Source organism: Bradyrhizobium sp. SZCCHNR3119 (assembly GCF_032487775.1).
Lineage (GTDB): Bacteria > Pseudomonadota > Alphaproteobacteria > Rhizobiales > Xanthobacteraceae > Bradyrhizobium.
On sequence record NZ_JAUEUV010000001.1, the window covers coordinates 860,211 to 968,131 of the forward strand.

General features: G+C 62.2%; 130 protein-coding genes and 1 pseudogene (2 of these 131 cut by a window edge). 38 read left to right on the forward strand and 93 right to left on the reverse strand.

Translation table 11 applies throughout. The annotated features are described in order from the left end of the window. Positions 1–179, reverse strand: the start of a protein-coding gene (locus QX034_RS03995; RefSeq protein ID WP_315704956.1) for a M23 family metallopeptidase. It extends 718 nt beyond the left edge of the window; only the first 179 of its 897 coding nucleotides appear in the window; its start codon is at positions 177–179; its stop codon lies off the left edge, out of view. Between the two features lie 179 nt (positions 180–358). Between QX034_RS03995 and QX034_RS04000 the strand changes: the two genes are divergently transcribed. Further along, on the forward strand, positions 359–913 hold the full coding sequence (locus QX034_RS04000) for a hypothetical protein (RefSeq protein WP_315704564.1): 555 nt from the start codon (positions 359–361) through the stop codon (positions 911–913). On the opposite strand, the gene QX034_RS04005 is transcribed toward QX034_RS04000, so the two are convergent. The 5 genes from QX034_RS04005 to QX034_RS04025 all read right to left on the reverse strand — a co-directional run bounded on the left by QX034_RS04005 (position 850) and on the right by QX034_RS04025 (position 5,349). Continuing rightward, positions 850–1,590, reverse strand: a complete 741-nt coding sequence (locus tag QX034_RS04005) for a hypothetical protein (RefSeq protein WP_315704565.1) — start codon at positions 1,588–1,590, stop codon at positions 850–852. The genes QX034_RS04000 and QX034_RS04005 overlap by 64 nt on opposite strands. Positions 1,591–1,656: 66 nt before the next feature. Then, positions 1,657–2,943 (reverse strand): PBSX family phage terminase large subunit, encoded by a 1,287-nt coding sequence (locus tag QX034_RS04010; RefSeq protein ID WP_315704566.1) that lies wholly within the window; start codon positions 2,941–2,943, stop codon positions 1,657–1,659. A 107-nt stretch (positions 2,944–3,050) separates the two neighbouring features. Continuing rightward, the gene (locus QX034_RS04015; protein ID WP_315704567.1) at positions 3,051–4,109 is read right to left on the reverse strand and encodes a hypothetical protein; all 1,059 of its coding nucleotides are present in this window, start codon (positions 4,107–4,109) and stop codon (positions 3,051–3,053) included. Positions 4,110–4,246: 137 nt separating this feature from the next. After that, positions 4,247–4,594, reverse strand: coding sequence for a hypothetical protein (locus QX034_RS04020; RefSeq protein ID WP_315704568.1), 348 nt, complete (start codon positions 4,592–4,594; stop codon positions 4,247–4,249). Positions 4,595–5,076: 482 nt separating this feature from the next. After that, a complete protein-coding gene (locus QX034_RS04025) occupies positions 5,077–5,349 on the reverse strand; it encodes a hypothetical protein (protein ID WP_315704569.1) in 273 nt (90 codons plus the stop codon). Between the two features lie 737 nt (positions 5,350–6,086). Between QX034_RS04025 and QX034_RS04030 the strand changes: the two genes are divergently transcribed. Continuing rightward, complete coding sequence (locus QX034_RS04030) at positions 6,087–6,272, forward strand: hypothetical protein (protein WP_315704570.1); 186 nt, start codon at positions 6,087–6,089, stop codon at positions 6,270–6,272. 99 nt (positions 6,273–6,371) lie between these two features. Here the strand turns inward: QX034_RS04030 and QX034_RS04035 are convergent. Then, positions 6,372–10,262: pseudogene (locus tag QX034_RS04035) on the reverse strand (ATP-binding protein). Positions 10,263–10,402: 140 nt separating this feature from the next. Here QX034_RS04035 and QX034_RS04040 point away from each other — a divergent pair. Together QX034_RS04040 and QX034_RS04045 are read left to right on the forward strand one after the other, a co-directional pair. After that, a complete protein-coding gene (locus QX034_RS04040; RefSeq protein WP_315727695.1) occupies positions 10,403–11,707 on the forward strand; it encodes a divalent metal cation transporter in 1,305 nt (434 codons plus the stop codon). 199 nt (positions 11,708–11,906) lie between these two features. Further along, positions 11,907–13,556 (forward strand): NAD-dependent malic enzyme, encoded by a 1,650-nt coding sequence (locus tag QX034_RS04045; protein WP_409977719.1) that lies wholly within the window; start codon positions 11,907–11,909, stop codon positions 13,554–13,556. Between the two features lie 59 nt (positions 13,557–13,615). Here the strand turns inward: QX034_RS04045 and QX034_RS04050 are convergent, their stop codons facing one another. The 3 genes from QX034_RS04050 to QX034_RS04060 form a co-directional block, all read right to left on the reverse strand. Beyond that, entirely contained in the window at positions 13,616–15,445 is a 1,830-nt protein-coding gene (locus QX034_RS04050; RefSeq protein WP_316195019.1) for a potassium transporter Kup, read from the reverse strand. Between the two features lie 173 nt (positions 15,446–15,618). Then, positions 15,619–16,812 carry a DUF1501 domain-containing protein gene (locus QX034_RS04055; protein ID WP_315704574.1) on the reverse strand — a complete coding sequence of 398 codons (1,194 nt, stop codon included), beginning with the start codon at positions 16,810–16,812 and terminating at the stop codon, positions 15,619–15,621. A 22-nt stretch (positions 16,813–16,834) separates the two neighbouring features. Continuing rightward, complete coding sequence (locus QX034_RS04060) at positions 16,835–18,349, reverse strand: DUF1800 domain-containing protein (RefSeq protein ID WP_315741923.1); 1,515 nt, start codon at positions 18,347–18,349, stop codon at positions 16,835–16,837. Positions 18,350–18,617: 268 nt separating this feature from the next. Here QX034_RS04060 and QX034_RS04065 point away from each other — a divergent pair, with 268 nt between their 5' ends. Beyond that, complete coding sequence (locus tag QX034_RS04065) at positions 18,618–19,436, forward strand: transporter (protein WP_315704576.1); 819 nt, start codon at positions 18,618–18,620, stop codon at positions 19,434–19,436. Between the two features lie 18 nt (positions 19,437–19,454). Here QX034_RS04065 and rocF read toward each other — a convergent pair whose 3' ends face one another. Continuing rightward, entirely contained in the window at positions 19,455–20,432 is a 978-nt protein-coding gene (rocF, locus tag QX034_RS04070; RefSeq protein WP_315704577.1) for an arginase, read from the reverse strand. A gap of 232 nt (positions 20,433–20,664) precedes the next feature. On the opposite strand from rocF, the gene QX034_RS04075 reads away from it, so the two are divergent. Then, the gene (locus QX034_RS04075; RefSeq protein WP_315704578.1) at positions 20,665–20,925 is read left to right on the forward strand and encodes a hypothetical protein; all 261 of its coding nucleotides are present in this window, start codon (positions 20,665–20,667) and stop codon (positions 20,923–20,925) included. 15 nt (positions 20,926–20,940) lie between these two features. Here the strand turns inward: QX034_RS04075 and QX034_RS04080 are convergent, their stop codons facing one another. Further along, positions 20,941–22,092 (reverse strand): OpgC domain-containing protein, encoded by a 1,152-nt coding sequence (locus QX034_RS04080; protein ID WP_315704579.1) that lies wholly within the window; start codon positions 22,090–22,092, stop codon positions 20,941–20,943. A gap of 228 nt (positions 22,093–22,320) precedes the next feature. Between QX034_RS04080 and QX034_RS04085 the strand changes: the two genes are divergently transcribed. Both QX034_RS04085 and QX034_RS04090 read left to right on the forward strand, forming a co-directional pair. Beyond that, positions 22,321–22,569 (forward strand): hypothetical protein, encoded by a 249-nt coding sequence (locus QX034_RS04085; protein WP_315704580.1) that lies wholly within the window; start codon positions 22,321–22,323, stop codon positions 22,567–22,569. Positions 22,570–23,073: 504 nt separating this feature from the next. Further along, positions 23,074–23,394, forward strand: coding sequence for a cytochrome c (locus QX034_RS04090; RefSeq protein ID WP_315704958.1), 321 nt, complete (start codon positions 23,074–23,076; stop codon positions 23,392–23,394). Positions 23,395–23,476: 82 nt separating this feature from the next. On the opposite strand, the gene QX034_RS04095 is transcribed toward QX034_RS04090, so the two are convergent. Beyond that, positions 23,477–23,830, reverse strand: a complete 354-nt coding sequence (locus QX034_RS04095) for a phasin (RefSeq protein WP_315729631.1) — start codon at positions 23,828–23,830, stop codon at positions 23,477–23,479. A 101-nt stretch (positions 23,831–23,931) separates the two neighbouring features. Continuing rightward, positions 23,932–24,945: a GlxA family transcriptional regulator gene (locus QX034_RS04100; protein WP_315704582.1), complete on the reverse strand. Its 1,014-nt coding sequence runs from the start codon at positions 24,943–24,945 to the stop codon at positions 23,932–23,934. A gap of 65 nt (positions 24,946–25,010) precedes the next feature. Here QX034_RS04100 and QX034_RS04105 point away from each other — a divergent pair, with 65 nt between their 5' ends. The 4 genes from QX034_RS04105 (at position 25,011) to QX034_RS04120 (ending at position 28,104) form a co-directional block, all read left to right on the forward strand. Beyond that, positions 25,011–25,721, forward strand: a complete 711-nt coding sequence (locus QX034_RS04105; RefSeq protein ID WP_315704583.1) for a hypothetical protein — start codon at positions 25,011–25,013, stop codon at positions 25,719–25,721. Next, positions 25,721–27,013, forward strand: coding sequence for an MFS transporter (locus QX034_RS04110; RefSeq protein WP_315704584.1), 1,293 nt, complete (start codon positions 25,721–25,723; stop codon positions 27,011–27,013). The genes QX034_RS04105 and QX034_RS04110 overlap by 1 nt, the downstream gene beginning before the upstream one ends. A 111-nt stretch (positions 27,014–27,124) precedes the next feature. Then, positions 27,125–27,787, forward strand: a complete 663-nt coding sequence (locus QX034_RS04115; protein ID WP_315704585.1) for a YqcI/YcgG family protein — start codon at positions 27,125–27,127, stop codon at positions 27,785–27,787. Further along, positions 27,784–28,104 carry a cupin domain-containing protein gene (locus QX034_RS04120; RefSeq protein ID WP_315704586.1) on the forward strand — a complete coding sequence of 107 codons (321 nt, stop codon included), beginning with the start codon at positions 27,784–27,786 and terminating at the stop codon, positions 28,102–28,104. The genes QX034_RS04115 and QX034_RS04120 overlap by 4 nt, the downstream gene beginning before the upstream one ends. An 11-nt stretch (positions 28,105–28,115) precedes the next feature. Here QX034_RS04120 and QX034_RS04125 read toward each other — a convergent pair whose 3' ends face one another. After that, positions 28,116–28,298 carry a hypothetical protein gene (locus QX034_RS04125; protein ID WP_315704587.1) on the reverse strand — a complete coding sequence of 61 codons (183 nt, stop codon included), beginning with the start codon at positions 28,296–28,298 and terminating at the stop codon, positions 28,116–28,118. Positions 28,299–28,323: 25 nt separating this feature from the next. Here QX034_RS04125 and QX034_RS04130 point away from each other — a divergent pair, with 25 nt between their 5' ends. Next, positions 28,324–28,509 carry a hypothetical protein gene (locus tag QX034_RS04130; protein WP_315704588.1) on the forward strand — a complete coding sequence of 62 codons (186 nt, stop codon included), beginning with the start codon at positions 28,324–28,326 and terminating at the stop codon, positions 28,507–28,509. A gap of 223 nt (positions 28,510–28,732) precedes the next feature. After that, entirely contained in the window at positions 28,733–28,966 is a 234-nt protein-coding gene (locus QX034_RS33970) for a DUF6894 family protein (RefSeq protein WP_409997627.1), read from the forward strand. Positions 28,967–29,029: 63 nt separating this feature from the next. On the opposite strand, the gene QX034_RS04140 is transcribed toward QX034_RS33970, so the two are convergent. Continuing rightward, positions 29,030–29,392, reverse strand: coding sequence for an isoprenylcysteine carboxylmethyltransferase family protein (locus QX034_RS04140; RefSeq protein ID WP_315704590.1), 363 nt, complete (start codon positions 29,390–29,392; stop codon positions 29,030–29,032). A gap of 99 nt (positions 29,393–29,491) precedes the next feature. Here QX034_RS04140 and QX034_RS04145 point away from each other — a divergent pair. Beyond that, positions 29,492–30,255 (forward strand): IS5 family transposase gene (locus tag QX034_RS04145; RefSeq protein ID WP_315704591.1). Its coding sequence is split into 2 segments (ribosomal slippage): positions 29,492–29,816 and positions 29,816–30,255, totalling 765 coding nucleotides; the frame shifts between segments, so codons are not numbered across the junction. On the opposite strand, the gene QX034_RS04150 is transcribed toward QX034_RS04145, so the two are convergent. Both QX034_RS04150 and QX034_RS04155 read right to left on the reverse strand, forming a co-directional pair. Beyond that, on the reverse strand, positions 30,214–30,543 hold the full coding sequence (locus QX034_RS04150) for a hypothetical protein (protein WP_315704592.1): 330 nt from the start codon (positions 30,541–30,543) through the stop codon (positions 30,214–30,216). The genes QX034_RS04145 and QX034_RS04150 overlap by 42 nt on opposite strands. Positions 30,544–30,600: 57 nt before the next feature. Continuing rightward, a complete protein-coding gene (locus tag QX034_RS04155) occupies positions 30,601–31,653 on the reverse strand; it encodes a hypothetical protein (RefSeq protein WP_315704593.1) in 1,053 nt (350 codons plus the stop codon). A 235-nt stretch (positions 31,654–31,888) separates the two neighbouring features. Between QX034_RS04155 and bamA the strand changes: the two genes are divergently transcribed. Next, a complete protein-coding gene (gene bamA / locus QX034_RS04160) occupies positions 31,889–34,216 on the forward strand; it encodes an outer membrane protein assembly factor BamA (protein WP_409977800.1) in 2,328 nt (775 codons plus the stop codon). A 67-nt stretch (positions 34,217–34,283) separates the two neighbouring features. Here the strand turns inward: bamA and QX034_RS04165 are convergent, their stop codons facing one another. The 3 genes from QX034_RS04165 to QX034_RS04175 form a co-directional block, all read right to left on the reverse strand. Continuing rightward, the gene (locus QX034_RS04165) at positions 34,284–34,679 is read right to left on the reverse strand and encodes a hypothetical protein (RefSeq protein ID WP_315704595.1); all 396 of its coding nucleotides are present in this window, start codon (positions 34,677–34,679) and stop codon (positions 34,284–34,286) included. A 351-nt stretch (positions 34,680–35,030) separates the two neighbouring features. Further along, complete coding sequence (locus QX034_RS04170) at positions 35,031–35,630, reverse strand: DUF6456 domain-containing protein (protein WP_315704596.1); 600 nt, start codon at positions 35,628–35,630, stop codon at positions 35,031–35,033. Between the two features lie 56 nt (positions 35,631–35,686). Beyond that, positions 35,687–36,208, reverse strand: coding sequence for a GcrA family cell cycle regulator (locus QX034_RS04175; protein WP_315704597.1), 522 nt, complete (start codon positions 36,206–36,208; stop codon positions 35,687–35,689). A 151-nt stretch (positions 36,209–36,359) separates the two neighbouring features. Here QX034_RS04175 and QX034_RS04180 point away from each other — a divergent pair, with 151 nt between their 5' ends. Further along, positions 36,360–36,992, forward strand: coding sequence for an XRE family transcriptional regulator (locus QX034_RS04180; RefSeq protein WP_315704598.1), 633 nt, complete (start codon positions 36,360–36,362; stop codon positions 36,990–36,992). Between the two features lie 161 nt (positions 36,993–37,153). After that, the gene (locus QX034_RS04185) at positions 37,154–37,429 is read left to right on the forward strand and encodes a hypothetical protein (RefSeq protein WP_315704599.1); all 276 of its coding nucleotides are present in this window, start codon (positions 37,154–37,156) and stop codon (positions 37,427–37,429) included. A 72-nt stretch (positions 37,430–37,501) separates the two neighbouring features. On the opposite strand, the gene QX034_RS04190 is transcribed toward QX034_RS04185, so the two are convergent. After that, the gene (locus QX034_RS04190) at positions 37,502–38,476 is read right to left on the reverse strand and encodes a quinone oxidoreductase (RefSeq protein ID WP_315806718.1); all 975 of its coding nucleotides are present in this window, start codon (positions 38,474–38,476) and stop codon (positions 37,502–37,504) included. Between the two features lie 221 nt (positions 38,477–38,697). Between QX034_RS04190 and QX034_RS04195 the strand changes: the two genes are divergently transcribed. After that, entirely contained in the window at positions 38,698–38,916 is a 219-nt protein-coding gene (locus tag QX034_RS04195) for a hypothetical protein (protein ID WP_315768352.1), read from the forward strand. Positions 38,917–39,003: 87 nt separating this feature from the next. Here the strand turns inward: QX034_RS04195 and QX034_RS04200 are convergent, their stop codons facing one another. The 4 genes from QX034_RS04200 to QX034_RS04215 form a co-directional block, all read right to left on the reverse strand. Next, entirely contained in the window at positions 39,004–39,303 is a 300-nt protein-coding gene (locus tag QX034_RS04200) for an NAD(P)H-dependent oxidoreductase (RefSeq protein ID WP_315768354.1), read from the reverse strand. A 612-nt stretch (positions 39,304–39,915) separates the two neighbouring features. Continuing rightward, positions 39,916–40,104, reverse strand: coding sequence for a hypothetical protein (locus tag QX034_RS04205; RefSeq protein ID WP_315768356.1), 189 nt, complete (start codon positions 40,102–40,104; stop codon positions 39,916–39,918). Positions 40,105–40,245: 141 nt separating this feature from the next. Further along, the gene (locus QX034_RS04210; protein ID WP_315729639.1) at positions 40,246–41,454 is read right to left on the reverse strand and encodes a BtaA family protein; all 1,209 of its coding nucleotides are present in this window, start codon (positions 41,452–41,454) and stop codon (positions 40,246–40,248) included. A 114-nt stretch (positions 41,455–41,568) separates the two neighbouring features. Continuing rightward, positions 41,569–42,477 carry a YbhN family protein gene (locus QX034_RS04215; RefSeq protein WP_315704959.1) on the reverse strand — a complete coding sequence of 303 codons (909 nt, stop codon included), beginning with the start codon at positions 42,475–42,477 and terminating at the stop codon, positions 41,569–41,571. 411 nt (positions 42,478–42,888) lie between these two features. On the opposite strand from QX034_RS04215, the gene QX034_RS04220 reads away from it, so the two are divergent. Further along, positions 42,889–43,110 carry a hypothetical protein gene (locus tag QX034_RS04220; protein ID WP_315704605.1) on the forward strand — a complete coding sequence of 74 codons (222 nt, stop codon included), beginning with the start codon at positions 42,889–42,891 and terminating at the stop codon, positions 43,108–43,110. A gap of 25 nt (positions 43,111–43,135) precedes the next feature. On the opposite strand, the gene QX034_RS04225 is transcribed toward QX034_RS04220, so the two are convergent. Genes QX034_RS04225 through phnG form a run of 9 tightly spaced genes read right to left on the reverse strand, consistent with a single transcriptional unit; the run spans position 43,136 to position 50,086 of the window. Continuing rightward, a complete protein-coding gene (locus tag QX034_RS04225) occupies positions 43,136–43,747 on the reverse strand; it encodes a pyridoxamine 5'-phosphate oxidase family protein (protein ID WP_315704606.1) in 612 nt (203 codons plus the stop codon). A gap of 11 nt (positions 43,748–43,758) precedes the next feature. Beyond that, entirely contained in the window at positions 43,759–44,367 is a 609-nt protein-coding gene (phnN, locus tag QX034_RS04230; protein ID WP_315704607.1) for a phosphonate metabolism protein/1,5-bisphosphokinase (PRPP-forming) PhnN, read from the reverse strand. Further along, complete coding sequence (locus QX034_RS04235; protein ID WP_315704608.1) at positions 44,364–45,521, reverse strand: alpha-D-ribose 1-methylphosphonate 5-triphosphate diphosphatase; 1,158 nt, start codon at positions 45,519–45,521, stop codon at positions 44,364–44,366. Before QX034_RS04235 ends, phnN begins: the two co-directional genes overlap by 4 nt. A gap of 16 nt (positions 45,522–45,537) precedes the next feature. Beyond that, on the reverse strand, positions 45,538–46,236 hold the full coding sequence (phnL, locus tag QX034_RS04240) for a phosphonate C-P lyase system protein PhnL (protein WP_316195020.1): 699 nt from the start codon (positions 46,234–46,236) through the stop codon (positions 45,538–45,540). Between the two features lie 10 nt (positions 46,237–46,246). After that, on the reverse strand, positions 46,247–47,041 hold the full coding sequence (gene phnK / locus QX034_RS04245) for a phosphonate C-P lyase system protein PhnK (RefSeq protein ID WP_315704610.1): 795 nt from the start codon (positions 47,039–47,041) through the stop codon (positions 46,247–46,249). Next, entirely contained in the window at positions 47,034–47,918 is an 885-nt protein-coding gene (locus QX034_RS04250) for an alpha-D-ribose 1-methylphosphonate 5-phosphate C-P-lyase PhnJ (RefSeq protein ID WP_315704611.1), read from the reverse strand. The genes phnK and QX034_RS04250 overlap by 8 nt, the downstream gene beginning before the upstream one ends. Continuing rightward, a complete protein-coding gene (locus QX034_RS04255; RefSeq protein WP_315704612.1) occupies positions 47,915–49,018 on the reverse strand; it encodes a carbon-phosphorus lyase complex subunit PhnI in 1,104 nt (367 codons plus the stop codon). The genes QX034_RS04250 and QX034_RS04255 overlap by 4 nt, the downstream gene beginning before the upstream one ends. 3 nt (positions 49,019–49,021) lie before the next feature. Continuing rightward, entirely contained in the window at positions 49,022–49,630 is a 609-nt protein-coding gene (gene phnH / locus QX034_RS04260) for a phosphonate C-P lyase system protein PhnH (RefSeq protein WP_316196047.1), read from the reverse strand. 3 nt (positions 49,631–49,633) lie between these two features. Then, positions 49,634–50,086, reverse strand: coding sequence for a phosphonate C-P lyase system protein PhnG (phnG, locus tag QX034_RS04265; RefSeq protein ID WP_315704613.1), 453 nt, complete (start codon positions 50,084–50,086; stop codon positions 49,634–49,636). Between the two features lie 133 nt (positions 50,087–50,219). On the opposite strand from phnG, the gene phnF reads away from it, so the two are divergent. Then, a complete protein-coding gene (phnF, locus tag QX034_RS04270) occupies positions 50,220–50,945 on the forward strand; it encodes a phosphonate metabolism transcriptional regulator PhnF (RefSeq protein WP_315704614.1) in 726 nt (241 codons plus the stop codon). Positions 50,946–50,949: 4 nt separating this feature from the next. Here phnF and phnE (QX034_RS04275) read toward each other — a convergent pair whose 3' ends face one another. The 4 genes from phnE (QX034_RS04275) to phnC all read right to left on the reverse strand — a co-directional run bounded on the left by phnE (QX034_RS04275) (position 50,950) and on the right by phnC (position 54,582). After that, positions 50,950–51,798, reverse strand: coding sequence for a phosphonate ABC transporter, permease protein PhnE (phnE, locus tag QX034_RS04275; protein ID WP_315704615.1), 849 nt, complete (start codon positions 51,796–51,798; stop codon positions 50,950–50,952). Next, complete coding sequence (gene phnE, locus QX034_RS04280; protein WP_315704616.1) at positions 51,795–52,679, reverse strand: phosphonate ABC transporter, permease protein PhnE; 885 nt, start codon at positions 52,677–52,679, stop codon at positions 51,795–51,797. Before phnE (QX034_RS04280) ends, phnE (QX034_RS04275) begins: the two co-directional genes overlap by 4 nt. 77 nt (positions 52,680–52,756) lie before the next feature. Beyond that, on the reverse strand, positions 52,757–53,689 hold the full coding sequence (gene phnD / locus QX034_RS04285; protein WP_315704617.1) for a phosphonate ABC transporter substrate-binding protein: 933 nt from the start codon (positions 53,687–53,689) through the stop codon (positions 52,757–52,759). Between the two features lie 83 nt (positions 53,690–53,772). Next, the gene (phnC, locus tag QX034_RS04290; protein WP_315727683.1) at positions 53,773–54,582 is read right to left on the reverse strand and encodes a phosphonate ABC transporter ATP-binding protein; all 810 of its coding nucleotides are present in this window, start codon (positions 54,580–54,582) and stop codon (positions 53,773–53,775) included. A 183-nt stretch (positions 54,583–54,765) separates the two neighbouring features. Here phnC and QX034_RS04295 point away from each other — a divergent pair, with 183 nt between their 5' ends. From QX034_RS04295 to QX034_RS04305, 3 genes are read left to right on the forward strand one after another with little or no spacing between them, the layout of a single operon-like run. Continuing rightward, positions 54,766–55,431 (forward strand): chloramphenicol acetyltransferase, encoded by a 666-nt coding sequence (locus QX034_RS04295; protein ID WP_315704618.1) that lies wholly within the window; start codon positions 54,766–54,768, stop codon positions 55,429–55,431. Beyond that, positions 55,424–56,608, forward strand: coding sequence for an alpha-D-ribose 1-methylphosphonate 5-triphosphate diphosphatase (locus QX034_RS04300; protein ID WP_315704619.1), 1,185 nt, complete (start codon positions 55,424–55,426; stop codon positions 56,606–56,608). Before QX034_RS04295 ends, QX034_RS04300 begins: the two co-directional genes overlap by 8 nt. A gap of 10 nt (positions 56,609–56,618) precedes the next feature. After that, entirely contained in the window at positions 56,619–57,332 is a 714-nt protein-coding gene (locus tag QX034_RS04305; protein ID WP_315704620.1) for a DUF1045 domain-containing protein, read from the forward strand. Positions 57,333–57,337: 5 nt separating this feature from the next. On the opposite strand, the gene QX034_RS04310 is transcribed toward QX034_RS04305, so the two are convergent. Further along, complete coding sequence (locus QX034_RS04310; RefSeq protein WP_316195022.1) at positions 57,338–58,450, reverse strand: mechanosensitive ion channel family protein; 1,113 nt, start codon at positions 58,448–58,450, stop codon at positions 57,338–57,340. Between the two features lie 280 nt (positions 58,451–58,730). On the opposite strand from QX034_RS04310, the gene QX034_RS04315 reads away from it, so the two are divergent. Continuing rightward, positions 58,731–59,285: a peroxiredoxin gene (locus QX034_RS04315; protein ID WP_315704622.1), complete on the forward strand. Its 555-nt coding sequence runs from the start codon at positions 58,731–58,733 to the stop codon at positions 59,283–59,285. A 2-nt stretch (positions 59,286–59,287) separates the two neighbouring features. Then, positions 59,288–59,833, forward strand: coding sequence for a carboxymuconolactone decarboxylase family protein (locus QX034_RS04320; protein WP_315704623.1), 546 nt, complete (start codon positions 59,288–59,290; stop codon positions 59,831–59,833). A gap of 107 nt (positions 59,834–59,940) precedes the next feature. Here QX034_RS04320 and modD read toward each other — a convergent pair whose 3' ends face one another. After that, positions 59,941–60,834, reverse strand: coding sequence for a ModD protein (gene modD / locus QX034_RS04325; protein WP_315704624.1), 894 nt, complete (start codon positions 60,832–60,834; stop codon positions 59,941–59,943). 244 nt (positions 60,835–61,078) lie between these two features. Between modD and QX034_RS04330 the strand changes: the two genes are divergently transcribed. Next, positions 61,079–61,621 carry a DUF2478 domain-containing protein gene (locus QX034_RS04330; protein ID WP_315704625.1) on the forward strand — a complete coding sequence of 181 codons (543 nt, stop codon included), beginning with the start codon at positions 61,079–61,081 and terminating at the stop codon, positions 61,619–61,621. On the opposite strand, the gene QX034_RS04335 is transcribed toward QX034_RS04330, so the two are convergent. The 11 genes from QX034_RS04335 to nifH (QX034_RS04385) all read right to left on the reverse strand — a co-directional run bounded on the left by QX034_RS04335 (position 61,612) and on the right by nifH (QX034_RS04385) (position 70,697). Beyond that, entirely contained in the window at positions 61,612–61,851 is a 240-nt protein-coding gene (locus QX034_RS04335; protein ID WP_315704626.1) for a transporter, read from the reverse strand. The genes QX034_RS04330 and QX034_RS04335 overlap by 10 nt on opposite strands. Before the next feature lie 147 nt (positions 61,852–61,998). After that, a complete protein-coding gene (locus tag QX034_RS04340; RefSeq protein WP_315704627.1) occupies positions 61,999–62,295 on the reverse strand; it encodes a ferredoxin family protein in 297 nt (98 codons plus the stop codon). 37 nt (positions 62,296–62,332) lie between these two features. After that, positions 62,333–63,640, reverse strand: a complete 1,308-nt coding sequence (locus tag QX034_RS04345; RefSeq protein WP_315704628.1) for an FAD-dependent oxidoreductase — start codon at positions 63,638–63,640, stop codon at positions 62,333–62,335. A gap of 13 nt (positions 63,641–63,653) precedes the next feature. Further along, positions 63,654–64,757, reverse strand: coding sequence for an electron transfer flavoprotein subunit alpha/FixB family protein (locus tag QX034_RS04350; RefSeq protein ID WP_315704629.1), 1,104 nt, complete (start codon positions 64,755–64,757; stop codon positions 63,654–63,656). A 21-nt stretch (positions 64,758–64,778) separates the two neighbouring features. After that, a complete protein-coding gene (locus tag QX034_RS04355; RefSeq protein WP_315704630.1) occupies positions 64,779–65,624 on the reverse strand; it encodes an electron transfer flavoprotein subunit beta/FixA family protein in 846 nt (281 codons plus the stop codon). A gap of 250 nt (positions 65,625–65,874) precedes the next feature. Then, the gene (gene nifW / locus QX034_RS04360) at positions 65,875–66,210 is read right to left on the reverse strand and encodes a nitrogenase stabilizing/protective protein NifW (protein ID WP_315704631.1); all 336 of its coding nucleotides are present in this window, start codon (positions 66,208–66,210) and stop codon (positions 65,875–65,877) included. After that, positions 66,207–66,998, reverse strand: coding sequence for a serine O-acetyltransferase (cysE, locus tag QX034_RS04365; RefSeq protein ID WP_315704632.1), 792 nt, complete (start codon positions 66,996–66,998; stop codon positions 66,207–66,209). The genes nifW and cysE overlap by 4 nt, the downstream gene beginning before the upstream one ends. Before the next feature lie 2 nt (positions 66,999–67,000). Further along, the gene (gene nifV, locus QX034_RS04370) at positions 67,001–68,209 is read right to left on the reverse strand and encodes a homocitrate synthase (RefSeq protein WP_315704633.1); all 1,209 of its coding nucleotides are present in this window, start codon (positions 68,207–68,209) and stop codon (positions 67,001–67,003) included. A 250-nt stretch (positions 68,210–68,459) separates the two neighbouring features. Then, the gene (gene irrA, locus QX034_RS04375; RefSeq protein WP_315704634.1) at positions 68,460–68,954 is read right to left on the reverse strand and encodes an iron response transcriptional regulator IrrA; all 495 of its coding nucleotides are present in this window, start codon (positions 68,952–68,954) and stop codon (positions 68,460–68,462) included. A gap of 11 nt (positions 68,955–68,965) precedes the next feature. Next, on the reverse strand, positions 68,966–69,706 hold the full coding sequence (locus QX034_RS04380; protein ID WP_409977574.1) for a nitrogen fixation protein NifQ: 741 nt from the start codon (positions 69,704–69,706) through the stop codon (positions 68,966–68,968). 94 nt (positions 69,707–69,800) lie between these two features. Continuing rightward, positions 69,801–70,697, reverse strand: coding sequence for a nitrogenase iron protein (nifH, locus tag QX034_RS04385; RefSeq protein WP_315704635.1), 897 nt, complete (start codon positions 70,695–70,697; stop codon positions 69,801–69,803). Positions 70,698–71,104: 407 nt separating this feature from the next. On the opposite strand from nifH (QX034_RS04385), the gene QX034_RS04390 reads away from it, so the two are divergent. Together QX034_RS04390 and QX034_RS04395 are read left to right on the forward strand one after the other, a co-directional pair. Further along, a complete protein-coding gene (locus QX034_RS04390; RefSeq protein WP_315704636.1) occupies positions 71,105–71,536 on the forward strand; it encodes a response regulator in 432 nt (143 codons plus the stop codon). 1 nt (position 71,537) lies between these two features. Beyond that, positions 71,538–71,957, forward strand: a complete 420-nt coding sequence (locus QX034_RS04395) for an ArsC/Spx/MgsR family protein (RefSeq protein ID WP_315741932.1) — start codon at positions 71,538–71,540, stop codon at positions 71,955–71,957. Between the two features lie 17 nt (positions 71,958–71,974). Here QX034_RS04395 and QX034_RS04400 read toward each other — a convergent pair whose 3' ends face one another. Genes QX034_RS04400 through QX034_RS04410 form a run of 3 tightly spaced genes read right to left on the reverse strand, consistent with a single transcriptional unit; the run spans position 71,975 to position 72,943 of the window. Beyond that, entirely contained in the window at positions 71,975–72,334 is a 360-nt protein-coding gene (locus tag QX034_RS04400; RefSeq protein ID WP_316195023.1) for a (2Fe-2S) ferredoxin domain-containing protein, read from the reverse strand. Beyond that, on the reverse strand, positions 72,331–72,660 hold the full coding sequence (gene grxD, locus QX034_RS04405; RefSeq protein WP_315704639.1) for a Grx4 family monothiol glutaredoxin: 330 nt from the start codon (positions 72,658–72,660) through the stop codon (positions 72,331–72,333). Before grxD ends, QX034_RS04400 begins: the two co-directional genes overlap by 4 nt. A 49-nt stretch (positions 72,661–72,709) precedes the next feature. Beyond that, positions 72,710–72,943, reverse strand: a complete 234-nt coding sequence (locus tag QX034_RS04410; RefSeq protein WP_315704640.1) for a BolA family transcriptional regulator — start codon at positions 72,941–72,943, stop codon at positions 72,710–72,712. Positions 72,944–73,212: 269 nt separating this feature from the next. On the opposite strand from QX034_RS04410, the gene QX034_RS04415 reads away from it, so the two are divergent. The 4 genes from QX034_RS04415 (at position 73,213) to QX034_RS04430 (ending at position 75,253) form a co-directional block, all read left to right on the forward strand. After that, positions 73,213–73,692, forward strand: a complete 480-nt coding sequence (locus tag QX034_RS04415) for a hypothetical protein (protein ID WP_315704641.1) — start codon at positions 73,213–73,215, stop codon at positions 73,690–73,692. 117 nt (positions 73,693–73,809) lie between these two features. Next, the gene (locus QX034_RS04420) at positions 73,810–74,175 is read left to right on the forward strand and encodes an iron-sulfur cluster assembly protein (RefSeq protein ID WP_315704642.1); all 366 of its coding nucleotides are present in this window, start codon (positions 73,810–73,812) and stop codon (positions 74,173–74,175) included. 46 nt (positions 74,176–74,221) lie between these two features. Further along, positions 74,222–74,980, forward strand: a complete 759-nt coding sequence (locus tag QX034_RS04425; protein WP_315704643.1) for a dienelactone hydrolase family protein — start codon at positions 74,222–74,224, stop codon at positions 74,978–74,980. Between the two features lie 12 nt (positions 74,981–74,992). Continuing rightward, on the forward strand, positions 74,993–75,253 hold the full coding sequence (locus QX034_RS04430) for a hypothetical protein (protein ID WP_315741933.1): 261 nt from the start codon (positions 74,993–74,995) through the stop codon (positions 75,251–75,253). Between the two features lie 154 nt (positions 75,254–75,407). On the opposite strand, the gene QX034_RS04435 is transcribed toward QX034_RS04430, so the two are convergent. The 20 genes from QX034_RS04435 to QX034_RS04530 all read right to left on the reverse strand — a co-directional run bounded on the left by QX034_RS04435 (position 75,408) and on the right by QX034_RS04530 (position 86,124). Continuing rightward, on the reverse strand, positions 75,408–75,836 hold the full coding sequence (locus QX034_RS04435; protein ID WP_315704645.1) for a group II truncated hemoglobin: 429 nt from the start codon (positions 75,834–75,836) through the stop codon (positions 75,408–75,410). Between the two features lie 20 nt (positions 75,837–75,856). Next, positions 75,857–76,024: a hypothetical protein gene (locus QX034_RS04440; protein ID WP_315704646.1), complete on the reverse strand. Its 168-nt coding sequence runs from the start codon at positions 76,022–76,024 to the stop codon at positions 75,857–75,859. Positions 76,025–76,044: 20 nt separating this feature from the next. Further along, positions 76,045–76,362: a DUF6156 family protein gene (locus tag QX034_RS04445; RefSeq protein ID WP_315806426.1), complete on the reverse strand. Its 318-nt coding sequence runs from the start codon at positions 76,360–76,362 to the stop codon at positions 76,045–76,047. A 39-nt stretch (positions 76,363–76,401) separates the two neighbouring features. After that, positions 76,402–76,620, reverse strand: a complete 219-nt coding sequence (locus QX034_RS04450; protein WP_315704648.1) for a hypothetical protein — start codon at positions 76,618–76,620, stop codon at positions 76,402–76,404. A 17-nt stretch (positions 76,621–76,637) separates the two neighbouring features. Continuing rightward, positions 76,638–76,946, reverse strand: a complete 309-nt coding sequence (locus tag QX034_RS04455) for a 2Fe-2S iron-sulfur cluster-binding protein (RefSeq protein ID WP_315704649.1) — start codon at positions 76,944–76,946, stop codon at positions 76,638–76,640. Positions 76,947–76,975: 29 nt separating this feature from the next. After that, positions 76,976–78,190 carry a DegT/DnrJ/EryC1/StrS family aminotransferase gene (locus tag QX034_RS04460; protein WP_315704650.1) on the reverse strand — a complete coding sequence of 405 codons (1,215 nt, stop codon included), beginning with the start codon at positions 78,188–78,190 and terminating at the stop codon, positions 76,976–76,978. Further along, the gene (locus QX034_RS04465) at positions 78,187–78,456 is read right to left on the reverse strand and encodes a hypothetical protein (protein WP_315704651.1); all 270 of its coding nucleotides are present in this window, start codon (positions 78,454–78,456) and stop codon (positions 78,187–78,189) included. Before QX034_RS04465 ends, QX034_RS04460 begins: the two co-directional genes overlap by 4 nt. Before the next feature lie 16 nt (positions 78,457–78,472). Next, complete coding sequence (locus tag QX034_RS04470; RefSeq protein ID WP_315704652.1) at positions 78,473–78,829, reverse strand: DUF3024 domain-containing protein; 357 nt, start codon at positions 78,827–78,829, stop codon at positions 78,473–78,475. Between the two features lie 15 nt (positions 78,830–78,844). Continuing rightward, on the reverse strand, positions 78,845–79,084 hold the full coding sequence (locus QX034_RS04475) for a nitrogen fixation protein NifZ (protein WP_315704653.1): 240 nt from the start codon (positions 79,082–79,084) through the stop codon (positions 78,845–78,847). Next, positions 79,081–79,404, reverse strand: coding sequence for a nitrogen fixation protein NifZ (locus QX034_RS04480; protein ID WP_315704654.1), 324 nt, complete (start codon positions 79,402–79,404; stop codon positions 79,081–79,083). The genes QX034_RS04475 and QX034_RS04480 overlap by 4 nt, the downstream gene beginning before the upstream one ends. Continuing rightward, on the reverse strand, positions 79,401–80,174 hold the full coding sequence (locus tag QX034_RS04485) for a 4Fe4S-binding leucine-rich repeat protein (protein ID WP_315806425.1): 774 nt from the start codon (positions 80,172–80,174) through the stop codon (positions 79,401–79,403). The genes QX034_RS04480 and QX034_RS04485 overlap by 4 nt, the downstream gene beginning before the upstream one ends. After that, positions 80,167–80,700 carry a hypothetical protein gene (locus QX034_RS04490; RefSeq protein WP_315704656.1) on the reverse strand — a complete coding sequence of 178 codons (534 nt, stop codon included), beginning with the start codon at positions 80,698–80,700 and terminating at the stop codon, positions 80,167–80,169. Before QX034_RS04490 ends, QX034_RS04485 begins: the two co-directional genes overlap by 8 nt. 15 nt (positions 80,701–80,715) lie before the next feature. Beyond that, entirely contained in the window at positions 80,716–81,042 is a 327-nt protein-coding gene (locus QX034_RS04495; protein WP_315704657.1) for an iron-sulfur cluster assembly accessory protein, read from the reverse strand. Positions 81,043–81,056: 14 nt separating this feature from the next. Continuing rightward, entirely contained in the window at positions 81,057–81,281 is a 225-nt protein-coding gene (locus tag QX034_RS04500; RefSeq protein ID WP_315741937.1) for a 4Fe-4S binding protein, read from the reverse strand. Between the two features lie 55 nt (positions 81,282–81,336). Beyond that, complete coding sequence (gene nifB, locus QX034_RS04505) at positions 81,337–82,899, reverse strand: nitrogenase cofactor biosynthesis protein NifB (protein WP_315704659.1); 1,563 nt, start codon at positions 82,897–82,899, stop codon at positions 81,337–81,339. Positions 82,900–83,160: 261 nt separating this feature from the next. Further along, positions 83,161–84,027, reverse strand: coding sequence for an SIR2 family protein (locus QX034_RS04510; RefSeq protein WP_315741938.1), 867 nt, complete (start codon positions 84,025–84,027; stop codon positions 83,161–83,163). Further along, entirely contained in the window at positions 84,027–84,248 is a 222-nt protein-coding gene (gene nifT, locus QX034_RS04515; RefSeq protein ID WP_315704661.1) for a putative nitrogen fixation protein NifT, read from the reverse strand. Before nifT ends, QX034_RS04510 begins: the two co-directional genes overlap by 1 nt. Continuing rightward, positions 84,245–85,459, reverse strand: coding sequence for a cysteine desulfurase NifS (nifS, locus tag QX034_RS04520; RefSeq protein WP_316168531.1), 1,215 nt, complete (start codon positions 85,457–85,459; stop codon positions 84,245–84,247). The genes nifT and nifS overlap by 4 nt, the downstream gene beginning before the upstream one ends. 9 nt (positions 85,460–85,468) lie before the next feature. Beyond that, entirely contained in the window at positions 85,469–85,759 is a 291-nt protein-coding gene (locus QX034_RS04525) for a NifU family protein (RefSeq protein WP_315704663.1), read from the reverse strand. Between the two features lie 44 nt (positions 85,760–85,803). Continuing rightward, positions 85,804–86,124, reverse strand: coding sequence for an iron-sulfur cluster assembly accessory protein (locus QX034_RS04530; protein WP_315704962.1), 321 nt, complete (start codon positions 86,122–86,124; stop codon positions 85,804–85,806). A gap of 328 nt (positions 86,125–86,452) precedes the next feature. Here QX034_RS04530 and QX034_RS04535 point away from each other — a divergent pair, with 328 nt between their 5' ends. Beyond that, positions 86,453–87,061 (forward strand): hypothetical protein, encoded by a 609-nt coding sequence (locus QX034_RS04535; RefSeq protein WP_315704664.1) that lies wholly within the window; start codon positions 86,453–86,455, stop codon positions 87,059–87,061. 15 nt (positions 87,062–87,076) lie between these two features. Here QX034_RS04535 and QX034_RS04540 read toward each other — a convergent pair whose 3' ends face one another. Further along, complete coding sequence (locus QX034_RS04540) at positions 87,077–87,490, reverse strand: Rieske (2Fe-2S) protein (RefSeq protein WP_315704665.1); 414 nt, start codon at positions 87,488–87,490, stop codon at positions 87,077–87,079. Between the two features lie 199 nt (positions 87,491–87,689). Between QX034_RS04540 and QX034_RS04545 the strand changes: the two genes are divergently transcribed. The 3 genes from QX034_RS04545 to QX034_RS04555 all read left to right on the forward strand — a co-directional run bounded on the left by QX034_RS04545 (position 87,690) and on the right by QX034_RS04555 (position 89,410). Further along, a complete protein-coding gene (locus QX034_RS04545; protein WP_315704666.1) occupies positions 87,690–88,148 on the forward strand; it encodes a hypothetical protein in 459 nt (152 codons plus the stop codon). Positions 88,149–88,211: 63 nt separating this feature from the next. Next, complete coding sequence (locus tag QX034_RS04550) at positions 88,212–89,066, forward strand: sulfurtransferase (RefSeq protein ID WP_315704667.1); 855 nt, start codon at positions 88,212–88,214, stop codon at positions 89,064–89,066. Positions 89,067–89,092: 26 nt separating this feature from the next. Continuing rightward, entirely contained in the window at positions 89,093–89,410 is a 318-nt protein-coding gene (locus QX034_RS04555) for a hypothetical protein (RefSeq protein WP_315704668.1), read from the forward strand. Positions 89,411–89,569: 159 nt separating this feature from the next. On the opposite strand, the gene hspQ is transcribed toward QX034_RS04555, so the two are convergent. The 10 genes from hspQ to nifH (QX034_RS04605) form a co-directional block, all read right to left on the reverse strand. Continuing rightward, a complete protein-coding gene (gene hspQ, locus QX034_RS04560) occupies positions 89,570–89,896 on the reverse strand; it encodes a heat shock protein HspQ (RefSeq protein WP_315704669.1) in 327 nt (108 codons plus the stop codon). A 16-nt stretch (positions 89,897–89,912) separates the two neighbouring features. After that, the gene (gene fdxB / locus QX034_RS04565) at positions 89,913–90,200 is read right to left on the reverse strand and encodes a ferredoxin III, nif-specific (RefSeq protein ID WP_315704670.1); all 288 of its coding nucleotides are present in this window, start codon (positions 90,198–90,200) and stop codon (positions 89,913–89,915) included. A 34-nt stretch (positions 90,201–90,234) separates the two neighbouring features. Continuing rightward, positions 90,235–90,435, reverse strand: a complete 201-nt coding sequence (locus tag QX034_RS04570) for a CCE_0567 family metalloprotein (RefSeq protein ID WP_315704671.1) — start codon at positions 90,433–90,435, stop codon at positions 90,235–90,237. Between the two features lie 18 nt (positions 90,436–90,453). Next, on the reverse strand, positions 90,454–90,924 hold the full coding sequence (locus QX034_RS04575; RefSeq protein WP_315704672.1) for a NifX-associated nitrogen fixation protein: 471 nt from the start codon (positions 90,922–90,924) through the stop codon (positions 90,454–90,456). Positions 90,925–90,933: 9 nt separating this feature from the next. Beyond that, a complete protein-coding gene (nifX, locus tag QX034_RS04580; protein ID WP_315704673.1) occupies positions 90,934–91,329 on the reverse strand; it encodes a nitrogen fixation protein NifX in 396 nt (131 codons plus the stop codon). Between the two features lie 29 nt (positions 91,330–91,358). Continuing rightward, positions 91,359–92,756: a nitrogenase iron-molybdenum cofactor biosynthesis protein NifN gene (gene nifN, locus QX034_RS04585; RefSeq protein WP_315704674.1), complete on the reverse strand. Its 1,398-nt coding sequence runs from the start codon at positions 92,754–92,756 to the stop codon at positions 91,359–91,361. 10 nt (positions 92,757–92,766) lie between these two features. Continuing rightward, a complete protein-coding gene (nifE, locus tag QX034_RS04590; protein WP_315704675.1) occupies positions 92,767–94,440 on the reverse strand; it encodes a nitrogenase iron-molybdenum cofactor biosynthesis protein NifE in 1,674 nt (557 codons plus the stop codon). A gap of 126 nt (positions 94,441–94,566) precedes the next feature. Continuing rightward, the gene (gene nifK, locus QX034_RS04595; protein ID WP_315704676.1) at positions 94,567–96,126 is read right to left on the reverse strand and encodes a nitrogenase molybdenum-iron protein subunit beta; all 1,560 of its coding nucleotides are present in this window, start codon (positions 96,124–96,126) and stop codon (positions 94,567–94,569) included. An 83-nt stretch (positions 96,127–96,209) separates the two neighbouring features. Continuing rightward, positions 96,210–97,712, reverse strand: coding sequence for a nitrogenase molybdenum-iron protein alpha chain (gene nifD / locus QX034_RS04600; RefSeq protein ID WP_315704963.1), 1,503 nt, complete (start codon positions 97,710–97,712; stop codon positions 96,210–96,212). A gap of 75 nt (positions 97,713–97,787) precedes the next feature. Then, positions 97,788–98,684 (reverse strand): nitrogenase iron protein, encoded by an 897-nt coding sequence (nifH, locus tag QX034_RS04605; RefSeq protein WP_315704635.1) that lies wholly within the window; start codon positions 98,682–98,684, stop codon positions 97,788–97,790. Between the two features lie 437 nt (positions 98,685–99,121). Here nifH (QX034_RS04605) and QX034_RS04610 point away from each other — a divergent pair, with 437 nt between their 5' ends. Further along, positions 99,122–99,580, forward strand: coding sequence for a SufE family protein (locus QX034_RS04610; RefSeq protein WP_315727680.1), 459 nt, complete (start codon positions 99,122–99,124; stop codon positions 99,578–99,580). Positions 99,581–99,749: 169 nt separating this feature from the next. Here QX034_RS04610 and QX034_RS04615 read toward each other — a convergent pair whose 3' ends face one another. The 7 genes from QX034_RS04615 to QX034_RS04645 all read right to left on the reverse strand — a co-directional run. After that, the gene (locus QX034_RS04615; RefSeq protein WP_315727679.1) at positions 99,750–100,991 is read right to left on the reverse strand and encodes a cysteine desulfurase; all 1,242 of its coding nucleotides are present in this window, start codon (positions 100,989–100,991) and stop codon (positions 99,750–99,752) included. A 3-nt stretch (positions 100,992–100,994) separates the two neighbouring features. Further along, positions 100,995–102,320 carry a Fe-S cluster assembly protein SufD gene (gene sufD / locus QX034_RS04620; RefSeq protein ID WP_315727677.1) on the reverse strand — a complete coding sequence of 442 codons (1,326 nt, stop codon included), beginning with the start codon at positions 102,318–102,320 and terminating at the stop codon, positions 100,995–100,997. Positions 102,321–102,325: 5 nt separating this feature from the next. Beyond that, the gene (gene sufC, locus QX034_RS04625) at positions 102,326–103,087 is read right to left on the reverse strand and encodes a Fe-S cluster assembly ATPase SufC (protein ID WP_315704680.1); all 762 of its coding nucleotides are present in this window, start codon (positions 103,085–103,087) and stop codon (positions 102,326–102,328) included. A gap of 36 nt (positions 103,088–103,123) precedes the next feature. Beyond that, entirely contained in the window at positions 103,124–104,635 is a 1,512-nt protein-coding gene (gene sufB / locus QX034_RS04630; RefSeq protein ID WP_315704681.1) for a Fe-S cluster assembly protein SufB, read from the reverse strand. A gap of 39 nt (positions 104,636–104,674) precedes the next feature. Further along, positions 104,675–104,869 carry a 4Fe-4S dicluster domain-containing protein gene (locus tag QX034_RS04635; protein WP_008961670.1) on the reverse strand — a complete coding sequence of 65 codons (195 nt, stop codon included), beginning with the start codon at positions 104,867–104,869 and terminating at the stop codon, positions 104,675–104,677. Between the two features lie 314 nt (positions 104,870–105,183). Further along, positions 105,184–106,923: a nif-specific transcriptional activator NifA gene (gene nifA / locus QX034_RS04640; RefSeq protein WP_315704682.1), complete on the reverse strand. Its 1,740-nt coding sequence runs from the start codon at positions 106,921–106,923 to the stop codon at positions 105,184–105,186. Between the two features lie 298 nt (positions 106,924–107,221). After that, positions 107,222–107,921 carry the 3' portion of an SDR family NAD(P)-dependent oxidoreductase gene (locus tag QX034_RS04645; protein ID WP_409997780.1) on the reverse strand. The gene runs 146 nt beyond the window's last position, so only the last 700 of its 846 coding nucleotides appear in the window; the start codon falls outside the window, past its right edge; its stop codon occupies positions 107,222–107,224.

The following is a 107,921-nucleotide window of genomic DNA, read 5'->3' on the forward strand; positions in this document are numbered from 1 at the left end:
AGGATTTCGTGGACGTAGCCATCTGCGTCTTGAATTGCGATCGTTCCATAGCCTCCTTCCCCCGCATTGATCACCTTACCCGTAACTGGTGACCGAAGCGCCGGATGGCTCGTGTTGAATCTCGATTGCTGCCCCCCCCAACATAGTTGAAATCCACGCCACGATGAGGATTCGTCGATCCTGGTGGACGATTGGTCGCTCCGAAGGGGCTCGTCGTATGCGGCGAATACGTTCTTTGCGTCTTTTCATCTTTCATCAATGGCAGCACGCGCCGCATGATATCGTCCCATGACATCTCGGTTTCCTGTGTTTGAGCTGCACCGCTTGAACGAGATCACCTGCGCTCGCCTGATAACGATTGCGCAATTTTGTATTAGAAGTTACCTTCCTACTACTTGATGCACGACAACTGGTGCTGGAGGCGTACTTGCGGATGCATTACATATTCCTAGCTCTCGCTTTGATGACCAGCACGGGCGCTGCAGCTTATGCGCAGGACGGTTCAAAGCCTCCACCGCAGAAATGGCGCCCGAAGGATGGCATATACGCGGTCCCGGGTCCTGACCACGCAGCCCGGTGCGGGGATCAGGCCGAAGCTTACGTCGAGCTTGGCGAGAACTTTATTGGCGGTAGCGAATATGGCTGCGCCATACGGAAGATCACCGACCTGGCGCCTGGGCGCATGAAGCTCGAAGCGTTGTGTGATGACGCCCAGACCGGAAAATCGAAGAATGAGTTGATCCTACTGAAACGAATCGACGATAATATTTTTTCCTGGAGCCAAATCACCCGTGGGGCCAGCGCCGCTGGCGTGAAGTTCGCCTACTGCCCCGAAGACGCACAGCGCACCTATCGAGAAAACTCCGCGCGAGCCAAAGAAGAGCAAACCAAGGAGCCGGCGCAGAGGCGCTGATCGCAACTCCGACGTGGAGCGCCGGAGGCGAGAGCCGCTCCACGGTGGGCTTCATTTTTGAAATTTGCTCTCGTTGAGACGTGCGTAATATCTGTGAACCAGATTGATGTTGCCCCTGTATTTGATCTCAGGCAGAGTGCAAACTCGCTGAGCGTTGAGGGACTCAATCTCCTCGCTTTTTTTCTTTCGCAGACATGCTCCGGTCTAGCTTCGTGCGAGCCACGCGAAGTCTTATCAACGGGCTCTCTGCCGACGTATTTTTTCGTCACCCGATCATAGCCGGAAAAGACCAACAGAACGTCGGCGCGAATTGTCTTGTATTCGTCATATCCCGCGAGCCCATGCCTCTTAGCAACGGTGTCCAGCTTTGCCGTTGTCTCCGGGCCGGTCTTGTAAAATCCGTCCTGACTGTTTTCTCTGATCTCGTCTACCTCGTCTGCGGAATCGAGCAGGCCCAAGATCTGCTTTTCAGTTAGCGGCATCTGCACAAATTCGATACACGACTTTTTCACCTCATTTTGCGTCGCGACCACCTTGCCTTGCGCAGGCGAGGTCTGAGCGTGGACCGCGAAACCAAAATTGAGCGTCAGAACACACACGGACAGTGCGAGGGGCGCTCGCCGGATGAACGATATCATGCGAAAATCGGCATTTGCATCGGTGCTTCTCCAATCCATCTTACGTGATGTCCATTGACCAGCGCAATTCACCCGTGAAGTCGCGTCCGCGAGCTGGTCGGACCGTCACCGCCAGCCTGCGTCCTGATAGCGGATCGGCCGGTTGAAGCTGAGAACCCGGCCCGGCGCCTCATAACAGATTGCCATCAGCCCGAGCGCGTCGGCGGCGTGCGAGGACCAGTCGTGCTCGGGACCTAATCCAATGTTACGCGCCTCGTCCTTGCGCTCGTGGTAGAATCCGAGCGCCTCGCGGCCTGCCTCGGTGGTCGCTTCGTTGAACCAGAGCTGCGGGCCGAGGCGACGCAGAGCCTCGATCCGCATCATCGCAGCGCCCCTGCCCTGGTTCTTCACCGGCGGCTCGACGGCAAATCCTGCCTCGCGCAGATGATCCTCATAGCGCTTGCCGGTGACGCTGTTTGTCGTCACGCCGTCATGCGGCAGATAGAGGATCGCGTCCTGATAGCCCCTTGAGCGCAGCCAATTGACGTGGAAGGCGAGCACCTGACCGACCGCCTCGTAATAGTCCAGCACGCGGATCTCGTTACCAACCCACTGGGTAATCCAGATCGTGAAGGCGTCGGCGGTCGCGCCGGCGCCGCCGATATCGATGAAGCCGCGCAACGGCAGCAGCGGATCGGCCGACACCTTGCCGATCCGCGACTCGCGCTTGGCTTGCGCCAGCAAATCCGCGAAATAGGCTCCTTCGAAGGCCCGCACGTAGTCGCCCTCCCAGATGTGATCGTAGCGGTCGGGATAGAGCGCGAGATCCAGCCGCCGCTCCTCCTCCAACACGGCTGGAAACCACGGATTGTCGCGCCAATTTGCCTTGACCAGGATTGCACCGTCAGGCTTGCGCCCGCGCAGGAAATCATCAATAGCGTCGGACTTGCGACGTGGATTCCACGAAGCCCAGAGCTCTGAGCCGGCGGCACGGATGGTCGGCCGCAGCAGCGACAGCGAGCGTGCGCTCAATGTCTGCGCTTCGTCGATCCAGGCGATGCGGAAGCCTTCCAACGATTTGATCGAATCCGCCGTGTGATCCTGCATCCCGCGGAAGATGATGAGACCATCGCCGGGCGTTGCGATCTTATCGCTGTAGAGCTTGAAGCCGTGGCCGAGACGAAGGCCCGCGATCTTGTTCTCGATCAGCCGTTTCGACGATTGCGCTAGGGTGCGCTGTGCCTCTCGGATGCAAACAGCAAGCGTGCCGCGCTCGGCCTGGCATGTCTCCACCAGCAGCTCACCGAAAAAATGCGATTTGCCCGAGCCGCGGCCCCCGAAGGCGGCCTTGTAGCGCGCCGGCTGCAGCAGCGGCTCGAATACTTTCGCCGTCGGAATACGTAACGTGGACAAGGGCGCCTCGTTCCAAGTGTTCAGCGGAGCGTCTCGAAGGACCCCGACAACGATAGCTCGTCCCCCTATCGGCCTTCACGAACCTGGGGCCATTCCCATCCACGCAATCACCGCTGCATCAGCGGCTTGATCCAACGCGAGAACCAGTCGCTCATGTCGTCTCCGGACGACGTCGATGGATCGTAGCCCCCGAACATCGGAGGAGCGGGGTAGACCGGCAGCGGCCGGCCGCCAGAGGCCGCCTCCGAGCCGACAGATGAGTTGAGCCCTCGCTGCATCTGCGCCGGAACAACGGGCGCCGCTTGAGGAGGCGCAGCCCAGCCCCCAAAGCGTTGGTCGAACGATGCCGAAGGCGGCGGTGACTGCGCCGAGTCTGGCGCAAACGGAACGGCGGAGGTGCCTGTATCGAAAACGGACGCGCCTGACGGACTGACCTGCCGGCCGCGCAAATAGCGATCCGGAGGCCGACGCTCACCTGATCCAGCTGACTGCCGAAGACTGGATGACTCAGAGGCTTCCGGCAAATTCGACCATTTCCCATACCGGTCATCGAACGTGGGGGACGCCCCCTGATCGTAAATCGGTCCACTCGGAAGATGACCATTCCGCTCCGACGGCGTATCGTATCCACCGCCGACGAATGCGTAGTCCTGCTGCACGCCGCGAAGCGATTGAGGAATAGCGGCTGGCCTCCCGGCGCCGTCGATCATAAACTTCGATCTTGGATTATCGATCAAGGTCTTTTCAACATCCGAGAGATACTGACTGCTGCGCAATGGAGACAGGTACAAGAGGTCGCTACCTAGACCGGCAGCTTCCATGATCCGGTTGACCATCGCCGTGCAAACATTCGCATCTGCTACGTTATAGTTTCCGCTGGAAGAGCTAATGCGCTGAATTTCGTTCAGAGCTTGTGTCGCCTGCTCCTCGGTTATCGGTACCGTGAACGTCTTATGCGCAGCGCCGGCGACACTGGAAAAATCGGCTGGAGGTGTCTGACCAGGGGCAAGTGAGTGAACGTCGAATTTTCCATAACTCCAAGGCGAGTAGTGGCGCTGGGGACCAAACCCCGCGTAGGTTTGTTTAGAAGGCTCGTTGACGACGACCGCTGCGTGACCTGGAATATTCGGATTGATCTGAATCGTCAAAGAATATCGAGGCGCCATGTTTTTCATCCTCAATTATTGCGCCTGTATTGGGTCCGTGAGGCTCCCGAAGATCGCTCCGCGTAAACGTTCTTCGCCGCCCCTTTATGCTCCAATCCAAGTCAAACCGGCAGCGGCAAGCAGCCGAATTACCCTAGCTAACGCTTATGCCAGTCTGGGATGTCCTCGGATTCCCGCTCCTCGCTGGCTCCGCGCAACCGCGATCCAGCGCTGCACGTCCAGCCAACGAAGTACGAGATGACGCAGCTTTCCAAGTAATAAGCCGGAATGCTATTCAGCCAAGAGTCGATCGAAAATGGGAAATCACCCGATCCCAGTAACATTCCTAGCCCGGCCCAAAACAAGGCCGCCGGGAAGACCGCGATGGTGGCCAAGAAGACGCTGGCCTTCAGACCGGAGAAGAAGGCCCAGCCGAAGAATACGGCAAAATGCAGCGTATAGATTGCGCAGGCGATGAGACCACCCTTATTAGATCGTACGGTCATCGTCGGCCCTCGGCTGCAATGAGTCCGTTTCGAGATATGTGATCAAGCTCTCGTCTAGGCGCGCCAATGGGCGCGCCGACCAGTCGTATCAGAATCTGCCAAGACACGTTGAGCCCCCAACCAAAGAGATACAGGATAATATAGCAAGGCACCATTCATCCAGGAATCGGCCGGGAACGGCGGATCATGAAGACCAAGGCCAGACCAAACAAATCCAAGGAAAACGCCGCCGTGCAGGACTGCAAGCCCAGCCAGCACAATGCTCGACTTGAGGCCCGCGAAACGCCCAAGAGTGCTAAACAGCAGATAATGCACCGTATAGAGGCCAGAGGCGACAAGACCTCTCTTATTCAGCCGCACGCTAAGCTCCCGCACCGGACCTGTTAAAGACAACCTGGAACAAAACAGGAGCATGAACAACTACAATCTTCGATTGACGGGAGCGACGATGACCGCCGCGTGTCGGCGCGGGGCCACTGCGTTCAGTCTACGTCGTCTGGCTCGCTGTCGCTCTCCCCCTGTTCAGGACAAACGATCACCCGTTCGATGCGATGGATCAGTTCGAGCGCCCCATCCTCACCGTTCTGCAGTGCCTGCGGCGGCTTGCCCCAGCCGCGATCGAGGAGTGCGGTTGCTGCCGAGACGCGTGCCGCATGGCTTGCGTCCTTCGATCTCATAACGCCGGCTAGGGCAAGGATTGCGGATCGGGTGTGGCTGCGCGCGAGAGAGCGAATGTCGGTAAGCGTCTTGGCCATATCTTTTCGATGTCAGATGGAGAAGGCGAGCGAGAGATGATCGTCGACGGGCTCACGGCAGCGCGTCGCAGACGGCCAGAAGGACGAGCCCAACCAGCGCGAGAGAGATCAAGTAAGCGGTCATTGAGCCTCACTCTTGCGGAAACAAAGATGCGGCAGACCGCGTCGAACGCGATCGTTTCGGGCGCGAACCCTATCCCCCTGGATCGAGGGACCGCGGCGGCGCCAGCCAGCATCGGCGCGCCGCAGGCCAGCCCGTTCGCGCGGACCGGCCAGTATTGCACGTCACGTCAAGACAGAGACTTGTACGTGGCGGGCTTGAGATTCGGACGACGATGCGCGCGAGCAGCAAAGATCTGTTCAGGCGTCCTGCTATGCGGGCCGCCGTCCGATTGGAAATGTTGGTCAACAAAAAGCCCGCAGCCGGTTTGCCGGTGCGGGCTCTGATCACCTGATCGATGATCGCGTCGATAATGCCATCATGCTGGTGATTTGCCCGACATGTCAAACTTTAACGAAATGCCGCCAATCGATGCAGCGCGCCAAAAACCAGTGCAACAATTTCTCGGCGCGACAAGCAAAAAGCCCGCGGCCGTTTCGCGGCGCGGGCTCTATAATGTTTTCGATGATGTCAAAATGCTCCTGATTTGCCCGACGAGTCAAGCGCCGTTTTCGACATCGCATTGTCCTTAGCCCGACGGGCACCATTAGCGACGAAGCCGGAAGGAGGCCTCGAGATGTATGCCGTTGCGGCCATTCTGGCCACTCTGTCCGCGTTGCTCTATGCAGCCGGCCAGCACCAGCTCGGCTCAGCCAGCTCCGATGTTTGCCAGTATGGCGGCCTGTTCTGTGACAAGCCGCACTACGTGTTCGCCGGCGCAGTGCTTGCTGCGGTGTGGGGCAAGTTCGTCAGCATGCGCTAGCGTCCATCGGGACCGCTCGCGCTCCTCCATTACAGTTCATGCATCCTGCTTCGAATGGCGCTGCAGGACCGCTTGGTTCCTTCAACGCCCGCGGCGCCATCAGGGAGAGGACGGCCTCGCGCGACGGCCCGCGAGCGCGTGGCGCAAGGCACGGGACAGATCATCGATCGAATATGGTTTTTGAATCAGCTCGAAACCATGCTCATTGTTTTGCGCGAGGACATGACTGTAGCCGCTATTGAGCACGACCGGAATGGTCGGAAGCCGCCGGCGAATCTCATTGCCTAGCGTAACACCGTCCATGCCGGGCATGACGATATCAGTCAGAACAACGTCAAAGCCGGTCGGATTCTCATCCAAGAGCCGGAGCGCCTCGGCCGCGTTCCTCGCGAGCACGGTGCGATAGCCGAGTTCCAGGAGCAGCTGCGTCGAGAATTCGCCCACGTCCAGATTGTCCTCGATCACCAGCACATTCCAACTCGTATCGACATCCTCAGCGTCCCGCGCGTTATCCTGGCGCGGCTCGATCGCCTTGATGCTCAACGGCAGATGGAGCGTGAGCGCCGTTCCGTGACCTACTTCGCTCTCGACATGAATCCAGCCACCGGACTGATGAACGAAGCCATAGACCTGCGATAGGCCGAGGCCGGTTCCACGACCCACATCCTTGGTCGTGAAGAAGGGCTCGAATATGCGGTCGATCTGGTCGGCCGGAATGCCGCATCCGGTGTCGCTGATCGTGATCCTGGCGAAGGCCCCCGTTGCCTGCTGGTCCGGTCCACGTTCTTGGTCGGCCCGGATCGTCAGTATGCCCTGCCCGCTCATCGCGTCGCGCGCATTGGCGACCAGATTGACGAGAGTGGTCTCGAACTGATTCATGTCGACATCGATCGGCAATGGCCGGTCTGCGACATTGAGCTCGAGTATCGCGGGCGACCCGAGCACGGTCCTCAGCATGTCGCCAATACCCTCCAGATGCGCGGCCGCATCGAACACCTGCCGCTCTACCGGCTTGCGGCGGGCGAAGGTCAGCAACTAGCCGGTGAGTTTAGCCGCACGATCCGCGGTGTCGGAGATAGCATCGATATAGCGCCTCATCCGCTCCGGCGGCAGGTCGCGTCGACGCAGGAGATCCGCCGACGACCTGATCACGGTGAGAAGGTTGTTGAAGTCATGGGCAACCCCGCCGGTAAGCTGCCCGATCGCTTCCATCTTCTGCGCCTGGCGGAACGCTTCCTCTGCCTTTCGCCGCTCGGTCAGCTCGACTGCTTCCGGGACGAGGACCAAGACATTGCCGCGCTCGTCGCGAACGGGGCGCATCTGAAAATCGAACCAGCGCCAACCACCGACCGGCAGGTTGACATGAAGATCGTGACGAATGGATTGACCTCCGGCAACCGTAGCTACTGCAGTGCGGATGATGTTCGACGCGTGCGGAGTGCCGGCAAACCACGGCGTCTCCCAGAACGGCATGCCCGCAATCTCGTCCAAGCATTTGCCGATCGCCGAGAGCGCGGTGGCATTGGCATCGCGCACGGTACCGTCGGTGGACAGGAGAATCTGGAACGTATAGCTGGTCTCGAAGATCGTCCGTAGCCGCGCCTCCTTCGCCTGCAGCTCCGCCGTGCGCTCGGCGACCTGGATTTCGAGCTGCTCATTCAGACCGCGCAGCGCTTTCTCCGCCTTGCCCCTCACGCGCGCGAGATCGATATTGGCGCGGACGCGGGCCAGCAACTCGCGGGCGCTGAACGGCTTGCTGAGATAATCACTGGCGCCGGCGTCAAGCCCTTCGACTTTGGCCTCCTCGCCCGCGCGCGCCGACAACATGATCACGGGAACGTCGTGCAGCAGGCGGTCGCTTCGTAACGCCTTCAGCAAGCCGAAGCCATCGAGGCCTGGCATCATGACATCGGTCAACACCAGATCCGGACGCCGGCGCCTCGCCGCCTCCAGTGCCGCCCAGCCGTCAGCAACCGCTTCGACCTCGTAGGCTCCGCCAAGCAGCCGCCGAACGTAGCCGCGCATATCCGGATTGTCGTCGGCGAGCAGAATTCGATTCTGCTTCCGCTCAATCGGAAAGCCCAGCCCAAGATCATCCGAAGAGGACTGGTGAGGCGCTTCGAGGCGAGGATCACCTTCCAGCCATCCAAGAGCCTCGTCGATATAAGCCTGTGCGCGCATGTTGGCCGAATTTGGCGCGCTTGATTCCACCAGGCGGTCTGACGGCAAATGCGACGATCCGAATGGAATCGTTACCGTGAATATGGAGCCATGCTCGAGCTCACTTTCGGCCCGGATCGTGCCGCCGTGAAGCTTGACCAGTTCCTGGACCAAGGCGGGGCCGATGCCGCTCCCTTCGTATGACCGCCCGCGCGCTCCCTCAACCCGACGGAAGCGCTCGAACAGATGCGGCAGCTCGGCGCAAGGAATGCCCGTGCCGGTATCGCGAACCTTGATCTCGGCATGGCGCCGGTCCTCTGCGAGCCCGATCGCAACAACGATCTCGCCCTCGAAGGTAAACTTGAACGCGTTCGAGACCAGATTGAGGACGATCTTCTCCCACATGTTGCGGTCAACAAAGACCGGCTCCGGCAGAGGCGCGGCATCGATCCTTAGACGCAAGCCTGCCCGGTCCGTTGCGGAGCGGAAATTTGAGGCGAGCTCCGCCGTGAATCCCGCCAGATCGACAGGCTCATAATTCGCCAACACCCGCCCCGCCTCGATCCGCGAGAAATCGAGCAGGGTATTGACCAGCTTCAACAGGCGAATGCCGTTGCGGTGAACCACTTCCAGAACCGCCCTTTCGTCCGCACCGAGCTCGGGCCGCTCGCGGGCCAGGATGTCCTCCAGCGGGCTCAGCATGAGCGTCAGCGGGGTTCGGAATTCGTGGCTGACATTGGAGAAGAACGCGGTCTTGGCGCGATCCAATTCGGCAAGAGCCTCCGAGCGGCGACGCTCCGCTTCATAGGCGCCGCCATTGCTGACAGCAGCAGCAATCTGACTGGCGACCAAACCGAGAAAACCGGCATAGGCTTCGTCATACGGCCGGAAAGGATTGAGACCGGCGATTACAAAGCCGCAAGGCGCAGCTTCGCCACTCGACAGGATCGGAAGCAGCACGGCTTGATCCGGCGGCTGACGCCAACCTCCGCTCGGAAAGTCCGAACCGAACCGCCGCGACAAGTCATGGACCGCCACGGGCGAAAGCTGCTGGAGCGCTTCCGCCACCGGCCACATCCCGCAGCCGGCTGTAGGCAACGTCGGTTCGACCGCAGGATGATCCCGATCGATGCCGCTGAGCGCTGCGAGACGAGCGACATCCCCGCTCGGCTCGATTATATAGATCATCGCAAATGGCAGATCACGGAGATCGTAGGTCAACGCCCGCGCGCTGCGCAGGCAGGCCTCATCGACACTGCGGGCTTCTGCCGCTGCACTCGCCAGTTCCCGCAGCAGCGACAACTGGCGCTCGCTGATCACGCGCTGGGTGTCATCGGTATTCGCACAAAAGATCCCTCCCGGAGATCCGTCGTCGTCAGGAATCGGACTGTAGGAAAACGTGTAGTAGGTCTCTTCCGGAAAGCCGTTGCGCTCCATGATCAGGAGCTGGGCCTCACTGTAGGTCCCCTCGTCGCCTCCGCTCGCCTTTGCCAGCAGCGGGCCAATGTCATCCCAGATCTCGCGCCAGACCATCGACGTCTGACGACCGAGTGCCCAAGGGTGCTTGCCGCCGATGATGGCCTTGTAGGGATCGTTGTAAAGATAGACCAGATCCTTGCCCCAGCCGATCCAGATCGGCTGTCGAGACGTGAGCATGATTCGCACTGCGGTCTTAAGACTCTGTGGCCACGTCTCCGGCGGTCCGATTGAGGTGTTCCCCCAATCGAACTCCAGCATCAGGCTCGCCAGTTCGCTTCCGCCCGAAAAAAGCCGCTCGCGTTCGGCAACGCGACCCGTCTCGTTTTCCGTTTCCAGCTCTTGTCCTGGCAGTCGCGTAACCGGCAAGCAGGACCCCTGTGCTACATACTCCTCGTGAAGCGCAACGCCAAAGCGGCAACCACGGTTCCACGCATGGGAACAAATCGAGAGCGGCCGACTTGGCTCGATGACAGCAGCGGGGGTAACGAGCGGTGACCATCTTTCCGGCAGCGGAAGCGAGCAAACCGAAAACGTCGAGATGGAGTCTGCTGCGCCTGCTGGGGCCCGGCTTAGTGACCGGCGCTGCAGACGACGATCCGTCAGGCATCGCGACCTATTCACAAGCTGGCGCGCAGTTTGGCTACGGCTTGCTGTGGACCGTCTTCCTCACCACCCCCTTCATGATTGCGATCCAACTGGTCAGCGCCCGCATTGGCAGGGTCACCGGTAAAGGCCTTGCGGCAAATGTCATGGAGATCGCGCCGCGCTGGGCCGTCCTGGGACTTGTGTTTCTGCTGGTCGGCGCCAACACCTTCAACATCGCAGCCGACATCGCCGCAATGGCCGAGTCATTGTCGCTGGTGATCGGAGGATTGAATCACGAGCACGCGCTGATCTTCGCGGCGACGTCGACCCTGCTCCAAGTCTTCGTGCCGTATCGGCGCTACGCACCAATCCTGAAGTTTCTGACACTCACCCTCTTCGCATATGTCGCGACCGCGCTTATGGTCGACGTGCCCTGGAGCCAGGCACTGCTTGCCGCGATCTGGCCCCGGCCGTCGATCAATGCGGACTATTTCCTGATGGTCGTTGCCGTCCTCGGTACCACGATCAGCCCATACCTCTTCTTCTGGCAGGCCTCGCAAGAGGTCGAGGAGATGAACCAAGGCAAGATCGATCCGCCGCTTCGCCACCAACACCGGAAGGACCATCCCGAACTGCGACGAATCAGGGTGGACACCACGGTGGGTATGATTTTCTCCAATGCGATTGCCTTTTTCATCATCCTGACGACGGCAACCGTCCTGCACGCGCATGGGGTGACGAACATCAATTCCGCGACCGAGGCCGCCGAAGCCTTGCGTCCACTGGCCGGCGATTTCACCTTCCTGCTGTTCGCGCTCGGCATCGTCGGCACCGGCATGCTCGCGATTCCGGTTCTGGCGGGATCGGCCGCCTACGGCGTGGCAGAGGCCTTCGGCTGGCGCGCGAGTCTGGAAGCCAGGGCGCCGGAAGCGGTGGGCTTCTACGCCATCATTGCAGCTGCGACGGCGATCGGCTTCGGGCTTGGCTTCACCGGCATTGACGCGATTCACATGCTGGTCTGGAGCGCCGTCCTCAACGGAATCGTTGCCGTGCCGATCATGACAATGATGATGATGATCGTTTCCAATCGCGAGCTGATGGGACGTTTCCGAGCCCGCCGATGGCTGATCGGCCTCGGATGGGTCGGTACCGCGATCATGGCCCTCGCTGTGCTGGCCCTGCTCTGGTCCTTTACGTCGGGACAGTCTTAGCTCGCCCTCCCCCTCAATCGCGCCGCTCTCGGTCGCACTGCGCGCCGACGCAGCCGCACAATCACATTGATGCACTGCGGCAACGCTTTTGTGGTAACACGCAGGCTTCGTCGCCCTTCCTGCACCGCAATTGATTTCAGTCAACGCGGAGGCGCTCCGGGAGAACGACGGTCAAAAGAGAACGCTTGCGGAGAGAACCTTGACACAACCACAACGCATCAGCGCACATAGCATCTCAACCTATGTGCCGCGCGGACTTGCGCTGCTGCGCGATCCCCTGCTCAACAAGGGCACCGGCTTCACCGACCAGGAGCGCGATGCGCTAGGCTTGCGCGGCTTTCTTCCCGCTGGCGTGCTGTCGATGCAGGCCCAGGCCGAGCGAATCCTGGTCAATCTGCGCAGCCTGTCGAGCGATCTCGAGAAATACGTCGCGCTGAACGCGCTCCATGATCGTAACGAGGCGCTGTTCTTCCGTGTCGTCTGCGACCACATCGACGAGATTCAGCCGCTGATCTACACACCGACTGTGGGCCTGGCGTGCCAGAAATACGGGTTGATCTTCCAGCGCCCACGCGGCCTGTTCATCTCCGCAAAAGATCGCGGTCACATTGCCGAGATCCTCGGGAATTGGCCTTATCGCGCCAAGCTGATCGTCGTCACCGACGGAGAACGCATCCTCGGCCTCGGTGATCTCGGCGCCAACGGCATGGGCATTCCTGTCGGCAAATTGTCGCTCTATTCGGCCTGCGCCGGCATCCATCCGGAGCTCTGCCTTCCCGTGATGCTCGACGTCGGCACCAACAACGAAGAGCTGCTGAACGACCCCTACTACATCGGCCTGCGCCAGAAGCGCGTGACCGGTCCGGCCTACGACGAGTTGGTCGAGGAATTCATGACCGCGGCGCGCGCAGCTTTCCCGGGCGTGCTGATCCAGTTCGAGGACTTTGCCAACCACTCTGCGTTCAAACTACTGCACAAATATCGCGACGACGCCTGCGTCTTCAACGACGACATTCAAGGCACTGCGGCGGTTGCGCTGGCCGGCCTGTTCTCTGCGTTGCGTATCACCGGTGGCAAGCTAAGCGACCAGCGCGTCCTGTTTCTGGGTGCCGGTGAAGCCGCGACCGGCATCGCCGATCTCGTGGTTTCCGCCATGAGAGCCGAAGGCCTGTCCGAAGCGGATGCGTTGCGACGCAACTGGCTGGTGGATTCCCGAGGTCTCGTGGTGAAGGGCCGTGAGAATCTCGGTGGGCATAAGTTGCGCTATGCACATGATCATGCGCCGATCACGGATTTCCTGGCTGCAATCAGGGAGCTCAAGCCGACCGCGATCGTCGGGGTCGCGGCGGTCGGCGGCGCCTTCACGCCTGAGGTGTTGCAGACCATGGCCGAGTTGAACGAGCGCCCCATCATATTTGCGCTTTCCAACCCGACCTCGAAAGCCGAATGCTCCGCCGAAACGGCCTATCGGCACACCGGTGGTCGTGCCCTGTTCGCTTGCGGCAGTCCGTATGAGCCAGTCAAGCTCGACGGCCAGACCTTCGTGCCGCGGCAGGGCAATAACTCCTACATCTTCCCCGGCGTCGGCCTTGGCGTGATCGCGAGTGGCGCAAGGCTTGTTACCGACGAGATGTTCATGGCCGCCGCTCACACCCTGGCCAACTGCGTCACGGGCGCCGACCTTGCGCAGGGCAGTCTGTACCCAGCCTTGCCGCGAATTCGCGAGGTCTCCGCGCATATTGCCGCCGCGGTCGTGAACGTGGCCTATCAGAGCAGCCTTGCGCAGGGCCAAGCGCCGAATGATTTGCTCGGATTTGTCGAGTCGCAGATGTACGATCCGCGCTACTGAGCGGGGGATCGGCCCACGGTCAGAATAGTCCGGGCGCAACAGCGCTCGGACTATTCCATTCAGATTGAGACCTGACGGCCGATCTCCACGACGCAGTCGTGAGGCAGGCTGAAGAAGTCGCTGACATGGACCGCATTGCGCTCCATCACCGCGAAGAGCCGCTCCTGCCAGGCGGGCAGGCCCATGCCGTCCTCCCGCCCGATCACCGTTTCATGTCCCACATAATAGGTCACATCGCCTAGATCGACGGTGCACCCGAGCATCTTGCTGGCGACGACCAGTTCGGGAATATGGGGGCGCTCCATGAAGCCGAAACGGGCTTCGGCTCGCCAGAAATTCGGCGCGATTTCAGTGACCGTCAATCGCCGGCTCGATGCGACCCAGGGCACGGACAGGATTTCCACCCGCAGCACGAACAAATGCTCATGCAGCGCGCGGTTGTGTCTGACGTGCCAGAGCATGACGGGCGGCGTGTCTCTCTCGGTCCGCGTCAGAAACACAGCTGTACCTGGAACACGCGGAATTCGCTTTTGCTCGATGTCGGCCATGAATTGCGCGACCGGAATCAGCGCCTCGTGCATGCGCGCCGATACCGCGGCGGCGCCGCGATGCCATATCCACATGATGCCGTAGACGGCAGTCGCAAGCAGCAAGGGTATATATCCGCCTTCCGCGATCTTGGTGAGATTGGCGAGGAAGAATGCGCTGTCGATGGCAAGAAACGCGCCGGCAACCGAACCCGCGGCGAGCAAGCTCCAATGCCAGATCTCCCGCATCGCGATGAACAGCAATGCCGAGGTCATCAGCATGGTCAGCGACACGGCGATGCCGTAGGCTGAAGCCAGGTTGTCGGACTTGCGGAACGTGAGCGTCAGCCCGATCGTCACGATCATGAGGAGCCAATTGACGACCCCGACATAGATCTGGCCGTAACCTTCGGACGAGGTCTGCTTGATCCAGAGCCGCGGCATCCAGCCAAGCTGGATCGCCTGCCGCGTCATCGAGAATGCGCCGGTGATGATCGATTGGCTGGCAATGATGGTCGCCACCGTAGCCAGTGCGACGAGCGGCAGCAACAGGGCACCTGGACAGAGCCGATAGAAGATATTGCCATCCATCGGCGTTCCGTCGAGCACCAGCGCAGCCTGCCCCGCATAGTTCAGGATGAGGCTTGGAAAAACGATTGCAAACCAAGCCAGCTTGATCGGGCCCGCACCGAAATGCCCCATATCGGCATAGAGGGCCTCGGCTCCGGTGACGCACAGGAACACGGCGCCTAGCACGAGGAAGCCTGTGGCTCCGCTCGAGAACAGGTAGGAAAGGCCGTAAAGCGGATTGACCGCGGCGAGAACGCCGGGATGCTTCACGATGCCGGCTGCTCCCATGAGCGCAATGGTCGCAAACCAGACCAGCATGACCGGCCCGAAGAACCGACCGATGCTCGCCGTCCCGCGCGACTGGATCGCGAACAGACCAAGCAAGATGACGACCGCTGCCGGCACGATATAGGGCTGCAGCGCGGGCGTCGCCATCTCCACGCCTTCCAGTGCTGAGAGCACCGAGATCGCCGGAGTGATGGCGCCATCACCGTAGATGAGTGCTGCGCCGAACAGGCCGACCGCCACGATGGTGGGGCGACGTTGCCGCTTCACCCCCAGCAAAGCCATCAGGGCCAGGATGCCGCCCTCGCCGTCGTTGTCGACGCGCATCGCGAACATCACATATTTCACCGTCGTGATGACAAACAGCGTCCAGAACACCAGGGACAAGGCGCCCAGCACCGCACCCCGGTCGACAGCATGGCCGGCCGTGCCAAGAATGGTCTTGAACGTATAGAGCGGACTGGTCCCGATGTCGCCGAATACGACACCCAGCGCGGACAGCGCCATCAGACTGAGCCGCCCCTGTGGGGCCTGACGACCCGTGCGATCTGGAGTTTCTGACTGGTTTTCGCTCACTGCCGATCCGAAGCTGATGTGCCGCACTGTGTGGTCGCGTGGGCTTCATATCGCGGGATTGTATCGGGCGCGATACGTCGGCGCAGGAAGTTTGAGCATAACACTCAAACGACGCCCAGTTCTGCCGGACGTACGCCGGGGAAAATTCGCGCCACGGCAGCGGTGTCGAGGCCATAGATGCGCTGGAACAGGTTCGCGAACATAGCGCGATAATCGGTCAAGACCGGCAAATCGCGATTCTGGAACAGGGCTGCCTGCTCCACCTTGACCTGCTCGCCAACAATGCGACCACCATTGATGCCGCCGCCCAGGACCCAATAGACAGAGCCGTGACCATGGTCGGTGCCTCGGTCCCCATTCTCACGGAAGGTGCGCCCGAACTCGGAAATGACGATGACAACCGTATCACGCCATCCGCCCGAGCCGATTTCTTCAGAAAATCCGGCAAGCCCACGGCCGAGTTCGCCGATCCGATCAGCGAGGTAGCCGGTTGCCGCGCCTTGATTGACATGGGTGTCCCAACCGCCCACGTCGACAAAACCGAGATTGTACTGCTCGCGCATCAAACGGCCGATCCTGCGCGCCGACAGCTCGAAACCACGCGGCGATACTGCGCCGCGATTGGCGGCCGCCATTTCCTCGGAGATGGAGCGGTAGACGTCGTCGCGCACCTTGAAGCCCTCGGCGACGGAGGCCGCAAGATCGGTGTGGAGATACATCTCCCTGATCAATTGCGCCTGGCGATCGTCGACGCCGGGCTTGCCGACGCTGTTCAGCGCGATGTTGGGCACTTGGCCCTGACCGCGGAAAATCAGCGGCAACTGCTCGGTGAAGGATATCGGCCGGGCGCGTGTCAGCTCAGTCGCCAGCCGGCTCATGAAGCCAGAGCGATAATCGCGTGACCCGCCTGCCGATTGACCAAGCTCGATGGTGTCCTGGGTCTCGAAATGGCTTCTGGTCAGATCGTCGCTCGATCCCGCGAACGGAACGAAAGCGATCTCCCGCTTGGCCCACATCGGATGGATGCTCTCTCGCAAGGAGGGATGCAGCCCCCACTCGGAGGACAGCGAGAGTGCCGCATTCGGATTTCCTACGTCCGGCTTTGCGATGTTCAGCGTCGGACGCGAACCGTAATAGAAATCGCTCGAGATCGGAACGACGACATTGGCGGCGTCATAGGCGCCGCGAAGGAAGACGACCAGCAGCCGTGTTTGGCTGGCCGGCGCCGCCCAAACGCGTCCGGCCACCGTGAGGGGTGCCATTGCGGCAAAGCTCTTGATCAGCTCACGACGGTTCATCACGGTCTCCCGCACGATCAATTCAGCGCATGAACTCAGGCGACGACAGAAACAGCGTGTTCCAGTCTTGCGGCGAAATCGCCTGATTCAAAGCCGCTTGAGTCGTCGGTGTAAGCGTCTGCTTCAGGCCCTCGAAATAGAGCGCGTTCTGCAATTGTGGAAAAGCAGGCCGCTCGACAGCATTCGGACCGTCCGGCTTGAACAGCCCAGCCGATCCCGAGCCGATCTGCCGCGCGATCTCGAACCGAACCATCATCTGTCCAGGCCCGTTCCATGACGTCGAGGTGAGCGCATAACCGTCGGGTGTTTCGTGATTGAACAGGCCTTCGCCCAGGCGATTCAGCCAAGCTTGGATTGGCGCGGTGTTGAGCACGACCTTGTCGTCATAAGCGAGCCTCACCGCCGACAAGACATATTCTACGGAGTCCTTGAAGTGCGCGCCGGATTTCAGTGACGCTGCAAATTCCGGCGAATGGACCATGGTGCCGAGAACGGCGGCGATATCCCCGTCGCTCGTCCTGAACGCCTGCGCCATCTTCTGCACCAGCGCTTCGGGCGGGCTGTCCGCGACGAAATAGGTCGCGAGCTGGCGCGACAGATGTGTGGCCGTGGCGGGATGATGCACCAGGATATCCAGCGCCTCGTCGACCTCCGCAAGACCCCGCCCTTTGATCTGATGACCAAGAAAGATCTTGTCGCTGTAATCATGCCGCCCGGGATTGAATTCGAAAGCGCCCTCCCGCACCAGCTGCGGCTGCAACTCAGGCTTCAGCTTCGGATCTTCGGGCTTCAGATCAATGCCGACGCCGGTCAAGATCTTTGCCAGCGCCTCGACATCCGCCTGCGTGTAGCCGGAGCCGACGCCCATCGTATGCAGCTCCATCAGCTCACGCGCGTAGTTCTCGTTGAGATGCCCTGCGGCATTCTCGGCGTTATCGAGATATCGCAGCATTGCGGGGTGATGGAGCGTCGCGGCGAGCAGGTCCCGAAACTTGCCGAGGGCATAGGGACGAATGGCATGATCCTGGTAGTCGCCGAGCAGGACTCTGATGTTGCCCTTGTATTGATGCACGTTGAAATGGTTGAACCAGAACCACGTCATCCGCTCGCGCAACTGGTCGGGCGCATAGAGCGCGCGCAGGATGGTCCGGGCCGCCGCCTGTTTCGCGCGGTCGTTCATCGCCTGCTGATAAACCTGTTGCGCGGCCTTCTTCTGCTCGGGATCAGCGACCTGGTTGGCGCTCTTCGCTTGCTGTTCGAACGCCACCGCAATGTCGAACGGAAATTTGTGCACGTCCGGCATCGCTTCGATCTGAGCCTTCACGTCCGATGGCAGAGCCGGCTCTGCCGCCGGATGCAGTTGCTCCTGCAACCAATGCTCGGTCCCGACGGCGTGAAGGTGCTCGGCGCCGGAAGCATTCGCGCCCCATGTCAGGCGATCGAGCAAAGCGAGATCGAAAGCCGAAATGTCCCCGGCCTGCGCCGATAGGCCTGCGCTCGACAAGCCGCACAGCGCAAGAGCCGCGGACACAACCATCGGTCGCCATACCCTTGCCCGGACGGTCTTGGATGACGTGCCGCTTGGCCGCATTCTCACCCCCAATCGCAATTCGATCCAATTTTGGACAGAACCGTCTGAATATCGTCTGAATGCAGCACGCAGAGTCCGACTTCTCCGGTCACGAGATTTGGAGGAAGTTCGGCCTGCAGCTTGCTTCGCGTATGATGGAATCAGGCCATGGCCTTGGCGCTTGGGGGCGAGCGTGAGACCGATTTATCCGAGACCTTCGAAATCATTCATCCAGATGAATTTCACGCCATTTCTGGCGGGGTTTCTTCTCCTCGGCATCACCGATGCGCGGGCCGACGCATGCCCGACAACTGCCGACGAGCTCACAACCGACCGCCCGGATGTGACGAATTCCAGCATCGTGGTGCCGACCGGCAGCTTCCAAAGCGAGAACGGCGTGAACATGACCTCCGGGGATGGCGGTCGCACCCTTGACGGCACGAACACCCGCTGGCGGTTTGGCCTAGCGCACTGCCTCGAGGTGTTCGTGGACCTTCCAACCTATGTCGGCAAAGTCCGCGGATCTGCAGCCTCGGGCTTCACCGATGTCGCGCCGGGCCTCAAATGGCAGGTGAGCCCGGTACCGGGAAAGGTCGATCTCTCATTCGTGGTTGGCGCCGGACTTCCGACCGGAACTGCCGAGATCGCCGGCCGCGGCACGCAGCCTTACCTGCAGATGCCCTGGTCGGTTGAGCTGCGTGACGGCTGGGGTATCAGCGGCATGTTCACCGAGTTCTTCCGCCCTTCCGAGACCGATATCAAACGCGTCACCGAGGCCACCTTCGTGCTGGAGAAGAAGCTGAACGAGAGGCTCAGTCTCTTCACCGAATATGTCGGCGACTACCCTGAGCACGCGGGCCCCGTTCAGCTGATCAATTCCGGCGGGCTCTATCATCTCAGTCCGGCCGAGCAGATCGACTTTCACGTTGCGTTTGGCCTCAATCACAACTCTCCGACTTATATCGTCGGGATCGGCTATTCGTTCCGGATCGATGGATTGTTCGGAGGCGCACGCGATCTGCGCCGCGCAAGCCTGGAGTACAACCTTCGTTGACCCGCGATCGCCAAGAGCTCAGTGGTCGGGGACGATCGCATTGCTCGGGGTCGGTCTGTCCGTGATCTGCTGGCCGAACAAACTGCCGATCAGCTCGACGGCGATGCGAGCCGTCTTGCCGCGCTCGTCAAGGAACGGGTTGAGCTCGACGATATCGAGCGATCGCACCAGGCCCGAGTCGTGGAGCATCTCCATGACCAGATGCGCTTCGCGATAGGTCACCCCGCCGGGCACCGTGGTTCCGACCCCAGGCGCCAGCTCCGGATCGAGAAAGTCGACGTCGAAGCTGACGTGCAGGACGCCGTTGCGCGCGCGAACTCTTTCGATGATCCCCCTCATCAAGACGCCGACGCCGAACTCGTCGATCGCCCGCATATCGGCGATGCTGATATTGCGGGAACGCAGCAGCTCCTTCTCCAGCCTGTCGATCGAGCGTGTGCCGAACAGTTCCAGCCGCTCGGGCGCAAGACATGCGCGCGGCGTGTCGCCCAGCAAACCGTCCAGGCCGGGCTCGCCACAGAGAAAAGCGGCCGACATGCCATGCATGTTGGCCGTGATCGTCGTCGCCGGCGTATTGTAGTCGGCATGGGCATCCAGCCAAAGGACGCACAACTCGCGCCCTACCTCCTGCCAATGGCGCGCAACGCCGGCTACGGATCCCATCGACAGCGAATGATCACCGCCAAGGAACACGGGGACCGCACCGGTTTGCGCAAGCTCATAACCGCGGTGCGCCAGGAGGCGCGACCAACGCTGGATCTCGCGATAGTGCTTGGCATTGGGCGGCGGTGGATCGCTGCCGTCAACCAGATCGGCGATGGCGACGTCGCCATAGTCGGTCACATGGAGGTCCAGGCTCTCGAGCAGCGGCACCAAGCCGGCCGTGCGCAGCGCGGCCGGCCCCATCAAGGTGCCGCGAACTGAGGCACCGAGATCGATCGGCGCCCCAAGGACGGCGATGCGATTGGGGAGTGCCGTGTTGCTTGCATTGGTCACCGCGCAATCCTCCGTCCAGTTCGATGAGGATACCAACGCTCATCAAGATTCGTTGGCCCTGCTCGCCCGATAATCACGGATTTCTCCCTGCCTCGAGTTTTGCTGGAACCAAAATCATCAACGGGCATTTTCTCGCCATGGTCGTCGCTGCGGTTGATCCGAGCGGCTGACGTATGGCCGAAGGCGACGGCCTCAGGAGCCGCCCCAAGAGGCAGATGAAAGCATATATCACGTGAGTACCGAACCATTCGAACCCAATCCACAACCGGGCGTGGCCGAACGCGCGCTGGATACCGCGACCGATATGTCCCGCTCGCTGGACGAAATGATCGGAACGTTGCGGGCAGCCGTCGATCGCCTCAATCAGACGATGACAGAGGCACGACGGCCCGGGACGGCGCTGTCGGCGATCAGCACCATCACGCGCGAAGCTCCGCTGGCAAGCCTGTTCGTCGCCTTTCTGTTCGGCATCGCCGTGGCGCGACGCCGTTGATCCCAGGCGGACGACTCAGAACAGGCTGGGCCCGCGGCGGTCGAGCTGAGCTTCCCGGGTGAGCAGCGTAGCTGCCAGAATCATCGTGGCGATCCCGCCCAAGCTGATCGCGACCTGCATCAGGAAGCTGCTGGACACCTCTGCCAACAGAACCTGCCCGAGAAATGCCAACAGAACACCCAGGCAATAGATCGACAGCGAATTTTCACCGCAACGGATCATCGCCGTCGTCAACGGCGTGATCGCGCCGTGCCATTGTGGCGGCGCCAGCCGCGCGACGACAAGCGCCAGAGCCAAGAAGTGCAGCAGCCGTACCGGCGCCAAATGGCTCTTGTAGATCGGATAGATCAGCTTCGCGATCGACGACGGGACCAAGCCTTCCAGGCTCGAAAATTCCCAGCTCAACGCCACGGCGAGGCTGACCAGCAGATAAGCGAAAGCGAACAGAAGCAATAGCCGCGACCGTAGGATCGGCCGCACGCGTGGAGCTCCCTCGAAGGCGAACCAACCACCGATCACGAACAGGAATTGCCAAGCGAACGGGTTGAAATAGAGCTCGCCGCTCGGCCAGGCCGGAAAATGCCATTCGAACAGCTGCACCATCATGTAGACCGCAAAGGACAGGAGCAGCGTTGCCGTTGCGCTCTGGATCATCAACCACAGCAACAGTGGAAACGTCAGGTGCAGCAGCGCAAAGGTCAAGAGAATGTCGGTATTGACGGGGGCGTATTGCAGCATCGCGACATGAACGATGGCCGAACCGGGATCGCGAAAGAAAAAGCCGGTATTAGTATCGTCGAGATAGCGCGTTCCCCCACCGACGACCCAGACCAGCGCGAAATAGGCAATCAGCAACACCAAGAACGCTGCATAAATTTCCCAAGCCCGGCGCAGCGAACGGATCGCTGTGGTGGCCCAACCTTGCTCGCGCAACGCTCCGCCATAGGCGAGCATGCAGGTATAACCGGAAACGAAAACGAAGATCTCGGATGTATCGCTGAAGCCATAATTGCGCAGGGTCAACCAAGCCAGCGAATTGTCCGGAACATGGTCGATGAAAATGAACCATAGCGCCAGTCCGCGGCAGGCATCGAGCCGCAAATCGCGGTGATGCTTGCCGGCATGAACCGCAGGCCCATCCGCAGTCCATGGACGAAGACCGGTCACGGTCACGCTCCCCTCTGCCCGAGATGCATCTTGCCGAGTCTCGGACGTCGACTGCAATCGATGCTTTCAAATACCAACGACCTCAGCGGCCTCTCTCAACAACACAAGAACAAATCGTGCACCCAGAGAAACGCACCCAAAGATTGTATATTTACCGTATTTACCCGGATTGATTGCATGTGTACGAGAAGCTGATTTGGAGCCGAAGCGGTCGAGGGGGGTTTTTCCGTGATCCATCGCGGGGTCGAATATACGGTTCTTGCAACGGCGGAACCGGACATTTGGGAATGGCGGTACGAGCTCGGCGGCCAAATCAAAACCGGTCGAACGCAGACGAGGCTCGCAGAGCTTGCCGCACGCCGGGTGCGGTCCAAGATCGATGCGGCTCTCCGCGCCGAGCGGGGGGCACCTTCTTTGTCCACGCCATCGCCATATCGCTCCGATCTCTCCGACGGCCGTTCGCAGTCTCTGCCCTGAGTCCAAGACCCTGGGTCCAAGGCGGCAGCGCAACGCCGTCCGCCGCTGTCGAATAGGAACCGGCGCGAGGCCGGCAGTCGTTGAGACAGATCAAGGTCTTCCGTCCGTGATCTGCAATGATTCCGCTCGAAGATCATACAGTTGCACCGGTGCGTAAAGCCTTGCGCTACCGGCTGGCAAGTCGTCCCCGACGGGCGGAGGAGCCTTGATGCCACATGCGGCCGAACAGCTGAGCTCCGCGTCGAACGAGCCGTCCGTGATCAGACGGCTGTGGTCGCTGGTGCGATCGATCGCGGCGCGGATTGACCTGTCGCATTTTCCACGCTCCTGTTGCGGCTGATAACCACTCGTATCGTATCTCCAACAGCGCTCTCGTCCGCCCCCCTTGTCTCCTTTGACGGCTTTGCTATTGCCGGCCTGACCGGACGTACCACGGTTGTCAGGGCGGCCTCCGCCAAGCTCGACGGGCGGCCTTGAGCACCCGCAACCGATAGGACTATGCTGATGCCCGCCCTTCCAACAAAGATCCTGATCATCACCCTTGCTGCCGCCGCATTTGGACTGCGCCCAGGCTATGCCGCCGATGCGGACCATGGAGCAGATTTGGCCAAGCGGTGGTGCGCCTCCTGTCACCTGGTGGATACAGCGCAAAAGCAGGCGAGCGCCGACGTGCCGACATTTGCAGAGATCGCACAACGGTCGGACTTCACCGCGGAGAAGGTTGCGTTCTTTCTGCTCGACCCGCATCCGAAGATGCCGAATTTCCCGTTAAACCGAATCGAAGCCGGCGACATTGCCGCCTATATCGCCTCTCTTCGCAAATAGGACGGCGCAGGGAGCTCCGCGCCCGGCGAAGTGCGTCCGTGACACTTCGCCGCACGCGATGCCGCGGTGATGACATCCCGGCTTAGGGCTGCTTGTCGCCCGGCTTGGTCGCGGCAGACATCATGCTCGACGTGATCGTCCGCATGTGTTCGCCGGCATTGCTGAACTGGGTGCGCAGAAACTCCGATTGGATCCGCATCGCCTCCTCCAGTTCGGTCGCATGGACCAATTTGCGCGCGTGCTCGAAGGCGCTTTTCATGTTCTGCTCGGTGAGCGAGAGCGCTTGCTTCGATATGTCCGCCGCCGGTCCTGGTACCGCTGAGATCGACTTGCCGGCTGCGTCAAAGAACATCTGGAATGCCTTCTCGGCCTGCTCGATCGTCTTCTCGGCAAGGTCACGCAGTTCAGTCGGAACTTCCAGTTTCGGTTGGCTCATGGTCGCTGTCCTCCGCTGAGAAGATCCAATTATCATATCTGCGCGGATATCGTGTCACCAATCCGGAGTTCGGATTCATAGCGAATATCAGGGCCGTCACACTAGCCGGAAAACCGTCTGCGGTATTCCGACGGCGAGACGCCGAGGTGGCGGAGGAAAGCCCGGCGCATGCGTTCGTCATCGCCAAACCCCGCGCGCTTGGCCACCTCGAGCACGTTGCCGATCTGACGGCTTTCCAGCAGAAGTCGCGCAGTTTCGACCCGCAATGCTTCCACGCTGCTGGCCGGGGTCATCCCCGTGCGATTGAGATAAGTGCGGGCGAAGGTTCGGGGCGTCATCCCGGCCTTTGCCGCCAGCGTTTCCACGCGCAGGTCGCTCGCGATATTCTCGATCATCCAGGCGTGGAGCGCGCTGAAGCGGCCCTCTACGTCGGATGCCTGCGCCGCCAGGACGGTCGAGAACTGGCTCTGTCCGCCGGGACGCTTGAGGAATACGACCAGCCGCCGCGCAATATCGAGCGCGATCGTGTGACCGAAATCCTCCTCGATCATCGCCAGAGCCAGATCGATCCCTGCACTGACGCCGGCTGACGACCACACTCGCCCGTCCTGAACGAAGATCGCGTCAGGTTCGACCGTGATGTTCGGAAAGCTGTCCTGGAGGCGCGGACAATAACGCCAATGCGTCGCGGCACGCTTTCCATCCAAAGCGCCAGCCCAGGCCAGCGCGAAGGCGCCAAGGCAGACCGAGGCGATCCGGCGCGCCCCCGGCAGGGTGCGCGATATCCACTTCATGAGGACATCGTCCTGCCGCAGCTTCCAGATCCCCGGGCCTCCGGGGATCAGCAGGGTGTCGACTTGGTACGGCTTCACGCTCGCGATCGGCACCGTGTCGATCATCATACCGACGTCCGTCGGCACCAGGCCGCCCGATCTCGACACGTAATTCAGTGCGTAGTTCGGGCCCGGCAACTCGATCTCGCTGAGCTCGGCAAAGACCTGGGCCGGGCCTGAGATGTCGAGCAGCGTCACCCCGGGAAACGCGACGATCGCCACCTGACGCATCGGCGGCTTCTGAGGCGGGGAGCGCGATGACTTGGCAGGATTCGAGGGCATATTGTCCTTTAAGCCATCGGATGGCGGCCTGTATAGCTCGACGTGAGAGAGCTGGAGTTGCTGCCATGTCGCGCAAACTGGACGGTCGATACCAGACGATCGCCTCGCCCTGGGACGATTACGCCGTTTACAGCTTTCCGAACGCTTCCGAAGTCGAGCCCGCCGATCGACAGCCGATGATGGATGCGATGAATGCAATCATCGCCGTTAACTGGAAAGCAACCGAGCCGCATTGGAGCGCAGCATCCTCGCCGTTCGACCGCGGCTATGGCCTCATTCTGGTCTACGACCATTCCGGGCTCGTCGCGTTTTCAGTCTATCGTACGATGCGCATCGCGAACCGCGTGGCCATTTACCGCAGCGGTACCGAAGTTCTTCCGCCGCACCAAGGGCGCGGCCTGTATGGATTCTTCACCTCGCAGGTCTTGAGGAACGCGGATTCCGCGGATGCGGACGCTCCCATTCTTTATGGATGGCGGACCCGCAACCCGATCGTCTGGGCGGCCAACGCCAAGATCTGTGAAAAGGTCGCCCCCTCCTTGCTCGGCGACGCGCCGGATCCACAATTGCAGGCGGCGTGCATCGAAATGTGCGCGACGCTCTATCCGGGCAAGCAGCTCGAGGTTCCCGGCATGATCATGCGCGGCGCCTACGGCCACATCGAACATCACCGCCAGGACTATCGCGGCGCAGCATCACTGATCGATGCCGCCATGACGCGCCTGATCCCGGACTCCGCCGACGCGCTGTTCTCGGTCGGCTACGCGAGGCTGTGATGGCAACGCCTGGGCAACAAGCGATCCTCGCATCTCCCATCCGGCTCATCGATCGTGCCTATCTTGCGTGGGCCACTGTTGCGGTCGCTTATGCGATCGCATTCCTGCAGCGCGTGTCCCCTCAGACGATCGGTCTGAACTTCATGCGCGACTTCGGCACCGATGCTTCGGGCGTGGCGCTACTCGCGTCCAGCTACTTCTGGGGCTACACCGTGATGCAGATCCCGGCGGGGCTCTTGGTGGACCGCTACGGCGTCAAGCGCGTCGTGCTTTGCAGCATGGCAGCCTCCGCACTCGGCAGCGCCGCCTTCGCCCTGTCGCCCACACTCCTCGACGTCTTCATTGCACGGCTGATCGTCGCCTGCGGTGACGCCCTGGTCTTCACGGCCTTGCTCAAGCTCGTGGCACAGAGCTTCGCCGACGAGCGTTTCGGGTTCATGTCCGGCATTTCCCAGGTGTCCGGCTATGTCGGCGGCGTGGTCGCAACGACACCGTTGGCCGTTGCGGTCAGCGGCTTCGGATGGCGCGCCTGCTTCATCTTCATCGCCTGCATCGGCGCCGCCAACCTGGCCTGCGCGTCAGTCGCGGTAAAGCCTGCGCCGACGGCGCACACCGGCAAGACGCTGAAGAGTGTGTTGCTCGCGAGCTGGCAGGCGCTCGGCGCCAGCGCCAATTGGGGTTGCGCGATGACCTTCGCCTCCCATTTCGCCGTGGTGACGACACTATCCGGCGTCTGGGGCATCCCCATGGTCGCGCACTATTTCAATATTACGCCGTCGGCCGCGGGAACGCCGCTGCTTGCCTTCATGGTCGGCAATGCGCTCGGCTCGATCTTTCTCGGCCATACAGCGGACAAGACCGAGTCGCTGGACGGTGCGCTCATTTGGATCTGCCTGCTTCGGATGCTGTTCATCGCGATGCTGCTGCCGGCGCTCGCCCACACCTTCGGCCTGATCTACGTCGGGACGGTGTTTGCGGCACTGGGGCTGGTCGCCGGCGGCACCGTTCCGCTGGTGCTGAAATGTACGAAACGTCTCTACACCGCGGAGCTGATCGGGGTCGGGGCATCGGTGAATACGACGTCGGCGGGCATCTTCGCCGGCCTTGCCCAACCGGTGATCGCGCTGGCGATGATGACGGCGAGCGGGCTCGCCCCCGCGGCGATCCATTCAACGCGCATCGCGGCGAATGACGCCGGCTACGTCGCGCTGATCGTAATTCTGTTGCTCATGTCCCTGCCCGGCATCGCGGGGCCGCTGCTGATCCGGCGCAAGTTGATACTTCGTGCGTAGTCAAACAGAGGGGTCGGTATGTCGCGTTTGTATTTGCAAAAAGACGGGGTCCGCTCGAACTACCCGGTTAGCAGCTGGCAGAGCGTATTGTTTTCCGAATTTGAAGCTCAGATGAGCAGCGAAGCGCGTCCATTTCCCTGTGTATTCGGCGTCACCGGATATCGTCAGGATCAGCTCCGCTATCTCTTTCTCGATCCGTTCGACGTCAACGTTCTTGGTGAACAGCTCGCACTGTTCGTCTCCGAAAGTCGCTCACACGGCCCCAATACGTCGCTGCTGCTGTTCACCCGGCCGCGGCCCGTTCAGACCATGGATGCCTATTATCGGAAATTCTGGCTCACGCTGGATCAACTCGCTCGCATCGACAAGAGCCCGTGGCCCGCGGCCATTCCGGAAGCTGTCGATCATCCGATGTGGGAATTCTCGTTCGCAGGCGAGCCGATCTTCGTGGTCTGCAGCACGCCGGCCCATGTGATGCGCCAAAGCCGGCGCTCCAGCGCATTCATGATGACGTTCCAGCCGCGCTGGGTGTTCGACAAGATCCTGGGAACCGACAAGGCGGCAGCAGCGGCTTTCGGTGAGGTCCGCAAGCGGCTGGTTCCGTTCGATACGACGAGCCCCTCGCCGCTGCTCGGCCGCTACGGCCATCAGGAAGGGCGGGAATACAAGCAGTACTTCCTCTACGACGACAATCAGGCGCCGCCCGCCTGTCCGTTCCACAAACTTGCCCAGACCAAGACCTCGACCATCAAAGATACGGAGCAAGCCGCATGACCCAGATCATCGCTGGAACCAGGACTGATTTCTCGATCGATCCGGACATTCTCGCACTGCTTCCCGAGCAGGGCTGCATCGAGCTGCAGCACGATGCGGCCGGCAAGGTTCACGCCTTCCACACCCACCCGGTCGACGAAATTCTCGTCGTGATCAGGGGCCGATTGAACTTCAAATGGAATGGCGGAGAGCGGGTTTGCAATCCCGGCGACAAGATACTGCTACCGGCCGGGACACTGCATGAATCAGAGGCGCTGGAGGATGCGATCTACGCGATCGCGACGCGTCCGCCGGCAAGCCTGACCGTCGGACACTGATGCCGTCCGCGTCAGGAGAAGGGACGATCGGATTCGGGATCGGTCGAGAGCCGCTCGACCATTTCGATCACCTCGAAACGCTGGCTCGGCGCCAGCTTCAGGAACGCCTTCAAAAGCCGAAGGCTTTCCACTGCTTCGCTCGATGGGGCTCCGAGCTTGTTGTGCAGCTCCGCGATGATCGTGGGATTCTTCATCTCGCACCTTTGACGGGGAACGGTAATGGCAGTTCTTAGCAAACGTGAAGGCCTAGCACGCAAAGTCGATACTGCAGCCATTGAAGCTGAACGTCTCGGCTTGACAACGGCGACCTTGATCCTTCGGATGGCGCGTTTGGAAATCGACCGCGCGGAACCCGATGAGGTTGAAAGTATGCCAGCGAACAACTCCAGCAGCAAGCCGAACTGACCGGCAGGTCGGTTCGTGTTGGCAGCTTTTGAGCTATCTGGCAGCTTCTGGTCACCGAAGCCAGCAAAATTGGTCGATTACGGTGCTGATCGACCGGATTTTGGTACCGTTACGCTTGTCCGGCGTGTCCCAGGGCCTTAATCATTTCTGCGGAACGACATTGGGTTGCGGACGCGGCGGCGACGCAGCTCCGCTGTCGGGATTTACGGCTGCAGGAAATGCCATGCGGACCTACTTTTTTGACATGAAGGACGGCATTCCGACCAGGGATAGCACCGGCCTTACGTTCGCTACCCACGCCGGAGCCATCGAGCACAGCCGGAATCTGGCGCGCAGGTTGCGCCATGATCCTCGAATTACCAACCGGACGCTCTCCGTCGTCGTGGTCGATGAGTCCGGTACCGAGATCCACCGCGAGCCAGTTTACCCGATGGCAGCCGACGCCACCGTCAGCTGACGGCCTTTGGTGATTGGGAGCTTCGCTCCGGGAAATTGGCGAATTCGGTGGCCTGTGCTGGCCCTACCACAGCCACGGCACCAGCCGGTACCTCACCCTGCTCTGATAGGCCCGATAGCCGGGCAGATTCAGCCCCAGAAATCGCTCCTCGTCCAATAGCCGCCAGATCAGAAACGGAACGATGGTGCCGATGGTGAGCAGCCCCCACCACGATCCCAGCGCGATGGGAATTCCGGCCAGCAGAATCAGCGCGGCGGCATACATCGGATGGCGCACGATGGCGTATGGTCCGGTGGAAATGACCCTTTGATCGTTAGCAACCTCGATCGTCGCGGCAGCAAAACTGCTTTCCCGAAAGACCAGAAAAATGCCGGCAAAGCTGAGCAGGACAAGCGCGTCGCCGCCGACAGCGACCGGCGGCGCCATGTGGGACAGATCAAAACGGTGATCTAGGTTCTGTACTCATAAAGGGATTCCGTTAGCTGGCGAACAGTGATTCACTCCCGCAGAGATTTGGGGGGTGGGATGGCGCGGTTCGATCTGAGCGACGGAGAATGGGCTTTGATCAAGCCTCTATTGCCGAACAAGTCTCGCGGCGTCGCGCGAGTGGATGACCGGCGGGTCCTTAACGGCATTTTCTATGTGCTTCGAACGGGTTCGCCCTGGCGCGACCTCCCGGAGCGCTACGGTCCTTACACGACGGTCTATAACCGCTTTAATCGCTGGGCCAAGGCAGGCGTTTGGCTGCGGGTTTTCGAGACCCTGGCGGCCCGCTCGCCGCACTCGATGGCGCTGATCGACAGTTCAATCATCCGGGCTCACCAGCACGCTGCCGGGGGTAAAAAGGGGGCGAAGATCACGCCATCGGCCGTTCTCGTGGAGGACTGAGCACCAAGATCAACGCCGTCGTCGATGAGAATGGGTTGCCGGTTCGGTTGATGCTTACCCCCGGTCAGGCTCACGACTTGCGCGCTGCGTCGTTTCTGCTGGAAGGCCTCAAATGCCGCGATGTCGTCGCCGATCGTGGCTATGACGCCGATGCTCTCCTCCACATGATCCGGGCCAGCGGTGCCAAGGCTCATATTCCTTCAACCAGCCAGCGAGTGATCCAACGCTCTGTCAGCCGCCGCATCTATCGCCAGCGCAACCTGGTCGAGCGCTTCTTCTGCAAGCTCAAGCATTTCAGACGTATCGCCACCCGCTTCGACAAGCTCGCATGCAACTTCCTCGCTGCGGTCGCACTCGCCTCAGCGCGCCTCTGGACTAGAGTTTATGAGTCCACGCCCTAGCCCGGAGACCACGATGAGCCCGATAAACCCCACGGAGATGACCGCCATGATCAGCCGCTGGGCGGGCTCCTTCTCGGCAAAAGGTCCCCCCCTCATGCGACGCTCCAACAGCGCCCTGTCCCTTCTCAACAGGTCCAGCGTCATCGCGAGCGAGGCGGCAAAATAGACCAGAAGAAATAGCCACCCCTGCCAGTAATGCACCGTCCCTGCCGCCGCGAAGATCAAGCTCGCCATCACGACGATCAAAATCGCCAGGCTTGCAAATGCTTTTCGACCAAGGGCAGACATAGCGCAGCATACCATGATCGCTGGCCGGTTCGAGCCCGCTTCGCGCGAGCATCGCGACTATTGCTGCTTCTCCCAAAACGACAGCAGTCCCTGTGACGCAGAACCGCCGATGACGCAGGGAATCCCGACGGCGACTTGCCCGAGCGCAGCAGCCGATACGCAGCCGAGTGCAACCGCACCGACACCGAGTTGGCCCCAAAAATCAAGATTGCGGCGGGCATCGGATCCCTTGGTCTTGAGTTCCTCGACGGCGGCAATGGCATCCTTGCGGACAGCACCAAGCTGGACCGTGTCGGCCGCCTCTACCACCTCGGCCAAAGGCGCCTTGATCGGCTCCGACTGACGCGCAAGCTCGCCCCGCAAATAGTCACGCAGTTCGCCGTCGCGCACGGCATAGCTTGCCAGCGTATACCGCGCCATGCTGCCGATGCTCAACTTGTCCACGGTGTCGCGGCTCTTCGACCACGGTAACAGCTGCATGATGCGCTGGATCGGCACGTGCGACCCGGTCGCGAAATAATAGCCCCACAACGTGTCGAGCAGATCCTGATTGCCGGCAAAGCTCAGCCTGGTGTCGATCTTGCGTTCTTCCTTGGCAAAGGGATTTCGCGTGAACGCGCCACGCAACTTGTCAAGCACGCCCGGCTTCGGCTCCTCCAAGGGAATCTCGAGGAGCGTCGGCTGCGTTCCGTTCAGATAGCCCTCGATCATCACCCGCCGCGCCGGCAGGCGAGGCGCAACCTTGCGCATTAAATTGCGCCAGTCGGGCAGACCGGAATACGCGATCGCACGAACGATGACCCATTCATCCTCCGGCGGCACCGGAAAGAACCCGTTGACGAGCTGCTCGGCCTTCGCAGGATTTGAGCCGATCGCACCGGCGATGAATCCGAGATAGATCCCGGCATTCTCTGGTTCCTTGAACGTCTGGGAGTGAAACAGGACCCGCACGGCGGCCGGCACGTGAGCGTAATCCGGCTTGGTGCGATAGTTGTAGATCCACTGCTGAACGACGGCGAGCGACGCACGCGGATCGATTTCCGGCGTAACTGCAGCACCGGCCGGTTGGACAACAAGGCTCGCAAGGATCGCAAGAACAACGTAGCGCATGTGCTGCTCCGACGAAGGCGCCTCGGGCCTTGTCATGTCGGCGGCCCGGACGAGTAGGCGTTAGCGCAGCGACGCATTGCTCCCGCACTGCGACGATTCTGCGACGGCACGCCTCTCCATCGCGTCGAATTCGTGATGCCGTTCACAATTGCGCAACTTGCCCGTGTTCGACATCCTTTCGCCCCGCGCGGCTCCTTGCATCTACAAGTCGTTCAAGCAGGCACGGGCTGCACGTATGAACCTTCGGAGCTTGCCAAGCTGCGGTTCCAAGCCACGATCGTTGGCTGCGCTGCTTCTGGTCGCGACCATGAGCACATTCGCCGCATCCGGGACAGGAATTGCCGCACAGAGCACGATCGCCGTCGAGGGCAATCGCCGCATCGAGGCGGATACGGTACGCACCTATTTTCATCCCGATAGCAGCGGACACTATGACGCCGCCGCGCTCGACGCCGGCCTGAAGGCTCTGATCGCGACCGGCCTGTTCGACAATGTCACCCTCGAGCACGCAGGCGAACGGATCGTCGTCCATCTCACAGAGGCCAAGGTGCTCGACCGCGTGGCCTTCGAAGGCAATAAGAAGATCAAGGACGCCGATCTCGCTGCCGCCGTTCAGTCTAAACCGCGCGGCGGCCTGCAACGTGCCACCGTGCAAGGCGACGTCAACCGCATCATCGAGACCTATCGCCGCGTAGGGCGTGACGACGTGCGCGTCGTTCCCGAAATCATCGATCGCGGTAACGATCGGGTCGATCTCGTCTACAGCATCACCGAAGGCAAGAAGACGCCGGTGCGGAAGGTCGACTTCGTCGGCAACACGGCATTCGGCGCACGACAGCTCCGAGCCGTGATCAAGACCTCTGCCAGCAACATCCTGAGTTTCCTCACCGGCGGCGACGTATATGACGCGGATCGGCTCAACGAAGACCGCGAATTGCTCCGGCAATATTACCGCAAGCACGGCTATGCCGATGCGGCGGTGACCAAGGCAGACGCCGAGTTCGACCCCGCGAGCAACGGTTTCAACATCACTTTCGTCATTGACGAAGGCACGATCTATCAATTCGGCGACGTCGACCTGAGTTGCAACGTTCCCGGGCTCGACTGCAATCGGCTCCGCGACCGACTGCTCGTCCGCCGCGACACGCTGTTCGACGCCAGCAAGCTCGACAAGACCACGGAGGCGCTTACCACCGAAATGGCCAAGCTCGGCTTTCCGTTCGCACAAGCGGAGCCGCGGATCGCACGCGACGTGCCTGCGCAGCGCGCCAATGTCACTTTCGTGATCGACCAGGGACGGCGCGCCTATGTCGAGCGCATCGAGATTCACGGCAACAGCCGCACCCGGGATTACGTGATCCGGCGCGAATTCGATTTCGGTGAAGGCGACGCTTACAACAAGACTCTGATCGATCGCGCAGAACGGCGGCTGAAGAACCTGAACTACTTCAAGACCGTCAATATCTCGACGAGGCCAGGCTCCGCGCCTGACCGGGTCGTGCTTGATGTCGAGACGACCGATCAGTCGACCGGCGACTTCAACATTTCCGGCGGCTATTCGACCACCGACGGGCTACTGGCGGAAGTGAAGGTCGGCGACCGTAACGTGCTGGGCAGCGGCAACGCCGTCCAGGCTTCGGTCACCTACGGCCAATATGCGCGTGGCGCAGACCTCTCGGTGTCGGCCCCCTACAGTCTCGGCCGCGCAACGACAGGCGCAGAGGCCTTCGACCGACAGACGACGGTCAGTCCTTACCAGTCCTACGGTAGCAATACTTACGGCGGCACCTTGACCCTCGGCACGCCCGTAACCGAGCAGACCAACGTGCTCTGGCGCTACTCCCTCTACGATCAGAATGTCACGCTCGCGCCAACCGCCTCGAATGCGACCGTATCCCTCCCGGTGCGGCAAGCCGCTGCGGCTGGGCGACAACTCGTCTCGTCGGTCGGCGACACGGTCGCGTTCAACACGCTGGACAACAATACGATGCCCACCAGCGGCATCCGGTCTCAGCTCAGCCAGGACCTGGCCGGTCTTGGCGGCGACGTGCGCTTCTTGCGGACGACCGAGGACGTCAGCTACTATCATGCGCTCTCCAATGACCTCACTGGCATGGTCCGGGCCCAAGGTGGCTACATCACGGGCTGGGGTGGCCAGCAGGCGCCGCTGCTGAACAGTTTTTTCGGCGGCCCGAATTTGGTGCGGGGCTTTGCGCCGAACGGGTTCGGCCCGCGCGACCTGACGCCTGGCTCGACGATGGATAATGTCGGCGGCAGCCTATACTGGGCGACGACCGCCGAATTGCAGAGTGGCATCCCAGGTCTTCCCCAGGAATATGGCTTGAAGGCCTCGGCCTTTGTCGATGCCGGCAGCGTGTTCGGATATCGCGGCCCGACCCAATCTGTTCAGGTCGCGGACAAGAACGTCGTCCGATCGTCGGTCGGGGTCGGGCTGACCTGGGCCTCCCCCTTTGGGCCCCTCACAGTCGACTATGCGGTGCCCCTGAGTAAAGCGGCCTACGACGTCGTACAGCCGCTCCACTTCGGCGCGGGCGGATTTTAGTCGCCCAGCGCAGACTTCGCACTCCTGCGGGCATACGCTACCGGCCCGCGGGAAGCGCCAAACCTGTTCACCACGGGTAGTAGTAGGGATAAGCGCGCGGCCCGTAATAGTAAGGATACGGCGCGTAGTAAACCGGCGGTCCATAATAGTAGCCAGGTCCATAGTAGTAATAGCCGCCATACCGGTTGGCCGCGGCAATCGCACCGATGGTGCCGATCATTGCGCCCATGACCGCAAGGCCGGCCGCCGGATTGCTCCGATAGTAGTAACGGCGGTAGCGCCGGCGCGCGCTGAAATCCGTCGCGTCACTGCGTGCGCTCACTGCGATGCTTTGCTTGGCTGCTTGACCCGAGTTGCGCGCGAATGCCATCGGCGGCTCGAAAACGGTGAGCGCCATCGTTGCGACGATCGCAATCGTCAGAGGACGGCGTGTCGAAGAGAGTCGTTCTTTGCGGCTGAACATGGCAACTTCCCTTGTCAGACGGACGATAAATCGGCGGTAGCTCTTTGATACGCCAGCCCAAGGACGGCTGCTTGACGTGGGTCAATGCGGACCGCAGGGGGCGAGAGATACTTAATTTGTTCGGCAAGATCGTCGAGTGATGGCTCGCGGCCGTTGTCTATGCCGGTGAATGACGTCGGCCGATGGCGATCTCGCTCCGACGTCCGATCTGTGCGGCCTTCGGCGACGACGAAGGCGGCGCGGCACATAGCTGTTTGCACCGCACCGCACCACCAGGGGCGCCGATCTAAGGTCCCCACGCGCCCCGGGGCAAAATCGAAACCTGCTCGAGCAGCCGAGCGACAACATATGCTAGCGGCTGGTCGGCCCACGGACTGCGCAGGCGGACAGAGGCTTCTTGGGGACACGTTCGGTCGCAAAACCATAGACCAGCGCCAGGCGGTCCAGGCATTCGCGCAATCGCCGCGCGAAATAGTCGTTCCAGCGTTGGCTACACAGATCGCGCTTCTGTCCGACCTGCTCCATGCTCAGGCCCTGCACCAGCACATCGTGGACGATGGCCGCTCCGTCGGCACCGAGCTCCCGCTCGGCGCGGTTCAGCCGCAACACCGCCTGACGCTGGCCTTCGGTGATGGGCTCGCGGCCCTGCGCACCATCGATATGCTCTCGGGACGGATCGATAGCCCGCGGCCCGCGCTCCGCACGCTCCCAGTCATTCTGGAATGCGCGGCCGCCACGGTACTGCGCATCATCGATCTGTCGATGCGAATGCAGCCGCCCGAGAGGATCGTTACGTATCGAGCGGAGCGCCACGATCTTCTCGCCCGCCTCCAGCGCCAAGGGGTCATCGATCTCGACCGTCGCCACCTCGGCGTTGAATGGCAGGTCGCTCGCGCGACGATCATGGACCTTCGAAATACGATGGGATTTATTACGTCTGGCGCGTGCCATCACGAATCTCCGATGAACAGATGAGATTGGACTGATGCGGAAAAGGGGGCGACGTATTACGCAGCCGCAACCAGCCGCAGAACCACCGGCGTCGGCGGCCGCTCAACCTGGCCCTCCGGGTTGCGCGTGAGATGGAAGTGCGGCGTGCAGTAGCAGGACCCCGGCTGCCGCGGATGGCCGCAGAACGTGATCGGCTCGCCATCCCTGTCTCCGCCGTACGGATAACGGCAATCTCCCGGCTGGAGATCATCGAAAGAAATCAGCCGCGGGCTGATCCCCACGCAGCGCAGTTGCGCCGGCTTCCTGCCCTCGCTTGCAGGCCGCGGCCGAACCGAGCCGACCGGCCGGCACTCCGGACGTGGCCGCGCGCAGCGGGGCTTGAGTTGGGGTCCCCTCTCCTTGCCGATCTCGGGCCGCGCCAGCGCCATCCGCTTGGCGCGACCCAATATGGCGCTGCGCGTATAAGTCGTTCCAAATCTTGCGTTAATCTCTTTCGTGATCTCGCCATACGACATGCCCTTGGCATGCAGATCCCGCAGCGCTTCGGAGTGTCGCAGCGGCCAGTCGCTCGATTGCATCCCTCGCCTCTTCTTCTTCGCTCCGACGTTGCATTCAGCAGCATCGCCAAGCACCGCTTGAATTTCCGATATTCCGAAGAAAAAGTCAAGCTTGAATTCTGATAATCGGAAATGTATCCTTCCCGCGGGATTCGCAAGCGAGGACAAGACAATGCTGGACGTCACCATGATCGAGCGTGGGCTGGAAAAGCCGGGGAAGACCAAAGGCGGGCTTGCCCGCGCCATGGGCGTGCGCCCCGGCGCCGTCTCCGAAATCCTTTCGGGACAACGGCTGATCAAGGCGGCCGAGATCGGCCTGATCATCGATTATCTCGAACTGAATGCCGTGCCGATCATGGGACGGGTCGGCGCCGGGGCGGTGATCGAGCCGGAATATGAGCAAGTTCCGGCCGAGGGCCTGGGCGAGGTCGCTGTGCCCTTTCCAATCTCGGAAGAGACGATCGCCTTCGAAGTGACGGGCGATTCGATGCTGCCGAAATATGAGAACGGGGACGTCATCGTCGTCTATCGCGAACAGCGGCACCCGCTGTCGAGTTTCTACGGCGAAGAGGCCGTCGTGCGGCTGAAGACCGGCGAACGCTATCTGAAGACCATCGAGCGGGGGAAGTCGCCCTCCGTGGTGAACCTCATCAGTTTCAACGCCAAGCCGATCATCGGCGTAAAGCTCGAATGGATCGGCGAAATCTGCGTCACGCTGCCGCGCGGCCAGATCGCGCGGATGCGGTCGAAGACCGCGTCCCGAACCCGGCAGGCCAAGTCGGCCGGCAAGGCCTCAAGCAGATAAAGCGCCCTGAAGCAGATGGGGAATAGCTTGCATGCTCGCTTGGGCACAGGTCTCAGCCTGTGCCCCTACTTCCGGACGTCCGAATTTCGCGCTTGACAAAATTCTGATTTTCGGAAATTATGGCAGTTACAGCCGGAAGGTCCGAAGGTGAATTGCTCTGCATGCAATATTTTGTCGTGATGATCGACTACGGGCGGCGCGGACGCGAAGCCGTGGTCGATCCCGAGATGACGCGGCGTGACGTGGTCGCGCGCATCGCGTCCGGGGAATATTCCAATATCAGCTTCATTCACGAGGTCGTCGACCGATCGGTCGAAGATGTGACGACCGACATCCTCTCGGAAGCGGCTCTCCCGGAGATCGAGCAGGACGAGGCCGATCTGCAGGCTGCAAAGTTCGATTATCTGCGCGATCTTCGCAAGCACGAGCGGGCGTGACCCCTGGCGCTCGCCCGGAAGGCTCAGTACCGGCGGCGCCACCGGATGCGCCGCCGCTTACCTGCATTGCAATCAAACCAGAAGCACGGTTGATCCCGTCGTCTTGCGGGCAGCGAGATCAGCGTGGGCCCTGGCCGCATCCTTGAGCGGGTAGGTTTGATGAACTTCGATTTTCACCGCACCGGACTGGAAGACGTCGAACAGTTCCTTGGCCATTGCGACCAGATTGTCGCGCTTTGCTGCGTAGGTGAACAAGGTCGGCCTGGTCACGAACAATGAGCCCTTCTGCGCCAGCAGGCCAAGGTTGAGCGGCTCGACCGCGCCGGAGGATTGGCCGAACAAGACCGCAACGCCGAGCGGTGCCAGGCAGTCCAGCGATTTCAGGAAGGTGTCCTTGCCGACGGAATCATAGACGACCGGCACTTTCTTGCCGCCGGTGATCTCATCCACCCGCTTCACGAAGTCCTCGCGGGTGTAGACGATCGTATGTCCGCAGCCATGCGCCTGGGCCAGGCTGGCCTTGTCATCGCTCGAGACCGTACCGATGACGGTTGCGCCGAGATGTTTGGCCCACTGGCTGAGGATCAAGCCTACCCCACCCGCCGCGGCGTGCAGCAGGATGGTGTCCCCCGCCTTCACGCGATAGGTCTGCCGGATCAAATACTGCACGGTGAGACCCTTGAGCATCATGGCCGCCGCCGTCTTGTCGTCGATCGCATCGGGCAGCTTGAGCAGGCTGGCGGCTGGGATCAGCCGTGCTTCGGCATAGGCCCCGAGCGGAGATGAACCGTAAGCGACACGATCGCCGGCCTTAACGTCAGTGACGCCTTCTCCCACCGCCTCGACCACGCCTGCGGCCTCGCTGCCGAGGCCGCTCGGCAACTGAGCGGGATAAAGGCCGGAGCGGTTGTAGATGTCGACGAAATTGAGCCCGACCGCCGTGTGGCGGATGCGTGCCTCACCCGGACCGGGCTTGCCGACCTCGACCTCCTCCCATTGAAGCACCTCGGGTCCGCCTGCTTGATGAAATCGGATGGCATGCGTCATGCGTTACTCCCTTCGAGTTAATCCTGTATCAGCCGACGTTCGCAGTTGCGGTACGACGCTGCCAGTCGTGCGGATCGGTCCCGATCCGCACGTTTGAGCTTGGCTGTCGATCCGCGGCTTACCTGGAGGAACCGGCCAGAGGGCAGCGCGTTTTCCGCCCGATATTGAGAGGCGAAGCCATGCTTCCGAAGAAACGCCGAACATTGCCGAGGCCAGCCATTTTGCTCGAACTTGTCTGTCATGCCCTGATGGGAACGGCGCTCGGATTGAGCGTCAGGCTTCTGCTGACATTCGTGGACAACTTCGGCATTGCCCGCCTGATCGCGCATAGCTCTACGCCTCATCAGACCTTCGCAATCCTGATCGGCATGGTCACCCTCCCCTTTTCCGTCGGCGCAACTCTGACCGGCTTCGTGTTCACCATGATGGAGGAGCGCTGAGCTTTGCAAGACGTCTTGTGTCTCAGTAGATGCTGATCTCGATCGGCTGCTCCGACGCGATTCGCTTAAGGCGGTCGGCGTAAGACTTCAGCAGTTCAACTCTCTCACTTTGCTCGAGCCGGACCGGAGCGTATACGATCTGCGGCGCGAGCAGGCGAAGCCATGGTTCTCGGACGCGTATAGTTCTTCCGTCTGTTGCTTGTAGTAAGCCGGATCTTTGACGGTAAGAAAGTTATGCCGGCCCGATGCGGCGTCAAACCGCATCGCATAGAGATCCGATGTTCTGACCTCATGTCCTTGGGCGCTCAGCGCCTCCATCGCCGCCCGATACATCGCACCATTGAAGCTCTGATGCTCGGGATGAGCGAGTACGATGAACGCCTTCATTGTCTCTCCCGCACCAATGTCTGCTCCAACCGCGGCGCGCTCCCGGCGCTGATTGGAACCGGCCAACGACCCGGATGTTACCTGAAGGTCACAGCCGCGCACAATCCGCCGCTGTTCCTTATCCGTTCGGAACAGTTGATCAGGAATTTTGCACCCGCTCAGTAGAATGGGCGGGAGTTGGGGCGCGCCACTTTCGAAGGAAGCGAAAATGCCAGCCTATATCAGACATGGCGACGAGCAAGGATTGGCTCCGATTGTCTGCCCCGGTTGTCTCGGAATTTTGCCGATGCTTGTCCGTGAGATCGAACCGCATTGGAATTCGGCCAGGATCGACCTGGTCTACGAATGCGCCGATTGCGGAGCCGAGGTCAGGCACAGCGTGCACCGGCCCGCTTTACGTCACTGACATAAAACTCAAGTCAGGAAGCGCAGCCTTCGCCGGCAGTGCGCGTGCGACAAGCGTTAGTCTTCGTCGCGATGAATACGCGGATCTTTTTGAAGGCACACCATTCGACGCCTCAGTGCTCCGATTCCGAAGTCGGCGTCATGCCGCGGCAATCTCGCTTGCGGGCTTCGGAATCGACGAGCGCCAGTAAGTCAGATGGATCTCACCTAATGCGTCGGCTGGTGCACGTCGCTCCAGTTCAGATTGCACTCACGGAAGTGAAGCGCGATCTCCTCTAACGCCCGCCTCTCCCACTCCTCCGCTTGCGCCAGCCAAAACATACGCCGCTGAACGTCCAATGCCGCACGCTCGCGGCAGAAATGCTCCTGATTGCGGATTTCCACGAGTCTGTTCATGCCTCACTCCCGAGAGGTACGAAACCAGCGCCATGCATCTTTTAGCAGACCACGCCCCTTTGGTCACGGCATCGTGCTGAGACGGAATCTTCCGGTTCCAAAGCCCATCGCAACGCACCAGAATGCATGATGGATGTCCGCCTATACGCGCCTGACGTAGCAATGAAAGCCGCCATAGATCCCGGAGCGGTCCAGTTCAGCGCCAAGCGCGCTTCGCTCTTCGTCGCGATGCCATCGGTTCCTGAGTGCCGCGGACCCAATGGCATCCAGAGGGGACACGCTGCCCGCGGTGCGAAATACGATGCGCACGCGCTCGCTCCCCGCCCGATCTATAGAGGTCCACAAGGCCTGGATCTCGTCAGCGTCCATCGAGTCCTGCGCATCCAACAGTAAGACAGCGTCGACCTCACGCGCCGGCAAGCTGTCCAGAAGCTGCGCGATATTGCCTTGAACAGGGATGATCACGCCGACACCGTTGCGCATCCGAGCGAAATGGCAACGCTGCAAATATGGCGGCAGGCAGCGGTCGTCGGCGCCAGTGTAGGCGCGGCGTAGCGCCTGCCAGGCAAAGTAGTTAGCCGTCTCTGAGCTACCCTCGAGCAAGCGCCGCAACCGCTGGTAAAGCACGCTATCGAGCGGCGCTTCCGCTTTCAGGAGCGCCCGCTGTCGCGGCGAAATACCGAGACCGAACAGAAAAATCCGGACGTCCATCATGAGCCGCAGCGGCATCGAATGAAACAGGCGATCAAGGCGCGCCATCGCTTCAAGCCGCTCCGGAGAATCCACCGCCCCCCTCAGCAGGGCATCGAGATCAATCCCAAGAACGCGTGCAATCAGATGAGCCAAACCGATCGCGCGACCCAACAGTCCGTGGCGGTAGAGACCGTCGGTGAAATAGGTGTATCGCTGCCGCCCGAGAACATTGCGACCGTCCCAATAGCTCCGCGCATGCCCATCGAGGAGCGGACGTAGTTTCCGGATGTAGCGGGCTGCATTCGCGGGCGAGGCTGCGTCACCAAAGAATTCCCAGAACTCGTTGTAGCCGGCGAACGCACGCACGCCCGCAAGCCTCAATTTGAGCAGCGCGAGCTGGGCCTCATTGCGATCGACAGCATAAATCTGCGCCGGCTGCGCGGTGAGATAGGAGAGCACGTTGCAACCGCCAGAGGACATTGCCACGATCGTGGACCCCAGCGGCAATTGCAACGCCGCGAGGTCCGCTTGCGGATCGTCCCAGCTTTGGGTGTGCATCAAACGTTGTAGTGAGAACGCGAGCGCCCTGTTCCAGAGCGTCATCGCATTCTCATGCCTGCTGCCGCGTGCCGTCCCGGCGATCAGTTGCGTCGTCATCCATGCCTCGGCTCACCGATTCGGCAATGGTAGCGCGGACGCAATGCAGTTATGCGACAGACGGACTACATCCTTTCGTACGCACGTCTTGAAAAAGTCGCGCAGAAAACGCGATCAATCGTCCGATCTCAGGACAGTGCGACGACCGCGGCGCAAGGTTCGCCACCCCTCCACACTGCCGAACAATGCCAGTGCGATCACAAACGGCAATAAATGGTAAAGAATCCGGAAGATCAGCAGCACCGCAAGCACGGGATCCTTATCGTCACTTCCGAGGCCGAGCAGAATTGTCGCATCGAACATCCCGATGCCGGCCGGCGCATGACTGGCGAAGCCCAGTAACGTGGCCGCGATGAACACGGCCATCAACCGCGAGACCTCGATATCGAGCTCCGCCGGGATCAAGACGTACATGGCGAGCGCGGCGGTGCTCAAATCAAACAGGCCTATCAGGATCTGCAGCAGGACCAGGGGCCCGGACGGAAGCCTTACCGGCCAGCGCTTGCTGCGCCGTCCAGGCCAGCTCCAAACCACGAAGCCAAACACTCCGGCGAGCAATGCTGCTGCGACCAACCGATTCAACGCCGGCGGCCAATACTCAACCCAGCCGAAGGCATCGGGATCGATCATCAGGCTGAGTCCCAGGGCCGTCAGATTGCCGAGCCAGAAAGTGAGGCCGGTCAGAAAGCTGATATTCGCGATGTCGATCGCACCAAGCTTGTAGCGGGAATAGATTCGATAGCGGATGACGGGAGCGATCAAAGCGACGGCCCCAATACCATGGGCGATCGGATAGCTCGTAAAGCTTGCAAGTGCCGCCATGCGGAACGGAATATCACCTCGGCCGATCGTGCGAAGCGCGAGCAGGTCGTAAAGCGTCAGGCTCGCGTAGGACAAGATGATGAGCGCCAGGGCCAGTGCGATCAGCCGGATGTCCGTATTCTCAGCGATCGTCAGCGCGTGGGCTATATCCAGCTTCTTGACGGCGCGGGTGAGCGCATAGATCGCAGCGACGGCAACGATCACACTGACCGCGAGGCCACCAAGACCTCGGAGCCAGGCCTTGCGGCTCAACGCCGCCTCGGGTTGATCGTCGGGCAGGACGGCGAGCCTATGAGGTCCTGGCGGCGCGGATGCACCAGCCGATTCGGGTCGATTCATGGCGCCCTTTGACACGCTGATGTGACAGTTAATTTACCGTTGCAGACGTTTGTCCGCATACCCTCTTCCGTACGCGACCATCGACGCTCCGTGGCGGGACATCGTTCCTCATCCAATGCGACATTGCGGCGCGGTTGATCATTTGAATTTGAACTAAGCACTGCAGCATCAACCCATATTGAACAGACCAGTGCAAATCCCTGTGCATGATGGTCGCATCTTCGTCATGCGGGCTCGGTAAGAGGCCGCACGACAATCGCCATTCGAGGCAACATGAACGCGGAATTCGACCACGACCTGACGCAGGACCAATGGGAGACGCTCAAGACGCTGCGTCTTCCCGCGCGCGAACGCCGCAAGGTCAACAGCTTCATCGTCCATCAGCTCGAAGCTGCGGGGCTCGTCGCGAGCGTCGATGGTACGCCCTTGCTCACGCACGCCGGCCGAAAGGTGCTGATCCGAGGCTCATCGCGGCTCCTCGACGTTGCGGCCTGAGAAGGCTTCGACAACGACCAGGCCGTTACCACAAGCTATGCCGGGCGCGTTCCGGCCACTCCTGGTCATACTGCTCGGCATCGACCTCATTCGCGCTCATGGCAGCCAGAATCTGGCCGGGGGTCGGGAGCTCTCTTGGGTCGACGCGCTTGTTCGGGTTCCACAAATCGGAACGAACGATCGCACGTGCGCACTGAAAATAGACCTCCTCGACAGCCATGACGAGAACGCTGCGCGGCGTTTTGCCATCCATCTCGAAGGAGGCGAGCAGCGCCGTATCTGCCGACAATTGTGCGCGGCCGTTGACACGCAAGGTATTGCCGGATCCCGGGATCAGGAACAGCAAGGCGATCCGCGGATCACGGACGATATTGCGTAGGGAATCGATGCGATTGTTGCCGCGGCGGTCCGGCAGCATCAAAGTCTTTTCATCATGGATACGAACGAATCCCGGCAGGTCACCACGCGGTGAGCAGTCGATCCCTTCCGGACCGCAGGTCGCGAGCGCAACGAAAGGCGACCTCTCGATCAGGATGCGATAATGTGGCGTCACCCGATCGGCAACCTTCACGGTCGATGTCAGGCCGGTCTTGCCGTAGATCGCTTCCAGCTGCTCAATCGTGGTGATGATCGACATACACTTTCTCGCTAGTTTGCTTCAGATCCGCCGCCAAGCTCGCCCTGGATGATCCTCACCAGCGCTCCGGCGTGCTGTTTCGGATCTCCGACATTGATAATCGTGACATCCGCTACGAGCGCGCCTTCGGGAACGGTCCGATGCAGGCGCTCCCCAAGATCGCCGTCGCTTGCGCGATGTCGATGTGCCAATCGTTCGGCCAACACCTCCTCCGGAGCGGTCACGGCAACGACCAGCACATGCTGATAGACACGGCGAACCGCCGAAATCACCCGGCGTGAAACATTGATGACGACCGTTCGGCCGGCGCGGATATCGTCGTCGATAGCACGCCGCACACCGTACGCGTGCCCGTGCGCTTCCCAATGAATGGCGAACTGGTTCTGCACCAAGGCCCGCTGAAATGCGGCGGCGTCCAGCTCGTCATTGTCTTCGAACGCCGACGCCCGCCGCGTCACCACACGACGCGGAAACACGACCCGATCATTACCGGCACATTTCGCACGCGCCAGATTGATCAGCGTATCCTTGCCCGCGCCGCTCGGTCCGACCACCAGCACCAGTCGGCCGGGGCCCAGCCTGGCCGGAACATCGGACGAGAGGACAGGCGTCTCGCTCATGCGACGCGCGTTCCCTCTCGCCAGACGCTACGGACGACCGGAACCGCACCCCGAACATGCACGCGGATCAGATCGGCGCGCTTGCCGGGTGCGATCTCGCCGCGGTCCGCAAGGCCGACGGCCTCTGCCGGCGTTTTGGTGACCGTGCGGACTGCCGCAGCCAAGTCGATCGACGGCACACGCTCTGGCAATTGCAGCGCTCCCAACAACAGGCTCGACGGCACATAGTCGGAGGACAGAATGTCGAGCAGGCCTTCGCGGGCGAGGTCCACGGCGGCAATATTACCGGAATGCGAGCCGCCGCGCACGACGTTCGGCGCGCCCATCAGGATGCAGATGCCGGCCCGGTGCAGGCCCCGCGCAGCCTCGATCGTGGTGGGAAACTCCGCCACCGAAATGCGGTCCTTGATCGCGTCGGCGACGTTCTCTTCCGTCGTATCGTCATGGCTGGCGAGCGGAACATCATGTTTCTGCGCCAGCGCGACGATCTCCCGCAGATTGTCGGCGGCATAGGCCTTCTGATAGGCGAAGCGCCGCTCGAACAGCACATCGAGCTCTGCATCCGTCCTGCCGCCGCCTTTGCCGCGATAATAATCGCGCAGCTTGCCCTCGTCGCGAAACTGGCGCTGCCCCGGCGTGTGGTCCATCAGCGACATCAGCCGTACGTCGGCGCGTCCGGCCAATTGTTTGGCCTCTTCGACGACGGTCGGCATCGGAATTTCGCAGCGCAAGTGCAGGAAGTGATCCGCCCGCAGCAGGCCATCCTCGCGGGCCGCCGCGATCGCCTCCGCGAGCACCTCCGATTTTCCATCGACTCCTCCGGCGCCCTCTTCGCTCCAGACGCGAAGGGAATCCAAGACGGTCGTGATGCCCGCGGTGGCCAGCTGGGCATCATAGGAGATCACTGCGGCGATCGGATCCCAATACACCTTCGGCCGCGGCACGAAATGCATTTCGAGATGGTCCGTATGGAGCTCGACCAGCCCGGGCATGATCAAATCGCCGCCGGCGTCCTCACTGCCGGCAGGAGCTGTGCCCTCCCCGACGGCGACAATCCGGCCTTGAGCCGCCGCCACCCAGCCTTGCTCGATGACGCGATCTGCCAGGATCACCCTGGCATTACCGATCACGATCTCGGAATTGGTTGAGGCCATGCTGTGTCTGTCCTGTTCACGCCGCGGCCGCAAATGCGGTCACGTCCACGGTGCCGTCTGCGATTTTCTCACGGATCTCGTCGTCATGAACGATCGCAAGCATCGCGACGCCGTCTTTCTTCTTGGCCGCGATCAGTTCGACCACGACAGCGCGATTTGCCGCATCGAGCGAGGCCGTCGGCTCATCGAGCAGGAGAATCGGCAGATCAGAAATGAAGCCGCGTGCGATATTGACGCGCTGCTGCTCGCCTCCTGAAAAGGTCGACGGCGGCAGGCTCCAGAGACGTTCGGGGATGTTGAGCCGCCGCAGCAACCGGCCAGCCTGTTCGCGGGCGTCGTCACGCGATGCTCCGCTCGCGATCAAGGGCTCGGCCACCACGTCGAGCGCCGGCACGCGTGGCACGGCGCGCAGGAACTGACTGACATAGCCGATGGTCCGGCGGCGCGCGGTCAGGATCGCGCGCAGCTCAGCTGTCGCGAGGTCGAGCATCGCGCCCTCGTGCCGCACGGCGATACGGCCGCCATCGCAGCGGTAGTTGCCGAAGATCATCTTCAGGATCGACGATTTGCCGGCGCCGGACGGCCCGGACAGCACGACACACTCGCCCGCCTCGACCTGGAACGAGACACCGCGCACCACCGGCAGCCGCACGCCGCCCTGCAGGTGCATGGTGAAAGTCTTCTCTGCCTTCTCGATAGCAATCATCACGGTCATGGAAGCAGCCTTATGGAGGCAGGATCGAAGAGACGAGCAATTGGGTGTAAGGCTCGCGCGGATCGTCGAGCACCTGATCGGTCAACCCGGTTTCGATCACCCGCCCCTCCTTCATCACCATCACCCGATGCGACAGCAGACGCGCCACCGCGAGATCGTGGGTCACCACGATTGCCGCAAGGCCCAGCTCATTGACCAGGCTGCGCATCAGGTCAAGCAGGCGCGCCTGCACGGAGACATCGAGCCCGCCGGTCGGCTCGTCCATGAACACGAGCCGTGGCTCGGTGACGAGATTGCGCGCGATCTGCAGCCGCTGGCGCATGCCACCCGAATAGGTACGCGGCGCATCGTCGATGCGCGCGATATCGATCTCGACGCGCTGCAGCCAGGACGACGCTGTCTGGCGTATGCGGCCGTAATTGTTCCAGCCGACCGCCATCAGCCGTTCGCCGACATTGGCGCCGGCGGACACGGCCATGCGCAGGCCTTGCGCCGGATCCTGGTGGACATAACCCCAGTCGGTCCGGAATAGGAAACGACGTTCAGCTTCGCTCAAGGCTGCAAGGTCGCGCAGCACGCCATCGCGCATCCGGTATGAAACGCGGCCAGCACTCGGCCCAAGCTGCGCTGACAGCATCTGCAGCAGCGTCGACTTGCCGGAGCCTGATTCGCCGACGATCGCCAGCACCTCGCCCGGATACAGCGTGAAGGAGATATCGCGACAAGCGGCGAGCCGCCCATAAGTCTTGGCGAGCCCCTCCGCAACGAGGAGCGGCTGGTCCGAACTGCCGAACGCTTCAACCATGAGCGGTCTCCTTGTGGGGAGCAGCAGTCTGACTGCCGCGATGGCCCGCCGCCTGGCGATGCTCGCAATAGTCCGTATCGGAGCAGACGAACATGCGGCTGCCCTGGTCGTCGGTCACGATCTCGTCGAGATAGGAGTCCTCGGCGCCGCAGAGCGCACAAGGTGCGTCGAACTTGTAGCGCGTGAACGGATGGTCCTCGAAATCGAGCGACACGACAGACGTGTAAGGCGGGATTGCATAGATGCGCTTCTCGCGGCCGGCCCCGAACAGCTGCAGCGCCGGACAATTGTCCATCTTCGGATTGTCGAATTTCGGAGTTGGCGATGGATCCATGACGTAGCGCGCATTGACCTTGACCGGATAGGCGTAAGCCGTCGCGATGTGGCCGAAGCGGGCGATGTCCTCATAGAGCTTCACATGCATGAGGCCGTATTCCGCGAGCGCATGCATGCGCCTGGTCTCGGTCTCCCGCGGCTCCAGGAAGCGCAAAGGCTCCGGAATCGGCACCTGATAGACCAGCACCTGTCCGGCCCGCAGCGGCGCTTCGGGAATCCGATGCCGGGTCTGGATCACCGTCGCGGCCTCGGTCGAGGTCGTGGTGCCGACACCCGCGGTCTTGGCAAAGAATTTTCGGATCGAGATCGCATTGGTGGTGTCGTCCGATCCCTGGTCGATCACCTTGAGCACGTCATCGGGGCCGAGAATGGAGGCCGTGACCTGCACGCCGCCGGTGCCCCAACCATAGGGCATCGGCATTTCGCGGCTCGCGAACGGCACCTGATAGCCGGGAATGGCGATCGCCTTCAGGATCGCACGACGGATCATCCGCTTGGTCTGTTCGTCCAGATAGGCGAAATTATAAGTCGGCGCGTTCATTCAGCGGCCTCCTTCAAAGACGACGCTGCGTTCGCCTCCTCGAACTCCTTGCGCAGCTTGCGCAAGAGTCCGAGCTCGGACTGGAAGTCGACGTAATGCGGCAGCTTCAGATGTTCGACGAAACCGGTCGCCTGCACATTGTCAGAATGCGACATCACGAACTCCTCGTCCTGCGCCGGCGCAACGACGTCCTCACCGAGTTCGCGCGCCCTCAGAGCACGATCGACCAGTGCCATCGACATCGTCTTCCGCTCGCTCTGCCCGAAAGCAAGCCCATAGCCGCGGGTAAAGCACGGCGCCTCGGTCGCCGACCCCTTGAACTGGTTGACCATCTGACATTCGGTGAGTTCGAGCGAGCCGAGCGGCACCGCGAAGCCGACCTCTTCGGCAAAGAGCTCCACCTCGACCTCGCCGAAGCGAATCTCCCCGGCGAACGGATGGTTGCGGCCATAGCCGCGCTGGGTCGAATAACCCAGTGCCAGCAAGAACCCCTCATCGCCGCGCGCGAGATTCTGCAAGCGGAGATCGCGCTCGGCCGGGAAACTGAGCGGCTCACGCGTGAGGTCACCGACCGCTGCATCGGCTTGCCCCCGGGGTGACGCCTCGATCAGTCCGTCGCGCCCGAGAATATCGGTCACGCGCGGAGTGGGCACATCGGGCGCTTCCGCCAGCGCCGGCGGATCCGGCTCGAAACCTTGCGCCAGCTGCGGATCGAGCAAACGATGCGTGTAATCGAAGGTCGGTCCAAGCACCTGCCCCCCTGGAATATCTTTGAAGGTCGAGGATACGCGCCGCTGCACCCGCATCGCGGCGGTGTCGACCGGCTCGGTCGCGCCGAATCGAGGCAAGGTTGCACGAAAGGCCCGCACCAGGAAGATCGCCTCGATCAGGTCGCCGCGCGCCTGCTTGATGGCAAGCGCTGCAAGCTCCCGGTCGTAAAGCGAGCCCTCGCCCATGACCCGGTCGACCGCCAGCCCCAGCTGTTCGGCGATCTGCGCCAACGAGATCTCCGGAACGTCGCGATCGCCACGCCGCTCATGCGCGAGCAGCCGGTGCGCGTTCTCGATGGCGCGTTCGCCGCCTTTGACCGCCACATACATGCATTAACCTCCCGCCGCGACCAGCCGCGTCGTACGTGGGATCACCACCATGCTATCATCATGGACCAGCACGACATCGATACCGCGCGGAAACAGTGTTTCGTTGATCGCAAGCCGATCGAACAAATCCTCCGGCTCGATCTTGGCACGCAGCCTTGCCGTGCCGTCGATGCCGGGACCGCGCAACGTGTAATGACGCCCCTCGCCCAAATTCTCGGCCTGCAGGACCAGCGTCGTCGAGCGATCCGGATATTCCCCGCTACCGAGTGCAAACGACTCAAAGCCGGGTAGCGATGCGCCGTCCGTGACCAGCGCAAAAGCGGCATTCGCGACTGCGGCAACAACCGGCGCTCCGGCGTGGAATTTGAGCCAAGCCGCAATATCAGGCGCCGCCGCCAATTTCGGATCGAGCCAGACCGGCGTGTCATGATCGAACAAGGTCAGGGCGATCGCAGCAGCGGCGCGCGTCAGGCCGGTCGGCACGCCGACGTCGACGGTGACGCGCTGAATGCTGCCCGGCCGGGCCATCGCCTCCATAACGGCACGGAAGGTCGACTGCGCCGCGATGACCGGATCGGCAAAGCCCGCCGGAAGATCTGAGACCATGCCCATCATTCAACCCTCGCCGCGCACCATCGTGTAGAACTCGACCTTCGTCGCCGCCGCTTCGCGTGCGCTCTGCTGCCGCTCTGCGCGCACGCGTTCGCGCAACGGTGCGACCACCTGGGTTTCGACAGCGTCGGCATAGGCGTCCGCTTGGATCAGCGCATCGCACAGTGCGACCAGGCGCGCCTTCTTACCGTCGCGCCCGAGCACGTAGCCGAACCCGACTTCGCCGCTGGCAAGGCGTACCGCCGCGCGCGACACCGTAGCTTCGCCGAGATTGAAGGGCGCACCATCGCCGCCGGCACGGCCACGCACCATCACCAGCCCGCTCTCAGGCGTGCGCAGCTCCGCATGCGGCGGCAGTGCGATCGGCTGCAGGCGCTCGGCAATCTCAGCTGCCGGCACGTGCGCCAGTACCCGCATCGCGGCTTTGCGTCTGTCCTTCATCGCCTCTGCGCTCATCGTCTTATCAGTCTTGGTCTTCTCGGCCTTGCCGGATCTAAGTTGTCTATGATAGTAGACAACTTGATAACGGCCGGCAATGACCGTTTCATGACATGCCTGTGATTTTCACGACCTCCGGCGGAACCCAGCGATGAGCATGCAGGATGCAGTTTCCGGGGTGGCCCTGTGGCGCCAGGTGGCGGACGGGATCGAACGCGATATCGCCGAAGGGCGCTTTGCCGCCGGCACGCGGCTGCCCGGCGAAACCGAGATCGCGGAGATCTATCGGGTGAACCGCCACACCGTGCGGCGAGCGCTCGCAGCCTTGGCCGAACGCGGCCTGGTGCGGGCGGCGCGTGGCAGCGGCACCTATGTCGAGGCTCCGCGCCTCGCCTACCCGCTCAGCTCGCGCACGCGCTTCTCGGAGAACGTCGGCGCCGGAGGCCGCGAGCCGCGCGGCCAGTTGATCGCAGCCTCGCAGGAGCCAGCCTCACGCGAACTCGCGCGCGAGCTCAAGCTCAGGACCGGCGCGCCCTTGGTGCGAATCGAGGCGCTGCGTTTGGCTGACAAGATCCCGATCTGCCTCAGCACCTCCTGGCTGTCGGCGGAACGCTTTCCCGATGCAGCCCGGATATTCGCCTCGACCCGCTCGATGACTGCCCTGCTCGCCCATTACGATATCCGCGACTATCGCCGCGGTTCGACGCGGATCACCGCCGCCATCGCTGAGGCCAGCGACGCGGCACGGCTTGACCTCGCGTTGGGGCGTCCTGTGTTGGTCGTCGATAGCACCGATATTGACGCGGACGGCACGCCGCTGATCACCAAGCGCTCGAGGTTTGCCGCCGAACGCGTCACCTTCGAGATCGCGAGCTGACCATCTACGCGATCGCGCGCCGTCCGATGATGGCGAAGCGCAGCTTACCTGAGATCCAGTCGATTGCGGCGACCGCCACCAGGATCATCAAAATCAGGAACGAAACCTTCTGCCATTCCAGCACGCGGATCTGCTCCGCAAGCTGCAAACCGATGCCGCCGGCGCCGACGATGCCGATGATCGTTGCCGAGCGGGTGTTGGATTCGATGAAATAGAGCACCTGCCCCGCAATCACGGGCAGCACTTGCGGTATCAGACCGAAGCGAACCTCGTGCAACGCGCTACCGCCGGCCGCGCGAATGCCCTCCACCTGTTTCCGGTCCGCCGCCTCGATCGCCTCCGAGAACAGCTTGCCGAGCGCGCCGAAGTCGGAGACTGCGATGGCAAGCACGCCGGCAAACGGCCCGAGCCCGACGACGTTGATCCAGACCAGCGCCCAGATCAGTTGGTCGACGCCGCGGATCGTGTCGAACAGCCGACGGACCGGAAAGCGGAGGATCGCGGAAGGTATGACATTGCGCGCCGCGAGCAGGCTGATCGGCAACGCCACCAGCGCCGCCAGCGTCGTGCCCAACACTGCTATCGAGAGCGTCTCGCCGAGGGCCTTGAGGTAGAGAGGCAGAGACGCGCCCGGATCGGGCGGGAGCATCATCCTTGCGATCCAGCCGAGCTGGCCGAGCCCGGCCAGCATCCGGCTGGGTGAAAACTCCAGATCGACTAGGCCGAACACGAAGATGGCAAGCGTGAGCACCAACACCAGCGGTGTGGCGAGCCGCGCCGCCGCGGGCCGGTCGAAAACGTGCGGATAACGCCTGCGCAGATCTTGCGGATCCGGCCGTTCCAGAGCTGTCATGTGCGCGCCTCCGCGCCGAACAGCCTGGCACGCAGCCAGCCGGTGCCGATGTCGATCAGAAAGACGGTGAGGATGATCGTCAGCAGGATCGCGCTGACATCGGAATAGTAGAACTTGCGGATCGCGACCACGAGCTCCTGACCGATGCCGCCAGCACCGACGAAACCCATGACAGAGGCCTCGCGGACATTCATCTCGAAACGCAACAGCGTGTAGCTGACGAAGCCGGCGATGACCTGCGGCAGGACCGCGAAGCGCATGCAGGACAGCCAGCTCGCACCGGTCGAGCGAATACCTTCGACCGGCTTCATATCGGCGTTCTCCACCACTTCCGAAAACAGCTTGCCGAGCGCGCCGCTGGAATGAACGGCAATGGCGAGCACGCCGGGAATCGGCCCGAGACCAAAGGCGATGACGAAAATCAGTGCAAACACGATGGCCGGTACGGTGCGGGCGAATTCGAGCAGGCGACGCACGACAAAACGGAGCCAGGGAGCCGGCGACGTGTTTTCAGCGGCCAAGAAGTTGAGGCCGAACGCGAACACCATGCCCACCAAGGTGCCGACATAGCTGATCAACAGCGTCTCGCCGAGCAGCTTGAGCCATTTCTTCCAGCCCCAAAACCACTCTGGGAAATTGGTCCACACACGCTGCCCATCGTCCAGCGTGAAGATGCGATCGAAATAGCTGACGAAATTGCCGAAGTATGTGAAGAGCGTACGCAGATTGACCTCGGCACCGACACCTGCGGCGCCGAGCACGGCAGCAAACACCACAGCAGCCAGCGCAACACGGAGGCGCTTGCGTGCGACGGCCTTGCGGTAGGCCTCGTTGAGCGCGGCCAATTGCTGGCTGGGAAGTGTGGAAACCGCGACCGCCATCGAAGCTCGGACCTTCGCGCTCATGCGCTACGGAAAAAAGCCGGGTCGCATAGACCCGGCTTTTGACGGAGAACAGATCAGGACGCCTTCTTGCGCAGGCTGTCGACGAACTTGATCAGTTCGATGGTGGCATCCCAATCCTTGGTCGTGGCCGGATGGAAGCCCTGCTTCTGGCCGTCCGACAGCCGATCGAAGGCTGCCTTGTCCTTGGTCGGCGCATCGAAGAAGGCTTTGGCGATCGCGGCCTTGGCCTCTTCCGGAAGCTCCGAGTTGTAGGCGTACGGCCCGTTGATGATCAGGGCCGACTTATGGATGATGCGGAAATCGTCCTTCTTCATCGGCGAGCCATCGACATTCTTCAGCATGCCCTTGGTGAGCATCTGCGCCAGCGTCGAATCATTGTCGCTGGTCCACTGGTTGGCCGCGACGTCGACCGTGCCCTGAGCCAGCGCCAGCACTGCGTTTTCGTGGCTGCCGGTGAAGACGACCTTGCTGAAATAGCCCTCGGCGCTGCCGATACCCATCTTGTTGAGCTCGAAGCGCGGCACGTTGTTGCCGGAGGTCGAGTTCGGATCGACCAGGCCCAGGTTCTTGCCCTTGAGATCCTCGACCTTCTGATACGGGCTGCCCGCCTTGACGAAGAACACCGAGTAGTAACCGGTGCTGCCGTCCGCATTGATGTCGTTGGCGAAGGCATCGGTCTTGACGCCGGTCAGCCGCGCACGCGCGAACGAGGCGGAGCCGTAGCTGGCAATATGGATGTTGCCGGCGCGCTGTCCTTCGATGACCGCGGCATAGTCATTGGCGATGCGCAGCGTGACTTTCACGCCGAGTTCCTTGGACAGATAGCTGACGAACGGCGCCCAGCGCTCGGTGACGCCGGAGGCGTTCTCGGCCGGAACGACTGCGAAGGTCAGTTCCGGATACTTCGCCTTCCAATCCTCGGCGGAGGCGGAAGCCGTGAACGCCAGCGCGGCAACGCCCGCCAGAACGATACGACGATTGATCATGACGTGTCCTTTTTCTTGCAGTACTTGCAGTGAGACGTCTTGAACGCCGCACAATGCGGCAGCCAAGTTCGCAAAACTCTCGGTCAAGCCACGGCGGCTTGGCCGAGGGCTGGAGCGGTCGCGGCCGCCGCAGGACGCACCGCGTCCATCACTTCGTCGGCCTCGAGATCATACAATTCGCGCGCGATCTGAGGCGTGAGTGCCGCCGGCAGATCATCGAACACGACACGGCCGGTCGCCATGCCGATCAGGCGATCGCAATAGCCGCGCGCGAGATCTAGCGAGTGCAGATTGCAGATCACCGTGATGCCGAAATGCTTGTTGATGCGCAGAAGCGCATCCATCACGATCTTTGTGTTGCGCGGATCGAGCGAGGCGATCGGCTCGTCGGCGAGAATGAGTTCGGGCTCCTGCACCATGGCGCGCGCGATGGCGACGCGTTGCTGCTGGCCACCGGAGAGTTGGTCCGCGCGCTGGGCCGCGAGGCTGGCCATGTCGAACTGTTCGAGCGCCGAGAGCGCCACGGCAACATCTTGTGCCGGCCACTGCTGCGCCAGCGAGCGCCAGAATGGGATGTGCGCCAGCCGCCCCATCAGGACATTGGTCAGCACATCGAGGCGGCCGACCAGATTGAACTGCTGGAAGATCATCGCCGACCGAGCACGCCATTGTCGCAGGTCGCGGCCGCGCAGCGCGGTGACATCGACGTCCTTGAACAGGATGCGCCCGCCGCTGACCGGGTTCAGCCGATTGATCGACCGCAGCAACGTCGATTTACCGGCGCCCGACCGGCCGATGACACCGACGAAGCTGCCCGGCGCGATGGTGAACGAAGCGTTATCGACTGCGGTTTTCGCGCCAAAACGACACGTCAAACCATCTACCACCAGCATTGGGTTCTCCGGACAGCTAGGACCGCACTCTCCGCTAGCGCCCGGATTCTACAGTTATGTGACAGCTCTGCTGCTGCACCGAACCGTCCACACGCCGGCAGCACACGTCACGCGCATGTCACCGCGATGTCATCACACTGATAGAAGACGACGCCCGCCGACGGTAAACGGAGAGTGATCGAGATGGCCGGAAAGATACTCGGGGTGGCTCCCACCATCGATTCCAGCGCCAAGGTTCAGGGCTCGACCTTGGGCGCCTATTGCGAAGTCGGCGCACGCACGATCCTGCTCGACGTCGCGATGGGCGACTACTCCTACGTAGTCAACGACTCCCAGATTACCTACACGAGCATCGGCAAGTTCTGCTCGATCGCAGCGATGACGCGGATCAATCCCGGCAATCATCCGATGCACCGCGCCACCCAGGCGCATTTCACTTATCGCGCCAGCGCTTATTTCTCCGGCGAAAACGACGAGGCCGAGTTCTTCGCTTGGCGGAAGGAGCACCACGTCAATATCGGTCACGATGTCTGGATCGGTCACGGCGCGATCGTGCTGCCCGGCCGCAACATCGGGACCGGCGCGGTGGTCGCGGCAGGGGCCATCGTCACCAAGGACGTTCCGGCCTACACTATCGTGGCCGGCAATCCGGCGCGCCCGGTCAAGCGCCGGTTTCCCGAAGATGTCGCCGAGCGGCTGATCCGGCTGGCATGGTGGGATTGGCACCACGAGGCGCTACGCGCAGCGCTGCCGGACTTCAGAAGGCTGGCGATTGACGAATTCCTGGACACATACGAGTCCGCGCTCGACGCGACCGGCCGGGTGCGGCAAAGTGTCTCTCATGACTGATCTCATCATCTCAGGTGGCCGAACGCTGCTCGGCAGCGACTTCGTCGACACCTTCCTCTCCGTTACCGAAGGTGAAATTGCCGATATCGGTGTGTCTCGTAGCGGCTCTGCGGTCGAACTCGACGCGCGGGAGCTTCTCGTCCTGCCCGGCATTGTCGATGTGCACGGCGATGCGTTCGAGCGTCAGATGGAGCCGCGCGCCGGTGTCGGCTTCCCGGTCGACGTCGCGCTGATCGACAGCGACCGCCAGGCGATTGCGAACGGCATCACCACGGTCTTCCACGCGACCACCTGGTCCTGGGAGCCGGGCCTGCGCAGCGCCGACAATGCGCGCCGCCTGCTCGAATCCATCGAGGACTTGCGACCGCGGCTTTCGGCCGACACGCGCTTCCATCTGCGTCACGAGACCTACAATCTCGGTGCCGAGGAGGAGATCGCGCAGTGGCTGGCGACGGGTCGTGTCGACCTGTTCGCCTTCAACGATCACATGAATTCGACGCTCGCCTCGCTGGAAAAGCCGCAGAAGCGCCAGCGCATGGTCGATCGGACCGGGCTTTCGGGTGAGGCATTCGATCGCCTCGTGGCGGATGTCGTCTCGCGCGCCGATGAAGTGCCGGCGTCGATTGCGCGCCTTGCCAGCATCGCGCGCGACGCCGGGGTGCGGATGCTCTCGCATGACGACGATACGCCGGCGATGCGCAAGGCATTCCGCGCACAGGGCGTGACGATCGCAGAGTTTCCGATCAACGAGGAAACGGCGCGCGAAGCGGCGGAAGGCGGTGACGCCATCGTCTACGGCGCGCCCAACGTCGTTCGCGGCGGCAGCCATACCGGCTGGACCAAAGCGAGCGACATGATCGCGAATGGCCTCTGCTCGGTACTGGCGTCCGATTATTACTATCCGGCGCCACTCCTGGCCCCCTTCCGCCTCGCCGCCGACGGCGTGCTCTCCCTGGCTCGTGCGTGGGATCTCGTCTCGGGCGGACCTGCGCGCGCTGCGGGGCTCACTGATCGCGGCAGCATTGCACCGGGTCAGCGCGCCGACATCATCATGGTCGATGATCAGGTGCCGATGCGGCCGCGGGTGGTCGCGGTCATCGCCAATGGGCAGTTGTTTTATCTGACCGAGCCAGGCCGGCTCACCGCGCCGCTCGCCCGTGCTGCAGCTGCCGAGTAAGCCGATCGAGATGGCCAAATTTCCACGTTACGCGATCTACTACGCACCGCCCGAGGCGAGCCTGCTGGATCGTTTCGGCAACTCTCTGCTCGGCTATGATGCGCGACGCGGAGTGGATACCGCGTTCGCGGACGGGATCACGGAAGCGATTGCCGACTGGCGCGAGCTGACCGAGGACGCCCGCAAATACGGCTTTCACGCCACCTTGAAGGCGCCGTTCGGGCTGGCCGATGGACGAAGCGAAGCGGACCTGGTGACGGCCTGTCGCGATTTCGTGAGCGTGCCGCGCGCGATCCCGCTCATCCGCCCCGTGGTGGATGCGATCAGCGGATTCATCGCGGTGATCCCGGGCGAGCGCTCGGACGCGCTGCAGGGGCTTGCGGCGGACTGCGTCCGCGCCTTCGATCCCTTCCGCGCGCCGACCACGCCGGAGGATCGCGCGCGCAGAAAGCCCGAGGCGCTGACGCCGCGTCAGGTCGAATATCTGGACGTTTGGGGCTATCCCTACGTCATGGAGGAATTCCGCTTCCACATGACGTTGACATGCCGGCTGGAGGCCGCGCGTCGCGAGCCGATCCTTGCGATGCTGCAGGCCCGTTTCGCCGAGATGAAGCTCGCGCAGCTCGCGATCGACCAGATCGTGTTATTTCGCCAATCCGATCCAAGAGCCCGCTTCCGCATTATCGGGTCCTGGCCGCTCACGGGATGCGCGTCGCCCGCTTAGCAGGCTCAGTGTGCTGCGCCGGCGTAGCTCGGCCGCAGCTGATCCGCATGCACGGCGAGCGGCGGCAAGATGTCGGCGCGGTCGCGTGGCAAAGCTTCCCTCATCTCCTTCTGCAGGAAGGCGATGAGCTTCTCCCTCACCTCACAGCGCAAGTCCCAGGCTTGCGGTGCATTGCGGGCGCTGACCAGGGCTCGCAGCTCCATCGTATGGGAGTTGGCATCGACGACCTGCAGATTGACGACCGCGCCGTCCCACAATTTCGATTGCTTGACGACCTCCTCGAGCCGTTTGCGGATCCGCGGCACGTCCGCCGCGTAGTCGACATACAGCATCACCGAGCCGATCAGGGACGCCGCATCACGGGTCCAATTCTGGAACGGACGTTCGATGAAATAAGACAGCGGCACGACCATGCGGCGCCAATCCCACAGACGGATGACCACGTAGGTCGATGCGACATCCTCGACCCAGCCCCATTCGTTTTCGATGATGACCGCATCCTCGATCCGGATCGGCTGTGTCACGGCGATCTGCACACCAGCGATCAGGTTGCTCAGCAGCGGCCGGGCTGCGAGACCGACGATCAGGCCGGCGGCGCCGGCCGACGCAAACAGGCTGACGCCGTATTGCCTGACCGAATCGAACGTCATCAAGGCGGTCGAGATCACGACGATGATGATCAAGGTATCGATCACCCGCTTGAACACGCGGACCTGGGTGACGTGCTTGCGCGCCATGAAATTTTCCGCGATGTCATTGCGGAAGCGCTGGAGATAGCGCGTGGCGGCAAGATCGACGGCGCGGATCGTGATCCAGCCGACCAGCGCGATGGTCGCCACCGCGAACAGATGCGCAAGCGCCCGTCTCCAGGCGTCATCAAGCGGGGCGAGCGGCAGAACGAGAGCGACGGCAATCAGGCAAAGGGCGAGACGGGCAGGTCCGGCAGTCCGCTGCAGGGTCGGCAGCAAGATCGAGCTTCGCGCGCCGATCGTCCGCTTCACCACGGCGCGGATCACCTTGTAGATCAGCAGCGCCCCGACGATCGCGGCGGCGATCAGACCAGGTCCGATCAGCCATTCCGGCGCCAAGCCCGACATCCGCTCGACGAGTTCCTGCATGCCCGATCTCTCCCGCCAGCTGTTGGAAGCGAGACCAACTCATCAGCGCTTCTTCGGATCACGCGTCAGCTGCACCGCAGCATGCGTTCGGCGCATGGCCGGCTTGCCCGGAACCGCTCGCCGGACTAAAGCCCCGATATGCCAACGATACGCACGTGCAGCATCAAGCTACGCGATGTTGCTTTTCCGACAATCCACTGATGTTGCAAACGAATGGCATATCGCTTGCAATGCACAATCCGCATCGCTATTGCAACGCAGTGATTTCTTGGAGTGCACCATGCTCGGAATTGGAAGTAAGCTGCCATCGTTCGAAATCGTCGGCGTGAAGCCCGGTTTTCACTTCCAGGAGGAGAAGGGCGAAAGCGCCTTCGAGACCCTGACGGAAAACAGCTTCCCAGGTAAGTGGAAGATCATCTTCTTCTATCCCAAGGACTTCACCTTCGTCTGCCCGACCGAGATCGCTGAGTTCGCCCGGCTGTCGAAGGATTTCGCTGATCGCGATGCCGTCGTGCTCGGCGGCTCCACGGACAACGAGTTCTGCAAGCTCGCCTGGCGGCGCGATCACAAGGACCTGCACCAGCTACCGATCTGGCAGTTTGCCGACACCAAGGGCGCGCTGGTCGACGGCCTGGGCGTTCGCTCCCCGGATGGTGTCGCGTACCGCTACACCTTCATCGTCGATCCCGACAACACGATCCAGCACGTCTACGCGACCAATCTGAACGTCGGCCGCGCCCCGAAGGATACGCTGCGTGTGCTCGACGCGCTGCAGACCGACGAGCTCTGCCCGTGCAACCGTGAAGTCGGCGGCGAGACGCTGAAGGTCGCCTGATCATGCCGATCGACCAACTGAAGGACCGGATCCCGGACTTCGCCAAGGACGTCAGGTTGAACCTGTCGTCCATGGCGTCGGACGAGACGTTGTCGCCGCAGGCCAAATACGGCCTATTTGTCGCTTGCGCGATTGCGACGCGAAATCCGACGGTGGTTGCGGCATTGGAGGCCGTGGCGGCCCAGCATCTGTCGCCGGCAGCGCTGGCGGCGGCGAAGTCCGCCGCCTCGATCATGGCCATGAACAACGTGTATTACCGCTTCGTGCACCTTGCCTCGAACAAGGACTACGCCACGATGCCGGCACGGCTGCGCATGAACGTGATCGCCAATCCCGGGGTCGACAAGGTCGATTTCGAGCTGTGGTCGCTCGCGGTCTCCGCGATCAACGGCTGCGGTACGTGTATCGACGCGCATGAGAAGACGCTGAACGAGGCCGGCGTCAATGCCGCCACGATCCAGACCGCGGTCCGGTTCGCCGCGATCATCCAGTCGGTCGCGGTTGCGATCGAAGCTGCCGGGGTCAGCCTCGCGCAGGCGGCGGAATAGCCGTAGGCTTCCGGAGCTCGCGTCCCCGACAAAGAGAGGGGCGCGAGCTTCTTAGATCAGATCCAACATCCTAAGCCGACGACTGCAGCGAAAGCGAAGACGCGGGATCAGGCTGCACTGAACGCCCCGCCATGGCTGCGACCTTCGGTCGCGGGCGAAATCACCACCTGAACATCGCGTGGACGCGCGAGATACGGCGCTGATGTCACCAGCACATCGGCGCCGGCTGCGGCATAAGCGGCGGCATTTTGCGCATTGACGCCACCAGCCGCGGCGATGACCGGACGCGCGCGCGTCGTGGGCGCCGTCTGCGTGCGTGCGACCAACGTCGCAATGTCCTCCGGCGCGAACTTCTCGGCCTGGATCACGTCGAATCCCGCCGCGGCGGCCGCCACCGCCTGCTCCACATTGGTCACTTCCACGACCAGCCGCTTTTCGGGAGCGGCGCGCCGCAATCGTTCGACAATGTCCGCAAGCGAGGCCTCGCCGAGAAACGCGCGGTGTTCAGGAAACAGCAGCACAGTTTCCGAGAGCCCGAGCCGGTGCATGACCGCTCCCCCCGCTCGGACCGCCGCCACCGCAAAGCGCTTCACGCCCGGAACATTCTTTCGGGTGCAGGCCACGCTGATACCGGGAGCCACAGATCTAGCGGCCTTTACGGTCGCTTGCGCTTCGGTCGCAACACCGGACCAGATCTCGATCAAGGTCTGCGCGACCTTCCAGCCGCGCAACAGCGCCGAGGCCGGACCGGACGCGCTCAGGATCGGCGCTCCCTTCTCAAGAACAGCACCGCTGGCAGCGAACAACTCGACCCGAGCTCCCGCGAGCTCGACCAAGGCGGCGGCGTCTTCCGCCAGCGCCAGCGTCATCCGATCGCGGGCGGTAAACCGCATGACGCCGGCCGCCGTTCCGATCCCAAGCGCTTCTGTCGTGAGATCGCCATACGGCACGTCGTCCTGGAGCAAAGCTTCCAATTCTGCCCGCGATGCAGCTGTCGTCATTCAATACCTCTTATTCCCCGCGCTCCCGAGACGTTCGCTTGCCGACGCAGGATGTCGCGTTTCGGACGATCCCATTCCGATCCCTGCACCACCGTCCCACCCGCGTCGACCCAATGCACACTCCGTTCTAGGCGGAGCGGCGGTTGCATGCACGCGATGGGACGCGTAGCGTCTGTAACTCGTCTTGCCGTTCGCGACGATCTGAACCGGCAACCCGTCCGAGGCCAAACGACTCAAGCTCGCCATGAACCAGGATTCTGTCGACCCGGACCTCAATCGCCTCGCAGCCGTGCTCTACGGACCGGCCGACGACGCCGACAGCCTGCTGTCCGATTTTGCGCAAGCTCTGCTGCGCGACGGCGTCCGGGTCGGCGGCGTGGTCCAGCACAACGTCCGCGACGCCGCCGGCAAGAAGACAGGCATGGAAGTGATCGATCTCGCCGACGGTCACGCGATCTCCATCTGCCAGCCGCTTGGCAGCGGCGCCATGGCGTGCAAGCTGGACGCTGGCGGCCTCGCCGAAGCGGCGATGGCAGTCCAGCGGGCGATCAATGCCCAGGTCGACCTGATCGTGGTGAACAAATTCTCCAAGCAGGAAGCCTCCGGCGGTGGGCTGCGGGACGAGCTTGCCCTGGCGATCATGTCGGGGATTCCAGTCCTGACGGCAGTTCCCGAAAAATGTGTCGCGGAGTGGCAGACGTTCACCGGCGACTGCGGGACGACGTTGCAGCCCTCCCGCCCAGCCATCACCGCGTGGTGGCGCGAGGTGTCCTCTCGTCAGCACTGAGCAGCGGGCGCACACAGACAGCTTACTTGCCGACTATCACGTCCGACGACTTCGATACCTGCCGAGACGACGTCATCGTCCTTCAGCTCGAGCTCATCGACCGCCTCATTGGTGCTGGCCGAAAACACCGTCAGGCCCGGGACTTTTTCGACCTTCACATGAGCGGTCGTCACGCCTTCCGCGACCGCTGCAATCGTTCTTGGCAGAACATTTCGTGCGCTCAGTTCCACGTGCAACTTCCTCTTTGATGCTGCACGCAGATGAAAGCAGAAAGTCCGCCGGTCCTCAATCAGGTATATTGCCATGAATACAAGAAATGACCCACGTCATTGTCGCGTCTTCGACAAATCGCCGTCATGACAGCGAAGACGTTCGGCTCAGCCGAACTTGAACAGCACGCCATAACCGCCGCGAGGATAGCTCCACTCGATGTCGCCGCTGGCCTCCCCGATCACCCGACAGGTGCCACATTCGACGCAGCCGTCGGCAGTGATCTCGACCTGTCCCTTGTCGTTGAGTTCATAGCAGCGCGCGGGGCAGGCCTTCAGTAGTGAGAGCAGCTGCGGCGTGGGCGTGGTATGCGGACGCACTTTGATGTGAGCCCGCCCGGAGTCGACCAGATAACGATTGTAGAACAGCTTGTCCTCGACCCGCACAGCGACTTCCGTGGTCATGTCTGATCTCCCTCTCGTTCAGAATCTCGATTGCTGCTCAACGCCACGCCCGCGCGAAGCGGAACGCATCGCCGAACAGGCCGGTCCACGACCGCGCATTCACGAATGAGCGCAGCATGCTGCTCTCTTTTTCCTTCTTCGGCGTGCCGTCAACCCGCACGAAGTTCTGCATCGCCTTGGAGACCAGCTGCGGATAGGTCAGGAAGAAGTTCTGCGACTGGTTGTGCAGAAGCGCCGGCATGTCCTTGTATTTCTTCAGATCCTTGATGACGAAGGAGTCCTCAAGCATCTTCTTGTAGAGCGAGAGGTTCGCTTTGGTCATGGGATCGCGCCGCGACTTCACCTGGAAGATCGCTTCTGCCGCGATCCGACCCGAGGTCATCGCAAGGTTGGAGCCTTCGCGATGGATCGCATTATTGAGCTGGGCAGCGTCGCCGACGACGACCCAGCCATCGCCGCAGAGCTGCGGGATCGCGTTGTAGCCGCCTTCCGGAATCAGATGCGCGGCATATTCCTTGACCTCCGAGCCCTCGATCAGCGGCGCGACCGACGGATGCCGCTTGAAGCGTTCCAACAAGCCATAGGGCGTTTCTCCGGTCTTCTGGAAGTCGGAGACCAGACAGCCGATGCCGAGCGAGATGCACTCCTTGTTGGAGTAGATGAAGCCCATCCCGGTCATTCCTTTGGAGATGGTGCCGGCGGCCTCGATGACGGCACCTTCATCCCCTTTGAGGTTGAAGCGAGCCTCGATCGTCTCGCGCGGCAGGAAGTGCATCTCCTTGACCGCAAGCGCGACGTTCTCCGGCTTCGGCCGCTCACGCAGGCCCGCGCGTGTCCCCAGCAGGCCATTGACGCCCTCCGCGAGCACCACGACATCGGCATGGATCTCGCCGTCGCGCCGGTCCGTCTTGACCCCGATGACCTTGCCATAAGCGTCCTGCGCGAGCTCCGTCACTGTGGTTTCGCACAGCACGGTAGCTCCGGCTTCTTTCACCTTGGATGAGAACCATTTATCGAACTGCGCGCGGATGATGGTGTAGCGGTTCGGCCTCTCCTCGTTGAAGTCATCCGAGCGGTAATGCAGGCCGACATGCGATTTGTCGTCGAGCATCCAGAAGCGCTGCTCGACCAGATGCCGCTCGAGCGGCGCCTCCTCGCGGAAATCCGGAATCAGCTTCTCCAGCATGTCCGCGTAGAGGATTGCGCCCTGCACATTCTTCGAGCCCGAATATTCGCCGCGCTCGAGCTGCAGCACCTTCATGCCGCGCTTGGCCATGGTCAGCGCAGCGGCATTGCCGGCCATGCCGGCGCCCACGACGATCGCGTCGAACCGTTCCTCGATCATTGCCCTGCTCCTTCTAGCTTGCGATGCGATCGCGCGAGTGCGGCGACAGCCGTGCCCTGAACGCTTCCGTCAGCGCCGGCAACAGCCGGATCGCGTCGGTGACGATGCCGATATGGGCGAAGTCGAAGATCGGGGCGTTCTTGTCGGTATTGATGGCCACGATCAGGTCCGCACCCTCGACGCCGACGCGATGCTGGATCGCTCCGGAAATTCCGGCCGCAATGTATAGCTTGGGCCGGATGGTCTTCCCGGTCTGACCGATCTGGCGATCCGATGTCACCCAGCCCTTCTGCACCAGCGGACGCGAGCAGCCATATTCGGCACCGAGCACGGATGCGAGGCCGCGCACCAGTTGGAAGTTTTCCGGCGAGGCCAAGCCGAGGCCGCCGGCCACCACGATGTCCGCATAAGCGAGGTTCGACTTCGCGGAGTCGCGGTCGGGAATAAACGAGAGAATCTTGGTGACGATGTCATCCTCCACAAGACCGAGCTTGTGCTCGATGATGCGGCCGGCCGGCTTCTCGACCCGCTCCGGCATCGGCATCACGCGCGGACGTACGGTCGCCATCTGCGGGCGATAGTTCAGCGTGTAGATGGTACATAGCAGCGAGCCGCCGAAGGTCGGACGCGTGGCAGCGAGTGAGCCGTCCGCGTCGACATCGAGTTCGGTGCAATCGGCGGTGAGGCCAGTCAGCAAGGTGGTGGCGACTGAGCCCGCAAGGTCACGTCCCAAGGTGGTGGCGCCGAGCAGCAGGATTTCCGGCTTGAAGGTGTTGACGGTATCGGTCAGCGCCTTGGTGTAGGCCTCGTTACGGTAGTCGGTCAGCACCTGGTCGGCGACGATATAAGCGAGGTCCGCGCCGTAGCAGAACGCTTCGGCGGCCGCGTGCTGAACAGCCTCGCCGGGCGGCCCGATCACGACCGCCGCGAGGTCGACTTTAAGCTTGTCAGCAAGCTTGCGCCCGGCGCCCATCAGCTCCCAGGAGACGGGGTGCACTTGACCGCGCTCCTGTTCGATGAACACCCAGACGTGCTTATACGCCTTGAAATGCTCGGGCAGCTCTTTCTTGGTCGCGGCGCGGCCTGCAGGAGCCGGTGTTTTGGTCGGTTCGCTCATGGTCGTGTTCCCGTCTGTCCGTCAGAAGCCATGTGCCGACGTCACCAACTCGGCTTCGAGCTTCGGCTGTCGCTTGAAGAGCTCTTCGATCAGCGCGTCTGCCGGCGCCCGATTGGAAAAATCGACGAAGGTGGCCTTCTCTGCGCGCGCCGACGGCGCAAAGACGCGTTTGACGATGGTCGGCGATCCCTTCAGGCCGCATTTCGAAATATCTTCCACCCCCGCGTCCTTGGCGCTCCACGTCACGATCTGAGCCCGCGCCGCGCGCAGGGCATCGATCATCGCGCCTCGGCGGATCTCGTTGGTGGCTTCCAACATCGTGACCAGACAGGGCAGCTTGGTCTTCAGCACCTGGACGCCGCCCTCGGAACGGCGCTCTGCCTCGATGGTGCGCGCGACAGGGTCAACCTCGCAGATCTTGGCGACGTAAGTGAGCTGCAACAGGCCAAGGCGCTTGGCGATACCGGGCCCGACCTGAGCGGTGTCGCCGTCGATGGTCTGCTTGCCTGTGAAGACGATATCCGGAGCGCCAAAGGTCTCGCTGATCTTGCGGATGGCGGTGGCGAGCGCATAGGTCGTGGCCAGCGTATCGGCACCGGCGAAAAAGCGATCGGTCAGCAGCACGGCCCGATCGGCGCCGAAGGTCAGCGCCTTGCGCAGCGAATCTTCCGCGGACGGCGGCCCCATGGTCAGCACTGTCACTTCGCCGCCGAACTTGTCGCGCAGCTGCAGCGCGGCCTCGAGCGCGAACAGGTCGTAAGGATTGACGATGGTCGGCACGCCCTGGCGCATGATCGTGTTGGTGACGGGGTGGACCCGGATCTGCGCGGAGTCCGGAACCTGTTTGATGCAAACCACGATATGCATGTGATCACTCCCGAGCGTGGGGCCTGCACGAGAGGACAGCAATTGTCGTACCAGTTTTCGTCATGCCGAATATCGACGCTGATTCAATTACTTCGAGAGCGCCCCTGATCTGTTGCTCAGCTTTTTTGCAGAGGTCCGACAGGTCGGATGCAGCACGCGTCGGGAATGCGACAGAGGTGAGAAAGAACAAAGCCGCCAGCATGAACGACATGCTGGCGGCTCTTTGGAATCGTTCGCGATTGTTGAAGAACTACTTCAGCGTAGTGAGCGGCACGAAAGGCTTGGGCGCCGGCTTCGGCGGCGCCACCGCTTCCTTCAGGACCTTGAACACGCGTTGATCCAACGGCGTCGAGGTGATGAAGTCCTGATAGGCCTGTTCGAGGAATGATTTGCAGCGCGCTGCGGCTTCATCATTGGACGCGCCGGTAAAATCTTCGCTAACGAGATATTGTCCCATGCGGCGCAGAATATGCAGCCGGCAGACGTTCAGGACCTTGGGATCGTAGTCGACGTCCAGGAGCTTGAAGAAGTCCTCGGCAGCCGAGGTCTTGTTCAGCTGCTCCAGCACATCAGGCATTGCGGTCATGAGTTGGCTCCTTGCATCAAAACGGGATCCGCCTCACAGGCGCTTGTGGGCGCCGGCGCAGGCGGGCCATGGCGCAGCCGCTGTTTAACGTGTGCGAGCTGCGCCTCGAGAAATTCGATCCTGTCCAGCATCACCGAAAGCGCCTCCCCTACGGGGTCCGGCATCAGATGATGGTCGAGGTCGATGCGGCCGACGGTGCGGCGATGAGTGAACTCCGGACGCACGACCTTGGCCGGGATGCCGACCACCGTAACATCCGGCGGGGTGCCCTGGATTACGACGGAATTGGCACCGACACGCGTGCGCCGGCCGACCGTGATCGGCCCAAGGATCTTGGCGCCAGCCCCGACGATCACCCCGTCTTCCAAGGTCGGATGCCGCTTGCCCGGTGACCAGGAGGTGCCGCCGAGCGTTACCCCGTGATAGAGCGTCACATCGTCGCCGATCTCGGCGGTCTCGCCGATCACGACGCAGGCGCCATGATCGATGAAGAAGCGGCGCCCGATCTGCGCCCCTGGATGAATGTCGACATTCGACAGGAAACGCCCGAGCCAGGACAACAGCCGCGCCGGGAAACGCCAGCCGCGGCTCCAGAGCCGGTGCGCCAGGCGATGCCAGATCAGGGCATGGATGCCGGGATAGGTCAGCAAGGTCTCGAATTCGCTGCGCGCCGCCGGATCGCGCGAACGGACGCAGCCGATGTCCTCGCGGATCAGTCCGAGCAGCGAGGGCGTCTTGACGACGATCGCGAGGGGTTTGGTGACGTCGGTCTGGCTGAGATCACTCATGACTAGGCAAGGCTCGCAACGGGATGATCACAGACCTCGCGCCAGATCGCCGCGACAGCTTCCTTCGGTACCGGCCCCTTGATGGTGACCGCATGCTTGCGCACATGCGCGAGAATCCGCTGCGCCTCGTCCGCGCTGGCCGGCAGCCGCAGGTCCGACAGCAGCGCGGTGATCGCCGACAGGCCGGAATGCTTGCCGATGACGATCCGGTTGGAGCGACCGAACAGGGTCGGATCGAGCGCCTGATAAGTCCGCTGATCCTTCAGCAGCCCATCGACATGAATGCCGGATTCATGGGTAAAGACATGTTCGCCGACGATGGCCTTGTTCAGCGGGATGGCACGGGCGGCCGCGGCGGCGACCACCTTGGCCACGTTGTCGAGCTCGGCCAGATCGACGCCGGTCTCGCGGCGATAGAGCTGCCGCAGGGCAACCGCAACCTCTTCCAGCGGAGCGTTGCCGGCCCGCTCGCCAAGCCCGATCACGGTGACCGAGGCATGAGTCGCTCCGGCCTTGATGGCTGCGAGCGTGTTGGCGGTCGCCAGGCCCAGATCATCGTGACCATGGAATTCGAGTTCGAGATCGGTGGTCGCACGCAATGCGGCGACCAGAGCATAGGTCGCATCGGGATCGAGCACGCTGAGCGTATCGGCAATGCGAAACCTTCGTGCACCGAGCGAGCGTGCGGTGGCGATGACTTCGGCGAGGAATCCAACCTCGGCACGCGATGAGTCCTCGCCGCCGACCGCCACATCCAGCCCGCGCTCACGGGCATAGCCGACCACCCGCTTCAAGAGCTCCAGCGCGTCCCGGCGTCCACCACCGAGCTTGGCTCCGATCTGCACGTCCGATGTCGGAATGGACACGTTCACCATCGAGACACCTGCGGCGATGGCAGCATCGACATCGGCCTCACGCATCCGGCACCAGCTGATGATGGTGGCCGGCAGGTCGGCCTCGACGATCGCCCTGATCGCTGCGATCTCGTCAGCGCCCATTGCGGGGGTGCCTGCCTCGATCTCCGGAACGCCGGCATGTGCCAGCGCGCGCGCGATCGCAAGCTTCTCGCCGAGCGCAAAGGCGACCCCCGGGGCCTGCTCACCGTCGCGCAAGGTGGTGTCGTTCAAGATCACCGGCGGCGCCGGATGATTGACCGCAGAACCGGCCTCTCGGACGATTTGGTGCCCACGCTGTCCGGGAACATCAGGCATTCACTTGGCTCCTCGCAACCTGCATCCGGGGTATCGGAGCGAGCGCCCGCCAGCCGGCTGCGGGTTTAAGGGAGCAACGGCCATGCCAGCCGCCTAAAATTCACCTAAGAATTTGAAATATAATAAGATTTCTATCTTCTGCTATTTGTCGGTTTCGCGACAGGGTCATGAATGCAACGCGAAGCAAAGCGGCCATCCCGTCGGCCGGAGACTTGCGAGAAACGCGCCTCCCGGCCAGCCCGGCAGCAGCTCAGGCGTGCCGCCTGCGACGCAGATGGATGACGACATCCACCCGCTCCATGCCGTAGCCCGGTAGCGGCTCCGGCAGATGATCGAAGCCGACATCCTCCGGCACATCGACCAGCACGCCCTCATCCTCATAGAAGAAATGCGGATGGACCGTAGTGTTGGTGTCGAAGAACGACCGCGATCCATCGACGCCGATCTGCCGTAGCAGGCCGAGCTGAGTGAACTGATTGAGCGTGTTGTAGACGGTAGCCTGGGAGATCTTCATGCCACTGGCGACGGCGGCCGCGTAGAGCGCGTCCGCGGTCACATGGCAATCGCCGTTCCCGAACAGGAGCCGGCTGAGCTGACGGCGCTGCTGGGTCGGCCGCAGTCCCGCCTGGCGTAGCGCCTCCTCACAGCGGCGCAACAGCATCTCGCCCGTGGCGCAGAGATCCGGCTCCGCGCACCCGGCCGCATCAACCGCGCAGGAAAAGCCGAATTGCGTCTCCGTGAACATCCCCACATACCTTAAGCCGTCATCGCGGCACCTGCGGCCGCCTCCTGCAGGGCGACCTGACGGCGGCGTTCCGCCATGCGACTTTCGCCGCTTTCTTCCCCGAAGCATTGATCGAAATCATTGCACTGGGTGCAGACCGGCGTCGTACACATGACGAAACCGTCGTCTTCGCAGAGCATCCGGTAGAAGAAGCGCTTCCAGCGCATATTCCTGGTGTTCCGGCTGGCGAGCGGGGCAAAATGCCGCATCAGGAGCCGGGTGAGTTCCGAGCGCTCGCGCAGCCCCAGGTCTTCCCAAAGATGATTCGGTTCCATCGCGCGCCGCGCAACCATCGCGGCGAGCCAGCGGCTGACATCACCTTCGGTCGAACGCTGCGACAGCAACAGATCCCGCACCATTGCGATCTCGTCATCGTCCGGCGCAGCGACGGCTCCGGTGATCGGCAGCCAGGACGAATCGACGGCGGCGGAAGGAAAGCACTGCGCCAACAGCGTGATCAGTTCGACGGTGGACAGGCCGACACGTTCCGCGAGCGAGCCATGCTCCATGGCCGACACCGCAATGATCGAGGCGACGACATGATGATCGAAGCTACGGTCGCCGTCGATCTCGGCATCAGCCGGATCCGATCCTGTAAGCAAGCGGTAGATCTCACGCCCGTAGCGTCGTGCGTCGTCTTGCGTGGCGTGCTCGCCGTGTCCGTCGGGCACAGACGGAGCGAGCGGAGCGGCAGCTTGCATCGATGTTGCCATGGCAGACTCCAGGTGTCCCTCGCGCCCCTTCGTCCAACGCTCTAGCAATGAGGTGCCGGCCTTCCGACGGGTGGAAGGCCGGCACCAAGACTGCTTAAGCCGTTGCGGCGAGGTCGGCGGCAGTCTTTCCGATCTGGGACTCGTCGACCGCTTTCATGATGCCGTGCTCCATCAGCATGTCTTCGAGCTCGTCCATCGTGATCGGGGTCGGGATGATGCCCTTGCCGGCATTGTTGTGAATCCGGGTCGCGAGTTCCCGGTAGTGGCCGGCCTGAACCGAATCCGGCGCATATTCCAGCACGGTCATGCGGCGCAGCTCGGCGTGCTGCACGATGTTGTCGCGCGGCACGAAGTAGATCAGCTTGGTGCCGAGCTTCTTGGCCAGGGCTTCCGCCAGCTCCAGCTCCTTGTCGGTCTGGCGCTCGTTGCAGACCAGGCCGCCGAGGCGCACGCCGCCCGAATTGGCGTACTTCAGAATCCCCTTGGAGATGTTGTTGGCGGCATACATCGCCATCATCTCGCCGGACATCACGATGTAGATTTCCTGCGCCTTGTTCTCGCGGATCGGCATCGCAAAGCCGCCGCAGACCACGTCGCCGAGCACGTCGTAGGACACGTAGTCGATGTCCTCATAGGCGCCGTTCTCTTCCAGGAAGTTGATCGAGGTGATCACGCCGCGGCCGGCGCAGCCGACCCCCGGCTCCGGACCGCCGGACTCGACGCAGCGGATGTTCTGATAGCCGACCTTCATCACCTCTTCGATCTCGAGGTCCTCGACGCTGCCCGCCGCAGCCGCCAGGCTCAGGATCGTGTCCTGCGCCTTGGCGTGCAGGATCAGGCGGGTCGAGTCCGCCTTCGGGTCGCAGCCGACGATCAGGATCCGGTGGCCCATCTGGGCCAGCGCCGCCAGCGTGTTTTGCGACGTCGTCGACTTGCCGATGCCGCCCTTGCCGTAAAATGCGATTTGTCGCAGTGACATTCTGCTCTCCATCAACCGATTGCCAATGTCCCGCATGCATCAGGCGATGCGAGACCTCGTCCCTATCTCTTCAGAACCGGCAGACGGGTTATTGGGAAGGAGAGCATCGCTCGTCCGAAGCGTCGGCGTGCACCCAGCCCTCAACCATTGCCTGGCAACCCGTTTTGCAACCGACGTGCCAGAGGGGCTGCTGCGTCAAAACCGACGCGTTTCTAATGAGATGCATAAATTACCGCGGCCTGCGGCTGCTTGTTGCAAACCTGACATCGGAACGCCTTGCAAGAGCGATCGACTGCCTCGGCTGTTGGAAAGAACACAACAGACGCGCCATTCTCGCGCTCCAGCACGCGGAACAGAACTTGCTAGAAAATGGCTGCACGCTTTGCGGACGTGCGCGCGGCCATCTTCAGGAGAATGCGATGCAGATCGGCGTAGAAACAGCGAAAGCAGTCGACCAGCGGCGGGTATTCGTGATCGACGAGGACGAAATCACACGCGCTGCCCTGCAGTTCATGCTTCATGACGAGATCGAAACTCACGAACTCGCAACCCCTGAGGAAGCCTATGAGAAGGGCGTCGAATGGTTGACGCCTCATGTCGTGATGCTCGGCGTCTCATTCCTCCAGCAACGCGGCCCGGAGCTGGTCCGCGAGATCCTCGCGAAATTCCCGGGCGTACGCGTCCTGATCGTCACCACCAAAGCCGAAGAAGCCGTCGCGATCGAGGGCCTGAAGGCCGGCGCGCACGGCGCGGTGATCAAGCCATTGACGATCGAAGCGGTGCGCAAGAAGGTCGACACCATTCTCGGCCGCGCCGGCGGCGCCACGTTGGTCCAGCTCGGCGGCTTCTGACATGACGTTGGTCGTGTTCTACGAGAAGCCGGGCTGCGGAACCAATGCGCGGCAGAAACTGATGCTGGAGCGCGCCGGCCATACAGTGATCGCTAAAAATCTACTGTCGGAGCCGTGGACAGGAGAGCGACTGCGTATCTTCTTCGCGGACACCCCGGTATCAGCCTGGTTCAATCCGGCCGCTCCGCGGATCAAATCCGGAGAGATCAAACCGGAGGCGATCGGCGCCGTTGCCGCCATCGACCTGATGCTCGAAGATCCGCTGCTGATACGCAGACCCTTGATCGAGGCCGACGGCCAATGCTGCGCCGGCTTCGAGCGCGAGCCGGTGCCGTCATTGTTGGGTCATCGCGATCTCGACGATGTTCAGGGCTGCACGCACCAGGACGCTTCCACGACTCCCTGCCCGGAGCCGCGCTAAGCGGCTCCGGATTGGCTTTATCGCTTCAACACCATCACGAGCCGTTCGACACGCTTGCCCTGCTTGAAATGGGACTCGACAATCTCGTCGATGTCCTCAGGGCTGGTCGGCCGATACCAGATGCCGTCAGGATAGACCACCATCATCGGACCGGCGCTGCAGAACCCGAAGCAGCCGGCGGCAGTCACGCCGATATCGGTCAGCCGCTGCGCTTCGATGGTCTTGGTGAGGCGATCCCACAGCGGCTGCACGCCGAGCGCACCGCAGCTGCCGCGCGGATGTTGCGGCGGCCGCTGCGTCAGACAAACAAAGGCGTGATACTTGTAGAGCTGCGGAATCTCGAAATCGTCGTCAGCCTCGATGGTAACCTCGCTCATGACGCCGCTGCCTTGATGCCCTTCTCGGCCAGCAGCGTCCCGAGCTCGCCAGCCTGGAACATCTCGCGTACGATGTCGCAGCCACCGACGAACTCGCCCTTGACATAGAGCTGCGGGATAGTCGGCCAGTTCGAGAATTCCTTGATCCCTTCACGGATGAACGGATCGGCGAGGACGTTGACGCTCTCATACGGCACCTCGAGCTTGGCCAGGATCTGTGCCACGGCCGCGGAGAAGCCGCATTGCGGCGCCGCCGGCACGCCCTTCATGAAGAGAACGATATCATTGCCGTCGATCAGCTTTTGAATGCGTTCGGATGTCGACATTTGTCCGATCCTTTCACCTCTGGATGCAACCGTTCACTTCGGCGGCATTTCACTTCGGCAGCGCCGTCTCGAGCGCCAGCGCGTGCAGAATACCGCCCATCTGTCCCTTCAGCGCCGCATAAACCATCTGATGTTGCTGCACGCGACTCTTGCCGGTGAAGGCGGCTGACGTGATCCGGGCGGAATAGTGATCGCCGTCGCCCGCCAGATCCTCGATCACGACCACGGCATCCGGAAACGCATCCTTTATCATGCGCTCGATATCAGTTGCGGCCATCGCCATCGCAACACACTCCTGCTGGAACGATGGCGCTCATGCAAGGTCCGAACCAATCGCGAAAACGCTGTTGAAAGCAGCTTCGTAGTCGCACCGAATGGACTCCGCCCTGCGGCTTGCGTCGCATTTGCGACAGGCGCGCGTTTGGGAGCGCAATGCAGCGTACCAAATGCAACATGCGAAAGCGGCTCAGCCGGTTCTCGTCTGCGCAACGCGCGCACCAGGCGGCGCAAGAACGGTCCGCGTCTTGCAACGCATTGATCGAGGTCAATGCAATGCTCGAATTGGTGTCCGAACCCGACACGATCAACTTCGGCGACCTGCCGGACGAGATCGACGCGCTGTTGCAGCAGGGTGTCGCTGCCTATCGGCGCGATCATGCGCGAGCCGACCGCCTGTTCCGGCAGGCGCTCGCGGCGGCGCCGGCAGAGCTTCCGACCTATTTCTGCCTCTACAAGATCCACACCTATCAAGGCAATCTCGACGAGGCCAAAGCGGTTGCCGAGCTCGGGCTGCAAGAGGCGGCGCGTCAAGCCGGCTGGTCTCACGATTGGCGGCAATGGACGCCACAAACGCCAATTCCCGACGGCGCCGGCCGCTTCGCGCTCTACACCCTGAAAGCCCTCGCCTTCATTCACCTGCGCAAGGATGAACGCGACCACGCGCGGCAGATGCTCAACGCGCTACGACAGCTCGATCCCGCCGGCGCCGTCGGGTGGCCGGTCGTCGCGGCGCTCGCCGATGGCATCGGTTAAGGGAGGGGGCGGCATGGCACTTCGTTTGCACAATCAGGACGAGGACCTTCCTAACACCATTGTGCCTGTCGGGAGCTTCAATCCCGACCAGGGCACGGATCAGAGAGGAGAACTCGCATGAACGACATGCAAGCCGTCACCGCTCCAGCCAATATGTCGACAACCATGGCCACGGGATCACGGGACGCAGCCGAAAGCGTCATCGCAGCGCTCCGCACGGTTTACGATCCCGAGATCCCCGTCAACATCTATGACCTCGGCCTGGTCTATCGCATTTCCCACCAGGGCGGCGGTGCCGTCGAGATCGACATGACGCTGACCGCGCCCGGCTGCCCGGTGGCCAGCGAAATCGTGCGCATGGTCGAAGAAGCCGTTTCAAGCGTCGATGGCGTTCAATCGGTCAAGGTGACCTTGGTGTTCGAGCCGCCGTGGGACAAGTCGCGGATGTCCGAAGACGTCGCGTTGGAGCTTGGATTGTTATAGCGCGCCGCGCGCGCTGCTTGGGCCGTATCGGATAAGGGAGCTTCGCATGGCTACAGAAAGCACGATCAAGCTGACCGCCAATGATGGACACACGTTCTCGGCCTATCGCGCCGATCCGGCAGACACGCCCAAAGGGGCGATTATCGTACTGCCCGATGCCGCGAACGACGAGGGCAAGATCCGCAAGGTGGCCGAAGGCTTCGCCGCGAGCGGCTATCTTGTGATCGCCCCTGCTCTCTCGGAGCCTGCCACGCCGGCTCAGGCAGATGGTGACGGTGAGGCGACTGCTCCTTCCGATCCCGCAGCGCCCCTCTTCGCCGAGCTTCAATCCACGGTCGACAGTATCAGCGACTGCGGCAAGATCGCAGTGATCGGCTATGGCGTCGGCGGAGGTCTAGCCTACACCGCGGCAAATCGCGTTACGGGACTCGCCTGCGCCGTCTCCTATTACGGCACCGGGATCATCGAGAACGCCGGCGCGAAGCGGAAAATTCCAACTCTTCTCCACTTCGGTGAAGCCGATGCCGTCGTTCCCTTCGCCGAAGTCGGCCAGTTCAGGGCCTACCATCCCGAGGTAAGCGCATTTTCCTATCCCGGGGTAGCGCATGATTTCGATGACGACGGCACGAGCTATGATGAGACCGCAAGCAAGCTTGCGCACGACCGGACCATGACCTGGATCTCCCAATATGTCGTCGGCCAGCCGCCGGTCGCCTTGAAAAACGCGGGCGCCTACGCCCTCGCCAAGACCGACAAGAAAAAGAAGAAGAAGGCAGACGACGACATGGGTCCGCCGATGGACTGAGGGAGGAGCGCGATGCTGCCGACCACGATCCTGATCGACGAGCGGCCGCGCTGCGTGGTGCGGCCCAACGACACCAAGGATCTCAACCGGTTCATCCGGAACGGCAAGCCGTATCTGCTCGCCGACAAGCCGGACGGCAAAATCACCCATCGCAATGCCAGCGACGCCGAACTGTCGCAATGGCAGAACGCGCTGGCGCTGCATCGCGCCTGGGGCGGCGACGATGAGAGCTTTTTCGGTGTGCCGTTGTGTGCACCGGTCATAGATCCATAGGGGGAAGGCGGCACCGGCCGCATTTGGTCGCGTCGATCGAAGTGCGCCGTGCCCGCCAGTCCATCGATGTCATCGGCGACACAGTCGGTGGGTAAGCTTCGCCTTGCCGGCCCTAACAGCCGTTGCTCATCCTGCCGTCTCGTGAAATCTCAACTCAAGGCCGTGCTGCGCGCGCATCGTGCGGATTGCCGGCCTGGTTGCGCATCCAGTCCGCGAGCTTGGTCATGGCGGCATCGACATCCTGCCGCGCTTGCGCGTCGGCCACGGTCTCCTCGAGCGCGCCACGCATGCAGAGCAACCAGGCGTCGCGCTCGGAAGCTCCGATGCTGAAGCCCATATGGCGCTGGCGGAGCCGCGGATGACCCTTCTCCGGCGAGTAGAGTTTTGGGCCGCCCAGCCATTCCGAAAGATACCGCTTCAAGGTCCGCTTGGTCGGTCCGAGATCGTTCGGGTGCATGTCGCGGATCACCTTGGCTTCCGGCAGGCTGTCCATGCGCCGATAGAAGGCTTCGACCAGCCGGTCGACGATGATGGCACCGCCGATCCGCTGATAGGGTGTTACGACCGTTTCCGTCTCGGACATCAGTGCTTTCCGCTCTCTTGCTACTCGTCCATGCTGGGCTGCAGGATCACCTCGGCCGGCGCGCCCGGCCCCTGCTCGTCGATGAGCTGAAGCGCGTCAACCCGGGAGAGTCCTGCGCCGCTGTCCATCAGGACGATAGCGTCCCTCGGCATGCTCGCAAGGGCCTCGATCAACTTGGCAACCGTCACGGATCCGGCTCCTCCACACGTTACGCGTTGGCGACCCCGGCAATCTGAGCTCCAGTGTCGTCGAAACGCAACGTCACCGGGTCCTCATCCAACATCACGATCTCTGCGCGGCTCAACGTACCGTTGGCGTGATAATGATACCGATGGATGAGCTCGATCTCGCCATAGACCACCTTCTCGAAGCCCATCAAGGCGCCGGCGCGATCGAAGTAGCCCCGGATGAAGGTGTTGCGGTTCGACAGCTGGTCCGGCGCGATCGCGTTGACGAGCCGTAGCGGCAGCCTGACTCCGGTATAGGACACAAAGAAACGCGTGTCCTGCTCCACACCGCTTGTCATGCTGGCCGCCCAGACTTCATAGCTTCGCCGGTCGCCCTATCAGGACGCCACAGCGGTCTTCAGGGCGTCGACCTGCTCGCGTGCAACCTTGAACACGCCACGCCCCCCCGCGAAGGTCTGATACGCTTTCATGCCGATAGCATCGCTCAGCCGGTCGAACCATTGCTGTGGCGTAAGTCCGGACGGACGCTCGCCGATCTCAGCGACGGTGCCGTCCGAGGCGAACCTGACATGAACCACGACGTTCTGCTGTTCCATCTGATCCTCCTTACGCGTCACAGACCCGAGGCAAAGCCCAGAAGTTCGATCTTGACGTTCTCGGTGCCGAGGATCGTCGCCTGGCAAGCCAAGCGGGACTTCGAGCCGACGCCGACGATGGTGTCGAGCTTCTCGTTCTCGAGCTTTGCGACCTTGGAGACGCCCTTGCGGCCTTCATGCACGAAGATGTGGCAGGAGCCGCATTTCGCCTGTCCCTCGCATTTATGCTGGATTTCGATATTGGCCCCGAGCAGCGCAGCGAGGATGGTCGTTCCCTCGCCGACTTCGATGGTCTGGCCCGCGGGCATCACCGTCAAGGTTGTCATTGGATTCTCCTTCTCCAGTTTGACTTGCTCTAATAGATTGCCGATCCTGCACCGACATTGACCGATGCGTCCTTCATCGTCGCAACGATAAAGGCGATCTGGTCGGCGGTGAGGTGGACGTGGAACGGCAACGCCACGACGCGATCTGCGACCTTTTCCGTCACCAGATAATCGCCGCGGCGATAGCCGAGATCGAAATAATGCCGCTGCAGATGCAGCGGATTCGAATAAGCAACCGCTTCGACCCGCTCCACCCGCAGATCCTCGACGATCGAATCACGGCTCGACCGCGAAAAGCGCGTGCCGAGGTGCACCTGATAAAGAAACCAGTTCACATCCGTGACATCGGGTCCGACATAGGGGTCCTTGATGCCTTCAAACGATTGCACCTGGCTGTAATAAATCTGCTCGATCAGCTTGCGGCGCTCGAGGATCTCCTCGATCCGCTTCAGCTGCGCCAGACCGAGCGCTGCCGTCACGTCGCTCATGACCGCATGGTGAGATGCCGCGCTGCTGACAACGACCGAGGCACGCTCGTCCAGACGATGCGATCGATGCCGCCGCATCGCGACCGCGAGATCAACGTCATCCGTGACGACCATGCCGCCCTCGCCGCAGGTCATTGCGAAGGGCTGGCCGAAGTCGAAAATGGCGACCTCGCCGAAGCTCCCGACCAGCGCTCCCTTATATTTCGAGCCGATCGCCTCGGTGGAATCTTCGAGCAGCGGCAGCCGGTGCTTCTTCGCCATTTCGCGCAAGTCAGTCCACTGCGCCGGATGGCCATTGGTGTTTCCGACCACGATCGCCTTGGTCTTCTCGGTGATCCGTGTCTCGACCTTGGCCGGCGCGAGCGTGCCGGAATAATAGTCGATGTCGGCAAACACGGGGCGTGCGCCCACGATGCTGATCGCATGCGCGATCTCGCGAAAGGAATAGGACGAAGCAATCACCTCGTCGCCGGGACCGATATCGTAGGCCTTCAACGCGATCAGGAGCCCAAGCGTGCCGCTCGGAACCGCGATCGCATATTTGCGGCCGAGATAGGCGGCAAACGCGGCCTCGAACTCTTCGACCAACGGACCGTTCGACAGCCGCGGCGAACGCAAGCTCGCCTCGACCGCTTCGATTTCGGCCACCGTGATGTCGGGATCCGACAGCGGAATGAACCCGGAACTCACGGGGGTGAGGACCGTCTCCTCGTCGTCGATCCTGTCGGCATCGTGAACCAAGACCGGCTTGCTCATGATCGCTCGCTCCGTTTGGCCAGGATCAGCCCCGTCGCTCGCGCCGGATCGGCGGTCACCTGGGCGCAGTGGTCGCTGGCATCGAGCAGATGCAGATCAAAGGCGGGATAGCTGCGGAACGGCGCTTCCGTCACGTCGGAGGCATCGCATCTGGTCAACGCGAGATGCGGAAACCGCTTCCGGAGTTCACCAAAGGCAAGGCCGCTCGCGTCGGGCCCGGTGAGGACCTGCTCGATCTCGCTCAATTCCTGCTCGGCAAGTGCCATCGCCCGTCCCTTCGCTCTACTGCCAGAATATCCGTTCCGGATCGAGGTTCAGCTCGTGCAGAGCCGCGGTCAGCCGCTGATGCACGCTGTGCAAGTCCCAGGCGCCTTTGCCGTGGTCTTTCCAGAGCAGCCGCCACATCCCGTTCACCCGATCGTGGCAGAGCAGTGCGACATCGACGATGCCGCCGGCCTTGTCGATATTGCGCGAGCAGCACGGGCTTTTGATATGATAGCCGTCGGTCGCCGGCTCGACGAAAGGTTCGACATAGCGATACCGCTTGCGCGATTTCAACGCGCGCTCGATCCGCTTGCGATCCAGTTCGTTCGGATGCGCAGGAATGATCGGCAAGGATTTGATCGCGATGGCAGCCATGGCGCATTGATCTCCCTAGAGCGGGACGATCTCCTCTTCCAGGCAGCCGACAACCAGCCGTTCGCCGAACTCCACCAGATAGATCGGCATGTTGGCCTCGGTGTGCGTCCCGACCTGCACGATCTCGCCCGTATCGCCGATGCCGACCAGAAGACCTTCCGGCGGCGCATCGGGGAACGATCCATCGTTGCGCAGATCGATCAGCGCCTTCACGCGCTGCCCCCACTGATATTTCGGCTGGCGTGGTTCGATCATGACTTGGTTGCTCCCGGCAGCGGCAGTTCGTCATCGAGCTCCTCGCGTGGAACCGCGAGTTCGAGCTCCTTGCGCTTCATTCCGACGCGGTTGCCGCTTTCAAGGAACTCGACGCCGTAGATATAAAATTGCTGCAGGAATGTGCCGATGCTGACGACGTAGCCAATCTCACCCTTCTTCGCGAGGATCTCGCCAATTTCCTTGCCGGCGTAGGTACCGTCGTTGCGGATCGTCCGTTTCGCCTTCACCTTCTCGCCGAAGCCGAAGAAGGGCGGCGCGGACAACTCGACGACATCGCTGTCTCTGACGATATTGCTCATGCCGGTTTCTCCATCGGCAATCCCGATCGATTCTGCAGCCTGTTGCGGACCATCTCCTGCACCAGCGGATCCTCGTCGTCCGCCAGTCCCGACACTTCGCGCAATGGAATGCGGCTCGCGACCTCGTAGCGAACCCGCCAGTCGGGATCGTTGCGCATGACAGTCAAAAGATCGGACGACAGGCGCTCCGCCACCTCCAGCCTGACCCGTGGATCCGGATCACTCGCCGCACCGAGCAGCCAGTCGGAAGGAATACGCCGCGCCACGACGCGGCGCACCTCGGCTTCCGGATCCCCCATCATGCGTCCGAGCACGGACGGAACGATCCGGCGGGCGACGACGAGCCGGACGTAATAGTCCTCGTCCATCATCATCGGCATCAGATCTTCGGGGTCGATGACGGTGGCAATGCGGATTCGCACTTCACGATGCGGATCGTTGCGCAGCCGCAGGACCAGGCGCTTCGGCAGCCGTCGCGCCGCGTTCCAGCGGACCGTCTCCTCGGGGTCGTCGAGCAGCGGCGGCAGATGAAACAGGCTGGCATGCTTGGCCGCGATCGCGCGCACCTCGAAATGCGGGTGCTTGACGTAATCGTTGGCCAGTGCCGGATTCCAGTTGAAGAAGCGATCGATCCGGCGGGCGTAGCGGTCGTGGACACACGCATGCTTGAGCTTGCAGCCGCCGGAGGCGCGCATCGCGTCATGAGTGCAGCCGGCACAACTGATCTCGTTGCCCTGCCAGTCGATGGCTTCGTCGATGTCGTCAGTCATCGTCAAGCCCCACACGGTCGACGACGTCGAGCAACACGCGCGCACCGACCTTGTCGCTTGGATCAAGCTCGAGCAGCTTCTGCACGGCCAGCCGGCCTTCCACCAGATTGCCGAGCCGCATCTGCAGATAGGCATAGCCCTTCAGAGTGAAGAGAAAGAAGCGGGGCAGGATGTTCCCATAATCGCCGAAGTCCGCATGGGTGGCGCGAACGTCACGCCAATGCGGCGGGAGCCGGTTTTCCACAGCGGCCTTGGCGAGGCACTGCTTCGCGATCTGCAGTGCCTCGGCCAGCCGTCCCTTGTAGAAGTAGAACCGGTAGAAGCCGATCAGGACGGCGGCATGATCCGGCGCCAGCGACCTGGCCTGCTTCAGATGGTCCTCCGCCACATCGTCGAGATGGTAGCTCAGGCCCGCCTGCCACAGATGATACTCGGCCTCCTCCGGCAGGCCGCCACCGAGCAAGGCGTCGGCAAGCAACGCATCCTCGATGGCAGACTGCGAATTGGCCCGGGCATCCGTGGTCATTTGAGCCTTCCCCTGCTACTGCAGCGCCTTTTCGGCGTGGCTTGAACACGACACCTGCTTGGGATCGTGGAACACGAGGCCGGTCTGGGCCGCGGTATCCACGAAGTCGATCGTTACGCCGTCCAGCAGCAGCCGGCTCTCCGCGGGCAGGAACAGGCGCACGCCGTCGCGTTCGACCACGGCATCGCCAGTGAGCGGCGTGCCGACCACACTGATGTCGGCCGCGAGCCCGGAGCAACCACCGGGCGACACCGCCAGCCTGAAGCCGCTTCCCGCCGCTCCGTCGATGCGCAGCATCATCCGCATGAATTTTTGCGCCGCGGGCGTGATCGTAAAGTTCATCGATCTCTCCCTCTTTAGGCCGGCGGCTGATAGCGCGGAAAGGACGTGTCGATCACACAGGTGTTGTCGACCGGGCAGACCGCGGCGCATTGCGGCTCATCGAAATGACCGATGCATTCGGTGCACTTCTTGGGGTCGATCACGAACGTGCCGTTCTTCTCCGAGATCGCCACGTTCGGACATTCGGGCTCGCAGGCCGAGCAGCTCGTGCACTGCGAGGCAATGATCTTCAAAGTCATCGATTGCTCCTGTCGAAAGGCTCGGCGGCGCCCCTGGCGCCGCCGAGATCCAGATTTACGCCGCCGAGATGAGTGCGCCCTGGCGGATTTCGGCGTCACCGCGCACGACGTGCGCCATCTCTCCACTATTGACCTTTTCGAGGTATCCCTTGAACCAGGCGATCGCGGACTTCTCGATGAACTCATGCGCATACTCGTCGACCGGCTCGATGCCTGCCGCGATCAGATCGCTCTTCGGGCAACCGCCGATCTTGGCCACGAATACCGCGTGACAGTCGTTGATGGCGCGGATCACGGTCTCGAGACTGTCCTCGTCGCCATAGCCGCCCTGGCAGTACAGATCGACGCGGCGATGACCGACGAACTTGGCGCCAGCGGTGGAGAGCTCGTAGACCTGGAACTCCTTGGCGTGACCGAAATGCTCGTTGATCAAGCCAGAGCCCTTGGTCGCGACCGCAACCAGCAGCTTGATGTCGCTGGATTGACCTGCGAGCGAGGCCAGCTCCTCCTGCTTTGCGACGACCTTGGCGACGCGCTCCTCCTCGACCGCAGCCTGGTAGGCTTTGCGCGAATCGATGTCGTAGTTCACCTCCATCGCCATGATCTTGTCGGTGGTGAACTCGGCCGAGCGGTCTTCGCCAAGCAGGCCGACGGCGTCGGCACGGCACTGGCGGCAGTGCCGCATCATGTTCATCTCGCCTTCGCACTCGTCCTGCAGCGCCTTCAACTCTTGCGCCGTCGGACCACGTTGGCCGGTGAGGCCGAATACGGTGCCATGCTCGGGCGAGGAGATCAGCGGCATGATGTTGTGCAGGAAGGCGCCGCGCGACTTCACCGCCTTGTTCACCTCGACCAGATGCTTGTCGTTGACCCCCGGGATCATCACCGAGTTGACCTTGCAGAGAATGCCGCGCTCGGTCAGCATCTCCAGCCCCTGCAGCTGGCGATCAGTGAGCAGCTTGGCCGCCTCGACGCCGGTGTAGCGCTTGTGCTTCCAGAACACCCAGGGATAGATCCTCGCGCCGATCTCGGGATCGACCATGTTGATGGTGATGGTGACGTGGTCGACGTTGAAGCCCGCGATGGTATCGACGTGGTCTGGCAACGCGAGGCCGTTGGTCGACAGACACAGCTTGATGTCGGGCGCAGTCTTCGCGATCAGCTCGAAGGTCTTGAAGGTCTTCTCGGGATTGGCGAGCGGATCGCCCGGGCCGGCGATGCCGAGCACCGTCATCTGCGGGATGGTCGAGGCGACGGCGAGCACCTTTTTGGCGGCCTGCTCAGGTGACAGCTTCTCGCTGACGACGCCCGGACGCGACTCATTGGCGCAGTCATATTTGCGGTTGCAGTAATTGCACTGGATGTTGCAGGCAGGCGCCACGGCCACATGCATACGGGCGTAGTGGTGGTGCGCTTCCTCGCTGTAGCAGGGATGGTTCTTGACCTTCTCCCAGATTTCCGGCGGCAGGTCGCCCTCTCCCGCCCCCGATCCGCAGCTCGCTTTGCCGCTACCGCCCGAGGTGCCGCAGCCCTTGTGTTCTGCGATGGTCTGCATGACGGCGCTAAGCTTCTCGCCGTCCGGTATCGTCGCCTGTTCGTGCTGAACTGATGCGTCCATGTCCGCTCCTTACGTTGCTGGCGAGCCGCAAACCGCCTTACGGGATGTTGAGCAACTCGCGTGCCACGCCGCGGACATCATCATTTTGTCGGACTATCAACGTGTTAGCAAAACCACGGCGCCTGTCGCCTTGCCAACATGCGAAGGCCTCGCGCTCGCGTCCATGTTAGAAACGTTACAGACTGCCCAGCGCGACCTTGGCCGACAGCAAAACAGCGCGGCTTGCGGCCGCGCTGTTCGAGGTTCCAATAACAGCAGCGCTCAGGCGCCGATGATGATCTCGGTGGCACGCGCCAGCGGAATGGCAATCGGTGTCAACCGCTCGGCGATGAAGAATTTCAGCTCGTTCTTCGAGAGCGTGTCCGGCTCGACCAGGACATAGTGCTCGGAGCCCGAGCGCTTGATGACTTGGCGGCCGTAGGTCCGCAGCAGCTGGTCGTTGAAGCGGCAGCCGATGAACAGAAAGCTGCGATCGGCCCGTCGATCCTTCACCGCGTCCGGAATCGGCGTCTGGATGTCGATGTCGGTCAGCACTTCGACATAATCGGCATCGGTGATCAGAAAGTTTTTCGCGGGCGTGATGCCGCCATGCGGCTTGTAAAGCAGCGTGGTCCAGCTCGGCGCCTTGTCGCGGTCCGCTTCGGTCCCCGATGCATCATAGAAGCGATACCAGCGGTCCTCGCCGATGCCGGCCCGGGTGATGCCCTGCACCTCGCCCCAATTGGCGCGAGCAGCGAGCGCCTCGCGCATGGCACCGTCATACCAGCTGTCGACGATCATCGGCAGTGGCAGCGATGCCAGATGCTGATGCAACGGCGTCGGCGGCACCGGCGTCGCAAACGCCTCCGCCATCAGCGAGGTGACGGTCGAACGATGACGCGTGCTCTCGATATGCTGCGCGGAGGCCCAGGCATTGCCCTTGGCCCGCCGCGGCAGCGCGACCTTGGTGCCGAAGAAGGCGGCCAGCGCCTCCGGGCTCATCGGCACCGGGGCACCCGACTGCTCGGACACCGCCGGCCCCAGATACGGCACGACGTGGCCGACCCTGAGCCGCTGGACCACGTCCTTGAGCAGCGCTTCAGCGTCGGCCTGCTTGATGATGTCGATATGAGGGAGCGGCGCGTTCATCACTCGTCCCCCTCGTCACCGCGCTTGCGCGCATTGATCGTGATCGGAAGCCTCGTGTCCTTTGCCATCTCGGGTAGGTCGAGCACCCAGCCGTTGGCGATGCGGATCCAGCCGCCCCAGAGGGTCTCGTGCTCGACCTCGACGATCGGCTCCTCCAGATCCTTTTTCGGCACGTAGATCGAGAGGCCCGTTTCCGGCGAGCGGCGGATCATGACTTTCATTGCGTGAACTCCGTGGGTCGTAATGCGTCCGCCGATTGCGAGGACCGATGCTGCTGCCAGGATGGCGAGGTCTCGCGCAGCCTGCCGATGATCTCGGGCAGGACGTGCAGGACACGCTCGACATCGTCGATCGTATTGTCGCGCGACAGCGAGAAGCGAACGGCGCCGCGCAACAGGTCGGGCGGCACGTTCATGGCGCGCAGCACATGCGACGGTTCCATCGAGCCGGATGCGCAGGCCGAGCCGAGCGAGGCCGCGATGCCAGCCTGGTTCAGGCGCATCACGATCGGCTCGCCCTCCAGATGCTGGAACGCGATGTTGGACGTGTTCGGCAGGCGATGATCGAGATCGCCGAGCACCGCGCAATGCCCGATCGTCTCGATGATCCCCTGCTCCAGATGGTCGCGCAGCGCGCGGACTCGGGTCTGCTCATCGGCAAGATGGGTGGCGGCGAGCTCGGCTGCCTTGCCGAGCCCGACGATCGCGGGAACGTTCTCGGTGCCGCCGCGCCGCCGGCGCTCTTGTGGGCCGCCTCGCACCAGTGGCGCGAACGGCGTTCCTTTCCTCACATACAGCGCACCGATGCCCTTGGGCCCGTGCAGCTTGTGTCCGGACAGCGACAGCATGTCGACCCCTGCAGCCTTCAGATCGATCGGCTGCTTGCCGACCGCCTGCACCGCATCGGTGTGGAACAGCGCGCCGCACGCGTGCGCCAGCTGCGCCAGCTCCGAAATCGGAAACAGCGTGCCGGTCTCATTGTTGGCCCACATCACGGATGCGATCGCGGTGCGTGGGCTCAGCGCATGTTTGTAGGCTTCCAGATCGAGGCTGCCAGCAGTATCGACCCCGATCAGATGAACTGTGATGCCGCGACGATCTCGCAGATATTCGACCAGCGACAGGATTGCGGGATGTTCCACCGCGGTGGTGACGATCTCGTCACGCCCGCTCTGGGTCTCCAGCGCGGACAGGATCGCCGCATTATCGGATTCGGTACCTCCGGAGGTAAAGACGATCTCGTGATCGAAGGCGGCTCCGAGCAGGGCCTGGAGGTGCTTTCGCGCCTGCCGGAGCGCGCCCGCGACCTCGCTCCCGAAGGCATGCGAGGACGAGGCATTGCCGAACTGGTCCGAGAAAAACGGCAACATCGCCGCCACGACCGCAGGATCGGCGCGGGTCGTGGCATTGTTGTCGAGATAGACCGGACGCACGAGCGCTCCTTAATGCCGCGCCTTCGGTGCGCCGGCCACTGGAACCAGCCGGACGAATTCGCCGAGCTTCTCGATCATTCGCGCCTGGATCCCCTCCAGCGTCGCGCTGGCAAGCTTGCAGAAGATGCAGGCGCCGGCGAGCTTCACGAGGATCTTGTTGCCGTCGATCTCGACGAGCTCACAGTCGCCGCCGTCGCGCTTCAGATTCGGGCGGACCTCCTCGATGACCGCCCGGATGATACGCTCGCGCTCGCTCATCGCCGCCGGCGCTTCGGTAATGCCCTGGGATTCGACCAGCATGATTTACTTCTTTCGATGTCTGTCAGGATCAGGCGAAGGCCACTTCAAGCGAAAGACTTGCCGCAGCCGCAGCTCGATTTCGCGTTGGGATTTTCGAAGGTGAAGCCGGAGCCTTCCAGCGCCACGACGAAATCGATCGTGGTGCCTTCGAGATATTCGAGGCTCTTGTGATCGACGAGGACACGCACGCCTTCGCGCTCGATCACGGTGTCTTCCGGCTCGGTGCCGCTGACCAGGCCCATATTGTATTTCAGCCCGGCGCAGCCGCCCGCTTCCACCATGATCCGCAAGCCGTCGACCGGCTTGTCCGAGGTCGTGATCGCGTTACGCACCGCATTGATTGCGCTGTCGGTCAGATTGATCATCATCGCATAGCCCTTGTTGCTTTCGGCCGTTGGCTAAGCGGTTGGCAAGTCTCGTGCCACGCAGCAATTAATTGATCTACCTCAATTTTCCGGTTCGGCGCTGTGACGTTTCCGACGCGTGTCGGGTTTCCGACAGGACAGGTTCATGCCCGCCGGGCCCTGCTGTCGGCGGTCGTTCGGCACAAATCCGACAACGCCGCACGACGAGGGCCAAAACCATAGTCAAAACAGGGCTCAACCGGCTGCGGCAGACAATTTGCATCGCGCCCCTTCGACCGCGCCGTGCGGCGAGACGGCTCATGACACAGGGACATGCGAGGGATTGTTGATGACGACGATGGAGAAGACGGTCGCAATCGAAACCACGGCGCTGGCGCGCCTCGACCAGGAAGGTCGCTTGCTCAACGCGGTGCTGAAGGGGCCGACGACGAAGCCCGGGCGATTTGGCTTCCGCGGTGACATCGCGCTCAAATTCCAGGCTCAGGTCGCCGACGAGAAGCGGCCACCGGACTTCTCGGTCGAGCAGGTCCTGACGGTGGTCCAGGACGGCGAGAGCACCATTCCGGTGCTGGCCGGCTACATCCATTCCCTCGCCTATCTCGAAGCTGCGGCTGAGGTTTTGAACGACCTGCTGCGCCCCGACGGCAGCTACTTCATGTTCTGCAACAACATCGACCTCTTGGTGAAATACCGCATCAAGATAGGCGACATCACCTTCTATGTGCTGCCCTGTGACGAATCCACAGTGTGGAAGGAGATGCTCGATCTGCTCTCGATCGACAAGAACGACATCAAGAAGCTCGATACCGCGGGCAAGCTCGATTACGTTCTGGACGCGGCCAAAGGCTACAGCGAGCCGTTCGAACTCGTCGCCTATGCCGACGCCCTGGCCAAGATGGAGCCGGTCAAGAACCGCAACGAGAACCGCCCGGTGTAGGCCGGGCTGATCCGTTCAATTCTCCTCGTGCTCCTCGTCGGGGAGGACCTCGTCGTCCTCGACGAGCGTCACGCCGGTGACGCAGATATCGTCATCCAGCAAGGCCAGTGCCACCGGCGTCAGGCTCTCGCCCTTGCAAGGCCCGTCCACACAGGTGCCGGTGCCGATCTCGAACAGCGATCCATGCTTGCCGCACAAGATGCGCAGCCCGTTCGGATCGAGGAACTGATTGCGCTCCCAGTCGAGATTGACCTTGTCATGCGGGCATTGGTTGACGTAGCCGAACACCTGCTTGCCCCAGCGCACGACGACGATCGGCCACGGCCGCTTGGTGCCGTCCTCCTCGACGATCATCAAATTGAAACCCATGGCGCGGCGGCTCGGGATGTCATTAATGCTGCAGATCGCGTAAGCGACGTTGGTGGTCATGTCGGTCCTCGTCCTTCAATGGTATTCCCGAGATCGGCCGGCACGAACCATCGCACCGCCCCGATCGGCTCCACTCGCGATCGGCGCTGCAAGATTCGCGCAACTCCGCAGCCGAGCCACAGTCTGCCAGTGCGGCCATGACGAACTGGCACAAAACTTGAAAATTTCGATCCCAACACCTTTGTGTAAGGAGATCGACATGAACGTTGCGCTGGATTTCGTCGAAAGCTCGCTGGATGACATCAAGACCGCCCTGGATGGCGGGACACTGACGGTCTATTCGGTGGCGCGCCCCATCACGGCCGACAAGGCGGTCGATCGCAGCGGCGTACTCGCGACGTTCACCTTCGGCTCGCCGGCGTTCGGTCCGTCCAAGGATGGGCTGGAAGAACCTAATTTCGTTGCGGCCTCGGTGCCCGCCTCGACGGTCGGCACGCCCGGCTTCGCTCGCGCCCGCAAGGCGGACGGCAGCACCGTGGCGGATTTCTCCGCCGGCCCGGGCGAGCGCGAGATCAAATTTGCCGAAGTGTCGTGCTCTCCGGGCGCGCCGGTCAAGATTGCGAGCTTCAAGATCATCGCCGAGGGTGGCTGGCCGGAGCGGCCGGAATACTACGATGCACATCCGCGCCCCGGCTATGCGATGCCGAAAACGCTCTGAGCACGGTCCAAGACCTGTGCCGCCTGTCCCCTTTCATGTTCGCGACATCACGAGCCAACACCCATGAGCACGGAAGCCTGTGACGCCCTGGTCAGCACGGAATGGCTGGCGGCGCATCTGACGGATCCCGAGGTCAAGGTCCTCGATTGCACCTGGCATCATCCGAGCACCAATCTGGATGGCCGCACCCAATATCGCGGCCGGCATCTGCCGGGCTCCGTGCATTTCGACATCGATCAGGTCGCCGACAAATCGACCGCGTTGCCGCACATGCTACCGAGCGCAGAGGATTTTGCGCACAAGGTCGGGCTGCTCGGCATCGGCAATGCGGATCGCGTGATCGTCTATGATCGCCTTTATGGCGGCGCGGCCGCCGCGCGGGTATGGTGGATGTTCCGCGTATTCGGGCACGACAACGTTGCGATGCTCGACGGAGGCTTCGGAAAGTGGACCAAGGAAAAGCTGCCGGCGGAGATGACACCGGTGCGTCCCGCGCCGAACAGCTTCAAGGCAAGCTTCAATGGCAACCTGGTCGCCACCCTCGCCGACGTCACGGCCAACCTGCAGACCGGCGCAGCGCAACTGATCGACGCGCGAGGTCCCGGTAAGTTCGACGGCAGTCAGGCCGATGTGTTCGCCTTCCGGCGGCAGGGACATATTCCAGGGGCGACCAATGTGCCCTGGGCCGATCTGGTCGATGCGGATACCGGCGTGCTGCTCGGGCCGGACGCGCTTGCGGCGCGCTTTGCCGCGGCCGGCATCGATTTGAACAAGCCGATCCTGACGAGCTGCGCCTCCGGCATCACGTCGTGCATGGTCGCACTGGCGCTGTATCGGCTCTGGATTCCGAGCGCGGCCGTCTACGACGGTTCGTGGGCGGAATGGAGCCTGACCGACGACACGCCGGCGGCGGCGTGACAATCATACCAGACGGGAGCTGAAGCATGGCAAGGACTCTGGTCAAGACCACTGAAGACGGCCGCAAGCTCGAGGTGGTCGGGCTCGCGATCTGTCTCGATGGCGAGCTCGAAGCCTTCGAGCTGGTCGAAGTGAAGATGCATCCGAACCGGCGGAAGATCTGGCAGGCGGCGCCCGATGCTGCCTACATGGCCGGACGCGTCACCCTGACCAAGGAACAGGCCGAGATCGTCGAGAAGGCGTTCGCGGCCGCCCAGGCGGAGATCCTGGCTAATCCCACCGCCATCAACGAACGGTTCCGGATCGCGGCGATGTGGAAAGCCCGCGAACAGGGGATCGAGTGACGGGCCTTTACGCGCGTTGAATTCGTCATTGCGAGCGAAGCAATCCAGGCTGCTTCAGCGGACCGAGTCCTGAATTGCTTCGGCGCTTACGCGCCTCGCAATGACGGCATGGCGAACTCACGCCTTACGCGGCCAATGCCGTCTGCCCTCGCGGCGGATTCACTGAAAAATCCGGCCGCGATAGCGATAGGCACCGTCATCATCCATATCGAACAGCGCCCCGATGTCGGGATGCTGCACCGGCTCACCCGAGACATCCGCGACCAGGTTCTGCTCCGGCACGTAGGCGATATAGCTGCTGTCACCGCACTCGGCGAGCAGATAGTAGAACGGTTGCTCCCTGGTGAGACGCGCATCCATCGTGATGGCGCGCCATCCCTCGTCGTCGGAGAACGCCGGATCGATGTCGAACACCACTCCACGCAGGTCATAGACGCGGTGCCGGGTCACCTGTCCGATCGTGAACTTGGCTTCGATGGCGCTCATGCCGAACTCGCTGATCTCAAGGCGCAGGCGTATGGGTCTGGCAGTTGGTCGGACAGACACGGGCGCAGGCGCCGCAGCCGATGCAGGCACCAGTGTCATTCATGACCATGATCTTCTTCTCGACCTCGTCGTCTTCATCGTCGTCGAGTTCGACGAACTCGCCTTCATCGTTGATCCCTTTCAAGGTCATGACCTCGCGGCCACAGACCTTGTAACAGCGGCCGCAGCCGATACACTTTTGGGCATCGATCGCGACCAGATAATCTGGCCGCCAGTCGCGGCCGTCGCGAGTTGCATTCGACATGACGCTCTGTCCTTCTTGAACCACGTGGAGCGGATCAGGCAGCCTCGAGCTTCTTCAGCTCGGCACGCTTCTTCTCCAGTTCGGAAAACGCCTCGTGCGCCTTCTGCGCGGTCGGGAGAATCTGATCCCAGTTGATCGGGAGCTCCTCCGACAGATCATGAAGGTTCATCTTGGCCTGCATCGCACGTGCGGAAAGCTTCTTGATTTCTGCTTTCAGCGTTTCCAGGTCGCTCATCGCTTCTCCTCGCCGTTCTCAGTAGTTTGCGACGTCTTTGAACTTTTCGATCATCTCGACGCCGGACTTGACGAACTTGTCCCCCTCGTCGGCGAGCTTGCCGAGATTGTCGAAGCCGAAACGATGCACGTCACGGAGCTGCTTGTTGACGACGATCAGGCGGCCCCCGATCAGCACCATGCGACCAAAACCTTCATGGCTCATCTTGAGCATCGGCGAGATCATCACGCCCGTCGCCCTCTCGATCGAGAGTGCAACCGCGTTGTAGAACAGCTCCATCCGCCAGATCGTTTCGGGATCTGGATCTCCGATGATCGGCAGCGCCCGCCGCTTCTCCTTGTCCAGGATGTAGGGATCGAGCAGATCGACGTCGCTCTTACCCTCCCAGGCGCCGTGGGTGTCCTGCGCCCGCCAGATCTTGATCAGTTCCTTGACGAAAGGCCGCTCCAGATCAGGCACGGCTTCGATTACGACCGCTGTATCAGACATGATTGATCCTCATTCCTCGAAATCGAGTACGCGCTCCTGGCCCTTGGCCAGCGCCTTGCGCAGCCAAGGCGGCGGGTTGCCCTTCAATACATCCTGCAACTTGCCGAGCAGATCGGTGATCTCTTCGGGCTGATTGACTTTCATCGGATGGATGTTGTTGGCGACGACACGCGCAGCCCCCGAGCCGCCGATCGCGGCGACGTAGAGGATGGCGCAATCCTTGATCGCGTCGATCTTCGGCGCGAGCTTATCCTCGTTGCCATCCTCCTTCAGGTCGCCGTCGAACTCGACAGCTTCAACGAAGCGATGTCCTTCCGGGTTCACATCGTAGATCGCGATGTTCTTGGCCCAGCCGAAATGCGCGTCGACCCTCTTCAAGTCCTGGGTAGCGAATGCGACCTTCATGCAAGCGTCCTTTCTCTTGAAGTGGGCGATCAGTGCAGCGGCGCGACGACTGGGGAGTCCGGCTGCGCTCCAGCCGTCTCGTGCCAGGCATCCCGCCAGGTATCCGGGGTCGGCTGACGATTGTCCTCGCGATCGGCGATCACGAGGTTGGCCAAGGTGAAGATCAGGTCGCGGGTGCCGCGATAGCCGATCGACATCAAATGGCCGGCGCCGAGCCGATCGAACATCGGAAAGCCGACGCGATAGAATGGGATTTTCAGGCGCGCTGCCGCCTGGCGCCCATGCGAATGCGTCATCATCAGCTCGCACGCGCGGTCCTTGGCCTGGTTCTCGAGATCCTCAAGGTCGCCGATCAGGACCTCCTCGCACGGCATGCGCTCGAGTACCGGCGATTGGGTCGTCGTGATCGCCACCGCGATCTTGGCGCCCATCTCGTGCAGCATGCTGGAGACATCGAACAACAGATCCGGCTCGGCGCCGATCGCGAGCTTGCGGCCGCCGATGTGGAAATGCGCATCGAGCATCGCATCGGCCAGCTGGCCGCGCTGCCTTCGATATTTCGCCGGCACCGGGCGTCCCGAGATCTCGCTCAGGAACGTCATGAACTCGTCGTTCGGCAGCAACCCGCAGAGACGCTCGAACAGCCGGTACGGCACGCCGGTCTTGGCCTGCATGGCTTCGGCCGCCCGCTTCATCTGCGCGCCGATCGCGATCGTCCAGGCCGACCGGCCCATGGTCGCAATCTCGTCGATGCCGATACCGCCGATCGTGGTCGGCACGAAATCGTCCGGGATATGACCGTCAAGGGAGCCGCCGAGATCGGGGAGGAAGGACGGCTCCAGCCCGAAATCCTCGAAGATAGTCCGCAGCTCCTCGATGTCGCCGGGCGTCAGATGGCAGCCCGGCAGCACGTTGACGCGCGCCGGATCGCGGCGGGTCGAGGTCGGAGTCTCGACCAGCACCTCGATCATCTTGGCCACGGTCTTGTCCCAGCCGTCCTGGAACGCATCCTTGAAATCCGGAGTCGAGACATAGACCAGCGGATAGTCGGCCAGCTGCGGATGCTTCTCGCGGATCAGCTTGATGTAGCCGTCGACGTCATCGCCCTTGGTCTCGGTGACGCCGGTGGAGCAGATGCCGATAATCTCGGGCTTCTGCCGCTTATGGATGTTCAAGATCGCCTGCTCGACGTTCTCATAGCCGCCGAGCACGGTCGCAACCTCGCTCATCGCTGTGGTCTGCATCGGCACCGCTTCCTTGAAATGGCGCACGAACAGCGTCAGCCCGAACGAGGTGCAGCCCTGCGAGCCGTGCAACAACGGCATCGCGCCGCGCAGCCCGAGAAAGGCGAAGGCGCCGCCGATCGGCTGGCTCATCTTGAGCGGATTGACCGCGCAGGCCTTCTTTCCGATGGTGACCTTGGCCATGGCGAGCGCCCTACTCCGCTGCCTGCAGCAGGTTTGTGGGCGCGTTCATCGCGGCCAGAATATCCTCGACCCGGACCGCGCAGGCGCCGCAGCCCCCCGAAGCGTTGGTATGCTGCTTGACGCCGGCGACGTCGGTCAGGCCATGGGCCTTGATCGCATCCTCGATCGTGCCGAGATCGACCGTCTTGCAGAAGCAGATCTTTTTGGCCCGCCGTGCGGCTTCGGCCGCGACCGGGTCGGCCGCGAGTGCGGCTGCTTCGGCATTGGCCTGGGCGATTGCCCTGGCCTGCCAGTTGCTATCCGCTTTCTCCCAGGGCGCCGGCTTGCGCAGCTGCTCCCACATCGGGTTATAGATCGCCTTGTCGATTTCCTCGACCAGCTTCACCATGCCGATATAGCCCATATAGGCATGGGAACGCTCCTGGTTGATGTCGAGCCAGGGCATCGCCGCCTTCAGCGCCACGAATTGCGATTTGCCGCCGGACAGCATGATGTCGGCCTTGGCGTCCTTGAGCATCTTGTACATTTCGCGGGGCGCCATATCGTCGATCATATGCGCATCCTGGCCCATCAGCTCCTTGATGCGCTCCTTGTCCTCCTTGGTCGACTTTTTGACCGATGTGCCGACCAGCTCCATGCCGGCCTCCTGCAGCGCCGCCACCACCGACCATGACTTCACGCCGCCGGTGATCAGCAGCACCTTCTTGCCGGTGAGCCGCTTCTTGAAGGGCTCGATCGCAGCCCACGCCTTGGCCTCTTCGCGCGCGATCACGGCTTCGGTCCGATCGAGCAGATCGGACGGTGCGCCGCGCTCGACCAGGAGCCGCGCGATCTCGCGCAGCGAGTCCGAGGAATCCTGGATGCCGTAGAACGAGCCTTCGAAGAACGGAATGCCGTAGCGCTCCTCCATCTTGCGGGCGACGTTGATCATCGCCTTGGAGCAGACCATCATCGCCGCACGCGCACGATGCGAGGACGCCACCTCCTTGTAGCGGCCGTCGCCCGAGATGCAGGCCGAGATGCGGATGCCGAGTTCGTCGAACAGCGGCTTCACCTGCCAGAGTTCACCCGACAGGTTGTATTCGCCGATGATGTTGAGGTCGTAGGGCGTGGTGATTTCCGGCTCGACCGTGCCGATCACGTGCTCCAGCAGCGCTTCGCCGGCGAGCTTGTTGCCGAGGTTCTTCGGTCCGACGAAGCCGGGCGAATTGACGGGAATGCACGGCTTGCCGAACTTGGCCGACGCCGCCTTGCACACGGCGTTGATGTCGTCGCCGGTCATCGCCGGCACGCAGGTCTGATAGACGAAGACGGCCGGCGGATCGTATTTCTCGATAATCTCCTTGATCGCCTTGTAGAGGCGCTTCTCGCCGCCGAACACCACGTCCGTCTCATTGATGTCGGTGGTGAATCCGGTGCGCCAGATCGAGGAACCGGATGATGCCGCGCCACGGTTGTCCCAGGAATTGCCCTCGCAGGCGATCGGACCATGCACCAGATGGGCAACGTCGGTGAGCGGCTGGAGCGCGATCTTGGCGCCGTCGAAGGCGCAGCCACCGGCCGCGCCGCCCGGCTGCAGCTGCTTGGTGCAGCCCTTCTTGCGCTCGGCTTCGGACTTGTTGGCGTTCTTACCGCAACCAGGCTCGTTGAAGACGTTCTGGATGGTGGCCGAAAGCGAGCTCATTGGCTTCTCCTGTTGACGGACCGTAGCGCCTTCGAGCACGGCTCAGACAATCAGCTGTCTTCCCCAAGAGCCCTGCCCTGGTCAGAGCCGGAGCGCGGCGGCCATGCCACCGCGCTCCGTCGCGTCTTAGCGGATGATGTCGAAGCTGTAGTCCGACTTCGCCGGCACGTTGGTGTTGCGATCGATCTCGTCGAAGATCTTGTCGAGGATCGTAACCAGCACGTTGAGGCCGCCCTGATAGCCCCACACCGGATAGCGATGCTTATGGTGGCGATCGAAGATCGGGAAGCCGATGCGGATCAGCGGCGTTCCGGTATCGCGCTCCAGATACTTGCCGTAGGTGTTGCCGATCAGAAAATCGACCGGCTCGGTGAACAGCAGCGAGCGCATGTGCCAGAGATCCTTGCCGGGATACACGTGGCAGTTCTTGCCGAACGGCGAGCTGTCGAAGACCGCCTGCACCTTCTCGGCCCAGTCCCTGTTGCCATTTGTGGCAAGCACGTGGGTCGGCTCGGCACCGAGTTCGAGCAGGAACGAGGCCAGCCCGAGGCAGAGATCGGGATCGCCGTAGATCGCGAACTTCTTGCCGTGGATGTGCGCGCTGGAGTCAGCGATCGCATCGACCAGGCGGCCGCGTTCGAGCGCGAGCTCTTCCGGGATTTCCTTGCCGGTAATGCGCGACAGCGCCATCACGAACGCATCGGTGCCGGTGACGCCGACCGGGTGGTTGAACGCAACGACCTCCTGGCCGTGCGCCTTGATGAGCGGCAGGGTCTTCTCGGTGCAATATTCCTGCATCGAGATGGTCGCCTTGGCGTGGATCGCGTTGGCGGCGTCTTCCAGCGTCGTGCCGCCGGCATACATGCGGAACTCGCCGTCGGTCGGGGTGTCGAACACATTCTCGTTGTCGCCGAGGATCGTGTAGTCGATACCCATCACCTTGAAGATGCGCTTGATCTCCCGGAGGTTGCCGACGGTGTAGCCGTCGAAGCCGCCGATGAAGTTGATCTTCTCGTTCGGCTGGCGCTCGAGCTTCGGCGCGGTGCCAGCCTTGCCGTCCCAGAAATGCTCGATGATGCCCTTGAGCGCATTGTCGTAGCCGGTGACATGGCTGCCGACGAAGGCGGGCGTGTGCGCGAACGGCACGTCGTATTCGGCCGGCACCGAGCCCTTCTCCTTGGAAGTCTTGATGAACGCGTTCAGGTCGTCGCCGATCACTTCCGCCATGCAGGTGGTGGAAACCGCGATCATCTTCGGCTTGTACATGTTGTAGGTGTTGGCAAGACCGTCGATCATGTTGTTGAGGCCGCCGAACACCGCCGCGTCCTCGGTCATCGACGACGACACGCAGGAGCTCGGCTCCTTGAAGTGGCGCGACAGATGGCTGCGGTAATAGGCCACGCATCCCTGCGAGCCATGGACGAACGGCATCGTGCCTTCGAAACCGACGGCGACGAACACGGCGCCGAGCGGTTGGCAGGCCTTGGCCGGGTTGACGGTCAGCGCCTCACGGGCGAAATTCTTCTCGCGATATTCGGGCGTCTTGGCCCATTCGCGCACCCGCTCGACCTCCGCAGGATCGCGCGGATTTTCGAACATCTTCTTCTTGTTGGCCAGCATCTGCTGGTATTCGGGACCACGGAAAAGCTCGAAGTGATCGAGCACATGTTCGGCACTTTGTGTCATGGGACAACCCTCTCAATTTCCTGTGTCGATCGGGAGCACCGGCCCTCCGCCGATGGAGGGCCGGGCCGTGGAGCTAGTTGCGGTTACTCGGCTGCCTGCAGGAACGGCTTCGGCGCCTGCTTCCAGGGAGCCTTGGCCATCTTCCAGATCGGCGAGTTGATGGCCATGTCCATGTCGCGGGCGAAGATCGCGAACCCGTCATAGCCGTGATAGGGACCCGAGTAGTCCCAGGAGTGCATCTGGCGGAACGGTACGCCCATCTTCTGGAATACGTACTTTTCCTTGATGCCCGAACCGACCAGATCCGGTTGGATCTTCTCGACGAACTTCTCGAACTCATAGCCGGTGACGTCGTCATAGATCAGCGTGCCGTCCTTGACGTAGTGCTGGGCGGTGCGCTGATAGTCGTCATTGTGCGCGAACTCGTAGCCGGTTCCGACGACCTCCATGCCGAGGTCCTCATAGGCCCCGATCACGTGACGCGGACGCAGGCCGCCGACGAACAGCATGACGGTCTTGCCTTCCAGGCGCGGCCGGTACTTCGCGATCACGGCGTCCATCAGCGGCTGATACTTGGCGATGACGCGCTCTGCACCTTCCTTGATCTTGTCGTCGAAATAGCTGGCGATCTTGCGCAGCGACTCCGCGATCTTGCTCGGCCCGAAGAAGTTGTACTCGCACCACGGAATACCGTACTTCTCTTCCATATGGCGCGAGATGTAGTTCATCGAGCGGTAGCAGTGCAGCACGTTGAGCTTCGCCTTCGGCGTCGCTTCCAGCTCGGCGAGCGAACCGTCGCCAGACCACTGGGCGATCACGCGCAGGCCCATCTCCTCGAGCAGGATGCGCGACGACCAGGCATCGCCGCCGATGTTGTAGTCGCCGATAATCGCGACGTCATAGGGCGACGGCTCGAAGCGCGCCGGGGCATCCGGGGCGATCTTGTCGAACACCCAGTCCCGGATCGCGTCGTTGGCGATATGGTGACCGAGCGACTGCGACACGCCGCGGAAGCCTTCGCAGCGGACCGGCACGATGGTCTTGCCGTCATACTCTTTCGACTTGCTCTTGGAGACCGCCTCGATGTCGTCGCCGATCAGGCCGATCGGACACTCAGACTGCACGGTGATGCCGTTGTTGAGCGGGAACAGCTCCTGGATCTCGTCCATGATCTTGGCAAGCTTCTTGTCGCCGCCGAAGACGATGTCCTTTTCCTGGAAATCGGAGGTGAACTGCATCGTCACGAAGGTGTCAATACCGGTCGTGCCAATATAGTAGTTGCGGCGGGCCGCCCAGGAGTACTGGCCGCAGCCGACCGGACCGTGGCTGATGTGGATCATGTCCTTGATCGGACCCCACACCACCCCCTTCGAACCGGCGTAAGCGCAGCCGCGGATGGTCATGACGCCGGGGATCGACTTGATGTTCGACTTGACGCCGCAGTCGGACTTACCGGACTCATGCACGTTCAGGTGCTTGGCACGACGCTTGGCGGTCTTTTCCGGATAGACCTTCAAGACCTCTGCGATCAATTCCTTGTTGCGTGCCTTGATCTCGGCAACGCTTTGTTTCTCGATGACGCTCATCTGGCTTTCCTCGATGATACGATTTGCGGACATCCACCCGGCCCTCTCGCGAAGGGCCGGGCGGCCTGTTTGGATTTAAGCCGTTGCGGCGAGGTCGGCGGCAGTCTTTCCGATCTGAGACTCGTCGACCGCTTTCATGATGCCGTGCTCCATCAGCATGTCTTCGAGCTCGTCCATCGTGATCGGGGTCGGGATGATGCCCTTGCCGGCATTGTTGTGAATCCGGGTCGCGAGTTCCCGGTAGTGGCCGGCCTGAACCGAATCCGGCGCATATTCCAGCACGGTCATGCGGCGCAGCTCGGCGTGCTGCACGATGTTGTCGCGCGGCACGAAGTAGATCAGCTTGGTGCCGAGCTTCTTGGCCAGGGCTTCCGCCAGCTCCAGCTCCTTGTCGGTCTGGCGCTCGTTGCAGACCAGGCCGCCGAGGCGCACGCCGCCCGAATTGGCGTACTTCAGAATCCCCTTGGAGATGTTGTTGGCGGCATACATCGCCATCATCTCGCCGGACATCACGATGTAGATTTCCTGCGCCTTGTTCTCGCGGATCGGCATCGCAAAGCCGCCGCAGACCACGTCGCCGAGCACGTCGTAGGACACGTAGTCGATGTCCTCATAGGCGCCGTTCTCTTCCAGGAAGTTGATCGAGGTGATCACGCCGCGGCCGGCGCAGCCGACCCCCGGCTCCGGACCGCCGGACTCGACGCAGCGGATGTTCTGATAGCCGACCTTCATCACCTCTTCGATCTCGAGGTCCTCGACGCTGCCCGCCGCAGCCGCCAGGCTCAGGATCGTGTCCTGCGCCTTGGCGTGCAGGATCAGGCGGGTCGAGTCCGCCTTCGGGTCGCAGCCGACGATCAGGATCCGGTGGCCCATCTGGGCCAGCGCCGCCAGCGTGTTTTGCGACGTCGTCGACTTGCCGATGCCGCCCTTGCCGTAAAATGCGATTTGTCGCAGTGACATTCTGCTCTCCATCAACCGATTGCCAATGTCCCGCATGCGCCTGGCATGACGAGACCGCGTCCTCTCTCTTCGAACCGGCAGACGGGTTATTGGGAAGGAGAGCATCGCTCGTCCGAAGCGTCGGCGTGCACTCAGCCCTCAACCTTTGCCTGGCAACCCGTTTTGCAACCGACGTGCCAGAGCGACTAAATCGTTAAAACACCCGCAGTTATAAGGAGATGCGAAATTACTTCGGGTGCGAAACAGGTTGTTGCAAACCCGACATCGAAGGCCCTCACCCGACGCGCCGGAAGCGCGCTGTCCGAAACGACACAACAGCGTCTGGCGGTGCGTTTGAGCCGTTTCGGCACCGGCCCGTCGAGAGCGGCCGCGCATCCAACCCGGTCTCGGCTCCGCACACGGTATGGAGTTTGCTTGCCTCGGCATGAAGCGATGACGAGGAGATTGCGATGCTCAAGATGGCCCAAACTGCCGCCGCCGGCCTGCCCGATATCGAGGACATCATCGAAAACTTCTCGCTCCTGGACGATTGGGACGATCGCTACCGCTACGTGATCGAGCTCGGCCGCGGGCTCATTCCGCTATCCGATGCCGAGCGCAGCGATGCCAACAAGGTGCAAGGCTGCACCAGCCAGGTGTGGCTTGCGACCGCCGTGCAGCGCAGCCCGGACGGGCCGGTGCTCGATTTCGTCGGCGACAGCGATGCCCATATCGTCCGCGGGCTGGTCGCGATCCTGCTCGCGATGGTCTCGGGACGCTCGGCCTCGGAGATCCTGAGCGCCGATCCGGTCGCGCTGTTCGAGAAGCTCGGCCTGCGCGAGCATCTGACCCCGCAGCGTTCCAACGGCTTCCGCTCGATGGTCTCCCGCATCAAGACCGACGCACAGGCGGCGCTGGCGGGGGCTTAGATCATACGAGAGTTCCGTCATTGCGAGGCGCTCTTGCGCCGAAGCAATCCAGGCATTTCCGGGTGGATAGACCGGATTGCTTCGCTCGCAATGAGCCGCGGCGACTATCTCAGCTTGTCAAAGGATGCGTGCGTCGATCACGCAAGTCGAAAGCGTCAGCCTTCGTCATTCAGGAAAAGAATTCCTGCGCCTTCTTCAGCGCGCGCACCAGCGCGTCGACCTCGTCGCGGGTGTTGTACATCGCGAAGGACGCCCGGCACGTCGCGGTCACGCCGAACCGTTCCAGGAGCGGCATCGCGCAATGGGTGCCGGCGCGGACGGCCACACCCGAGCGATCGATCACGGTCGCAAAATCATGCGCATGCGCGCCCTGCATCTCGAATGAGACGATCGCGCCCTTATCGGCTGCATTGCCGATGATGCGCAGCGAATTGATCTCGCGCAGCTGCTCGGTCGCGTAAGTGACGAGATCGCGCTCATGCGCTGCTATCCGCTGCTTGCCGATCGAGGCGACGTAGTCGATGGCGGCGCCGAGGCCCGCGGCCTCGACGATCGGCGGCGTGCCGGCCTCGAAGCGATGCGGTGGGTCGCCATAGGTCACCCAGTCCCGGCTGACCTCACGGATCATCTCGCCACCGCCGTTGAACGGCTGCATTGCCGCCAAAAGCTCGCGTTTGCCGTAGAGCGCGCCGATTCCGGTCGGCCCGTAGATCTTGTGGCCGGTGATGCAGTAGAAATCCGCATCAAGATCGCGGACGTCGACCTCGAGATGCACGGCGCCCTGCGAGCCGTCGACCAGCACCGGGATGCCGCGCGCATGCGCGATCTGGATCACCTGCTTGACCGGCACCACCGTCCCCAGCACGTTCGACATCTGGGTGATCGCCACCATCTTGGTGCGCGGGGTCAACAGCTTCTCGAACTCATCGATCAGGAAGTTGCCGTCGTCGTCGACGGGCGCCCATTTCAGCACCGCCCCCTGCCGCTCCCGCAGGAAGTGCCAAGGGATGATGTTGGCATGGTGCTCCATGATCGAGAGCACGATCTCGTCGCCCGGGCCGATCCGCTCGCGTCCGAACGTCTGCGCGACCAGGTTCACCGCTTCGGTCGCCCCCCGGGTGAAGATGATCTCCTCGGGACTTGCGGCATTCAGAAACGCGGCGACCTTGGCACGCGCGCCTTCATAAGCCTCGGTCGCGGCGTTGGCGAGGTAATGCAGCCCGCGATGCACGTTGGCGTATTCTGACGTGTAGACCTGGTTCATCCGCTCAAGCACCGCCTTCGGCTTCTGCGCCGAAGCGGCATTGTCGAGATAGACGAGCGGCTTGCCGTGCACCTGCAGGCCTAAAATCGGAAAATCCTCGCGGATGCGGCTGATGTCGTAGCTGTCTCCATTCACCGCCGCATGCATCGCCTACTCCCGTCGCCCAAGCCAGCCCAACATCATGTCGGTCAGGGCGTTCCGCACCTGCTCGTCGGCCGCCCCCTCGATGATTTCGCCGACGAAGGCCTGGATCAGCAGCGCCTCCGCCTCCTTCTCGGGGATGCCGCGCGCCATCAGATAGAAGCGCAGCTCCTCGTCGATGGCGCCGGTCGTGGTGCCGTGGCCGCACTGCACGTCATCGGCGAAGATCTCAAGCTCCGGCTTGCTGTCGGCCTCGGCCTCATCGGACAGCAGCAACGCGCGCGACATCATCTTGGCATCGGTCTTCTGCGCACCCGGGCTGACCGTGATCTTGCCTTGGAACACGGCCCGCGCACGGTCGCCGACGACCGCCTTGAAAGTCTCACGGCTCTGGCACTCCGCCGCGGCATGGTCGATCGCCAAGGTCGTATCGGCGTGCTGCGTGCCTTTGAGCAGGCTCGCGCCCTTGATGTCGACGATCGTGCCCTCGCCCGCCAGCCGCAGGAACAGCTGATTGCGGACAACCGCGCCACCGAGCACGAAGCCGAGCTGGTTGAAGCATGCCCGCGCCCCGACATTCGCCAGCAGCGAAGCGACATGCAACGCGCCATCCCCCTCGCGCGTCACCTTGATATGGTCGACACGTGCCTCATCGCCGACGACGAGTTGCATCGCGGTGTTGACCTGGTAGTCCGAGCCATCCGGCCCCTGATGTGTCTCGACGATGGTCGCGCTGGCCCCGCTGCCGACATTGACCAGCGAGCGGGTAAACATCGAGGTCGCCACCCAATTGGTCGTCACGAACGCCACATGGATCGGCCGCGCCAGCGCAGCTCCGGGAGCAACACAGATCACGACGCCGTTGCCGGCCAGCGCCGCGTTCAACGCCAGCGCCGGATCGTCCTCGGGAACGACGGCGCCGAGCCGCTGCGACAGCAGCGGCTGGTCGGATGCCAAGGCATCCGCCATCGCGTGAATGGTGAGACCGGTTTCGAGATCGGCAAGATCGGATAGTTCCGGAACGAATGCGCCATCGACGATCATCAGGCGGCGGAAGCCCACACCGGCGAACAGGTCCTGCACCTCGCGAGCCTTGGCCTTGGCCGCGTCATCCGGGAGCGAGGCGAGCCGCTTGGCTTCCTTCATCTGCCCGCGCAGATCGGTATATTTCCAGGCCTCGATTCGCCGATGCGGCAGGCCGACGGCATTGAAGCGGTCGAAGGCGGCGGAGCGGACCGCGGTGATCTCCTCGCCACCCGGCAAAAACTTGCGCGCGGTCTGGTAGAGGTCGGCCAGTCCCAACTCGGCCTTGGTCTTGCGGATGGCAATGCCCATGGTCGTTATGCCGCTTCGCTCTGATATTGCGCATAGCCGGTCGCCTCGAGCTCCCGGGCCAGTTCCTTGTCACCGGTGCGGACGATGCGACCGGCTGCGAAAACGTGCACGATATCGGGCACGATGTAGTCGAGCAGCCGCTGATAATGGGTGATCACGATCATGCCGCGCTCGGCCGAGCGCAGCGCATTGACGCCGTTCGCCACCACCTTCAGCGCGTCGATGTCGAGGCCGGAATCGGTCTCGTCGAGCACGCAGAGCTGCGGCTGCAGCAGTGCCATCTGCAGCGTCTCGTTGCGCTTCTTCTCACCGCCGGAGAAGCCGACATTGAGCGGCCGCTTCAGCATATCGGCATCGATGTTGAGCGTCTTGGCGACCTCGCGCACCCGCTTGAGCAGATCGGGCGACGATAGCTCCTCCTCGCCGCGCGCCTTGCGCTGGGCATTGAAGGCCGCGCGCAGGAAGGTCAGCGTCGCCACACCGGGAATTTCCAGCGGATATTGGAATGCGAGGAAGACGCCCTTGGCGGCCCGCTCATCCGGCGCCATCGCCAGCAGGTCCTCGCCGTTGAGATATACCTCGCCCGCGGTCACCTCGTAGCCGGGCTTGCCGGCGAGCACATAAGAGAGCGTCGACTTGCCGGCGCCGTTCGGCCCCATGATGGCGTGGATCTCGCCCTTGTTCACGGTGAGATCCAGCCCCTGGATGATCTTCCGTCCACCGGCGATCTCGGCGTGGAGTCCCTTGATTTCGAGCAGGGCCGTCATCGAACACTCCTTCTTTTCATCTTGCCGCGTGGCGGCCTATCCGACCGAGCCTTCGAGCGAGATCGAGATCAGCTTCTGCGCTTCGACCGCGAACTCCATCGGGAGCTGCTGCAGCACGTCCTTGACGAAGCCGTTGACGACCAGCCCGACCGCCTCTTCCTGGCTCAAGCCGCGCTGGACGCAGTAGAACAGCACGTCCTCGGAGATCTTCGAGGTCGTCGCCTCGTGCTCGAACACGGCAGAGGAGTTCTTGGCTTCGATATAGGGAACGGTGTGCGCGCCGCATTTGTCGCCGATCAGCAGCGAATCGCAGGCGGTGAAGTTGCGCGCGCCGCTAGCCTTGCGATGGGCCGTCACCAGGCCGCGATAGGTGTTCTGCGACTTGCCCGCCGCGATGCCCTTGGAGATGATCCGGCTCGACGTGTTCTTGCCGAGATGGATCATCTTGGTGCCGCTATCGACCTGCTGGAAGCCGTTGGAGATCGCGATCGAGTAGAACTCGCCGCGCGAATTGTCGCCGCGCAAAATGCAGCTCGGATATTTCCAGGTGATCGCCGATCCGGTCTCGACCTGCGTCCAGGAAATCTTGGAATTCGGGCCACGGCAATCGCCGCGCTTGGTGACGAAATTATAGATGCCGCCGACGCCTTCGGCATTGCCCGGATACCAGTTCTGCACCGTCGAATATTTGATCTCGGCGTCGTCGAGCGCGACCAGCTCGACCACCGCCGCATGCAGCTGGTTCTCGTCGCGCTGCGGCGCAGTGCAGCCTTCGAGATAACTCACATACGCGCCCTTGTCGGCGATGATCAGCGTACGCTCGAACTGCCCGGTGTTGCGTTCGTTGATGCGGAAATAGGTCGAAAGTTCCATCGGGCAACGCACGCCCTCGGGCACGTAGACGAACGAGCCATCCGAAAACACCGCCGAATTGAGCGTGGCAAAATAATTGTCCGAGGTCGGCACCACGCTGCCGAGATACTTCTGCACCAGCTCGGGGTATTCGCGGATCGCTTCCGAGATCGGCATGAAGATCACGCCCGCCTTCTTCAGCTCTTCCTTGAAGGTCGTGGCCACGGAAACCGAATCGAAAACGGCATCGACCGCGATCTTGCTGCGCGGCGCCGCCGGCTCACTCTCACCATCGCCGGCGGCCGACGGCTGCACACCTTCGAGAATCTCGACCTCGCGCAAGGGAATGCCGAGCTTCTCATAGGTCTTCAGGATCTCCGGATCGATCTCGTCGAGGGAGGCGACCTGCTTCTTCGGCTTCGGCGCGGCGTAGTAATAGAGATCCTGATAGTCGATCTTGGGATAGCCGACGCGCGCCCAGGTCGGCTCCTCCATGGTCAGCCAGCGCCGATAGGCGTCCAGCCGCCATTGCAGCATCCACGCCGGCTCATTCTTCTTGCCCGAAATGAAGCGGATGGTGTCTTCCGAAAGCCCCTTGGGGGCCTTCTCCGACTCGATGACGGTCTCAAATCCGTACCGATACTGATCGACATCGATGTCCTTGACCCGATCGATCGTCTCCTGAACGGCTGCCATGCGTCACTCCGCCTCTTTTCCCTCGTCACTCCGCTTGCGTCAGGCCGGCACGCAGGTATCTGGGACCGGACAGACCGCGGCGCATTGCGGCGCGTCGAAGTGACCTTCGCATTCGGTGCACTTCTTGGGATCGATGATGTACATGTCGTTCTTCAGCCGGATGGCTGCGTTCGGACATTCGAACTCGCAGGCACCGCAGACCGTGCATTGCGACGCGATGATCTTGTAGGCCATGAACCGCTCTCCGCGATTTTGCGACATCGGACGACGTCATTCGCGAAGAGGTCTTTCAAGCCGCATGCCAGACGCCATACGTCTGATATCGCAAGGTTATTCCTGATTACTTCGGAGCCGCCAAGCTGTCGCGCTCCCGACATGTCGCAAGTCCGACAGCGCAGTCATTCGCGGCCAACAACTCTGGTACAATGTCGGATCTGCGTAACTTGGTGCGCAAAAAAATCACGCGCCAACGCAAGCTGGCGCGTGAATCTCTGGAGCAAGTCGGGAACGCCGACGACGCGCGTGGCACGCGCTCGTGCCAGCGCGGATCAGAACCGCTTGACCTCGATGTTGTGCTTCTTCAGCGCGTAGCCGATTTGGCGCGGCGTCAGGCCGAGCAACCGCGCGGCCTTCGCCTGCACCCAGCCCGAACGCTCCATCGCCTGGACGATGCGGTCGCGCTCGAGCCCCGCTCCTTCGCCCACCATCTCGATGGTCTCGCCATCGATGCCGTCCATGGGCACTGTCGGCGCCGTGACTTCGACCGGCGCGGTCGCACGCGGCAGAATCGGCAACGGCACCATCGGCTGCGCACGGGGCGGTGGCGGGGTCACGGTGTTGCCCTTCCACAGGATCGCCGACATGCATTCGTTTCGGCTGCAGGCGAAATCATCCATCACGATCGAAGGGCCTGCCGCCATGGTCGCGGTCCGCTGCACGCAGTTCTCGAGCTCGCGAACATTGCCGGGGAAGCCGCAATGCATCAGCACATCGATGGCGCTGACGTCGAAGTTCAGGTCGCGCTCGTTCTCGCAATTGAAGCGTCGCAGGAACTCGCGCGCCAGCTGGGGAATGTCGCTGCGCCGCTCGCGCAGGGGCGGCAGCTTGATCGGCACGACGCTGATCCGGTAATAGAGGTCGGCGCGAAATTCGTTGCGCGACACGGCCTCTTCCAGATTGCGGTTGGTCGCGGTGACGATGCGCACATCGACCTTGATGGTCTGGTTGCCGCCGACCCGCTCGAACTCCTGCTCCTGCAGCACGCGCAACAGCTTGGCCTGGAACGCCGGCGAGATCTCGCCGATTTCGTCGAGGAACAAGGTGCCCTTGTCGGCCAGCTCGAAGCGGCCTTTGCGTGAGTTGATCGCGCCGGTGAACGCGCCCTTCTCATGTCCGAACAATTCGGATTCCAGCACGGTCTCCGGCAGCGCCGCGCAATTGATCTTGATGAAGGGGCGCTTGGCTCGGCTCGACAGCTCATGAATGGCCTTCGCGACCAATTCCTTGCCGGTACCGGACTCGCCGCGCAGCAAGACCGGCGCGTTCGACTTGGCCACCACGTTGATCTTCTCGAGCAGGGCACGCAGCGCCGGACTGTCTCCGACGATCCCATCGACCAGGACCTTCTTGCGGTCCTTCGGCGCAGGCTTCAGTTCCGACAGCTCTTTCTGCAGCCGGTGGCTTTCAGCCATCAGCCGCTCGCGGTCGCGCGCCACCACGCAATGCAGCTTGATGGTCTGGCCGATCAGGTTCGCAACCATTGTCAGGAAGCGCACGTCGGCGTCGAGACGAAAGATCGATCGGCCGTCCCAGACCCGGTCGATGGTCAGCGTACCCACCACCTTCTGGTCGATCCGGATCGGAACACCGAGAAACGACACGCGCACGTCGGAGCCGGCCCCGAGGATGGTCACGTCGGCTTCGCCGAAGGCCGGATGGTCGGCGACGTTCTCGGCGATCAGCGGCACCGCCGTAGCGACGATTTGATCGAGGGCTTTCTGCGGCAGGCGTTCGCGGTAGCGCTGATCGCTGCCTTCGCTCCAGCCTGCCCCCACCGCGATGTCGGGGATACCGTCATCAGCCAGCAGCGACACCACACCATGACGCATCTGCATGAACGACTGCAGCAGGTTGACGACATTGGCGAGGGTGATTTCAAGCCGGGTCGGCGCGGCCAGGATTTTCGAGATCTCGAAGATGCCGGTCAGCGCGATCTCGCTCAGCGGGATGGGAGCTGCATTGGACCGCGCGTCTTGAGCTTCGACCTTAAGTGCTTCCGATTGGATCATGGTCGCATCTCTATCGTCACGGACGCTTCCTTCGGATCGCCCGATTTTGTAGATGTTCTAACATCCTCTCTCATCCGCAACTGATTGTCGTGCCTAACTTTGCTGCACTGCCGTAGAATGAGTGGGCAGATACCGACCAGAAAAGTCGCAAAGCTATCAGGGCATTAATAGTTCGAGCGGGCGCAGGGCTGCAGCCTCGGCCGCAGCGCATCATTGCCGAGCAATAAAGGCGGCCGATGGTCTCGATCGGATTGTCGTGCCGGTCCTTCGCGGAATTCAGAATGGTTCGCAGCTGCGACTAAAGATGCTGCCCCCCGTTGATCTGAATTTCCTCGCCGGTCACGTAGCTGGCGGCATCGGAACAGAGAAAGAAGATCACCTTGGCGACTTCGTCCGGCAGGCCGATCCGGCGCATCGGGATCAGCGGCGAAAACCGCGCCTCGGTCTCCGGCGACACCATCTCGGTCTTGATTTCTCCCGGCGCGATCGCGTTGACGCGAATGCCATGCGGCGCAAAGTCGTGAGCCATTTCGCGGGTGAGACAGGCGAGCGCCGCCTTCGAAGTGGCGTAGGCCGTGCCGGCGAAGGGGTGGACACGAGAGCCGACGATCGAGGTCACGTTGACCACCGCGCCCTGCCCGAGCTTGAGTTCCTCGAACAGCCCGCGGGCGAGCAAAATCGGCCCGAGAAAATTCACGTGAAAGACGGTCATCCAAGCCTCGACCGAGGTCGAAAGCGAATCGAGACGGGAGCCGTCCGTCGCCTTGGGCGAGATCGCGGCATTGTTGATCAATGCATGCAGCGGGGCACCCGCCAAGCGCGCCTTGATATCAGCGATGGCACGCGGCACCGCCTGGCGGTCACTCAGGTCGACCTGGACGTGATTGTCAGGGCCTGCATCCCACGGACAGCGCCCGCCGTCGAACGGCTGTCGCGAGCAGGTGATGATCCGCCAGCCGGCGTCCGAAAACAATTTCGCGGTGGCGTGCCCGATCCCG

Bases quoted from the DNA above. Each gene is read 5' to 3' on its own strand.
- QX034_RS04005 (WP_315704565.1), bottom strand. From the start codon at position 1,590: ATGGATTGGAGAAGCACCGATGCAAATGCCGATTTTCGCATGATATCG.
- QX034_RS04015 (WP_315704567.1), bottom strand. From the start codon at position 4,109: ATGGCGCCTCGATATTCTTTGACGATTCAGATCAATCCGAATATTCCA.
- QX034_RS04020 (WP_315704568.1), bottom strand. From the start codon at position 4,594: ATGACCGTACGATCTAATAAGGGTGGTCTCATCGCCTGCGCAATCTAT.
- QX034_RS04025 (WP_315704569.1), bottom strand. From the start codon at position 5,349: ATGGCCAAGACGCTTACCGACATTCGCTCTCTCGCGCGCAGCCACACC.
- QX034_RS04030 (WP_315704570.1), top strand. From the start codon at position 6,087: ATGTATGCCGTTGCGGCCATTCTGGCCACTCTGTCCGCGTTGCTCTAT.
- QX034_RS04050 (WP_316195019.1), bottom strand. From the start codon at position 15,445: ATGGCGCTGTCCGCGCTGGGTGTCGTATTCGGCGACATCGGGACCAGT.
- QX034_RS04055 (WP_315704574.1), bottom strand. From the start codon at position 16,812: ATGAACCGTCGTGAGCTGATCAAGAGCTTTGCCGCAATGGCACCCCTC.
- QX034_RS04060 (WP_315741923.1), bottom strand. From the start codon at position 18,349: ATGGTTGTGTCCGCGGCTCTTGCGCTGTGCGGCTTGTCGAGCGCAGGC.
- QX034_RS04065 (WP_315704576.1), top strand. From the start codon at position 18,618: ATGAATTTCACGCCATTTCTGGCGGGGTTTCTTCTCCTCGGCATCACC.
- QX034_RS04090 (WP_315704958.1), top strand. From the start codon at position 23,074: ATGCCCGCCCTTCCAACAAAGATCCTGATCATCACCCTTGCTGCCGCC.
- QX034_RS04095 (WP_315729631.1), bottom strand. From the start codon at position 23,830: ATGAGCCAACCGAAACTGGAAGTTCCGACTGAACTGCGTGACCTTGCC.
- QX034_RS04100 (WP_315704582.1), bottom strand. From the start codon at position 24,945: ATGCCCTCGAATCCTGCCAAGTCATCGCGCTCCCCGCCTCAGAAGCCG.
- QX034_RS04105 (WP_315704583.1), top strand. From the start codon at position 25,011: ATGTCGCGCAAACTGGACGGTCGATACCAGACGATCGCCTCGCCCTGG.
- QX034_RS04110 (WP_315704584.1), top strand. From the start codon at position 25,721: ATGGCAACGCCTGGGCAACAAGCGATCCTCGCATCTCCCATCCGGCTC.
- QX034_RS04115 (WP_315704585.1), top strand. From the start codon at position 27,125: ATGAGCAGCGAAGCGCGTCCATTTCCCTGTGTATTCGGCGTCACCGGA.
- QX034_RS04120 (WP_315704586.1), top strand. From the start codon at position 27,784: ATGACCCAGATCATCGCTGGAACCAGGACTGATTTCTCGATCGATCCG.
- QX034_RS04125 (WP_315704587.1), bottom strand. From the start codon at position 28,298: ATGAAGAATCCCACGATCATCGCGGAGCTGCACAACAAGCTCGGAGCC.
- QX034_RS04130 (WP_315704588.1), top strand. From the start codon at position 28,324: ATGGCAGTTCTTAGCAAACGTGAAGGCCTAGCACGCAAAGTCGATACT.
- QX034_RS33970 (WP_409997627.1), top strand. From the start codon at position 28,733: ATGCGGACCTACTTTTTTGACATGAAGGACGGCATTCCGACCAGGGAT.
- QX034_RS04140 (WP_315704590.1), bottom strand. From the start codon at position 29,392: ATGGCGCCGCCGGTCGCTGTCGGCGGCGACGCGCTTGTCCTGCTCAGC.
- QX034_RS04150 (WP_315704592.1), bottom strand. From the start codon at position 30,543: ATGTCTGCCCTTGGTCGAAAAGCATTTGCAAGCCTGGCGATTTTGATC.
- QX034_RS04155 (WP_315704593.1), bottom strand. From the start codon at position 31,653: ATGCGCTACGTTGTTCTTGCGATCCTTGCGAGCCTTGTTGTCCAACCG.
- bamA (WP_409977800.1), top strand. From the start codon at position 31,889: ATGAACCTTCGGAGCTTGCCAAGCTGCGGTTCCAAGCCACGATCGTTG.
- QX034_RS04165 (WP_315704595.1), bottom strand. From the start codon at position 34,679: ATGTTCAGCCGCAAAGAACGACTCTCTTCGACACGCCGTCCTCTGACG.
- QX034_RS04170 (WP_315704596.1), bottom strand. From the start codon at position 35,630: ATGGCACGCGCCAGACGTAATAAATCCCATCGTATTTCGAAGGTCCAT.
- QX034_RS04175 (WP_315704597.1), bottom strand. From the start codon at position 36,208: ATGCAATCGAGCGACTGGCCGCTGCGACACTCCGAAGCGCTGCGGGAT.
- QX034_RS04180 (WP_315704598.1), top strand. From the start codon at position 36,360: ATGCTGGACGTCACCATGATCGAGCGTGGGCTGGAAAAGCCGGGGAAG.
- QX034_RS04185 (WP_315704599.1), top strand. From the start codon at position 37,154: ATGCAATATTTTGTCGTGATGATCGACTACGGGCGGCGCGGACGCGAA.
- QX034_RS04190 (WP_315806718.1), bottom strand. From the start codon at position 38,476: ATGACGCATGCCATCCGATTTCATCAAGCAGGCGGACCCGAGGTGCTT.
- QX034_RS04200 (WP_315768354.1), bottom strand. From the start codon at position 39,303: ATGAAGGCGTTCATCGTACTCGCTCATCCCGAGCATCAGAGCTTCAAT.
- QX034_RS04205 (WP_315768356.1), bottom strand. From the start codon at position 40,104: ATGAACAGACTCGTGGAAATCCGCAATCAGGAGCATTTCTGCCGCGAG.
- QX034_RS04210 (WP_315729639.1), bottom strand. From the start codon at position 41,454: ATGACGACGCAACTGATCGCCGGGACGGCACGCGGCAGCAGGCATGAG.
- QX034_RS04220 (WP_315704605.1), top strand. From the start codon at position 42,889: ATGAACGCGGAATTCGACCACGACCTGACGCAGGACCAATGGGAGACG.
- QX034_RS04225 (WP_315704606.1), bottom strand. From the start codon at position 43,747: ATGTCGATCATCACCACGATTGAGCAGCTGGAAGCGATCTACGGCAAG.
- phnN (WP_315704607.1), bottom strand. From the start codon at position 44,367: ATGAGCGAGACGCCTGTCCTCTCGTCCGATGTTCCGGCCAGGCTGGGC.
- QX034_RS04235 (WP_315704608.1), bottom strand. From the start codon at position 45,521: ATGGCCTCAACCAATTCCGAGATCGTGATCGGTAATGCCAGGGTGATC.
- phnL (WP_316195020.1), bottom strand. From the start codon at position 46,236: ATGACCGTGATGATTGCTATCGAGAAGGCAGAGAAGACTTTCACCATG.
- phnK (WP_315704610.1), bottom strand. From the start codon at position 47,041: ATGGTTGAAGCGTTCGGCAGTTCGGACCAGCCGCTCCTCGTTGCGGAG.
- QX034_RS04250 (WP_315704611.1), bottom strand. From the start codon at position 47,918: ATGAACGCGCCGACTTATAATTTCGCCTATCTGGACGAACAGACCAAG.
- QX034_RS04255 (WP_315704612.1), bottom strand. From the start codon at position 49,018: ATGTATGTGGCGGTCAAAGGCGGCGAACGCGCCATCGAGAACGCGCAC.
- phnH (WP_316196047.1), bottom strand. From the start codon at position 49,630: ATGGGCATGGTCTCAGATCTTCCGGCGGGCTTTGCCGATCCGGTCATC.
- phnG (WP_315704613.1), bottom strand. From the start codon at position 50,086: ATGAGCGCAGAGGCGATGAAGGACAGACGCAAAGCCGCGATGCGGGTA.
- phnF (WP_315704614.1), top strand. From the start codon at position 50,220: ATGAGCATGCAGGATGCAGTTTCCGGGGTGGCCCTGTGGCGCCAGGTG.
- phnE (WP_315704615.1), bottom strand. From the start codon at position 51,798: ATGACAGCTCTGGAACGGCCGGATCCGCAAGATCTGCGCAGGCGTTAT.
- phnE (WP_315704616.1), bottom strand. From the start codon at position 52,679: ATGGCGGTCGCGGTTTCCACACTTCCCAGCCAGCAATTGGCCGCGCTC.
- phnD (WP_315704617.1), bottom strand. From the start codon at position 53,689: ATGATCAATCGTCGTATCGTTCTGGCGGGCGTTGCCGCGCTGGCGTTC.
- phnC (WP_315727683.1), bottom strand. From the start codon at position 54,582: ATGCTGGTGGTAGATGGTTTGACGTGTCGTTTTGGCGCGAAAACCGCA.
- QX034_RS04295 (WP_315704618.1), top strand. From the start codon at position 54,766: ATGGCCGGAAAGATACTCGGGGTGGCTCCCACCATCGATTCCAGCGCC.
- QX034_RS04300 (WP_315704619.1), top strand. From the start codon at position 55,424: ATGACTGATCTCATCATCTCAGGTGGCCGAACGCTGCTCGGCAGCGAC.
- QX034_RS04305 (WP_315704620.1), top strand. From the start codon at position 56,619: ATGGCCAAATTTCCACGTTACGCGATCTACTACGCACCGCCCGAGGCG.
- QX034_RS04310 (WP_316195022.1), bottom strand. From the start codon at position 58,450: ATGCAGGAACTCGTCGAGCGGATGTCGGGCTTGGCGCCGGAATGGCTG.
- QX034_RS04315 (WP_315704622.1), top strand. From the start codon at position 58,731: ATGCTCGGAATTGGAAGTAAGCTGCCATCGTTCGAAATCGTCGGCGTG.
- QX034_RS04320 (WP_315704623.1), top strand. From the start codon at position 59,288: ATGCCGATCGACCAACTGAAGGACCGGATCCCGGACTTCGCCAAGGAC.
- modD (WP_315704624.1), bottom strand. From the start codon at position 60,834: ATGACGACAGCTGCATCGCGGGCAGAATTGGAAGCTTTGCTCCAGGAC.
- QX034_RS04330 (WP_315704625.1), top strand. From the start codon at position 61,079: ATGAACCAGGATTCTGTCGACCCGGACCTCAATCGCCTCGCAGCCGTG.
- QX034_RS04340 (WP_315704627.1), bottom strand. From the start codon at position 62,295: ATGACCACGGAAGTCGCTGTGCGGGTCGAGGACAAGCTGTTCTACAAT.
- QX034_RS04345 (WP_315704628.1), bottom strand. From the start codon at position 63,640: ATGATCGAGGAACGGTTCGACGCGATCGTCGTGGGCGCCGGCATGGCC.
- QX034_RS04350 (WP_315704629.1), bottom strand. From the start codon at position 64,757: ATGAGCGAACCGACCAAAACACCGGCTCCTGCAGGCCGCGCCGCGACC.
- QX034_RS04355 (WP_315704630.1), bottom strand. From the start codon at position 65,624: ATGCATATCGTGGTTTGCATCAAACAGGTTCCGGACTCCGCGCAGATC.
- nifW (WP_315704631.1), bottom strand. From the start codon at position 66,210: ATGACCGCAATGCCTGATGTGCTGGAGCAGCTGAACAAGACCTCGGCT.
- cysE (WP_315704632.1), bottom strand. From the start codon at position 66,998: ATGAGTGATCTCAGCCAGACCGACGTCACCAAACCCCTCGCGATCGTC.
- nifV (WP_315704633.1), bottom strand. From the start codon at position 68,209: ATGCCTGATGTTCCCGGACAGCGTGGGCACCAAATCGTCCGAGAGGCC.
- irrA (WP_315704634.1), bottom strand. From the start codon at position 68,954: ATGTTCACGGAGACGCAATTCGGCTTTTCCTGCGCGGTTGATGCGGCC.
- QX034_RS04380 (WP_409977574.1), bottom strand. From the start codon at position 69,706: ATGGCAACATCGATGCAAGCTGCCGCTCCGCTCGCTCCGTCTGTGCCC.
- nifH (WP_315704635.1), bottom strand. From the start codon at position 70,697: ATGGAGAGCAGAATGTCACTGCGACAAATCGCATTTTACGGCAAGGGC.
- QX034_RS04390 (WP_315704636.1), top strand. From the start codon at position 71,105: ATGCAGATCGGCGTAGAAACAGCGAAAGCAGTCGACCAGCGGCGGGTA.
- QX034_RS04395 (WP_315741932.1), top strand. From the start codon at position 71,538: ATGACGTTGGTCGTGTTCTACGAGAAGCCGGGCTGCGGAACCAATGCG.
- QX034_RS04400 (WP_316195023.1), bottom strand. From the start codon at position 72,334: ATGAGCGAGGTTACCATCGAGGCTGACGACGATTTCGAGATTCCGCAG.
- grxD (WP_315704639.1), bottom strand. From the start codon at position 72,660: ATGTCGACATCCGAACGCATTCAAAAGCTGATCGACGGCAATGATATC.
- QX034_RS04410 (WP_315704640.1), bottom strand. From the start codon at position 72,943: ATGGCGATGGCCGCAACTGATATCGAGCGCATGATAAAGGATGCGTTT.
- QX034_RS04415 (WP_315704641.1), top strand. From the start codon at position 73,213: ATGCTCGAATTGGTGTCCGAACCCGACACGATCAACTTCGGCGACCTG.
- QX034_RS04420 (WP_315704642.1), top strand. From the start codon at position 73,810: ATGAACGACATGCAAGCCGTCACCGCTCCAGCCAATATGTCGACAACC.
- QX034_RS04425 (WP_315704643.1), top strand. From the start codon at position 74,222: ATGGCTACAGAAAGCACGATCAAGCTGACCGCCAATGATGGACACACG.
- QX034_RS04430 (WP_315741933.1), top strand. From the start codon at position 74,993: ATGCTGCCGACCACGATCCTGATCGACGAGCGGCCGCGCTGCGTGGTG.
- QX034_RS04435 (WP_315704645.1), bottom strand. From the start codon at position 75,836: ATGTCCGAGACGGAAACGGTCGTAACACCCTATCAGCGGATCGGCGGT.
- QX034_RS04445 (WP_315806426.1), bottom strand. From the start codon at position 76,362: ATGACAAGCGGTGTGGAGCAGGACACGCGTTTCTTTGTGTCCTATACC.
- QX034_RS04450 (WP_315704648.1), bottom strand. From the start codon at position 76,620: ATGGAACAGCAGAACGTCGTGGTTCATGTCAGGTTCGCCTCGGACGGC.
- QX034_RS04455 (WP_315704649.1), bottom strand. From the start codon at position 76,946: ATGACAACCTTGACGGTGATGCCCGCGGGCCAGACCATCGAAGTCGGC.
- QX034_RS04460 (WP_315704650.1), bottom strand. From the start codon at position 78,190: ATGAGCAAGCCGGTCTTGGTTCACGATGCCGACAGGATCGACGACGAG.
- QX034_RS04465 (WP_315704651.1), bottom strand. From the start codon at position 78,456: ATGGCACTTGCCGAGCAGGAATTGAGCGAGATCGAGCAGGTCCTCACC.
- QX034_RS04470 (WP_315704652.1), bottom strand. From the start codon at position 78,829: ATGGCTGCCATCGCGATCAAATCCTTGCCGATCATTCCTGCGCATCCG.
- QX034_RS04475 (WP_315704653.1), bottom strand. From the start codon at position 79,084: ATGATCGAACCACGCCAGCCGAAATATCAGTGGGGGCAGCGCGTGAAG.
- QX034_RS04480 (WP_315704654.1), bottom strand. From the start codon at position 79,404: ATGAGCAATATCGTCAGAGACAGCGATGTCGTCGAGTTGTCCGCGCCG.
- QX034_RS04485 (WP_315806425.1), bottom strand. From the start codon at position 80,174: ATGACTGACGACATCGACGAAGCCATCGACTGGCAGGGCAACGAGATC.
- QX034_RS04490 (WP_315704656.1), bottom strand. From the start codon at position 80,700: ATGACCACGGATGCCCGGGCCAATTCGCAGTCTGCCATCGAGGATGCG.
- QX034_RS04495 (WP_315704657.1), bottom strand. From the start codon at position 81,042: ATGAACTTTACGATCACGCCCGCGGCGCAAAAATTCATGCGGATGATG.
- QX034_RS04500 (WP_315741937.1), bottom strand. From the start codon at position 81,281: ATGACTTTGAAGATCATTGCCTCGCAGTGCACGAGCTGCTCGGCCTGC.
- nifB (WP_315704659.1), bottom strand. From the start codon at position 82,899: ATGGACGCATCAGTTCAGCACGAACAGGCGACGATACCGGACGGCGAG.
- QX034_RS04510 (WP_315741938.1), bottom strand. From the start codon at position 84,027: ATGAACGCGCCGCTCCCTCATATCGACATCATCAAGCAGGCCGACGCT.
- nifT (WP_315704661.1), bottom strand. From the start codon at position 84,248: ATGAAAGTCATGATCCGCCGCTCGCCGGAAACGGGCCTCTCGATCTAC.
- QX034_RS04525 (WP_315704663.1), bottom strand. From the start codon at position 85,759: ATGCTGGTCGAATCCCAGGGCATTACCGAAGCGCCGGCGGCGATGAGC.
- QX034_RS04530 (WP_315704962.1), bottom strand. From the start codon at position 86,124: ATGATCAATCTGACCGACAGCGCAATCAATGCGGTGCGTAACGCGATC.
- QX034_RS04535 (WP_315704664.1), top strand. From the start codon at position 86,453: ATGACGACGATGGAGAAGACGGTCGCAATCGAAACCACGGCGCTGGCG.
- QX034_RS04540 (WP_315704665.1), bottom strand. From the start codon at position 87,490: ATGACCACCAACGTCGCTTACGCGATCTGCAGCATTAATGACATCCCG.
- QX034_RS04545 (WP_315704666.1), top strand. From the start codon at position 87,690: ATGAACGTTGCGCTGGATTTCGTCGAAAGCTCGCTGGATGACATCAAG.
- QX034_RS04550 (WP_315704667.1), top strand. From the start codon at position 88,212: ATGAGCACGGAAGCCTGTGACGCCCTGGTCAGCACGGAATGGCTGGCG.
- QX034_RS04555 (WP_315704668.1), top strand. From the start codon at position 89,093: ATGGCAAGGACTCTGGTCAAGACCACTGAAGACGGCCGCAAGCTCGAG.
- hspQ (WP_315704669.1), bottom strand. From the start codon at position 89,896: ATGAGCGCCATCGAAGCCAAGTTCACGATCGGACAGGTGACCCGGCAC.
- fdxB (WP_315704670.1), bottom strand. From the start codon at position 90,200: ATGTCGAATGCAACTCGCGACGGCCGCGACTGGCGGCCAGATTATCTG.
- QX034_RS04570 (WP_315704671.1), bottom strand. From the start codon at position 90,435: ATGAGCGACCTGGAAACGCTGAAAGCAGAAATCAAGAAGCTTTCCGCA.
- QX034_RS04575 (WP_315704672.1), bottom strand. From the start codon at position 90,924: ATGTCTGATACAGCGGTCGTAATCGAAGCCGTGCCTGATCTGGAGCGG.
- nifX (WP_315704673.1), bottom strand. From the start codon at position 91,329: ATGAAGGTCGCATTCGCTACCCAGGACTTGAAGAGGGTCGACGCGCAT.
- nifN (WP_315704674.1), bottom strand. From the start codon at position 92,756: ATGGCCAAGGTCACCATCGGAAAGAAGGCCTGCGCGGTCAATCCGCTC.
- nifE (WP_315704675.1), bottom strand. From the start codon at position 94,440: ATGAGCTCGCTTTCGGCCACCATCCAGAACGTCTTCAACGAGCCTGGT.
- nifK (WP_315704676.1), bottom strand. From the start codon at position 96,126: ATGACACAAAGTGCCGAACATGTGCTCGATCACTTCGAGCTTTTCCGT.
- nifD (WP_315704963.1), bottom strand. From the start codon at position 97,712: ATGAGCGTCATCGAGAAACAAAGCGTTGCCGAGATCAAGGCACGCAAC.
- nifH (WP_315704635.1), bottom strand. From the start codon at position 98,684: ATGGAGAGCAGAATGTCACTGCGACAAATCGCATTTTACGGCAAGGGC.
- QX034_RS04610 (WP_315727680.1), top strand. From the start codon at position 99,122: ATGCTCAAGATGGCCCAAACTGCCGCCGCCGGCCTGCCCGATATCGAG.
- QX034_RS04615 (WP_315727679.1), bottom strand. From the start codon at position 100,991: ATGCATGCGGCGGTGAATGGAGACAGCTACGACATCAGCCGCATCCGC.
- sufD (WP_315727677.1), bottom strand. From the start codon at position 102,320: ATGGGCATTGCCATCCGCAAGACCAAGGCCGAGTTGGGACTGGCCGAC.
- sufC (WP_315704680.1), bottom strand. From the start codon at position 103,087: ATGACGGCCCTGCTCGAAATCAAGGGACTCCACGCCGAGATCGCCGGT.
- sufB (WP_315704681.1), bottom strand. From the start codon at position 104,635: ATGGCAGCCGTTCAGGAGACGATCGATCGGGTCAAGGACATCGATGTC.
- QX034_RS04635 (WP_008961670.1), bottom strand. From the start codon at position 104,869: ATGGCCTACAAGATCATCGCGTCGCAATGCACGGTCTGCGGTGCCTGC.
- nifA (WP_315704682.1), bottom strand. From the start codon at position 106,923: ATGATCCAATCGGAAGCACTTAAGGTCGAAGCTCAAGACGCGCGGTCC.